This is a genomic window from Sphingomonas sp. Leaf21 (assembly GCF_916858675.1).
Taxonomy (GTDB): Bacteria; Pseudomonadota; Alphaproteobacteria; order Sphingomonadales; family Sphingomonadaceae; genus Sphingomonas.
This window is the reverse complement of record NZ_CAKASM010000001.1, coordinates 340,374-455,716: the sequence shown is the minus strand read 5'-3', so window position 1 is coordinate 455,716 and position 115,343 is coordinate 340,374. Positions and strand designations below refer to the sequence as shown.

The 115,343-nt window shown below is 66.3% G+C and carries 85 protein-coding genes, 2 tRNA genes, 2 pseudogenes and 1 riboswitch (2 of these 90 cut by a window edge); of the genes and pseudogenes, 49 read left to right on the top strand and 40 right to left on the bottom strand.

What is annotated here, in order from left to right; all coding sequences use genetic code 11:
• A protein-coding gene (locus tag LRP66_RS01975) for a mannose-1-phosphate guanylyltransferase/mannose-6-phosphate isomerase (RefSeq protein WP_230480813.1) crosses the window boundary here: on the bottom strand, positions 1-826 show its 5' portion. 218 nt of this gene lie to the left of the window's left edge; the window shows 826 of its 1,044 coding nt (coding positions 1-826); the start codon lies at positions 824-826; its stop codon lies off the left edge, out of view.
• A gap of 156 nt (positions 827-982) precedes the next feature.
• Between LRP66_RS01975 and LRP66_RS01970 the strand changes: the two genes are divergently transcribed.
• The 10 genes from LRP66_RS01970 to LRP66_RS01925 all read left to right on the top strand — a co-directional run bounded on the left by LRP66_RS01970 (position 983) and on the right by LRP66_RS01925 (position 10,892).
• A complete protein-coding gene (locus tag LRP66_RS01970) occupies positions 983-2,371 on the top strand; it encodes a TIGR03013 family XrtA/PEP-CTERM system glycosyltransferase (protein WP_230480812.1) in 1,389 nt (462 codons plus the stop codon).
• Positions 2,350-4,410, top strand: coding sequence for a tetratricopeptide repeat protein (locus LRP66_RS01965; RefSeq protein WP_230480811.1), 2,061 nt, complete (start codon positions 2,350-2,352; stop codon positions 4,408-4,410). Before LRP66_RS01970 ends, LRP66_RS01965 begins: the two co-directional genes overlap by 22 nt.
• Positions 4,411-4,593: 183 nt before the next feature.
• Positions 4,594-5,412: a DUF815 domain-containing protein gene (locus LRP66_RS01960; protein WP_230480810.1), complete on the top strand. Its 819-nt coding sequence runs from the start codon at positions 4,594-4,596 to the stop codon at positions 5,410-5,412.
• A gap of 117 nt (positions 5,413-5,529) precedes the next feature.
• Positions 5,530-5,606: transfer RNA gene (locus tag LRP66_RS01955), tRNA-Pro, on the top strand.
• A 74-nt stretch (positions 5,607-5,680) separates the two neighbouring features.
• Positions 5,681-6,232: a nicotinamide riboside transporter PnuC gene (gene pnuC / locus LRP66_RS01950; protein ID WP_230480809.1), complete on the top strand. Its 552-nt coding sequence runs from the start codon at positions 5,681-5,683 to the stop codon at positions 6,230-6,232.
• Entirely contained in the window at positions 6,229-6,756 is a 528-nt protein-coding gene (locus LRP66_RS01945; protein WP_230480808.1) for an AAA family ATPase, read from the top strand. Before pnuC (LRP66_RS01950) ends, LRP66_RS01945 begins: the two co-directional genes overlap by 4 nt.
• Positions 6,757-6,794: 38 nt before the next feature.
• A complete protein-coding gene (gene lepA / locus LRP66_RS01940) occupies positions 6,795-8,606 on the top strand; it encodes a translation elongation factor 4 (protein WP_230480807.1) in 1,812 nt (603 codons plus the stop codon).
• A 241-nt stretch (positions 8,607-8,847) separates the two neighbouring features.
• Positions 8,848-9,600, top strand: coding sequence for a molybdate ABC transporter substrate-binding protein (modA, locus tag LRP66_RS01935; protein ID WP_230480806.1), 753 nt, complete (start codon positions 8,848-8,850; stop codon positions 9,598-9,600).
• Between the two features lie 7 nt (positions 9,601-9,607).
• Entirely contained in the window at positions 9,608-10,297 is a 690-nt protein-coding gene (gene modB / locus LRP66_RS01930; protein WP_230480805.1) for a molybdate ABC transporter permease subunit, read from the top strand.
• The gene (locus tag LRP66_RS01925; RefSeq protein ID WP_230480804.1) at positions 10,287-10,892 is read left to right on the top strand and encodes an ATP-binding cassette domain-containing protein; all 606 of its coding nucleotides are present in this window, start codon (positions 10,287-10,289) and stop codon (positions 10,890-10,892) included. Before modB ends, LRP66_RS01925 begins: the two co-directional genes overlap by 11 nt.
• Positions 10,893-10,897: 5 nt before the next feature.
• Here LRP66_RS01925 and LRP66_RS01920 read toward each other — a convergent pair whose 3' ends face one another.
• The 3 genes from LRP66_RS01920 to LRP66_RS01910 all read right to left on the bottom strand — a co-directional run bounded on the left by LRP66_RS01920 (position 10,898) and on the right by LRP66_RS01910 (position 14,992).
• A complete protein-coding gene (locus tag LRP66_RS01920; RefSeq protein ID WP_230480803.1) occupies positions 10,898-13,150 on the bottom strand; it encodes a glycoside hydrolase family 3 N-terminal domain-containing protein in 2,253 nt (750 codons plus the stop codon).
• A 67-nt stretch (positions 13,151-13,217) separates the two neighbouring features.
• Positions 13,218-14,018, bottom strand: a complete 801-nt coding sequence (locus tag LRP66_RS01915; RefSeq protein WP_230480802.1) for a hypothetical protein — start codon at positions 14,016-14,018, stop codon at positions 13,218-13,220.
• Between the two features lie 83 nt (positions 14,019-14,101).
• Positions 14,102-14,992, bottom strand: a complete 891-nt coding sequence (locus LRP66_RS01910; protein ID WP_230480801.1) for a DMT family transporter — start codon at positions 14,990-14,992, stop codon at positions 14,102-14,104.
• Between the two features lie 138 nt (positions 14,993-15,130).
• On the opposite strand from LRP66_RS01910, the gene LRP66_RS01905 reads away from it, so the two are divergent.
• On the top strand, positions 15,131-15,316 hold the full coding sequence (locus LRP66_RS01905; RefSeq protein WP_230480800.1) for a hypothetical protein: 186 nt from the start codon (positions 15,131-15,133) through the stop codon (positions 15,314-15,316).
• 90 nt (positions 15,317-15,406) lie between these two features.
• Here the strand turns inward: LRP66_RS01905 and rpsI are convergent, their stop codons facing one another.
• The 3 genes from rpsI to LRP66_RS01890 form a co-directional block, all read right to left on the bottom strand.
• Positions 15,407-15,955: a 30S ribosomal protein S9 gene (rpsI, locus tag LRP66_RS01900; protein ID WP_230480799.1), complete on the bottom strand. Its 549-nt coding sequence runs from the start codon at positions 15,953-15,955 to the stop codon at positions 15,407-15,409.
• Positions 15,955-16,434: a 50S ribosomal protein L13 gene (gene rplM, locus LRP66_RS01895; RefSeq protein WP_042488064.1), complete on the bottom strand. Its 480-nt coding sequence runs from the start codon at positions 16,432-16,434 to the stop codon at positions 15,955-15,957. Before rplM ends, rpsI begins: the two co-directional genes overlap by 1 nt.
• Before the next feature lie 122 nt (positions 16,435-16,556).
• On the bottom strand, positions 16,557-17,612 hold the full coding sequence (locus tag LRP66_RS01890) for a COX15/CtaA family protein (protein WP_230480798.1): 1,056 nt from the start codon (positions 17,610-17,612) through the stop codon (positions 16,557-16,559).
• Between the two features lie 107 nt (positions 17,613-17,719).
• Between LRP66_RS01890 and LRP66_RS01885 the strand changes: the two genes are divergently transcribed.
• From LRP66_RS01885 to LRP66_RS01875, 3 genes are all read left to right on the top strand, one after another.
• Positions 17,720-18,187, top strand: coding sequence for a Fur family transcriptional regulator (locus tag LRP66_RS01885; RefSeq protein ID WP_230480797.1), 468 nt, complete (start codon positions 17,720-17,722; stop codon positions 18,185-18,187).
• A gap of 301 nt (positions 18,188-18,488) precedes the next feature.
• Entirely contained in the window at positions 18,489-21,476 is a 2,988-nt protein-coding gene (locus LRP66_RS01880) for a TonB-dependent receptor plug domain-containing protein (protein ID WP_230480796.1), read from the top strand.
• A 16-nt stretch (positions 21,477-21,492) separates the two neighbouring features.
• Positions 21,493-22,485: a glycoside hydrolase family 43 protein gene (locus tag LRP66_RS01875; protein WP_230480795.1), complete on the top strand. Its 993-nt coding sequence runs from the start codon at positions 21,493-21,495 to the stop codon at positions 22,483-22,485.
• Between the two features lie 121 nt (positions 22,486-22,606).
• Here LRP66_RS01875 and LRP66_RS01870 read toward each other — a convergent pair whose 3' ends face one another.
• A complete protein-coding gene (locus LRP66_RS01870) occupies positions 22,607-23,659 on the bottom strand; it encodes a LacI family DNA-binding transcriptional regulator (RefSeq protein WP_268992426.1) in 1,053 nt (350 codons plus the stop codon).
• 139 nt (positions 23,660-23,798) lie between these two features.
• Here LRP66_RS01870 and LRP66_RS01865 point away from each other — a divergent pair, with 139 nt between their 5' ends.
• The 4 genes from LRP66_RS01865 to LRP66_RS01850 all read left to right on the top strand — a co-directional run bounded on the left by LRP66_RS01865 (position 23,799) and on the right by LRP66_RS01850 (position 29,184).
• Positions 23,799-25,040, top strand: a complete 1,242-nt coding sequence (locus LRP66_RS01865) for an MFS transporter (RefSeq protein ID WP_230480794.1) — start codon at positions 23,799-23,801, stop codon at positions 25,038-25,040.
• Complete coding sequence (locus tag LRP66_RS01860) at positions 25,037-26,614, top strand: glycoside hydrolase family 43 protein (RefSeq protein ID WP_230480793.1); 1,578 nt, start codon at positions 25,037-25,039, stop codon at positions 26,612-26,614. The genes LRP66_RS01865 and LRP66_RS01860 overlap by 4 nt, the downstream gene beginning before the upstream one ends.
• A gap of 142 nt (positions 26,615-26,756) precedes the next feature.
• Positions 26,757-28,640 (top strand): glycoside hydrolase family 2 protein, encoded by a 1,884-nt coding sequence (locus tag LRP66_RS01855; protein ID WP_230480792.1) that lies wholly within the window; start codon positions 26,757-26,759, stop codon positions 28,638-28,640.
• A gap of 52 nt (positions 28,641-28,692) precedes the next feature.
• On the top strand, positions 28,693-29,184 hold the full coding sequence (locus tag LRP66_RS01850) for a nucleoside deaminase (protein WP_230480791.1): 492 nt from the start codon (positions 28,693-28,695) through the stop codon (positions 29,182-29,184).
• Here LRP66_RS01850 and LRP66_RS01845 read toward each other — a convergent pair whose 3' ends face one another.
• Positions 29,185-30,990 (bottom strand): DUF885 domain-containing protein, encoded by a 1,806-nt coding sequence (locus tag LRP66_RS01845; RefSeq protein ID WP_230480790.1) that lies wholly within the window; start codon positions 30,988-30,990, stop codon positions 29,185-29,187. It lies immediately after the preceding gene.
• 148 nt (positions 30,991-31,138) lie between these two features.
• Here LRP66_RS01845 and LRP66_RS01840 point away from each other — a divergent pair.
• Positions 31,139-31,215, top strand: a tRNA-Pro gene (locus tag LRP66_RS01840).
• Between the two features lie 351 nt (positions 31,216-31,566).
• On the opposite strand, the gene LRP66_RS01835 is transcribed toward LRP66_RS01840, so the two are convergent.
• On the bottom strand, positions 31,567-31,728 hold the full coding sequence (locus LRP66_RS01835; protein ID WP_230480789.1) for a hypothetical protein: 162 nt from the start codon (positions 31,726-31,728) through the stop codon (positions 31,567-31,569).
• A 724-nt stretch (positions 31,729-32,452) separates the two neighbouring features.
• On the opposite strand from LRP66_RS01835, the gene LRP66_RS01830 reads away from it, so the two are divergent.
• Positions 32,453-44,563: an autotransporter-associated beta strand repeat-containing protein gene (locus LRP66_RS01830; protein WP_230480788.1), complete on the top strand. Its 12,111-nt coding sequence runs from the start codon at positions 32,453-32,455 to the stop codon at positions 44,561-44,563.
• Between the two features lie 322 nt (positions 44,564-44,885).
• Here the strand turns inward: LRP66_RS01830 and LRP66_RS01825 are convergent, their stop codons facing one another.
• Positions 44,886-45,296, bottom strand: coding sequence for a hypothetical protein (locus tag LRP66_RS01825; RefSeq protein WP_230480787.1), 411 nt, complete (start codon positions 45,294-45,296; stop codon positions 44,886-44,888).
• A 140-nt stretch (positions 45,297-45,436) separates the two neighbouring features.
• Here LRP66_RS01825 and LRP66_RS01820 point away from each other — a divergent pair, with 140 nt between their 5' ends.
• The 5 genes from LRP66_RS01820 (at position 45,437) to LRP66_RS01800 (ending at position 48,603) form a co-directional block, all read left to right on the top strand.
• Positions 45,437-45,694, top strand: a complete 258-nt coding sequence (locus tag LRP66_RS01820) for a metallophosphatase family protein (RefSeq protein ID WP_230480786.1) — start codon at positions 45,437-45,439, stop codon at positions 45,692-45,694.
• 33 nt (positions 45,695-45,727) lie between these two features.
• The gene (locus tag LRP66_RS01815) at positions 45,728-46,645 is read left to right on the top strand and encodes a bifunctional helix-turn-helix transcriptional regulator/GNAT family N-acetyltransferase (protein ID WP_230480785.1); all 918 of its coding nucleotides are present in this window, start codon (positions 45,728-45,730) and stop codon (positions 46,643-46,645) included.
• On the top strand, positions 46,642-47,190 hold the full coding sequence (locus LRP66_RS01810; RefSeq protein ID WP_230480784.1) for a GNAT family N-acetyltransferase: 549 nt from the start codon (positions 46,642-46,644) through the stop codon (positions 47,188-47,190). Before LRP66_RS01815 ends, LRP66_RS01810 begins: the two co-directional genes overlap by 4 nt.
• Before the next feature lie 86 nt (positions 47,191-47,276).
• On the top strand, positions 47,277-47,729 hold the full coding sequence (locus LRP66_RS01805) for a carboxymuconolactone decarboxylase family protein (RefSeq protein ID WP_230480783.1): 453 nt from the start codon (positions 47,277-47,279) through the stop codon (positions 47,727-47,729).
• Positions 47,722-48,603, top strand: coding sequence for a sigma-70 family RNA polymerase sigma factor (locus LRP66_RS01800; protein WP_230480782.1), 882 nt, complete (start codon positions 47,722-47,724; stop codon positions 48,601-48,603). Before LRP66_RS01805 ends, LRP66_RS01800 begins: the two co-directional genes overlap by 8 nt.
• On the opposite strand, the gene LRP66_RS01795 is transcribed toward LRP66_RS01800, so the two are convergent.
• Both LRP66_RS01795 and LRP66_RS01790 read right to left on the bottom strand, forming a co-directional pair.
• On the bottom strand, positions 48,573-49,736 hold the full coding sequence (locus tag LRP66_RS01795) for an MFS transporter (RefSeq protein WP_230480781.1): 1,164 nt from the start codon (positions 49,734-49,736) through the stop codon (positions 48,573-48,575). The two genes, LRP66_RS01800 and LRP66_RS01795, sit on opposite strands and share 31 nt — an antisense overlap.
• A gap of 12 nt (positions 49,737-49,748) precedes the next feature.
• Positions 49,749-50,783, bottom strand: coding sequence for an aldo/keto reductase (locus LRP66_RS01790; protein ID WP_230480780.1), 1,035 nt, complete (start codon positions 50,781-50,783; stop codon positions 49,749-49,751).
• 91 nt (positions 50,784-50,874) lie between these two features.
• Between LRP66_RS01790 and LRP66_RS01785 the strand changes: the two genes are divergently transcribed.
• Positions 50,875-51,792, top strand: a complete 918-nt coding sequence (locus tag LRP66_RS01785) for a LysR family transcriptional regulator (RefSeq protein WP_230480779.1) — start codon at positions 50,875-50,877, stop codon at positions 51,790-51,792.
• A gap of 132 nt (positions 51,793-51,924) precedes the next feature.
• Here LRP66_RS01785 and LRP66_RS01780 read toward each other — a convergent pair whose 3' ends face one another.
• The 4 genes from LRP66_RS01780 to LRP66_RS01765 form a co-directional block, all read right to left on the bottom strand.
• On the bottom strand, positions 51,925-52,884 hold the full coding sequence (locus LRP66_RS01780) for a glycerophosphodiester phosphodiesterase family protein (RefSeq protein WP_230480778.1): 960 nt from the start codon (positions 52,882-52,884) through the stop codon (positions 51,925-51,927).
• A gap of 80 nt (positions 52,885-52,964) precedes the next feature.
• On the bottom strand, positions 52,965-55,469 hold the full coding sequence (locus tag LRP66_RS01775; RefSeq protein WP_230480777.1) for a TonB-dependent receptor: 2,505 nt from the start codon (positions 55,467-55,469) through the stop codon (positions 52,965-52,967).
• Positions 55,470-55,537: 68 nt separating this feature from the next.
• Positions 55,538-56,641 (bottom strand): ROK family transcriptional regulator, encoded by a 1,104-nt coding sequence (locus LRP66_RS01770; protein WP_230480776.1) that lies wholly within the window; start codon positions 56,639-56,641, stop codon positions 55,538-55,540.
• A gap of 153 nt (positions 56,642-56,794) precedes the next feature.
• Positions 56,795-57,649 (bottom strand): manganese catalase family protein, encoded by an 855-nt coding sequence (locus LRP66_RS01765; RefSeq protein WP_230480775.1) that lies wholly within the window; start codon positions 57,647-57,649, stop codon positions 56,795-56,797.
• 41 nt (positions 57,650-57,690) lie between these two features.
• On the opposite strand from LRP66_RS01765, the gene LRP66_RS01760 reads away from it, so the two are divergent.
• The 4 genes from LRP66_RS01760 (at position 57,691) to LRP66_RS01750 (ending at position 59,432) form a co-directional block, all read left to right on the top strand.
• Positions 57,691-57,951, top strand: a complete 261-nt coding sequence (locus LRP66_RS01760) for a hypothetical protein (protein WP_230480774.1) — start codon at positions 57,691-57,693, stop codon at positions 57,949-57,951.
• Positions 57,948-58,082 (top strand): hypothetical protein, encoded by a 135-nt coding sequence (locus tag LRP66_RS18245; RefSeq protein WP_268992425.1) that lies wholly within the window; start codon positions 57,948-57,950, stop codon positions 58,080-58,082. The genes LRP66_RS01760 and LRP66_RS18245 overlap by 4 nt, the downstream gene beginning before the upstream one ends.
• Before the next feature lie 403 nt (positions 58,083-58,485).
• On the top strand, positions 58,486-59,076 hold the full coding sequence (locus LRP66_RS01755; protein ID WP_230480773.1) for a DUF2076 domain-containing protein: 591 nt from the start codon (positions 58,486-58,488) through the stop codon (positions 59,074-59,076).
• An 83-nt stretch (positions 59,077-59,159) separates the two neighbouring features.
• The gene (locus LRP66_RS01750; protein ID WP_230480772.1) at positions 59,160-59,432 is read left to right on the top strand and encodes a hypothetical protein; all 273 of its coding nucleotides are present in this window, start codon (positions 59,160-59,162) and stop codon (positions 59,430-59,432) included.
• A gap of 53 nt (positions 59,433-59,485) precedes the next feature.
• Here the strand turns inward: LRP66_RS01750 and LRP66_RS01745 are convergent, their stop codons facing one another.
• The 4 genes from LRP66_RS01745 to LRP66_RS01730 form a co-directional block, all read right to left on the bottom strand.
• Complete coding sequence (locus LRP66_RS01745; RefSeq protein ID WP_230480771.1) at positions 59,486-60,322, bottom strand: 23S rRNA (adenine(2030)-N(6))-methyltransferase RlmJ; 837 nt, start codon at positions 60,320-60,322, stop codon at positions 59,486-59,488.
• A gap of 148 nt (positions 60,323-60,470) precedes the next feature.
• Complete coding sequence (locus LRP66_RS01740) at positions 60,471-61,052, bottom strand: pseudouridine synthase (protein ID WP_230480770.1); 582 nt, start codon at positions 61,050-61,052, stop codon at positions 60,471-60,473.
• Positions 61,053-61,138: 86 nt separating this feature from the next.
• On the bottom strand, positions 61,139-62,977 hold the full coding sequence (locus tag LRP66_RS01735; RefSeq protein WP_230480769.1) for a DUF885 domain-containing protein: 1,839 nt from the start codon (positions 62,975-62,977) through the stop codon (positions 61,139-61,141).
• Between the two features lie 116 nt (positions 62,978-63,093).
• Complete coding sequence (locus LRP66_RS01730; RefSeq protein ID WP_230480768.1) at positions 63,094-64,884, bottom strand: diguanylate cyclase; 1,791 nt, start codon at positions 64,882-64,884, stop codon at positions 63,094-63,096.
• A gap of 213 nt (positions 64,885-65,097) precedes the next feature.
• Here LRP66_RS01730 and LRP66_RS01725 point away from each other — a divergent pair, with 213 nt between their 5' ends.
• From LRP66_RS01725 to pnuC (LRP66_RS01710), 4 genes are all read left to right on the top strand, one after another.
• Positions 65,098-65,418, top strand: coding sequence for a hypothetical protein (locus tag LRP66_RS01725; RefSeq protein ID WP_230480767.1), 321 nt, complete (start codon positions 65,098-65,100; stop codon positions 65,416-65,418).
• An 80-nt stretch (positions 65,419-65,498) separates the two neighbouring features.
• Positions 65,499-65,608: riboswitch (TPP riboswitch) on the top strand.
• A gap of 72 nt (positions 65,609-65,680) precedes the next feature.
• Positions 65,681-67,951 carry a TonB-dependent receptor gene (locus LRP66_RS01720; RefSeq protein WP_230480766.1) on the top strand — a complete coding sequence of 757 codons (2,271 nt, stop codon included), beginning with the start codon at positions 65,681-65,683 and terminating at the stop codon, positions 67,949-67,951.
• A gap of 2 nt (positions 67,952-67,953) precedes the next feature.
• On the top strand, positions 67,954-69,087 hold the full coding sequence (locus LRP66_RS01715; protein ID WP_230480765.1) for a phosphotransferase enzyme family protein: 1,134 nt from the start codon (positions 67,954-67,956) through the stop codon (positions 69,085-69,087).
• Positions 69,084-69,659, top strand: a complete 576-nt coding sequence (gene pnuC / locus LRP66_RS01710; RefSeq protein WP_230480764.1) for a nicotinamide riboside transporter PnuC — start codon at positions 69,084-69,086, stop codon at positions 69,657-69,659. The genes LRP66_RS01715 and pnuC (LRP66_RS01710) overlap by 4 nt, the downstream gene beginning before the upstream one ends.
• 125 nt (positions 69,660-69,784) lie before the next feature.
• Here pnuC (LRP66_RS01710) and LRP66_RS01705 read toward each other — a convergent pair whose 3' ends face one another.
• The 5 genes from LRP66_RS01705 to LRP66_RS01685 form a co-directional block, all read right to left on the bottom strand.
• Positions 69,785-70,438 (bottom strand): hypothetical protein, encoded by a 654-nt coding sequence (locus tag LRP66_RS01705; protein ID WP_230480763.1) that lies wholly within the window; start codon positions 70,436-70,438, stop codon positions 69,785-69,787.
• A 1,573-nt stretch (positions 70,439-72,011) separates the two neighbouring features.
• A complete protein-coding gene (locus LRP66_RS01700) occupies positions 72,012-74,351 on the bottom strand; it encodes a xanthine dehydrogenase family protein molybdopterin-binding subunit (protein ID WP_230480762.1) in 2,340 nt (779 codons plus the stop codon).
• Positions 74,348-75,337 carry an FAD binding domain-containing protein gene (locus LRP66_RS01695; protein WP_230480761.1) on the bottom strand — a complete coding sequence of 330 codons (990 nt, stop codon included), beginning with the start codon at positions 75,335-75,337 and terminating at the stop codon, positions 74,348-74,350. Before LRP66_RS01695 ends, LRP66_RS01700 begins: the two co-directional genes overlap by 4 nt.
• Entirely contained in the window at positions 75,334-75,840 is a 507-nt protein-coding gene (locus LRP66_RS01690) for a 2Fe-2S iron-sulfur cluster-binding protein (RefSeq protein ID WP_230480760.1), read from the bottom strand. The genes LRP66_RS01695 and LRP66_RS01690 overlap by 4 nt, the downstream gene beginning before the upstream one ends.
• Positions 75,841-75,957: 117 nt before the next feature.
• Positions 75,958-76,248, bottom strand: a complete 291-nt coding sequence (locus tag LRP66_RS01685; RefSeq protein ID WP_230480759.1) for a hypothetical protein — start codon at positions 76,246-76,248, stop codon at positions 75,958-75,960.
• A 226-nt stretch (positions 76,249-76,474) separates the two neighbouring features.
• Here LRP66_RS01685 and LRP66_RS01680 point away from each other — a divergent pair, with 226 nt between their 5' ends.
• Both LRP66_RS01680 and LRP66_RS01675 read left to right on the top strand, forming a co-directional pair.
• Positions 76,475-77,275, top strand: a complete 801-nt coding sequence (locus LRP66_RS01680; RefSeq protein WP_230480758.1) for a serine hydrolase — start codon at positions 76,475-76,477, stop codon at positions 77,273-77,275.
• Between the two features lie 22 nt (positions 77,276-77,297).
• On the top strand, positions 77,298-77,573 hold the full coding sequence (locus LRP66_RS01675; protein ID WP_230480757.1) for a hypothetical protein: 276 nt from the start codon (positions 77,298-77,300) through the stop codon (positions 77,571-77,573).
• A 6-nt stretch (positions 77,574-77,579) separates the two neighbouring features.
• Here LRP66_RS01675 and LRP66_RS01670 read toward each other — a convergent pair whose 3' ends face one another.
• Positions 77,580-78,131: a hypothetical protein gene (locus tag LRP66_RS01670; protein ID WP_230480756.1), complete on the bottom strand. Its 552-nt coding sequence runs from the start codon at positions 78,129-78,131 to the stop codon at positions 77,580-77,582.
• Between the two features lie 98 nt (positions 78,132-78,229).
• On the opposite strand from LRP66_RS01670, the gene LRP66_RS01665 reads away from it, so the two are divergent.
• Positions 78,230-79,333, top strand: a complete 1,104-nt coding sequence (locus tag LRP66_RS01665; RefSeq protein WP_230480755.1) for an alkene reductase — start codon at positions 78,230-78,232, stop codon at positions 79,331-79,333.
• Between the two features lie 82 nt (positions 79,334-79,415).
• Here LRP66_RS01665 and LRP66_RS01660 read toward each other — a convergent pair whose 3' ends face one another.
• The 3 genes from LRP66_RS01660 to LRP66_RS01650 form a co-directional block, all read right to left on the bottom strand.
• On the bottom strand, positions 79,416-82,997 hold the full coding sequence (locus LRP66_RS01660; protein WP_230480754.1) for an ABC transporter permease/M1 family aminopeptidase: 3,582 nt from the start codon (positions 82,995-82,997) through the stop codon (positions 79,416-79,418).
• A 5-nt stretch (positions 82,998-83,002) separates the two neighbouring features.
• Positions 83,003-83,896: an ABC transporter ATP-binding protein gene (locus LRP66_RS01655; RefSeq protein WP_230480753.1), complete on the bottom strand. Its 894-nt coding sequence runs from the start codon at positions 83,894-83,896 to the stop codon at positions 83,003-83,005.
• Between the two features lie 74 nt (positions 83,897-83,970).
• On the bottom strand, positions 83,971-84,966 hold the full coding sequence (locus LRP66_RS01650) for an amidohydrolase family protein (protein ID WP_230480752.1): 996 nt from the start codon (positions 84,964-84,966) through the stop codon (positions 83,971-83,973).
• Between the two features lie 430 nt (positions 84,967-85,396).
• On the opposite strand from LRP66_RS01650, the pseudogene LRP66_RS01645 reads away from it, so the two are divergent.
• Positions 85,397-86,704: pseudogene (locus LRP66_RS01645) on the top strand (MFS transporter); the annotation flags it as partial.
• A gap of 53 nt (positions 86,705-86,757) precedes the next feature.
• Here the strand turns inward: LRP66_RS01645 and LRP66_RS01640 are convergent.
• The 3 genes from LRP66_RS01640 to LRP66_RS01630 are packed head-to-tail and all read right to left on the bottom strand — an operon-like array spanning position 86,758 to position 91,441.
• Positions 86,758-87,735, bottom strand: a complete 978-nt coding sequence (locus tag LRP66_RS01640; RefSeq protein ID WP_230480751.1) for a nuclease — start codon at positions 87,733-87,735, stop codon at positions 86,758-86,760.
• An 11-nt stretch (positions 87,736-87,746) separates the two neighbouring features.
• Positions 87,747-88,895: a YdcF family protein gene (locus tag LRP66_RS01635; protein ID WP_329959226.1), complete on the bottom strand. Its 1,149-nt coding sequence runs from the start codon at positions 88,893-88,895 to the stop codon at positions 87,747-87,749.
• An 8-nt stretch (positions 88,896-88,903) separates the two neighbouring features.
• Positions 88,904-91,441 carry a TonB-dependent receptor gene (locus LRP66_RS01630; RefSeq protein WP_230480750.1) on the bottom strand — a complete coding sequence of 846 codons (2,538 nt, stop codon included), beginning with the start codon at positions 91,439-91,441 and terminating at the stop codon, positions 88,904-88,906.
• A 119-nt stretch (positions 91,442-91,560) separates the two neighbouring features.
• Between LRP66_RS01630 and LRP66_RS01625 the strand changes: the two genes are divergently transcribed.
• From LRP66_RS01625 to LRP66_RS01615, 3 genes are all read left to right on the top strand, one after another.
• A complete protein-coding gene (locus LRP66_RS01625; RefSeq protein ID WP_230480749.1) occupies positions 91,561-92,694 on the top strand; it encodes an ROK family transcriptional regulator in 1,134 nt (377 codons plus the stop codon).
• A 111-nt stretch (positions 92,695-92,805) separates the two neighbouring features.
• Entirely contained in the window at positions 92,806-93,969 is a 1,164-nt protein-coding gene (locus LRP66_RS01620) for an acyltransferase family protein (protein WP_230480748.1), read from the top strand.
• Positions 93,970-94,037: 68 nt separating this feature from the next.
• Positions 94,038-95,414, top strand: a complete 1,377-nt coding sequence (locus tag LRP66_RS01615; RefSeq protein ID WP_230480747.1) for a sugar porter family MFS transporter — start codon at positions 94,038-94,040, stop codon at positions 95,412-95,414.
• 18 nt (positions 95,415-95,432) lie between these two features.
• Here the strand turns inward: LRP66_RS01615 and LRP66_RS01610 are convergent, their stop codons facing one another.
• Positions 95,433-96,725, bottom strand: coding sequence for a glycoside hydrolase family 130 protein (locus tag LRP66_RS01610; protein ID WP_230480746.1), 1,293 nt, complete (start codon positions 96,723-96,725; stop codon positions 95,433-95,435).
• Between the two features lie 260 nt (positions 96,726-96,985).
• On the opposite strand from LRP66_RS01610, the gene LRP66_RS01605 reads away from it, so the two are divergent.
• Complete coding sequence (locus LRP66_RS01605) at positions 96,986-97,153, top strand: hypothetical protein (RefSeq protein ID WP_230480745.1); 168 nt, start codon at positions 96,986-96,988, stop codon at positions 97,151-97,153.
• Positions 97,154-97,438: 285 nt separating this feature from the next.
• Positions 97,439-97,918: a cupin domain-containing protein gene (locus tag LRP66_RS01600; protein ID WP_230480744.1), complete on the top strand. Its 480-nt coding sequence runs from the start codon at positions 97,439-97,441 to the stop codon at positions 97,916-97,918.
• 12 nt (positions 97,919-97,930) lie between these two features.
• Here the strand turns inward: LRP66_RS01600 and LRP66_RS01595 are convergent, their stop codons facing one another.
• Positions 97,931-98,866: an alpha/beta hydrolase gene (locus LRP66_RS01595; protein WP_230480743.1), complete on the bottom strand. Its 936-nt coding sequence runs from the start codon at positions 98,864-98,866 to the stop codon at positions 97,931-97,933.
• Between the two features lie 208 nt (positions 98,867-99,074).
• On the opposite strand from LRP66_RS01595, the gene LRP66_RS01590 reads away from it, so the two are divergent.
• Entirely contained in the window at positions 99,075-99,449 is a 375-nt protein-coding gene (locus tag LRP66_RS01590) for a Dabb family protein (RefSeq protein ID WP_230480742.1), read from the top strand.
• Between the two features lie 68 nt (positions 99,450-99,517).
• Here the strand turns inward: LRP66_RS01590 and LRP66_RS01585 are convergent.
• Positions 99,518-100,543: pseudogene (locus LRP66_RS01585) on the bottom strand (glycoside hydrolase family 43 protein); the annotation flags it as partial.
• Positions 100,544-100,731: 188 nt separating this feature from the next.
• Here LRP66_RS01585 and LRP66_RS01580 point away from each other — a divergent pair.
• From LRP66_RS01580 to LRP66_RS01560, 5 genes are read left to right on the top strand one after another with little or no spacing between them, the layout of a single operon-like run.
• Positions 100,732-101,184 carry a MarR family winged helix-turn-helix transcriptional regulator gene (locus tag LRP66_RS01580; RefSeq protein WP_230480741.1) on the top strand — a complete coding sequence of 151 codons (453 nt, stop codon included), beginning with the start codon at positions 100,732-100,734 and terminating at the stop codon, positions 101,182-101,184.
• Positions 101,181-103,133, top strand: coding sequence for an FUSC family protein (locus tag LRP66_RS01575; RefSeq protein ID WP_230480740.1), 1,953 nt, complete (start codon positions 101,181-101,183; stop codon positions 103,131-103,133). Before LRP66_RS01580 ends, LRP66_RS01575 begins: the two co-directional genes overlap by 4 nt.
• A complete protein-coding gene (locus tag LRP66_RS01570) occupies positions 103,130-103,357 on the top strand; it encodes a DUF1656 domain-containing protein (RefSeq protein WP_230480739.1) in 228 nt (75 codons plus the stop codon). The genes LRP66_RS01575 and LRP66_RS01570 overlap by 4 nt, the downstream gene beginning before the upstream one ends.
• Before the next feature lie 7 nt (positions 103,358-103,364).
• A complete protein-coding gene (locus tag LRP66_RS01565; protein WP_230480738.1) occupies positions 103,365-104,252 on the top strand; it encodes an efflux RND transporter periplasmic adaptor subunit in 888 nt (295 codons plus the stop codon).
• Entirely contained in the window at positions 104,249-105,673 is a 1,425-nt protein-coding gene (locus tag LRP66_RS01560) for an efflux transporter outer membrane subunit (protein ID WP_230480737.1), read from the top strand. Before LRP66_RS01565 ends, LRP66_RS01560 begins: the two co-directional genes overlap by 4 nt.
• 15 nt (positions 105,674-105,688) lie before the next feature.
• On the opposite strand, the gene LRP66_RS01555 is transcribed toward LRP66_RS01560, so the two are convergent.
• The 4 genes from LRP66_RS01555 to LRP66_RS01540 all read right to left on the bottom strand — a co-directional run.
• Positions 105,689-108,334, bottom strand: a complete 2,646-nt coding sequence (locus tag LRP66_RS01555; RefSeq protein ID WP_230480736.1) for an ATP-binding protein — start codon at positions 108,332-108,334, stop codon at positions 105,689-105,691.
• 72 nt (positions 108,335-108,406) lie between these two features.
• Positions 108,407-110,779, bottom strand: a complete 2,373-nt coding sequence (locus LRP66_RS01550; protein ID WP_230480735.1) for a DUF5703 domain-containing protein — start codon at positions 110,777-110,779, stop codon at positions 108,407-108,409.
• 81 nt (positions 110,780-110,860) lie between these two features.
• The gene (locus LRP66_RS01545; protein ID WP_230480734.1) at positions 110,861-113,839 is read right to left on the bottom strand and encodes a TonB-dependent receptor plug domain-containing protein; all 2,979 of its coding nucleotides are present in this window, start codon (positions 113,837-113,839) and stop codon (positions 110,861-110,863) included.
• A gap of 129 nt (positions 113,840-113,968) precedes the next feature.
• Positions 113,969-115,343, bottom strand: partial view of a glycosyl hydrolase family 28-related protein gene (locus tag LRP66_RS01540; protein ID WP_230480733.1) — the end only. Its footprint extends 1,667 nt past the window's final position; 1,375 of the gene's 3,042 nt are visible here — the last part of the coding sequence; the start codon falls outside the window, past its right edge — the gene reads right to left on this strand; its stop codon occupies positions 113,969-113,971.

Below are 115,343 nucleotides of genomic sequence, written 5' to 3'. Positions count from 1 at the left end.
GCGCGTCCCAGCTACCCAGATCGTTCCATCCCATCGCGACGGGGACGACGGCGACGCGCTCGGCCCGCTCCATGACCGCATAGTCGATCGAGTCCGAAGGACAGGCGGCGAATTCGCCCTCGTCGGGGGTCAGTCGCTTCCCTTCCCGCCGCGCGGCGCGCATCGCCTTCTCGGCGGCGATCAGCATGGTGGGCGCATGTTGGCCCAGTTCCTCGAGGTAGCGGTCGGCACGGAACAGGAAGATGCCGCCGTTCCACGCATGGTCGCCCTGCGCGAGCATCGCCTCGGCGCGTTCGAGGCGCGGCTTCTCGACGAAGCGGGCGACCTGATGCACGCCCTTGGCGATCTCGCGCCCGACCTGGATATAGCCATAGCCGGTTTCCGGCTTGTCGGGGGTGATGCCGAAGGTGACCAGCCAGCCTTGCGACACCATCGGCATGGCGGCGCGGATCGCCGCGTGGAAGGCGTCGAGATCGGCGACGACATGGTCCGACGGCATGACCAGCAGGACGTCCTCGGGCCGGGCGGCGAGCGCGGCGAGCGCGATGGCGGGCGCGGTGTTGCGCGCGACCGGCTCCAGGATCAGGACCTGCGGGGGGATACCCGTATCGACAAGCTGTTGCTCGACCAGGTCGGCATGGCGCTGTCCCGCGACGACGATCGGGGCCGCGAACTCATTCGTATGGGCGCGCCGTGCGGTAAGCTGCAACATCGTCTGGTCGCCGGTCAGGGGCAGGAGCTGCTTGGGCATCTCCGGCGTGGACATCGGCCAGAGTCGCGTACCGGACCCGCCGGAGAGAATGACCGGCACGATCGGATTGTTCATGTAAGCCCCTTTGAAACGTCGTAGAGATGCGGGCGATCCGACACCGCCGTCGCCCATCAACGCGCCACAACGCATATCTTCACGTTTCGTTTGGGATTCTTTGCAAAAATTATGGGAGATTGCGCGACGGGTCGCATGGGGACGATCGGTAGATAGATGATCCGCCTGTTCAAACACTATGTTCCGCACGCGGCGCTGTTGCTGGGGCTGATCGATTTCGTGCTGCTGATGGTGGCGGCCGAGCTGGGGTGGCTGATCCGCGCGCGGCAGGTCGGCTTTCCGCCGGGGTCGCTGCTCGAACGGCTGCCGCAGGTGTTGAGCTTCGCGGTGCCGCTCCAGATCGCGTTGCTGGCGGTCGGTGGCTATGCGGCGGGCTCGTTCCTGTCGCTGCGCTTCGCCGCCGCGCGATTGATGGTCGCGGTGTCGATGGGGGTGATCTTCCTGTCGCTCATCTTCTTCTTCTTTCCCGATCTGTCCTATTGGCGGTCGAGCCTGCTCTTCTCGATGGTCATCGCGGTCGTCCTGCTCGTCGTCGAGCGGGCGCTGCTGGGGCGCACATTGGGCGGCGACCGCTTCAAGCGGCGGGTGATCGTTATGGGCGCGGGGGAGCGCGCCGCGGCGATCCTGGCGCTGGCGCGGGAGCCGGGATCCAACTTCATCGTCGCGGGCGCCATCGCGATGAACGAGGCGGAGAGCGCGGTGCATGAGGCGATCCCGCGTTCGGCGATTCCCAACCTGCGTCAATTCGTGCTCGATCGCGAAGCGAGCGAGGTCGTCCTCGCGCTTCAGGAGCGACGCAACGCGCTACCCTATCAGGATCTGTTGCGGGTCCGCACGACCGGCGTGCAGGTCTATGAATTGTCCAGCTTCCTGGAGCGTCAGACGGGGCGGATCGACCTTCGCTCGGTCAGCCATAGCTGGCTGATCTTTTCCGATGGCTTCTCCTCGCGCCGGATGTGGTCGGGTATGGTGAAGCGTGCCTTCGATATCGCGGTCAGCCTGATCCTGCTGGTCGTCGCCCTGCCCATCATCCTGTTGACCGGGATCGCCATCCGTCTGGAATCGAAGGGCCCCGCTTTATATCGTCAGCGTCGGATCGGGCTGTTCAACGAGCCCTTCGACATCCTAAAGCTGCGGTCGATGCGACAGGATGCGGAAGTGGCGGGGCAGGCGGTCTGGGCCGAGAAGGACGATCCGCGCATCACGCGGGTCGGCCGCTTCATCCGCAAGGTGCGGATCGACGAGCTGCCGCAAATCTGGTCCGTGCTGATGGGGGAGATGAGCTTCGTCGGCCCGCGTCCCGAACGCCCGCAATTCGTCGAGCAGCTCGATCAACAGATTCCCTTCTATGCCGAGCGCCATATGGTGAAGCCCGGAATCACCGGCTGGGCGCAGCTCAACTATCCCTATGGCGCATCGATCGAGGATGCGCGGCACAAGCTGGAATACGACCTGTACTATGCCAAGAACTATTCGCCGTTCCTCGACGCGCTGATCCTGCTCCAGACCTTGCGCGTGATCCTGTGGCCGACGGGCGCGCGCTGAGCGTGGCCGAGGCGGGGAAGGAAACCTATACCGGGCGCGACCGGCGGCGATCGACGCCCTATCCGATGCTGAAGCGCAAGCGGCGGATCTGGCGGCGGCGATCGATCCGGCGGCGCATCCGTATCGTCGCGGTGCTGGCGGCGATCGCGCTCGCGGTCGCGGGGCTCCTCGTCCTCCTCTACAGCGGCCAGCCGCCCGTCGACCCGGCGCAGGCGATGCGCCGCGCACAGGTCGCGCTGGAGACGGGAAATTATCACGCCGCGCACGATCAGGCGCAGAAGGCGGCCGAAGCGGCGCCCCGTTCCGGGGAGGCGCAGATGCTGCTCGCGCGGACCAGCCTGTTGCTAGGGCAGGGGGTGACGGCCGAGGCTGCGCTGGATCGTGCCAGGGCGGACGGGGTGCCACGCGGCGACACGCTTGCGCTACGCGCCGAGGCACGGCTGCTGCTCGGCAATCTCGCGGGGGCGCAGGATGCCGTCGACCGGATGCCCGCCGAACGCGATGCCGCGATGATCCGTGTCGCCGCGCAGATTCGTGCGGCGCGGGGCGGCGGGGGCGCGGTGCTCCGGCAAAGCCTCGAGCAACTCGTCATCCGCTTCCCGAACGATGCGCGCGGCTGGACCGACCTTGGGCGGAGCCGCTTCGGCGCGGGGGACATGGCGGGTGCGACGACGGCCGCGACGCGTGCCGTCGCGCTGGCCCCGGCGGACCCCAGCGCGCTGACGCTTCGCGGAGAGGTGGTCCGCGCGCGCTACGGGTTGGCGGCGGGCCTGCCGTGGTTCGCGGCCGCGCTGGCGCGCGACGCCTATTACCATCCTGCGCTGATCCAATATGCCGCGACGCTGGGCGACATGGGCCGCGCCACCGAGGCGCTGGCCGCGACCCGGACGGCCCTGGTGTCGGAGCCGGGCAGTCCCGAAGCCCTGTATCTGCAAGCGGTGATCGCGGCGCGGGCGGGACGCTTCGCACTGGCGCAGCAGGCGTTGCAGCTTACCGGCGGGGCATTGGCCGCGCGGCCATCGGTCGCGATGCTGGAGGGGACGCTCGCCTATGCGCAAGCGCGACCGCAGCGAGCGGCGCGGGCATGGGCGCGGCTGGTGGCGATGCAGCCGATGAACGTGGCGGCACGTCGCCTGCTCGCCATCGCGCAGATCGCAAGCGGCGATCGTCCGGGGGCGCTGGCGACGCTTCGCCCGGTCCTCGCGCGCGGCGATGCGGATGGCTATGCGCTGCGTCTCGCTGCCATCGCGCAGGCGGGCATGCCGGGCGAGGTCGCTGCGACGCTCGATCGGATCGCCGCCGGACAGCGGGGAGATTCCGCGCTGTTCCGCTCGGACCGACCGGTCGCCGAGCTGACGCTCGCGGCGGCGGCCTCTCCGACCGATCCGACCTATGCCCTCGGGCTGATTCGCGGCCTCGCCAGCCATGGCGGACAGGCGGCCGCTCTGCAAAAGGCGCAGGCGCTGGTTCGTGCGAGCCCCGGCGCGCCAGTCGCGCAGATCGCCTATGGCGATATGCTCGCGGTCACCGGGCGGATGACCGATGCGGTGGGCCTTTATGCCACGGCGGCCGACCTGACCTTCGACGAACCGACCATGTTGCGGCTGGTCGATGCCTATCAGCGGACAGGGCAGGAGCGCGCAGCGGCGACCACGCTGGGCCTGTACCTGTCGCAGAACCCGCAAAGCCTGCCCGCACGGCGTCTTCTGGCGTCATGGCAGATGGCGGCGGGATCGTGGGACGACGCCGTCGAGACGCTGGAGGGGTTGCGGACCCAGATCGGGCTTGGCGATGTCGCCCTGCTGCACGATCTCGCCATCGCCTATGCCGAAACCGGCGACGGCGTGGTCGCGCGGCGTTATGCGGCAGCGGCCTATCGGCTCGATCCGATGAATGCGGCTGTGGCGGATGCCTATGGCATGGCGCTGGCGGCGGACGGCGAGGCTGCGGGCGCGCGGCAGCTGTTCGACAAGGCGCTGGCGCTGGCACCGGGCGATCCGGTTATCCTGAAGCACCGCGCGGCCGCGCTACAGGGCTGATCCTTGCCATTCCTTTCAGAACCCCGGCGAAGGCCGGGATTTGGCCAGCGGAAGCGTCCCAGGGGTTTCGAAACGCGTGCCCACTGGCCCCCGCCTGAGCGCGGGGCAAGTCGACGGGACAGGATCGACGCACATGCACGGGAACGCTTGGCAGGTGACGACGCCTGCCGGTAGAGCGTTCCGATGACCGATCTCGCTGCTCACACGTTGGAACGTATCGCCGCCGCGCTCGAGCGCCTCGCGCCGCCGCCGCCGCCATCGGCGGACCCGCTGGCGCATCCGGCCTATCTGTGGCGGGCGGGCGTGCTTCACGCGGCGCGCGGCTTCGCGCCGGTGCCCGTGTCGCTGCTCCAGGGTCTCGATCGACAGCGCGATGCGCTCGTCGCCAACCTCGAACGGCTGGCGGACGGTCATGCGGCGCAGGACGTGCTGCTCTGGGGTGCGCGCGGCACCGGCAAGTCGGCGCTGGTCAAGGCGGCGGTCGCCGCGGTTCAGGAGGAGCGACCGGGTCGGCTGGCGCTGGTGTCGGTCGATGCGCTCGACAGCCTTCCCGACCTGTTCGCGATGCTGGAGCCGGTCGACCGGGCATTCGCGATATTTATCGACGATCTGGGCTTCGACGGCGCGAGCGAGGCGCGGACGCTCCGGTCGTTGCTCGACGGCGGGGCGGAGGCGCGGCCCGCGCATGTCCGGTTGCTCGTCACCTCCAACCGGCGCCACCTGCTGCCGCGCGACCTGGCCGAGCAGGACAGCGCGATAAACCCGCGCGACGTCGTTGACGACCAGCTCGCGCTCTCGGATCGGTTCGGACTGAGCCTGGGCTTTCACACGCTGGACCAGGACGGGTATCTCGCGATCGTCGCCGCCTATGCCGAGCGCTACGGCCTGCCCTTCGACGGTGCCGAGGCGATCAACTGGGCGACCCGCCGGGGTAGTCGGTCTGGGCGGGTGGCGTGGCAATATGTGGTCGACCTGGCGGGCCGGATGGGGCGGTCGCTGTAAGAATTTTCACGACATTTGAAAAACCGCTTGCACCCGTCCGAACCGCTGGCTATTGGCGCGCCTCCAGCACGGATCGGCCTTCCCGATAGGCCTCGAAAACGGTCCGTACTCTCTAGTCGGGGAGTAGCTCAGCCTGGTAGAGCACTGCCTTCGGGAGGCAGGGGCCGGAGGTTCGAATCCTCTCTCCCCGACCATTTCCGCCGCGAAGAGCGGGGCCCATCCAAAGCGATGACAATCTCCCTTAGGCGATGCGGCGTGGCCGGGTGACATGACCTGGCTCGAATCCATCGCCTTCGTCCTCGGCGTCGCGAACGTCACGCTGGTCGTGCGCCGCAGCCTGTGGAACTACCCCGTCGCGCTGGTCATGGTGTCGCTCTACGGCCTGCTCTTCTGGCGCGAGCGATTATACAGCGACGCGGCACTCCAGCTCTTCTTCTTCGTCATCAACCTCTATGGCTGGATCGTCTGGCGGCGCGACGTGGCGCTGGCGGGTGAGGTCCGGGTGGGGACCCTGTCCCGTCGCGCTCAGGCGCTATGGGTGATGGGCATCGGCATGGCCTCGTTGGTTTGGGGGGCGGGGATGGCCCATGCCACCGACGCCGCCATGCCCTATTGGGACGCGGTCAATGCGGTGGCCAGCGTGGCGGCCCAGATACTGCTCGCGCGGCGGCGGCTGGAGAATTGGCTGCTCTGGATCGCGGTCGACCTGTCATCGATCGCGCTTTACGCGGTGAAGGGGCTGACGCTGACCGCCATCCTCTATGTCATCTTCCTCGCGCTGTCGGTCTGGGGGTATCGCGAATGGCGGGCACGGACATGAAAAGCATCTGTCTCCACGGACCCGAGAGCACCGGCAAATCGACCATCGGGCCCCGGCTCGCAGCCGCGATCGGCGGGCGGTATCTTCCCGAATATGGTCGCGACTATGCCGAGGCGCATGGCACCGACTTCACCATGGCCGACCTTGTCGCGATCGGGGAGGGGCATGACCGGCTGCTCGCCGGGGCGCTGGCGACGGGGCCGTGGCCGGTCGTGACCGATACCGATCCGCTGATGACCGCCGTTTGGGCCGACATGCTGTTCGGGCGGCGCGATCCCTGGTTCGGCGCGTGGAACCGGCTGTCCGATCTCTATCTGCTCTTCGCCCCCGACCTGCCCTGGATCGAGGATGGAACGCGGCTGTTCGGCACCTGGCCGGAGCGGCAGCGCTTCTTCGAGCTGTCCCGCGCGGAGCTTGACCGGCGCGGTGTGTCCTATGCGCTGGTCGAGGGGCAGGGCGAAAGTCGCTATGCAAATGCGCTTGCCGCGATAGAGCGCTTTGGCATCCGCCCGCATCTTTGCTAACGGCGTCCATTAAAGCTTTTCAGGAAACCCTTCCCCCCGTGTCCACGCCGCTCGACAAGATCCGCAACTTCTCCATCATCGCGCATATCGACCATGGCAAGTCGACGCTCGCCGATCGCCTGATCCAGTTCACCGGCGGCCTGACCGACCGCGAGATGAGCGAGCAGGTTCTCGACAACATGGAGATCGAGAAGGAACGCGGCATCACCATCAAGGCGCAGACGGTGCGCCTGGCATACCAGGCGCAGGACGGCGAAACCTATACGCTGAACCTGATGGACACGCCGGGCCATGTCGACTTCGCCTATGAGGTCAGCCGCTCGCTGGCCGCCTGCGAGGGCGCTCTGCTCGTGGTCGACGCCGCGCAGGGGGTCGAGGCGCAGACGCTGGCGAACGTCTATCAGTCGATCGAGCATGACCACGAGATCGTGCCCGTCATCAACAAGATCGACCTTCCCGCCGCCGAACCCGAAAAGGTCCGTGCCGAGATCGAGGACGTGATCGGCATCGATGCCTCCGGCGCGGTGCTGGCCAGCGCCAAGTCTGGCATCGGTATCGGCGATATCCTGGAAGCGATCGTCAAGAACATCCCCGCGCCAAAGGGTGATGCGAACGCGCCGTTGAAGGCGATGCTGGTCGACAGCTGGTATGACCCCTATCTGGGCGTCGTCATCCTCGTCCGCGTGATGGAAGGCACCCTGAAAAAGGGGCAGCAGATCAAGTTCATGCAGGCGGGCACCACTCACCTGATCGACCGCGTCGGCTGTTTCCGTCCGAAGATCGAGCAGTTGACCGAGCTGGGCGTCGGCGAGATCGGCTTCATCACCGCGCAGATCAAGGACGTGGCGCAGGCGCGGGTCGGCGACACGCTGACCGATGCCAAGAAGCCTACCGAGCAGGCGCTGCCGGGCTTCAAGGAAGTCCAGCCGGTGGTGTTCTGCGGCCTGTTCCCGGTCGACGCCAACGATTTCGAGAAGCTGCGCGAGTCGATCAGCAAGCTGCGGCTGAACGACGCCTCGTTCAGTTTCGAGATGGAGACCTCGGCCGCATTGGGCTTCGGTTTCCGTTGCGGCTTCCTGGGGCTGCTCCATCTGGAGATCATCCAGGAGCGGCTGACCCGCGAGTATGACCTCGACCTCATCACCACCGCGCCATCGGTGGTGTACCAGATCGAGCTGAGCCATGACGGCGGACAGATCGACCTGCATAACCCGGCCGACATGCCCGATCCCAACAAGATCGCGTCGATCAGCGAGCCGTGGATCGAGGCGACCATCTATGTCCCCGACGAATATCTGGGTTCGATCCTGAAGCTCTGCCAGGACCGGCGCGGCATCCAGAAAAACCTGACCTATGTCGGCGGGCGTGCGCAGGCGACCTATGAACTGCCGCTCAACGAAGTCGTGTTCGATTTCTACGACCGGCTGAAGTCGCTGTCGAAGGGCTATGCCAGCTTCGACTATCACCAGATCGGCTATCGCGAGGGCGACCTCGTCAAGATGAGCATCCTGGTGAACGAGGAGCCGGTCGACGCGCTGTCGATGATCGTGCACCGCGGCACCGCCGAGACGCGCGGTCGCGGCATGTGCGAGCGGCTCAAGGAACTGATCCCGCGCCACCTGTTCAAGATCCCGATCCAGGCGGCGATCGGTGGCAAGGTGATCGCTCGCGAGACGATCAGCGCGATGCGCAAGGACGTGACCGCGAAATGCTATGGCGGCGACGCGACGCGCAAGCGCAAGCTGCTGGAGAAGCAGAAGAAGGGCAAGGCGAAGATGCGCGAGTACGGCTCGGTCAGCATTCCGCAGGAAGCTTTCATCGCCGCGCTGCGCATGGGTGACGAGGCGTAACCCCATATTCCTCCCCAAGCTATGCTTGGGGAGGGGGACCGCCGCGCAGCGGTGGTGGAGGGGCAGAGCGCCACGCCCCTCCGTCAGGGCTTCGCCCTGCCACCTCCCCCAGCGAGCTTGGGGAATGAGCGTACCGGATCGGTCTTCATACAGTCTTGGCTTCATTCCCGGCGGAATATAATCCTGTCTGGCGCGTTACAGGGCCTGACGCCATGATGATCGTAAAAAGGGGACGCCGCCGATGAAGGGGTTTCGATTCGCCGCTCTGCTCGGCGCCCTCTGCCTGACCGCGCCCGTCGCGGCGCAGAACCGCGCGCCGCTGGTACTGGCTGCCGCCAGCCTGCAGGAATCGATGACCGCCGCCGCCGATGCCTGGGCCAAGAAGGGTCATGCCCGTCCGGTCATTTCCTTCGCCGCGTCCTCCGCACTCGCACGGCAGGTTCAGGCGGGAGGCAAGGCCGATCTGTTCGCCTCCGCCGGTGAGGAATGGATGGACGTCCTCCAGAAGGAGGGCCTGCTCGCCGACAGGACACGCAGTGCGTTTCTCGGCAATCGCCTGGTGGTGATCGCGCCGGTCGGTCAGGGGGGACAGGTCACGACCCGTTCCCTGGGCAAGACCCTGTCCGCCGGGCCGCTCGCCATGGCGGATACGGAGAGCGTGCCCGCTGGTAAATATGGCAAGGCCGCGCTCGAAAAGCTCGGCGCCTGGGCCATGGTGGCGCCACATGTCGTGCGCGCGGAGAATGTCCGCGCGGCGCTCGCGCTCGTCGAGCGGGGGGCGGCGCCCTATGGCATCGTCTATGAGACGGATGCCAGGGCCTCTCGCCAGGTCCATGTCGTCGGCCTGTTCCCGGCGGCGAGCCATCCGCCGATCACCTATCCGCTCGCCCGTCTGAAAGCCTCGACCAATGCGGAGGCGGAGGGGTTCCGCCGGTTCCTCCTGTCGGGCGAAGGCAAGGCGATCTTCCGGCGCTACGGCTTCTCGACGCGATGACCGGCTGATGCTGTCGCCCGAGCAATGGGGGATCGTCCGACTGACCCTGTTGGTCGGCGGCACGGCGATGCTGGTGACGCTGCCGATCGCCTTCGCGCTGGCGTGGCTATTGGCGCGGTGCCGGTTTCCGGGGCGGATGCTGCTCGACGGGATCGTGCATTTGCCACTGGTCGTGCCGCCGGTGGTCACGGGGTGGGTGCTGCTGCTCACCTTCGGGCCGCAGGGGCCGGTCGGGCACTGGCTCGCCGACTGGTTCGGGGTCAGCGTGCTGTTCCGATGGACGGGGGCGGCGATCGCGGCGGCGGTGATGGCGCTGCCGCTCATGGTGCGTGCCATCCGGCTGTCGCTCGAGGCGGTCGATCCGCGACTGGAGCAGGCCGCGCGAACCTTGGGTGCGGGGCGGGTGCGGGTCTTCGCGACGATCACCCTGCCGCTCTGCGCGCCGGGAATATTGGCGGGACTGGTGCTTGGCTTCGCGCGGTCGATCGGGGAGTTCGGCGCGACGATCACCTTCGTCTCCAACGTGCCCGGTGAGACGGCGACGCTGCCGCTCGCCATCTATTCGGCGCTGCAACGGCCGGGTGGGGAGGACATGGTCTGGCGGCTCGCCGCGGTGTCGGTGGTGCTGTCGCTGATCGCGCTGGTCGCATCGGAATGGCTGGCTCGGCGGATGGGACGGGGCCTTCATGTCCTTTGACGTCGACGTCTCGATCGCGCGGGGCGAGGCGCGGATCGCGGCGCGTTTCGCGACCGGACCGGGCGCGACCGTACTGTTCGGGCCATCCGGCGTCGGCAAGACCAGCATCCTGCACATGGTCGCGGGCCTGCTTCACCCCGAGGCGGGCCATGTCCGGGTGGCGGGCGAGACGCTGTTCGACTCCGATGCCCGGATCGATGTCGCGCCCGAGCGCCGCCGGATCGGCTATGTCTTTCAGGAGCCGCGACTCTTCCCGCATCGACGGGTCGCGGCCAATCTCCGCTACGGCATGGGGGAGGATCACGGGGCATGGGACTCGACGATCGCGATGCTGGGCATCGGTCATCTGCTCGATCGCTGGCCGCGCAGCCTGTCGGGCGGGGAAGCGCGACGCGTGGCGATCGGCCGCGCGCTGCTCAGTGATCCCCGCGTCCTGCTGCTCGACGAGCCGCTGTCATCGCTCGACCGTGCACGGCGGGAGGAGATCCTCGCCGCGCTGGTCACGGTGCGCGACAGGACCGGGATTCCGATCCTGATGGTGACGCATGACCCGGAGGAAGCCGAACGAATCGCCACGGCGATCGTCCGGCTCTGATCGGCTCAGGCGAGTTCGAAGCTCTTTCGCTCGCCATTGACCGAACTGGTCGCGACCCACAGGTCGAACTGCCCCGGCTCGACCACCCAGCGGCCATCCCCCCAGAAGCGCAGATCGTCGCGGGTCAGCCGCAGACGGACGGTCCTGGATCGACCCGGATCGAGCGTCACCCGTTCGAACCCCTTCAACTCGCGGATCGGGCGGGTGCGGCTGGCGACCTTGTCGTGGATATAGAGCTGGACGACTTCGGTCCCCGCGCGGGCGCCGGTGTTGGTCACGGTCGCGGTCACCTCCAGCGCGTCGGTCATCTGTGCGGGCACGACGACGTCGGAGACGGCGAAGCGGGTATAGCTGAGCCCATGGCCGAAGGGGTAGAGTCCCTCGTTCTTCGTCTCGCGATAGCGCGCGCGATATTCCTGCGCGCCGGTTTCGGGGGCGCCGCGACCGGTCGTCTTGTGATTGTAGAAATAGGGCTCCTGCCCGCTTTCATTGGGGAAGCTGACCGACAGCTTGGCCGAGGGGTTCACGTCGCCGAACACTATGTCCGCGATGGCATTGCCGCTTTCCGATCCGAGGAACCAGGTGGCGAGGATCGCGGGCGCGTCCTTGACCGCGCCGTGGAGCGCCAGCGCGCGGCCGTGGCGAAGCAGCACGACGATCGGCTTGCCGGTCGCGGCAACCGCCTCGGCCAGTGCCATCTGCGCCTCGGGCACGACGATATCGACCCGCGACTGCGCCTCGCCCGACATGATCTGCGTCTCGCCGATCGCGAGCAACACCACGTCGGCCGCACGCGCCGCCGCCACAGCCGCCTCGATGCCGCCGGGGAGGGCGGCCTCGACGTCCGAGCCCTTGACCACATCGACCGCCAGTTTCCGGTTGCGAAGCCCCTGTGCGATCGAGACGTTGAGCTTGGCATCGGACATGAAGGCCCATGTACCGACGACATTGTCGCGGTCCTCGCCGAACGGCCCGATCAACGCGATGCGCCCGGGATCGGCCTTGAGCGGCAAGAGGTCGCCGTCATTCTTGAGCAACACGATCGACCGCGTACCGGCTTCGCGCGACAGCTTGAGCATCGCGGGGGTCGATACCTGCGTCCGCTCGGCCTTCTGGCTGATCGAGCGATAGGGATTGTCGAACAACCCGATCGCCTGCTTGAGCGAAAGGACGCGGCGAACCGCTTCGTCCAGCCGTGCGACCGGGACTTCGCCCTTCTCGACCAGATCGGGCAGCCAGAGATTGAACAGGTTGGACGCCATGGCCATGTCCATCCCCGCCAAAAACGCCTTCTTGGCGGCATCGCGGCCATCGGCGGCATAGCCATGGGCGATCAGTTCCTCGTCGGCGGTATAGTCGCCGACGACCATACCCTTGAAGCCCCATTCGCCGCGCAGCAGATCGGTCAGCAGCCAGTGATTGCCCGAGGCCGGGACCCCGTCGATATCGTTGAACGCCGACATGATCGTCGCGACGCCCGCATCGACGCAGGCCTTGAACGGCGCGAGATGCACCTCGCGAAGGGTGGCGGGGGAAATTTCGGTGAAGTTATAATCCATGCCGCCGCTGACCGCGCCATAGGCGGCGAAATGCTTGGCGCAGGCGGCGAGGCTGGTGGGGTCGCGCAGGTCGCGCCCCTGGAAGCCCCGCACGCGCGCGACGGCGAGCTTGGTGCCGAGATAGATGTCCTCGCCAGACCCTTCCGCCACACGGCCCCAGCGCTGGTCGCGGGCGACGTCGACCATCGGCGCGAAGGTCCACTGCATGCCGAGCGCGGTCGTCTCGATCGCCGCCGCTCGCGCGGTTCGCTCGGCGAGGTCGGGATCGAAGGCGCAGGCCTCTGCGATCGGCAGCGGATAGGCGGTGCGCAGGCCGTGGATCACATCGCCCGCGAAGATCAGCGGGATCTTCAGCCGGGTCTGCATCATCGCATCCTGCGCCGCCTTGGCGCCGGCATAGCCGACGCCGTTGAACAGCATGCCGATCTCCCCCTTGCGAATTCGCGCCAGCTGGGCGGCGGCGTCGTTGCGCGCGGGAAGGCCGGGATTGAAGGGCAGCCCGATCGGGCGGATCTGATCCGAGAAGCAGGACAGCTGCCCCGCCTTTTCGGCCGGGGTCATCTGGCGGATCAGGCTTTCGATCCGGTCGGACTGCGCGAAGGCGGCACCGCCCAACGCCATTTCGCCCAGCGACAGCCCGGCGATGGTCGCCCCGGCCTTCAACATCTGGCGGCGGTCCAGCATCGGGACGGGGGACATGGGCGCTCTCCTGCTTTGTGATGATTTTGTCATGTCGCTACGCCTCGCCAGGCGTGCGGGCAAGCGGTCAGGACTTACCGCGCGCGGGCGGGGCGGCGCACCACAGCACCGTCTTGACGAGGTGCGGCCGGGGGCAGGGCTGATCCGGCAGGGGGAGTGGCTGGCCGGGCTTCCACAGGTTCAGGCGACGCTGGATCTCGGGCATCTCGGAATCGATCACCGCCAGCGTGTTGCCGTCGCCATAGCGGGTGCCGCTTCGATAGCGCAGGACGGGGGCATAACGACCGTCGCTGGCCATCCGGTTGACGACGATCCAGAAGCCGAAGGGCGCATCCTGCGTCGGAACGGCGGAGATGATCGTGCCGTTCAGCGGGCCTTGATCGACATAGCGGATATCCTGGTTGTTGTTCCGCCCTGTCGTCTGGCGAAAGACGGTGACGAAGCCGCCGCTGTTCCGGTCGAAGGCGAGCGCCATGCGACCGACCAGCTGGTCACCATTGCCGCCATGGATGCTCGCCGCCTCGACCCATAGCAGCGGGCGACCGGCGCGCGGGTGAACGACCCGGACCATATTGAGGTAATGCGCCACATCGAAGTCACCATGCTCGCCGGGCGAGGCGAGTATGTCGTCGAGCGCCGGGTGACAGGTCTTGCCGTCATCGCGGGTGATGCAGAGGTGGAGCGGGCCGGGTGCCGGGTTGCCGCCCGCATCCTCGACGCCGGGGCCCTGGCTTCCGATGAGTTTCCATCCGGCGGGCAGCGCGAAGGGACGCGACAGGTCGAAGGGTTGCGGTGCCGCGGCTGGCGCCTGCCCTGCAACTACGATCAACCCCAATGCCAGCACACGGGAAAACATAGTCCGGCTCATCCGCATTTTCCTCCGTCGAGGTCGGTGTTCCGGCGGAGGCTATTGGCTCGGTCGGGATTCTGCAATCGCGGGCGATCGCATCGTCAGAACAGGGTCGTCAGGAGGACGCCGCCGACGATCGCAAGGCCCGACAGGATCTGCCGCGCGCCCAGCCGCTCGCGGAACAGCCGGTGCCCGGCCAAGGCCGCGATCGGCGCCTCGATGATGCCGAGCGCGCGGACGGGTGCGGCGGGGGACAGGGCCAGGGCGACGAACCACCCCGCCGAGGCGCAGGCGCCGCAAAGTCCGGCGCCGAGCGACGGACGCCAGCGGCGAACGACCTCGGCCAGCGTCGCGGGGTCCCGCCAGGCGAGGATGAGGCCCAGCGCGACCGTCTGCATCGCCTGCACCACCGCGACGCAGACCAGCGCCGCGAAGACCGGATGCGCGGGCTCCAGCGCGAGCGCGGCGTGGCGAAAGGCGTTGAGCGAGAAACCGAAGAACAGGCCCGAGGCCAGTCCCATCGCCGCCCCGATCAGCGACGCCTTGCGCTGTTCGGGCGGCGGCCACGACAGGGCCACGAGGCCGATCGTCGTGATCGCGACGCCCAGCCACGCGGTGGCGCTGATCCGGTCGTGGTACACGATCAGCCCGAGCAGGGCGGCGAGCGGCAGGGAGCTTTGCTGGAGCGCGGTGCCGACCGCGAAGCCCGACCGGTGCATCGCGTCGAGCAATGCCGCGGTTGCCAGCACCTGCGCCGCCGCGCCGACGATCGCCGACAGCCAGAAGGCGCCGCTCCAGTGGAGATCTACGTTCGGCACCAGATAATGCGCGACCGTGACGAACAGGATCGAGAAGGGCAGGCCGAACAGGAACCGGACCAACGTCGCCCCCCACGGCCCCGACGAGGACATGACACCGCGTTGCAGCGCATTGCGGCCGACCTGAAAGACCGAGGCGGCGATGGTGGCGGGAATCCACAGCGGGTTGGCCATATGCGACGCTCCTCAGGGCCGTTGAACTTCTTCCGTCTCCCCTGTGCGACAGGCGAGGGGGCCTCACCTAAAGCGGGGTGCTGCGAGTGCGAAGGGCCTTTGCGGGCTGGCAGCCGGAACCCGCTCCACGAACCGACGTTGCCCGTACCGATGGTGATGATCGGATGCCTGCTGCTGATTATCCTGCCGCTGATCGGCTTTGTCGTCGGCGCCTATTTCGGGGACGTCGCGATCGGGCTCTGGGCGGCGGCGGGTGGTTTTGGGCTGGCGGTGCTGGTCTGCTCGATTTCGGTCACGGCGCTGGTGAAGTCGCGGCCGTCCTGAACGGCAAAGGGGCGGCCCGTTGCCGGACCACCCCTTCGTATCGCGCGGCAGGCACCCGAACCGCTTTCGCGATCCGGGGTTGCCAGCGACTTAGCGCTTCGAGAACTGGAAGCTGCGACGCGCCTTGGCGCGGCCATACTTCTTACGCTCGACCGTGCGGCTGTCGCGGGTCAGGAAGCCAGCGGCCTTGACGGGAGCGCGGAGCACCGGCTCGTACTTGGTCAGCGCCTGGCTGATGCCGTGCTTGACCGCACCGGCCTGGCCCGACAGACCACCGCCCTTGACGGTGCAGATCACGTCATACTGACCTTCGCGCTCGGTGATGCCGAACACCTGGTTGATGACGAGACGCAGCGTCGGACGCGCGAAATAGACTTCCTGGTCACGACCGTTGATCGTGATCTTGCCCGAACCCGGCTTCAGCCAGACGCGAGCCACGGCGTCCTTACGACGGCCGGTGGCATAGGCGCGGCCGAACTTGTCCAGTTCCTGCTGACGCAGCGGGGTGGTGCTGACGCGCTCGACGGGAGCGGCGGCGGGCGCCTCACCCTCGACGGCGGCGGGCTGCGCGGTCGCGGTGGCGGCCTGCTGGTTCAGCGTGGCGCCGAGATCGGCGAGCGACTGGCGGTTGTCAGACATTATGCGCCCACCTTGTTCTTGCGGTTCATGCTCGCGATGTCGAGCACTTCGGGGTTCTGCGCGGCGTGCGGATGCTCGGTGCCGGCGAAGATACGCAGGTTGCGCATCTGCTGACGGCCCAGCGGACCACGGGGGATCATGCGCTCGACGGCCTTTTCCAGGACGCGCTCGGGGAAGCGGCCTTCCAGGACCTTGGCGGCGGTGATGCCCTTGATGCCACCGGCATAACCGGTGTGCTTGTAGTACACCTTCTGGCCCAGCTTGTTGCCGGTGAAGCGCACCTTGTCCGCGTTGATGACGATGACATTGTCACCGCAGTCGACGTGCGGGGTGAACGACGTCTTGTGCTTGCCGCGAAGGATGTTCGCGATGATGGTGGCGGCGCGGCCGACAACCAGGCCGTCGGCGTCGACGATATGCCACTTCTTCTCCACCTCGTGCGGCTTGGCCGCCTTGGTGGTCTTCATGAGCGCCTTCATGGGCGTGAGACCTTTCGGTTTGAAATGCAACACGCCGCCCTTTGTCTCGGGCGGCGCGAACGAGGGTCCAATGCTGATCCGTCGTCAAAATGTCAAGCAAAGCGCGGCTTTGCTGACGGGTATTATGATACCCTAATGCTCCGAACGCTGCTGCCCAGGCGGTGCGCGGCGGCGGTCGCGGCGATCAGCAGGAGCGCGGCATTGGCCTGGTGCGAGACCGCGATATCGATCTGAACGCCCGACAGCAGGGTGGCGATGCCCAGGCCGATCTGAACGAGGACCAGTGCGATCACCAGCCATCCGGCGCGCAGTGCGCCTGCCCGGATCGCGCGAACGGCGAGCCAGACCAATCCGGCGGCGGCGGCGAAGGCGAACCAGCGGTGGATGAACTGCACGACGACGGGGTTGTCAAAGGCGTTGGCGATCGCCGGGCGCATCATCGGCACGCCTGCCGGGAACCAGGCATCGCCCATCAACGGCCAACTCGAAAAGGCATAGCCCGCGTCAAGCCCGGCGGTCAGCGCGCCGAACATAAGCTGTACGAACAATAGCACGAGCGCCGCCGTACCCGGCACGGTCAGCCGGGCAGGGGCCGACAGCCGGTCCCGGTGGAGCGCGCGCAGATCCAGCGCGGTCCAGACGATCCCGGCCAGGATGAACAGCGCGGTCAGCAGATGTACGGTCAGGCGGATATGGCTGACATCCGTCCGCTCGACGAGGCCGGAGGCAACCATCCACCAGCCGATCGCCCCCTGAAGACCGCCCAGCGCGAGCAGCGCGACGAGGCGCGGCTTATACCCCGCCGGGATCGCCTTGCGCGCCCAGAACCAGATCAATGGCAGGGCAAAGGCCATGCCGATCACCCGCGCGAGCACGCGGTGCAGATACTCCCAGAAGAAGATCGCCTTGAACCCTGCCAGCGTCATGTCGCGATTGAAGGTCCAATATTCGGGAATGCGCTTGTAGTTGGCGAACTCCGCCTGCCACTGCGCGTCGTTCAGCGGGGGTATGATGCCGGTGATCGGTTTCCATTCGGTGATCGACAGCCCGCTGTTGGTCAGGCGCGTGATGCCGCCCACGACGACCATCGCGACGATCAGCCCGGCCACCGCGAACAGCCAGCGGGCGACGGCGCGGGGGCGGGCGGTGACCATGAAGGCGGGGCTCGGTTGCAGCATGGTCCCGACATAGGCGACTGGACCGGCGCGCGAAAGTGGACGGAATGCCCCTTGGGGCCATGGCGACGGACCTTGCTCCCGGGGGCGGCAAAGCCTAAATCCAGATCATGGCGCATGTGCATACCCATCACGAGCCCGAAGGGGCCGATCTCGCCGATGCGGCAAAGGCGACGCTGGAGCGCGCGGGCGAGCAGTGGACAGCCATGCGCGCCAGCGTGTTCGAGGCACTGGCCGGGTTCGAGAAGCCCGCCTCGGCCTATGACATCGCCGACGTCATGTCGAAGTCGCAGGGACGGCGGGTGGCGGCGAACAGCGTCTACCGCATCCTCGACCTGTTCGTCGGTGCCAATCTGGCCCGCCGGGTCGAGAGCGCGAACGCCTATGTCGCCAATGCGCATCCCGACTGTATGCACGACTGCATCTTTCTGGTCTGCGACAAATGCGGGCAGACCACGCATATCGACGACGACCGGTTGACCGGCGCGGTTCGGGACGCCGCGCGCGGGGCCGGGTTCAGCCCCGAGCGACCCGTGATCGAAGTACGCGGCCGCTGCGCCGCCTGCGCGGGGAACTGACGACCGCCAGGGCCGGATTTGTTATCGCTCTCCCTTGGGCAGGGATGAGCGCGTGCCGACTCGCTGGCTAGCGCGGCTTGCGTGAGGGGGTGAGCCGTCGCCCGGCACAATACCAAGTCTGTGCTACCCTTTTCCCTTCGTAACGGGTGGGGGATAAATAGCCACTCGCACCTGTGGCATTTCAGTCTCACCAGCCAATTCTCTGACATTTGTATCATTTCCGAACATTGACACCCGTCATGAAACAGGAAATGAAGCTGGTAACGTTACCAGATAAAACAGAATCGAAAGGGAGAGGATCATGATCACGAAGGGAACGCGTGCGCGCCGTCTGCGGAGTCGCACGATGGGCGCGGCCAGCCTGGCCGTCCTGGCATCCGCAATTCTGGCACTTCCAGCCTGGGCGCAGACCACGCCCGAAGTCGCGGCACAGGCGACCCCGGCGCAGGATGCGGCGGCGCTTCCGCCCAATCAGGCCGCCGAGCCGGACGAGTCCAGCACGCGCGAAGTGATCGTCACCGGCTCGCGCATCACGACCGGCGGCTTTACCGCGCCGACGCCCACCACGGTGATCGGCGAAGAGCAGATCGCGGCGAACGCGCAGCCCAACATCTTCACCACCGTCGCCCAGTTGCCCTCGCTCCAGGGGTCGACCGGCACGGCGACCAACACGTTCAGCACCTCGAGCGGGCAGCAGGGCCTCAGTTCCTTCTCGCTTCGCGGCGTGGGCGCGATCCGCACCCTGACGCTGCTCGACGGCCAGCGCGTCGTCGGCGCGAACGTGACGGGCGTGCCGGACATCAGCCTGTTCCCGCAGTTGCTCATCAAGCGGGTCGACGTCGTCAACGGCGGTGCCTCTGCCTCCTATGGGTCGGACGCGGTCGGCGGTGTGGTCAACTTCATCACCGATACCCGGTTCAAGGGGATCAAGGGCAATGTTCAGGGTGGCGTGACCACCTATGGCGACGACGGGCAGGTGCTGGTCCAGCTCGCTGGCGGCACCAGCCTGCTGAACGACACGCTGCACGTCATCGCCAGCACCGAATATGCGCATGAAGAGGGCGTCGGCGGCGGCGAGTTCGGCATCGGTCTGGCGGGCGGCCGCGACTGGTTCCGCCAGTCGACGCTGATCAACCGCAACGTGCTGAACGACGGGTCGCCGCAATATCTGTTCCGCGACTATGCCCAGTCCTACAACTACACCAAATACGGCCTGATCACGGCGGGCCCGCTCCAGGGCATCGCGTTCGACCAGTCGGGCAGGCCGTTCCAGTTCCAGTACGGCTCGAACGGCGTGCCCGCGCGCAATGCGGCGGGGAGCGTCATCGGCTGTCTGCCCGGCTTCTGCCAGGGCGGCGACCTGTCGGGTAACGTCGATGCGGGCCGCTCGCTCCAGTCGAAGATCCAGCGCGTGAACAGCTATGGTCGGATCGGCTACGACTTCGCGCCCAATGGCGAGATCTACGGCACGATCAATATCGGCCAGGTGAAGACCAACAACCAGCCGGTCGGTGGCCAGAACCGCCCCAACCTGACCATCCAGTGCGCCAATCCCTATGTCCCCGCGCTGGTCCAGGCGGCTTGCGCCACGGCGGGTATCACCAACTTCCAGTACGGCACCAGCAACGCCGCGCTCGGCAATACGCAGGTCTATACCGATCGCCGCCAGTTCCGCTTCGTCGCGGGCGCGAAGGGTCGCGAGTCCGTCGCCGGGTCGGACTGGTCCTACGACATGTATTATGAGCACGGCACCAACTATACCGATGTCGATGTCAGCAACATCATGCTGTCGCGCCGGTTCAACCAGGCGATCAACGCGACCACGCTGAACGGCGCGATCGTCTGCGCCGACGCCACGGCGCGTGCCAATGGCTGCCAGCCGCTCAACATCTTCGGCGGCAACCCGTCGGCGGCGGCGATGAGCTATATCATGCCGCAATACGGTCCCTATCAGCGCACGCGCCAGACACAGGACGTGATCAGCCTGAACTTCTCGGGCTCGCCCTTCTCGTCCTGGGCGGGGCCCGTGTCGATCGCGTTCGGTGGCGAATTCCGACACGAATTCTACCGCGTCCGCGCCGACCCCTATGGCGCGGGCTTCGCCAACACCCCGGCCAACGCCAATTATCCGGCCGACCCCGCGCTGCTGGTCGATGGCAACAACTGGTATGCGGGCAACTACAAGAACGGGACCGGCGCCTACAGCGTCAAGGAAGCGTTCGTCGAGGCCGACCTGCCGATCATCAATTCGGAGGCGGGGGGCCGCGCCAACATCAACGGCGCGGTGCGCGTCACCGACTACAGCACCTCGGGCACGGTCTGGGCGTGGAAGATCGGCGGCACCTGGGACCTGCCGGTCGACGGGCTGCGCATCCGCGGCGTGACCTCGCGCGACGTGCGCGCGCCCAACCTGTCGGAATTGTTCGCGGCACCCGTCACGACGACGCTACCCGGCTTCTTCGACCCGTTCCGCAACGTCAACGTGCTGGCGCTTCAGAACACCATCGGCAACGTCAACCTGACCCCCGAAATCGCGCGCAACACGACGCTGGGCATCGCTTTCTCCAACTCGCAGGCGATCCCGGGGCTGAGCCTCTCGGTTGACTATTACAAGATCAAGATCACCGACGTGATCTCCAGCCTGGGCGCGCAGGACATCGTCAACCTGTGCTACCTGAACGTCGCGCCCGAGACCTGCGGTGCGTTCAACCTGAACAATCCCAATGGTCCCAACTTCATCAACGTCCAGTCCTTCAACCTCGCGTCGATCCTGACCGACGGCTTCGATATCGAGGCGAGCTATCGCTGGCGCAACCCGCTCGGCCTGCCGGGCAGCCTGACGCTGCGCGCGCTGGCGACGAACATCCGCCGCTTCATCACCGACACGGGCTTGCCCAACACGATCCCCAACGACACGGCGGGCGTGAACATCGGCAGCACGCCCAAGTGGAAGTGGCTGGCGGTGCAGACCTATGCCACCGACGACTGGTCGCTGCTGCTGCAGGAGCGGTGGTTCAGCGACGGCAAGCTGGGCAACCAGTATATCCAGTGCACCACGGGCTGCCCCGCCTCGACCGCCAACCGACCGACAATCGACAATAATTTCATCCCCGGCGCCTTCTATTTCGACGTGGGCGGCACCTATAACGTGACCAAGGCGGTCACCGCCTATTTCAAGGTCGACAACGTCTTCAATCGCGATCCGGCGAAGTCGCCCTATTTCGTCAACCCGGCGCTCTACGACGTGCTGGGCCGCGTCTATCGGGCGGGTGTGCGGTTCAACTTCTGAGGGTGATGAAATGACGATGGCGCGGATGATCGGGGCGGTAATGCTGGCCGCCCTTCCGGTGATGGCGATGGCGGCGGATACCCCGCCCGCCACGCCGGGTTCGAACCCGATCATCCGCGACCGGTTTACCGCCGACCCCGCGCCGCTGGTCGTCGGCGACCGGCTGTATCTCTATGTCGGGCATGACGAGGCGCAGCGCGACGAGATGTTCAACATGAAGGAATGGCTGGTCTATTCGACGACCGACGTGCGCCACTGGACGCCGCATGGGCCGATCATGAACGTTCGCGACTTCAAATGGGCCAAGAAGGACGCCTGGGCGTCGCAGGCGATCTACAAGAACGGCAAATACTGGTTCTATGCCGCGGTCGAACATGACAACACCCATCCGGGCAAGGCGATCGCGGTCGCCGTCTCGGACAAGCCGACCGGCCCGTTCGTCGACGCCAAGGGATCGGCACTCATCACCAACCAGATGACGCCCAAGGGGACGCATAGCTGGGAGGATATCGACCCGACCGTCATGACCGATGACGACGGCACGACCTGGATCTCCTGGGGCAACCGGCAATGCTATATCGCCAAGCTGAAGCCCAACATGATCGAGATCGACGGCCCGATCACCGAGATCACGCCGCCGCATTTCGAGGAAGGCCCCTGGCTGCACAAGCGGGGCAAGCTCTATTACCTCACCTATGCGTCGCTCGACCGGACGACCCAGCGGGACGAGCATATCTCCTATGCCACCGCGCCGTCACCCAAGGGGCCCTGGACCTATCGCGGGCTGCTGACGGGGTCGGGTAAATACAGCTTCACCATCCATCCGGGGATCGCCGACTTCAAGGGCAAGTCCTATCTGTTCCTGCACAACGCCAATCTGGCGATCGGCGACCAGAGCGGGGCCATCGGACGGCGCGCGGTGACGGTCGAGCGGCTCTATTACAACCCCGACGGGACGATGAAGCCGGTCGTGCAGACCGAAGCCGGTGTGACGGCACCGACACGCTGATCCGGTGATCCGATTCCATCCTCCCCACAACGACCCGCGTCTTCATGAGCCGTCATCCCGGCGAAAGCCGGGATCTTCGGCGACCGTCAGACCGTCACCCGCCGGATGCCCCGGGCCGCGCTTAGGCGACGGAGGGATTTCCGCCACGCGGCGGAGCGGTGGAGTCGCGCTCGACAAGCTGGTGATCCAGCACGGTCACGCGCGGCCGTCCGTTGGCGGAGGGCGATCCCGCGCGAATGTCCTGGATCAACATCTGGAGCGCCGCCGTCGCCAGCGCGCGGACCGGCTGGTGAATGGTGGTCAATGGCGGCCAGAGTGTCGTCGCGGCCGTGCTGTCGTCGAAGCCCGCGACGGTCAGATCGCCGGGCACGTCGAGATGGCGGCGATGCGCGACCGACACGATCGCCGCGGCCATGTCGTCGTTGCTGGCGAAGATCGCGGTCGGTGGTCGCTCGCTGCCGAGCATCGCCTCGCCCGCGCGCAATCCGGATGCATAGCTATAGTCGCCCTGGACGATCTGCGTCTCGAGGCCCGCCTCCTCGGCCACCGCGCGCCGGAAGCCCGCGAGACGCTCGATACTGGCGCTCTGGTCGGGATTGCCGTGGACGAAGCCGATGCGCCGATGGCCCAGCCCCATCAGGTGGCGGGTCATGTCATAGGCCGCTCTGGCATTGTCGATCCACACGCAGATCGCATCGGGCGCGACGCCGCCGACCACCGCGACGGGCAGGTTCGCCTCACGGATGATCTCGCGCACGAAGCTCGATTCGCCGAGTGGTGGCGCCAGGATCAGTCCGGCGATACGCTGGGCGATCAGCCCCTCGATCGCCTCACGCGTCGGCGGTCTGCCCTGCTCGCCCTTCAGCAGGAAAAGCTGCGCCGCGCGGGTCGAAGCTTCCTCGAACACGCCGACCAGCAGCTCGCTCATGAAGGCCGCGCTGGGATTGGAATAGATGACGCCGATGCGGATCTCGCTGGCGGTGACCAGGCTGCGCGCCATCAGATTGGGCGTGTAGTTGAGCCGGGCGATCACCTCGCGCACATGGGCGCGCGCCTCGTCGCGGACGCCGACATCGCCGTTGATCACCCGCGACACCGTCATGGGCGAGACGCCGGCCTGTTTGGCCACGTCGATGATCGTCACGCCGCGTGGGCGGCCTTTGCTACGCGTCAAGGGCGTCCTGTCCTGTCGTCCGCGCCCCGCAGGCGCCACGTTCTGCGGATAGCGGCGCGACGGGACGGGGTGAAGAGGGCAAAGCGGGTCATCGCCTGCGCCGGATCGGGAATGACGCTATGACGCGCGGAGACCGGACATGAAGCGTTTTCCCTATATCCGCTGGACGATCATCGCGCTGTTCGTCGCGGCGATGGTCATCAACTATCTGACGCGCAGCATCCTGGGCGTCGCCGCGCCCGCGATCATGGCCGAGCAGCACATCTCGTCCCAGCAATATAGCTGGATCACCGGCGCGTTTCAGTTCGGTATCATGTTCCAGCCGGTGGCGGGCTATCTGCTCGATCTGTTCGGCCTGAAATTCGGGTTCAGCCTGTTCGTCGCGGTCTGGTCGCTGATCACGCTGGGGCATGGGTTCGCCAACGGCTGGCTGGGCTTTGCCGGGCTTCGCGGCGCTTTGGGGCTGGTCGAGGGATCGGCACAGCCCGCGGGGATGAAGGTCGTCGCCGAATGGTTTCCCGCGCGCGAACGCGGCGTGGCGGGCGGCATCTACCAGATCGGGGCGTCGTTCGGCGCGGTCTTCGCGCCGCCGCTCGTCGCCTGGGCGGTCTTCCATCATAGCTGGCGCGCGGCGTTCTTCGTCGCGGGCGGGCTGGGGCTGCTCTGGGTCCTGGCCTGGCTGTTCTGGTATTCGCCGCCGGCCCGGCATCGCTCGCTGTCGGCGGGCGAACGCGCGCTGATCGTCGGCGGGCAGGAGGCGTCGCTCGCCAAGCAGCGGCGTCGCCCGCCACTGGGCGAGCTGCTTCGCCGCCGCAACCTGTGGGCGATCGCGGCCGCACGGTTCCTGGCCGATCCGGTCTGGGGCATGTTGTCGTTGTGGATGCCGCTCTACCTCGTCCAGGCGCGGCATTTCGACCTGAGCCAGATCGCGTTGTTCGCCTGGCTGCCCTTCCTCGCCGCCGATCTGGGCTGCCTGTTCGGGCCCGCCGTGGTCGCGTTCCTCCAGCGGCGCGGCGTCAATCTGATCGACGCGCGGCGCGGCGCCTTCACCCTGGGCGCGCTCCTGATGACGGGGATGATGTTCGTCGGCAGCGTCGACAGCCCCGTCGCGGCGATCGGACTGCTTTGCCTCGGCGGTTTCGCGCATCAGACGCTGTCGGTCACGGTCATCACCCTGTGCTCCGACCTGTTCCCGCAGGATCAGGTGGCGACGGCGACCGGCGTCTCGGGCACGGCGGCCAATCTCGGCGTATTGCTCTTCACCTTGACGCTCGGCTCGCTGGTCGATCAGGTCGGCTATCAACCCTTTTTCATCTTGCTCGGCCTGCTCGATCTGGCAGGCGCGGCGCTCCTCTGGACCCTGGTGCGAAAACCCGCATGACGATCAACAACCCCATTTTGCGCGGCTTCAACCCCGACCCCTCCATCGTGCGGGTGGGCGAGGATTATTACATCGCGACCTCGACCTTCGAATGGTATCCGGGGGTCCAGATCCACCATAGCCGCGACCTGGCGAACTGGACGCTGGTCGCGCGGCCGCTGGTCCGTGCGGGCCAGCTCGACATGCGCGGCAATCCGGATGGCTGCGGCGTCTGGGCGCCGGACCTGAGCTACAAGGATGGGCGCTTCCACCTGATCTTCACCGATGTGAAGCGCTATGGCCGCACCACGGTCGACGGAGCCAAGGGCGCGTCGCTGCGCGACTTCCACAATTACTGGGTATCCTGCGACCGGATCGACGGCGAGTGGAGCGACGCGGTCCACCTGAACAGCAGCGGTTTCGATCCGGCGCTGTTCCATGACGACGACGGGCGGAGCTGGCTGCTCAACATGCTGTGGGACCACAGGCCCGATCACAAGCGCTTCGCCGGGATCGCCATCCAGGAGATGGACCTGACCACCGGCCGCCTGCTCGGAGAGCGTCGCCGCATCTTTGCGGGGACCGAGCTGGGCTTCACCGAGGGGCCGCATCTCTACAAGCGCGACGGTTACTATCACCTGCTGGTCGCGGAAGGCGGGACCGAGCGCGGCCATGCCGTGGTGATGGCCCGGTCGCGCGACCTGTTCGGCCCCTATGAGGTTCATCCGGACGGTCCGGTACTGACCGCGCGGCACGATCCGGCCGCGCCGCTGCAACGCACGGGGCATGGCGATCTGGTCGAGACCCCGGACGGCGAAACCTGGATGGCCTATCTCTGCGGGCGCCCGATGCCGGTCAGCGATCGCTGCGTGATGGGGCGCGAAACGGCGATCCGGCGAATGCGCTGGGGCGATGACGGCTGGCTGCGCTGCGCCGAGGCGGTTGCGGAGACGGGGGAGGCCGTGCCGGTCGACGAGCGGACCGTCTTCGACACCACGACCCTGCCGCCTGCCTTCCAGTGGCTGCGCAGCCCTCATGCGGACCGCCTGTTCAGCCTGACCGAGCGGCCGGGGCATTTGCGGCTGTTCGGCCGCGACTCGATCGGCAGTCATTTCGAGCAGGCGCTGGTCGCGCGTCGGCAGACGGCGTTCCGCTACGACGCGACGACGCTCGTCGACTTCGAGCCGGAGCATTTCCAGCAGGCGGCGGGGCTCGTCTGCTACTATAACAGCTCGAAATATTATTATCTCCACATCACCGCCGACGATGCAGGCGGCAAGCTCGTCCAGCTCCTGTCGGTTCTGCCGACGGGAGAGGGACAGAGCCTGATGACCTCGCCCATGCCCGCGTCGACAGGCCCGATCGAACTGCGGGTCGCGGCCGATCACGAAACGTTGCGCTTCGCCTTCCGCGCGGACGGGGCGGAGGAATGGCGGTGGCTCGATACGATCGGCGACGCCAGCCTGTTGTCGGACGAGGCGACGCTGGCGGGACTGCCCAACTTCACCGGCACCTTTGTCGGCATGGCCTGTCAGGATATGGCGGGGACCGGGCATCCGGCCGATTTCCGCCATTTCCACTATAGCGAGATTTGATCGGCCTGCCGTGATCGGACAGAGATGAGGGGGGCTGAACGGTAGCGAACAGGCTGTATCCGGTGCCGATAGATGCGTGAATCGATCAAGGGCTGGCGGATACGGCATTCTCGCTGATGTGGTAACAGGGGAGAGCAGGGCGATGGGCAGGACAGGTGTTTGCGGGATCGTTCTCGGCATTCTGTTGACCGTGGCGGGGCCGTCTGCGGCGCAAGGGCTCGCGCCGGTCGCGGGCGCGCCGCCGGGCCCGCTGCTGGTCGCGGCCGACCTGCGCGACGGCACCGACCTTTCCGGGCCATGGCATTATTCCATCGACCCATTCCGTTCGGGTCTGGCTGGATTTCACGGCGGTATGCCCGATGCGGGGCAGCAGCGCTGGCGCGATGTCGATGTCAGTACGGCGATGGCGAAGGACAGCCGGGTCCTCTATGAATTCGACATGGCGCATTCGCCGCTGGTGAGCCTGCCCTCGTCGTGGCTGACCCATGCGCCCGAGCTGCGACATTATGACGGGCTGATGTGGTATCAGCGGACGTTCGCGGTGCCGGGGGCGCGGTCGGGCCGCTACTTCCTGCGCTTCGGCGCGGCCAATTATGCGACCGTGGTCTATCTGAACGGCAAGGAGATCGGGCGGCATGAGGGCGGCTTCACCCCCTTCGCCTTCGACGTCACCCGTGCCTTGCGCGATGGCCAGAACCAGATCACGGTCGGCGTCGACTCGCAGGCGACCGAGGCGACGGTGCCGCCACCCGTCACCGACTGGGAGAATTATGGCGGGATCACCCGTCCGGTCCGGCTGATCCGGACGCCCGACACCTATGTGGACGATGCATGGGTGCGATTGACCCGTGACGGGCGATTGGCGGTCGACATGCATCTCGACGGGCCCGGGGCGGGCAACCGACCTGTGCGGTTGACGATCGCCGAACTGGGGCTCGACCGCGCGGGCGTGACCGACGCGCAGGGGAACTGGCGGGCGACGATGGCCGCACCGCGCGCGCTCGTCCGCTGGTCGCCCGAGCGGCCACGGCTCTATGACGTAGCGATCACCGCCGGAGAGGACCGGTGGCGCGATCGGATCGGGTTCCGAACGATCACGCGGCGAGGCGCGGACATCTTGCTGAACGGCAAGCCGATCTTCCTGCGCGGCATCTCGATGCACGAGGAGGAACTGGGCGTCGACCCGACCCGCGCGATGACCCCGGCCGCGTCGCGTGCGCTGCTCGGCGAGATCAAGGACGGGCTGCACGGCAATTTCGTCCGACTGGCGCATTATCCGCATTCCGACGTGACGCTGCGGCTGGCCGACGAACTCGGCCTGATCGTCTGGAGCGAGGTTCCGGTCTACTGGCGTGTCGCTTGGTCCAACCCCGACACGCTGAATCGCGCCCGGACGATGCTGGCGGAGAATATCCTGCGCGACCGCAACCGCGCGTCGATCGCGATCTGGAGCGTCGCCAACGAGACGCCGGTGACCGATGCCCGCAACGTCTTCCTCCGCACGCTCGTGGCCGATGCAAGGCGGATGGATGACAGCCGACTGATCAGCGCGGCATTGCTGGTCGAACGGGGGCGGGGGGCGGACCATCCCGTCATGACGCTGGCCGATCCGCTGGCCGACGTGCTCGACGTGCTGGCGATCAACACCTATAACGGCTGGTACTCGCAGGACCGCCTGTCCGACCTTGCCCGCAGCGAATGGCATGTCCCATCCGACAAGCCGCTCATCTTTTCCGAATTCGGCGCCGATGCCCGGGCCGGGTTCCACGACCCCGACAACAGGCAGAAATTCTCCGAGGACTTCCAGGCCGACTATTACCGCGCGACGCTGGGCATGGCCGATGGCGTGCCCAGCTTGCGTGGCATGTCGCCCTGGATCCTCAAGGATTTCCGGTCGCCACGTCGCCAGAATCCCGATTTCCAGCAAGGCTGGAACCGCAAGGGCCTGATCTCCGAAACCGGTCAGCGCAAGGAGGCGTTCGGTGTGCTCAGCGATTATTACATGCGCAAGGCCTCCGAACGATAGGTTCAGTCTCAAGGGCTTGCACCCATAACCTCGGTCACGGCGTTAGGAGGGCATGACCCAGGAAGACGAAAAGTGGATGCGCATGGCGATCGACGTGGCCCGGTCGAAGGGATCGGATCCGTCGACCTCGCCGCTCGGCTCGGTGATCGTGCTGGACGGCCGGGTGATCGCCGCCGAGCGGAACCAGACCCAGGAACTGCCCGACGCGACCGCGCATGCGGAGATGATGGCGATCCGCCGCGCCTGCGAAGGCGAGGGCGCGCTGGAGCTGCGCGGCGCGACGCTCTACTCGACGCTGCAACCCTGCGGCATGTGTACCATGGCGTCGATCTGGTCGAAGGTCGGCCGCGTCGTCTATGGCGCGGGGCGTGACGACGTCCACGCCATGTATTTCGAGGCGCGGCATGTCGATACGCTGAGCTTCGTCGCGGACGCCTACCGCGACGATATCGTGATCGAGGGCGGGTGCCTGCGCGACGAATGCGCCGCGCTCTACTACCCGCCCGATGCCGCGCTGCCCGCCGAGGAGCAGGCCAATCTGTGATTACCCCTTGATATAGCGCGTCACGTTCATCGCGAGCACGTCGAGCGGCACGTTGCCGCCATCGACCACCGCCTGGTCGAAATCGCGAAGATCATAGCGCGGACCCAGCGCCGCCTTGGCCCGAGCACGCTGCGCGACAATTTCGGCGCGACCGACTTCATAGCCGCAGGCCTGGCCCGGCCAGGCGCAGTAGCGATCCACCTCGCTGACCGCGTTGCTGCGCGGCAGGCCGGTGGCCGCGATGAACTCGGCCAGCGCCTTGTCGCGTGACCAGCCGAGCGCATGGATGCCGGTGTCGACGATCAGCCGCACCGCGCGCCAGGCAAGACCCATGAGATAGCCAAGCCGCCCGGCCGGATCGTCCGCATACATGCCCAATTCGTCCGCCAGCTGCTCGGCATAGAGCGCCCAGCCTTCCGAATAGGCGTTGAACGCCAGGATCGACCGCATCAGCGGCAGGCGCTGGGCATATTCGCCCTGCCAGACATGCCCCGGAATCCCTTCATGATAGACGAGATCGGGAATGGTGACGCGGTTATGGATCGACGGGTCGCCCAGATTGACCCAGACCTTGCCCGGCTCGCGTCCGTCGATCGTGCCGGGGCCGCCATAGGCCGCCGGAGCGCCGGGCTCCTGCGCGACCGGCATTCGTCGGATTTCCAGATGCCCGCGCGCCAGCTTGCGAAAGGCGTCGGGCAGGCGAGGGCGGATCGCATCGACCCGCGCTTGCATATAGGCGACGATCTGCCGTCGCCCTTCGTCGCCATCGGGAAAGCCGATCCCCGGACGGCGCTGATAGGAGATGGTCCGCTCGGCCACGCTGCCCTCGGTCAGCCCGGCCTTGCGCAGGATAGCATCCATCTGCGCCTGAAGCTCGGTCAGGCGGGCACGGCCCATCTCGTGAAGTTCGGTGGCGCTGCGACGCGTCGTCGTGCCCGCGCGAAGGCCCCAGGCGTACCATTCCGGACCATGCGGGCGCGTGCCCAGCCCCGCCGCGTCCGTGGCGACGGCACGCTGCGCGCGCAATTCGGCCAATTGCCGCTCCAGCGCGGGGACGATCGACCTGGCGACGATCCGCGCCGCCTGCGTCGTCCAGTCACCGGGCACGGCCGCCGCCTTGCGTGCCAGCGGTCCGACCAGCGGTCCGTCGGTCTTCGCCGCCGCTGCGATCGTCCCGGTCATGCCGACGATCGTCTTGTCGAGCAGGAAGGACGGAGGCACCACGCCCTGCTCGCGCGCCTGGCGGATGCGCGTCGTCTCCCCGTCGAGCTGCGCTGGCATCGCGGCAAGCCGGGCAAGATAGGCCTCGGCATCCGCCTTGTCGCGAACCGGCTGGTCCCCGTCGAGCATCTGCGGCACGTCCAGCCAGGACCCGACATTCTGGATCACGCCATAGGGCGTGTTGCGCCAGTCCCCGATCGTCGCCACGCCGTAGGGGAGGGCCATGCCGTCGAGTGCGGTCTGGAACGCGGTTTGCGTCACCGCAAGGCTGGTCGCCATCGACGCATCCAACCCGGCCCGAGAAACGCGACCCAGATCGCGCAGGCCGCTACGCAGGAACTGCTGCCGCGCCGCGACCCCGGCCGGCGAGCGATCCTCGAGAGTCCGCCGCAATCCGGCATGGACTCCGGTGTCGACACCCAGTGTCGTCGCCCGTTCCGGCACGAGCGCAAGCAACTGCCAGGCAAGCCGATCGAGCAGCGCAGCGGCGTCGTTCCCGGCGGGGGTGATCGCTCGCGCGGAGGCCGTGGCGGACACGGCCCCCAGGCCGATCAGGGTTTCGCGACGCGAGACATGGCTTATCATTCCCGATTGATGGCGGTCCCGCGCGGTCGCGTCAAATGCCGGGTGTCGGCGGCAGGGTTTGGGGGGAGGGTGGCGTGGCGCCGAGAATGGCGCCGCCCAATTAGCCCTTGCACCCGCCACCCCGCTTCCCCTAAGGGCAACCGCCTGTCGGGGAGTGGCGCAGTCTGGTAGCGCGCCTGCTTTGGGAGCAGGATGTCGCAGGTTCGAATCCTGTCTCCCCGACCATCCGCATCTAAGTCGTTGATCTTGCGTCGCCATCCCGGCGATCGGGGATCGTTGTCCCCCTCGCTGTACCCATCGGAGGCGATGACGGGGGATTCCCGAACCTGAAACTGCGCGGCGGCAGCTATTATTGGCGGCGTGCTCGTGCTATTTCTGCCCGACTGAGTTGTGTCGCGGGCAGAGGAAGCATGTGTTCGGCGCTGCCCTGCGCTGGCGGTTGCAGCGGATCGAGCAGGATCAGGCTGGCAGCCTGGTGGAAGCGGGCGACCACGCGACCGCGAACGCCCCTCATGCCGAGGCTTGGGAGGTCCTCGCCCGTGGCGGTGTCGCGGCGCGCTGGACGCTCGACTGGCATCAGCGCTTCGTTGCGAACGGCGTCAGGTTCGAGGCGCCTTCGAGGTCGGGCCGGTGCGCCTCGATCGCGGTGAGCAGGCGCGTGATCTCCTTGGCCTGATGGGCGGCGATTGCGTTCAGTGGCTTGACGATCAGATACCGGAAACGGACGTTGTCGAGCAACTTCCGATCATACGCCGACAGCGGGGCTGGATCGGGCTTCCCGGTCGCGGCGAGGATCGGGATTCGCTCCTTGCCAATGCGGTTCAGCGGCGAGTCGACACGCCCATGCGCGTCGGGCGGCGGTCCGTTATCGTGCCGCGGTATATCCGCTGGCGTGGGGTTCGGGCAGCCTTCCTGCCATCGTCGTTGGGTGCTCGCATGACCAGCGGCGCGGTATTGCGCCTGAATTCTTCCCCGACTGCCCTAGGGCCGCCCCGCCTTCCTCAAAGCTGCTTGCCAGCCTTTCAGCTGGCCACTTCGATGATGTTCGATCCGGGCGGGTCGCGAAAAAACGCGTAGGTCTTTGCCGACGACCGTGGTGGCGTGTCGCGGTCTCAGTTGCTTCATGCTAGCGTATTGAATCGAAGCGCAAAGTATCGATTGAGCATCGGCATAATTGATTCGCCTGGTGCAACATCAAACCGTGCCACGCATGGTAGGAATATGCAATGAAGCGCTGGCAATATTTGAAGGAACCGCTCATTCGCCATCCCATTGTAAGCATCCGGCGAGACGCCAAATATTAGACGTTGCAGAAGACATCACAGATGCTCCTGCGAGTTGGTTAAAAGAGATCTGAGAATTTAACTTATGGTAATTGGCAAAGCTGATTTAGAATACCGGTTTCCGTTCGGGGGTTGACGGAGAAGTCGGCGATCGACGCTTGGGGAGGGACGTTATGGCCATGTCCGACGCTGTGCTTGGCGTCATCACTATTCGGCGCGGCACTGCCAAACATCGGATACGGCGCAGTCGCTGGCTGGGAACGACCGCGTTTGCTGCCGCGCACATCGTCGTGATGCAGGCGTCGGCGCAAACCGTGACGGTCAACAGCGGTACGACGCGCACCAGCAACGGCGCCACCGCCGGGGTCGCGCTGACGGCTCCCGGCGCGGTGCTGGACAATAGTGGGACCGTCACGAGTGCGACATCGACCGAGGCGGTTGTCGTGACCTCGGGCGCGACCACCGCCACCATCAACAACAAATCGGGCGGCACGCTGAGCGGTACCAGCAGCAGCACCACGGCGATCACCGTCCAGTCGGCGTCGAGCACGCTGACGCTGAACAACGCCACCGGCGCGACGATCGGCGGCGTCGGAAAAGCCGGTAAATTCTACGGCAGCACCAACATCACCAACGGCGGCACGATCAGCGCCGACCAAGGGATGGATTTCTTCAACCTCGGCGGTTCGATCACCAACCAGGTCGGCGGGACGATTTCGGCGTCCAATTCCGGTAACAGCGCCATCTATGCCAGCAGTGTCGCCAACGGCCTGTCGGTAACCAACAACGGCACCATTTCGGTCACCGGACGCTACGGGATCCAGATGGTCGGCACCGGCAACGGCGCGGCGACGATCGTCAACAACGCCACCATATCGGGCGGCCTGCTGGCGATGAGCCTGGGCGACGGCAACGATACGGTAACGCTGAACAGCGCGTCGACGACCAATGGCGCCCTGCTGGGCGACGGCAACGACACGCTGAACATCGTCGCGGGAGCGACGATCACCGGCGACCTGGACGGATCGGGCGGCACCGACACGCTGGCGTTTCAGGGGAATGGCGGTGCCACGACCATCACGTCCCGGATCAGCAATTTCGAAAGCATCACCAAGGCAGGCACGGGCAGCTTCCGGCTGGGCAATCTCGCGACTACCGCGGCGACCATCGCCATCAGCGGTGGCACGCTGACGCTCGGTGGCAATCCCGCCAACTGGACGGGCGCAACGTCAATCGCGGCCGGTGCGACGCTGGCATATGACGTGACCACCGATACGACGACCGCGGCATCGATCACCGGGGCCGGCAATTTCACAAAGCTGGGCAGCAACACGCTGACCCTGGGCTCCGGTGCGGGCTGGACCGGCACCACGACGGTATCGGCGGGCACGCTGACCGGTACGACCGACACGCTGATCGGATCGAGTATCGTCGACAACGCGACACTGGCCTATGTCCAGACGGCGAGCGGTTCGGTCGGCCGGCAAATCGGCGGCACCGGATTGGTGACGGTCAGCGGCCTGGATGCGAGCGCCGCCGTCAGCTTCGATGCCGCCGTCACCGCCGCACAAGGTATCCAGGGCAGGACGAATGGCCGCATCGCGATCGGAAGCGGCGGTTCTGTCGATACCAGCGGCGCCTACTCGGCGGTCAGCCTGTTGCAGGCCGGTGCCGCGCTGATCAACGCAGGGAGTCTGTCGACCACGTCCAGTGCCGCGACCGCGACCATCCGCGTCGCGGTCGCGGCGACGATCACCAATTCCGGGCTTATCAAGCTGTCGGGCGATGGTGGCGGACGCGCGATCGATAGTGGCGGCGCGCTGACGCTCGTCAACGAAAGCACCGGGCGGATCGTCAATGACGGCACCAACATCGATCCCGAAGACCCCAGCGCCGTCTTCACGGGCGCGCAACTCTATCTGACCAATCGCGGGTCGATCACCGCGACCGGCAATGGCGTCGTCGTCTATCGTACCGACAACCCCGCCACCCGAATGGAAATGGCGGGGACGATCGACAATAGCGGCACGATCAACGGGGGGAACGCAGGCATCCTGGCCCGGGCGATCGCCGACATCACCAACACCGGATCGGTGACGGGTGTCGCTTTCGGCGTCAACCTGAACTTGGAAATGGAACAGGCAAGCGTCGTCCGGAACGGCGACGCGACCCATAGCGCCGCCCTGATCGACGCCACGGACTATTACGGTCTGGGCATCTATTCGGCCGGCGCGCTGACGGTCGACAATTACGGGACGATCCGGGGTGGCTGGACAGGTATCCAATTCAGCGGCGGCGGCACGCTGACCAATCGTGTCGGCGCCACCATCGAGGGCACCAACGGCAACGGCATCTACAGCGACTATATCGCGCTGGACGTGCAGAGCAGCGGCACGATCCGCAGCGTCGGCCACGCCATCAGCTATTTTGCCGGCGGCAACCTGACCAACAGCGGGTCCGTGACCAGCAGTGCTGGCGATGGCGTCCGCTTCGAAGGGGCAGGAATAACCCTGACCAACAGTGGCACGATCACCGGGGTTCTGGCCGGTATTCATGCACTGACCGGCACCACGCTCACCAATGCCACGGGCGGCCGAATCGAGAACACGGACGCCGCAGGCAGTATGGGCGCAGTGCATCTCGAGCGTGGCGCGGGTGCGCTGACGCTCGTCAACGCGGCGGGCGCGACCATTTCCGGCGCCGCCAAGGCCGCTCTGTTCTATGACCAGGCCGATCTCGACAACAGCGGGACGATCACCAGCCAGCAAGGCGTCGATTTCTTCGACGTGCAGGGGACTGTCACCAACCATGCGGGCGGCGTGATCGAATCCCTCAATACCGGCAACAGTACCATCTTCGGCTACGATCTGGCGAACGGCCTGTCGGTCACCAACGCCGGTACGATTCGCAGCGCGAAGTACGCGATCGAGACCACCGCCGGAAGCGGCAGCGCCACCATCGTGAACAGCGGCACGATCACCGGTGTCGGCACGGCCATACATCTCGGCAACGCTGCCGATACGGTCACCTTGAGCGACGGATCCTCGATAATCGGTGGAATCGCATTGGGCGGCGGCACCGACCGCCTGACGATCACGACCGGGACCGCCGCCGCGCCGACCGGCATCTCCGTGACCGGCGCGCTGGACGGCGGCGACGGCACAGGCGACGCGCTGACCTTTTCCGGCACCGCCGGGACCATCGCGCTGGCCGGCAACCTCTCCGGCTTCGAGACGATCACCAAGTCGGGGGCGAACCTGCTGCGGCTGACCGGCGGGGCACTGGGCAGCACCGCGATCGCGGCCAACGGCGGCACGATCGCCTTCCTGAACACCAGCGGCAGCAACCGGATCGAGGTCAATGGCGCAACGCTGGTCGCGGAATCCGGGGGCGCGTTCGGCAGCGGCGGTCTGCATCTGGTGAACGGCACGTTGCGCTATGCCGCGAGCGGCAGCTACGCCAACGCCCTGTTCCTGGACACGGCCGGGGGGACGGCGACCCTGTCGGCCGACAGCGGGATCACCGCGACCCTATCGGGTGCGATGACCCGCAGCGCGGGCACGACTGCACAATCGGTCACGATCGGTGGCGCCGGGACCATCCTGCTGAGCGGTAGTGGCAATCGCTGGACAGGCACCACGACGATCGCCGCAGGGGCCACGCTGCGAGCGGCAAGCGCCGCCCTGTCCGGTGCCGCGATCGCGAACAGCGGTGCGCTGGTCTTCGATCAGGCGACAGACGCCAGCTTCACCGCTTCCATCGGCGGAATCGGAAGCCTCACGAAGCTGGGCGCCGGTACGCTGACCCTCGGCGGGACCGGCAGCTGGACCGGACGGACGATCGTGTCGGCGGGGACGCTGGCCGGTTCCACTATTAGCCTGTCCTCCGCGTCTCCGATCACAGTCAATGCTTCGCTCGCCTATCTCCAGAGCGGCAGTGGAACGGTATCGAACGCGATCGACGGCAGCGGCGGCGTCACCGTGTCCGGTGTGTCCAGTGGCAACACGGTGAGCTTCGTCGGCACGGTGACGGCTGCGGGTGGGATCACCGGCGGCACCGATGGCAGGATCACGATCGGCAGCGGGGGCAGCGTCTCGACGACCGGCACCGCCGCCATCCTGTTGAGCGGCACCGGCGCATCGCTGACGAACGGAGGCACGATCGGCAGCACCATGGCAGAGGCCGTTCGCATCACCTCCGACGGCGCCAGCGTGACCAACGCCGCGGGGCACAGCATCACCAGTTCCCAAAGTGTCGGCGTGTTCGCCCTGTCGGCCAATACCAGCGTCGACAACAGCGGAAGCATCACCGGCGCGACCGGAAGCTACGGGGTGCAGGCCTATGGCAGCGGCACCGTGATCAATCGTGCCGGCGGCACCATCACCGGCGGCGTGGCGATCGGCGGCTTCGCCGGCATGACCATCGTCAACCAAGGCACGCTGACCGCGACAAATGCCGGGCCGTACAACGCTGCGATCAACATCACCGGCGGCGTCGACACCGTCACGCTGGCGGCCGGATCGACCACGACCGGCTTTGTCGAGCTATGGGGCGGCAACGACACACAGACACTGACCGGCGGATCGGGTGCGTCGGCTACCACGACCGTCACCGGCTATGTCAGCGGTGGCGACGGCACCGACTTGCTGACCTTCGACGGCAGCGGCACGGGGACGTTGACCGGAAACATCATCGGCTTCGAAACGATCGGTAAGTCCGGCAGCGGCACCTGGACGATCCGCGACGCGACCGCGATATCCTCGCCCGTCAGCATCGTCGGCGGCACGCTGGCGCTGGATTCGGCCACCGGCCTGGCCAATCAGTTTTCGATCAACGGCGGGACGTTGCACGCCCTGACCGCAGGCGCGACGGGCAGCGGGACGATCCGCATGGCGGACGGAACGGTCGCGTTCGGTCAGACCGGCGCCTACGCCAACGCGATTCTGCTGGACGCGACAGGTTCGGCCGGGACGATAAGGTTCGCCGCCGACAGTGGTACGACGGCCACGCTCAGCGGCGCGATCACACGCGGATCCGGCATTGCGGCGCAAGCGGTGACCATCGGTGGCAGCGGCGAAATTTCGTTATCGAGTTCGGCCAACCGATGGAGCGGCGCCACCACCATCGCCGCTGGCGCGACGCTACGCGGGTCGGCTTCGACCATTTCCGGCGGGTCGATCGTCGATGATGGCGCGCTGGTCTTCGTGCAGGACGGATACCGCACGATGTCGATCCCGATTTCCGGGTCAGGCACCGTGACCAAGAGCGGATCGGGCACGCTGGTCCTGTCCGGTGCTGGCACCTGGACCGGGACTACCACGATTTCCGGCGGCACGCTGATCGGGAAGACGACCAGCCTGGGCGGCGCGTCGATCGTCAACAATGCGACACTGACATTCAACCAGACGTCCGATGGAGCGACGAGTCAAACGATCTCGGGCACAGGCTCGCTGACGAAGACCGGTGCTGGAAACCTGACGCTGTCGGGCGCGGGCAGCTGGACCGGCATAACGACCGTCTCCACCGGCACGCTGACCGGCACCAGCGCGACGATCGCAGGCAGGCAGATCGTCAACAACGCGAGCCTCGTGTTCGATCAGGCGACCGACGGAACGTTCGCCCAGGCGATCACCGGTACGGGTACGCTGACGAAAACGGGCAGTGGCATACTGACCCTTACCGGCGCGACCCTGTCGAGCGGCACGACCCAGGTGGCCGACGGAACCTTACGCCTCAGCAGCAGCAACATGCTGTCCGACGCATCTGCCGTCACTGTCACGGGCGGAACCCTCGACCTGCAAAGCTACAGCGACACCATCGCCAGCCTCGCGCTCGCGGGCACCCTCGCCGGCACCGGCACGCTGACGGCTGCGACCTATACGCTGAACGGCGCGACGGTGAACGCCAGGCTCGGCACGGGCACGCTAACGCAGGCGAGTGGCGTTTCGGTGCTCACAGGCTATTCACAGTCACAGGTCGTGGACATCACCGGCGGCACGCTGCGGCTGGGGGCGTCGGACGTGTTGTCGGACACCGCGACCTTGACGGTACGGGCCGGCGCGACGCTGGACCTTCAGAATTTCAGCGATGCCGTCGGTGCCTTCACCATTTTCGGCACGCTGACGGGCACCGGCACGCTCACGGCGGATGCCTATCATTTGAGCGGCGGGACCGCCAATCTCGCACTTGGCGGCGGGCGGATGTACGTCGACGATGGCGTAAACCTGCTGAACGCCACGGCGGGCGCCACGACCGTCGCCATCGGCACGGCGACGCTGCGGCTGGGGGAGAGCGACCGGCTGAGCAACAATGCCGATGTGACGATCGCGGCCGCTGGAACGCTCGATATCCAGGGTTATAGCGACGCCGTCCGCAGCCTGACCGCGAGCGGCGCCGTCACCGGCACCGGGACGCTGTCCGCCGACACCTACACGCTGCAAGGCGCGTCGATCGGCGCCAACCTGGGGTCGGGCACGCTGACGCAGGCCAGCGGCGCGTCGACCCTGACCGGCACGAGCGCCGCCGGGACGGTATCGATCGCTGCCGGAACATTGACGCTTGGCGGCGACGACCGGCTGGCGTCCGGTACGGCGCTGTCGGTGGCGAATGGGGCGACGCTCGACCTCGGAAGCTATCGCCAGACCGCTTCTGCCACCGTCGATAATGCGGGGACGATCCGGTCGGGCATGCTGACGCTGGCCGGCGGAACGCTGCTCACGCGCAACGGGGCATCGACAGCGTCGGTTTCCAGTTCCGGGACGAGCAGCATCGTAACGGCGGCCGGGGGCGCGGTCGGCGACATAAGCGTGACGGGCGGCAGCGCGGTGTTCGACAACTACGGAAGCTCGACCTCCGTCGCATCGACCGTCGGCGCCGTCGACATGCGCCTGTATGCCGGTTCGACCACAGGCGCGATCACGCTCGGCAGTGGGGATGACCGTTTGGCGCTGTACACCGGCGTCACCGGTGCGGGGGCGGCGATGAGCGGTGCCGTCACGCTGCGCGAGGCGGGGGACTTCGCCGGAGCCCAGGTCGGTACGATCGATCTGGGCGGCGGCAGCAACACGCTCGACCTGCGCGGCGACACAAACGGTGTGCTGGCATCCGGCGCCGTCGGCATTACCACGCTGACGAAGCGCGACATGGGCAGCTGGACGGTCACGGATCTGGTCGCAACCACCGTCAACGTCGGCACCGGGACGGCCGGGGCGGGTATGCTGACCCTGGCGGGGACCGGTACGATCGGAACCATCCGGATCGACGGCGCCACGCTTACCCTGGCAAGCACGACAGCGGCCGGTAGCGCGACGCTGCGCATGATCGACCCGACGGTCGATTTCGCGGCGGTCGGGACCTATGCGAACGCCATCGACCTTGCGGTGGCGGCGCCAAATCTGGCGACCGATCCGAGCATTTTCGGCAATCGGAGCGGTGGGGCCATCACCCTGTCCGGCGCGATCATCGAATCGATCGCGGGGCAAAATGTCCGCTTCACCGGCGCCGGAACCACCACCCTGGTGGGCGGCAACACCTGGAGCGGCTCAACGACGATCGACGCGGGCACGTCCCTGATCGGCACGACGACCAGCATCGGGGGATCGACCCTGATCAACGCCGGAACCCTGACCTATGAGCAGTCCGGCGACGGCACGGTCGCGGCGCAGATCGATGGTGCGGGTTCGCTGATCAAGAGCGGCGCAGGAACGGTGACGCTGGTTGCGGCGAACGGGCTCTCCGGTGCCGTCAGCGTGACCGGGGGTGGTTTGCGGCTGGCGAACGCCGCCGCGCTCGCCAACGCCGCCAGCGTCACGCTGACCGGATCGGGGACGACGCTGATCGCCGATGCCGGCGCATGGGTGACGATCGCCGCGCTTTCCGGTGACGCGGGCACTCGTATCCACCTAGCCAGCGGCGGCCTCTCGATGATCAACAGCGCCGACGCGACCTTCGCTGGCATTCTCTCCGGTAACGGTGCTGATGGCTTCGACAAGGGAGGCGCCGGGCGTCTGATACTGAGCGGTGCCAATTCGCTGACGACGGACGTCAGCGTCAGCGCGGGCACCCTGGCCCTCCTTGGCGACGGCAGCCTGGCCACCGCCCGCGGCGTATCGTTGACGGCCAGCGGCGCAACGTTCGACGTCTCCGGCGTCAACCCTGACACGGCGACCGTCCAGATCCTGAACGGCGTCGGCGGATCGACCGTCGCGCTCGGCGGCAAGACACTGATCGTCGGCGGCGGATCCTTCGCCGGCACCTTTGCTGGCACCGGCGGCCTGACGAAGGTCGGCGGCGGAACGCTGACCGTGACCGGCACGAACGCCTATGGCGGCGCGACGCATGTGTCCGGCGGAACGCTGGTCGTGGCGGGAACGACCTTTCTGCCCGCCACGACCGACATGATCGTCGAGGCGGCGGGTACGCTGGCGTTCGGCGGCAACAGCGTGACGGTCAACACCTTGACATCCGCCGGGACGGTCGACGGCACGGCGACCCTGACGGCGACGGCGGTGGCCAGCAACGGCGCGAACTATACGTTGCAAGGCGGCACGGTGAACGCCAACCTCGGCCTCGGACTGCTGCGTGTCGAACAGGGCACGACCCTTTTGTTTGGTCGCAGCGACGCGACGGGTGTAACGATCGCGTCAGGCACGCTCCGCCTTGGCGGCGCGGATCGCCTTTCCGACGGTGCGGCGGTCCGTGTCGCGAGCGGCGCCACCCTGGACATGCAGGCGTATGGCGACACGGTGACCACGCTTTCCCTCGCCGGAGCGCTGGTCGGCACGGGCACGCTGACGGCTTCGGCCTACACGCTTGATAATGCGACAGTCGCGGGGCGGCTCGGCACCGGCACGCTGACGCAGGCAAGCGGTGTCTCGACCCTGACCGGCAGCGCCGACGCGACCCTGCTCGACGTCGCCGGCGGGATCCTGCGCCTTGGGGCGTCGAATGTCCTCGCCGACGAGGCCGTTCTGACGGTCCGTACCGGCGCGACGATCGATCTGCAGGGTAACAGCGACCGCGTCGGCAGCGTGATACTCGCCGGTACGTTGGTCGGCACCGGCACGCTGACGGCAGCCACCTACACGCTGAATAGCGCCAATGTCAGCGGCGCTCTCGGCTCGGGCACGCTGATCCAGCAATCAGGATCGTCGATCCTGGCAGGAACGAGCAGCGCCGGGACAGTGACGACCGTTGGGGGGAGCCTGCGCCTGGCAGCGAGCGATCGCCTCTCGGATAGCGCCGCCGTGTCGATTGATGGCGGGACGACGCTCGACCTCGGCGCGTTTGACGACACCGTCGGCACGGTGACCATCGCGGGCGGCGTTACCGGTACGGGCACCCTGACCGCTGCCACCTATGCGCTCGATAGCGCTGCCGTCGTTGCGAACCTCGGGACCGGAACGCTGGTCCAGCGGTCGGGCCTCTCCACCCTGACCGGGTCCAGCGCGGCTTCGGTCGTGACGGTCGCGGGCGGGACGCTCAACCTCGGCGCGAGCGATCGGCTGGCGGACACGGCCGCGCTGTCGATCGGCAGCGGGGCAACGTTCGATCTTGGGGGCTTTAGTGATACCGTCGGGACGGTGGCGATCGCTGGCAGCCTGACCGGCGCTGGCACCCTGACCGCTGCGACCTATGCCCTCGATGGCGCTGCCGTCGTTGCGAACCTCGGGACCGGAACGCTGGTCCAGCGGTCGGGCCTCTCCACCCTGACCGGGTCCAGCGCGGCTTCGGTCGTGACGGTCGCGGGCGGGACGCTCAACCTCGGCGCGAGCGATCGGCTGGCGGATACGGCCGCGCTGTCGATCGGCAGCGGGGCGGTGTTGAGCCTTGGCAGTTTCAGCGACACTGTCGGCACGGTGACCATCGCGGGCGGCGTTACCGGTACGGGCACCCTGACCGCTGCCACCTATGCCCTCGATGGCGCGGCCGTCGTTGCGAACCTCGGGACCGGAACGCTGGTCCAGCGGTCGGGCCTCTCCACTTTGACCGGGTCCAGCGCGGCTTCGGTCGTGACGGTCGCGGGCGGGACGCTGAACCTCGGCGCGAGCGATCGGCTGGCGGATACGGCCGCGCTGTCGATCGGCAGCGGGGCAACGTTCGATCTTGGGGGCTTCAGTAATACGGTCGGGACGGCGGCGATCGCTGGCCGACTGTCGGGAACAGGCGTGCTGACGGCAGGGCAGTACATACTGTCCGGGGCGAGCGTGCAGGCGAATCTTGGGACGGGTACATTGGTGCAGAGCGATGGCCTGTCGCGGCTGTCCGGACAAACGGCGGCAAGCCGTGTGGTCATCCTGGGCGGAACGCTGGCGCTGGGTGCAGATGAGCGGCTGTCGGATCGGTCGACCGTGAGCATCGACGCAAATGGCACACTGGATGCGACTGACCTTACCGAAAGCATCGCCACACTGGGCGACGGGCCGAACGGTGGCGGTACGGTCGCGACGGGGACGCGCGGCCGACTGACACTGGGCGGATCCGGCACGGACTCCGCCTTTACGGGGCGGTTCGTCGGGTCGGGAGATATCGACAAGGTCGGCAGCGGAACCTTCGTCTACGCGCCGGGGCAAGGCATGACGACCGCGCGCCTCAATGTCCTGGGCGGTACGTTGCAGTTCGCGGGGGAAACGGCGGGCGCAATGCGCGTGACCGGGGGAACGCTGACCGGCGGCGGCACAATCGGCTCGGCCCTGACGCTCGAGGCCGGGACGTTGTCACCCGGGACCACCATGCAAGCCTTGGGCGTTCTACAGGCGAGCAGCTTGACCGTCACCGGCGGCACTCTGGTATTCGACGTCGCCGGAGGGGCTGGCGCCTACGCCTCCGACCGGATCCGCGTCGTCGGAGCGGCGGCGCTCGGCGGCGGCGAAGTCATGGTGCGATCGATCGCCACGGGTGCGGACGATCTCGTCTCGCGCTTCTACACCGTTGTTCAGGCCGGCAGCCTGACGGGTAGCTTCGCCAACGGTGGTACGTTGGGCTCCGTGTCGAACGATCCCGCGCTGCGATGGCGCTTGCGCTATGACCTCGTGCCCGGCAGCGCGCTGATCGAGGTTCGCAAGCAGGTCGACTTTACCGCGGCCCTGTCCGACGGCGGCACGGGCAGTCAGCAAGCGGTCGCTGCCGCGCTGGGCGGTGCGGGCTTCACCGCGTCGGACGCCTATGCCAATGCGCTCAATCGCATCGCTAGCGGCACCCCGGGCCAACGGGCCGCGACCTTCGATTCCCTGTCCGGCGAAGCGATCGGCAACATATCGACGGTCAGCGCTGCCGCCGTGACTGGCTTTGCCGGACTGTTGCAGCAGCGCATCGCCACCCAGGGCGGCTTCGGTACGATCGGCGCGGCGATCTGGCGCGGAGACGGCCGACCATTTAATGCGATCGAGCGACTTTGGTCTGCCAACCGCGCGAACGGCCTCTCCGCCGCCATCGAGAATCGGGCGGATGCGGGACTGGCGGTGTGGTTCGTCGGCTATGGCTCCGATGGGCGTATCGCCGCGCGTGATGGGGCCGCCTCGGTCCGGCAGTTCAACACCGGACAGGGTATGGGCTCGGAACTGCGATCCGGACCGGTCAGTTTCGGGCTGGCCTGGGGGATAAACCAGATCGAGTCCACGGCGTCGGCCCGCCTGTCGCGCAGCGAAGGCACGATCCATCAATTCGGTGCCTATGCCGGGTTCGACGACGGCCTGTCCTATGCGAGCGTCACGGCCAGCTATTTCGCCGGTGATATCCGGTCGCAACGCACCGTCGTGGTGAACGCCGATGTCTTGGGGCGAGCGAACGGCAAGGCGGGCACTCACGGCTACAGCCTGGGTGGTAGCGCTGGGCGCCGGATCGGGTTGGGCGGCAATTTGGCGGTGACCCCTCAGGTTTCGGGCGGCGTGACGAGCGTCATCCGCGATGGTTTCACCGAAGAGGGTGCGGGCGTCCTGTCGCTGGCCGTCGGGCGGGAGCGGCGCGACCTGTATCAGGTGAGCGGCCAGATCCGTCTTGCCTACCGGGGTGTCAGCGGGTCCGGCTGGGTCGAGCCCTTTGTCGCAACCGGCGTTCGCCATATTTGGGGCGAGCGCGACGCCACCAGCGCGATGCGTTTTTCGGGCGCACCGATCGGGGCAGGCGATTTCACGATCCGTGGCGCCGAGCTTCCCCCGGTCGTCGGTCTGCTCGGCGGCGGGCTGAACGCGCGATTGGCACGCTGGGCGATGATCGACCTGAATGCGGAGCACAGCATCAGCCGTCGTCAGAAGGAAGGACGCATCAACATCAATGCCCGCATCGATTTCTAGGGAAGGACTGGCGGGCGGCGGTGGCGACGATGCGCGGCGGTCTTCAGGGCACTTCACTCCGAAAGCTTCGTCTCGGCTACGACCGCTCGCCTCACGGCTCTTCATCACCTGGCCAGGAGCGTGACACGTCATCCCGTTCCCCGGGATCCCTCTTTGCACGTACGGGGACAAGTGGCGCATCGCGTGGGCTGGTCTACCTCGACAATGCCTATCCCGATGCGGGGCTCGGACCGTTTCGTCGCGGCTATGCGGCGGAAGCTTTGCGCATGGCTTACGGTCAGTCGTCTTCGGGGGTGAGCCCCGATCAGTTCCGCGAAGGTGTTCAGCGACGCGCTGCATTGGCAGTTGCAGCATATGCTTGAGGATCGGGCCGCCAGCAGCACCACCGCCGTCGATCATGGCCATATCGCCGCGCGCCACATCTGCTCGACGGCGGCGTCGTACGCTCTGCCGAGCGGGCCGGAGCAACGTGACGGGCGAAGACGCTCAACCGCCGCTGGCGTTTCGGCCCCCACGCATCGCCCTCCGGCAGGCTCGTCTCATAACCGCCAGGCCGCGAGAAGGCGGGCAGATAGTGCGCCCGCGTCAGGACGTTGACGCTATCGATCTGGAACAGGCTAAGCCGCTCGGCGGCGCCGCGCAGGTGGCGGACGGACGGGATGTCGGGCCGCGCGCGACCAAAGCCCTGGGCTGCCAGGACGATCCTGCGGGCTTCGCGGAGAGAAACGTTCATGGTGGACGAGGAGGCCTGTAATTGGCCTGCCGTCAATCCAGCGGGCTGGCGGCGTTTTTGGGGCGCCGCCAAGCATGGCATTCGGAAGGAGCGTCTGCCAGGTTCCGCCCGGACGCTGCGCGTCCGTCACGGCGGACGCATTGACGATCGGGATCATTGCCGACTCACATGGAAATCTGGCCCCGCGGGAAGCCGTCCGCGACGCGATGACCGCCGCCGCGCCCGATCCGGTCATCAAATTGCGCGACCTCGTGCCCGGCTCGTGCGATCCTGCGGGGAGCGCCGAACTTCAGATGCGTTCCGGCTATCTTACCATTGCCGCGAACGACGAGCGGCACTTGCAGGACGGTAGCCCTTCGTGCGCAACTGGTGCCTGCCGACGCTGTCCAGACACTTGACTCAGTCAAGTAATCTGATCCAGCTTGGCGGATATGGAAGATGCAGACGTCACCGCCATCCGTCGGTTCAACCGCTTCTACACCCAGACGATCGGAGCGCTCGATGCTCGGTTCCTGGGCACAGAGGCGAGCCTGCCGGAAGCACGCTTGCTGTTCGAGATCGCCACGCGCGAGCCTGTCACCGCGAGCGGGTTGCAGGACGCGCTGGGCATGGACGCGGGCTATCTCAGCCGCCTGGTCGCACGCTTCGAAAAGCGCGGCTGGATCGTGCGCGTGCGCCGCGACGACGACGCCCGCGCCCGCGACCTGCGGCTGACCGAGGCGGGGCGTGAGGCCTTCGGCACGCTCGACCACCGCCAGAGCCATGCCGTCGGCGATCTGCTCGCCACGGTGGACGGACAAGCGCGGCGCGATCTGGTCGAAGCCCTGACGCGCGCCCGGTTGCTGCTGGATCCGGCCTCGGGTGGGCCGTTCGTGATCCGGCCGTTCCGTACCGGCGAGCCCGCGCTGATCGCCGCGCGCCAGTCGCTCATCTATGCCGAGAGCCATAGCTGGGGTCGCGAACTGGAGGTGATCGAGAGCGAGGTGACGGCGGCGTTCCTGCGCGACTTCAACCCCGAGCGAGAGCAATGCTGGGTCGCCGAGATCGACGGGGTGATGGCGGGCGCGGTATTTGTGACCGACGAGGGCGACGGCATCGCCCGGCTGCGACTGCTGCATGTCGAACCCTTCGCCCGCCGCCGGGGCATCGGCGATGCGCTGGTCGGCGCTTGCGTCACCTTCGCACGGGAAACGGGCTATCACGCGTTGACGCTGTGGACCCAGACCGTATTGGATTCCGCGCGCCGCCTCTATGCCGCACATGGTTTCGCATGTGTCGAGACGGCGATGCATGAGCGGTTCGGCGTTCCGCTCCAGGGCGAGACCTGGCGGCTGGAACTGGCGGCATGAGCGGCGTCCTGACGATCCGCCTCGCGACCGAAGCCGACCTCGGGGGGCTGCGCGACCTGATGACGTTGTCGATCGATCGCGGCCAGGCGGCGGTGCTGACCCCGGCGCAGATCGTCGCCAGCCGCTCGGTGATGGGACTCGACACGCAATTGGTGCGCGACGGCACCTATTTCGTCGTCGAGGACCATGGCGTGCCGGTCGGATGTGGCGGGTGGAGCCGCCGCGCGACGCTCTATGGTGGTGACCATAGCACCGACCTGCGCGACCCGGCGCTGCTCGATCCGGCGAAGCACGCCGCCCGCATCCGCGCCATGTACACGCACCCGGATCATGTCCGGCGGGGGATCGGTCGAATGGTCCTCGACCACTGCGAGCGGGCGGCACGGGCGGAAGGGTTCGCCGCCGTCGAACTGATGGGTACGGCCGGCGGCGTGCCGCTCTACGCGGCCTGCGGTTACGATCCGGTTGAGCGCGCCGATACCCATATCGACGGCGTCGTCGTGCCGCTGATCCGGATGCGGAAGCAACTGCGCGATCCGGCGTAGCGCGGCAGCGGGCGAAAATTCTGGACCGGCATGTCACACTGGTCCCCGCTGTCTCGTCATGGTGTCGGAACCCAAGGAGACCGACCATGACACCCCGTATCGCCAACCCACACGCTCTGGCTCCGGAGGCGATCAAGGCCATGATGGCGCTGGAACAGAGCTTCACGAAGAGCGGCCTCGAGCACGATCTGCTCGAACTGGTGAAATTCCGGGTTTCGCAGATCAACGGCTGCGCCTTCTGCCTGCATATGCATTCGACCGATCTGCGCCGTCATGGCGAAAGCGAGATGCGCCTGTACATGCTAAGCGCATGGCGAGAATCGTCGCTCTATTCGGATCGCGAGCGCGCCGCGCTCGGCTGGGCGGAGGCGTTGACGCGGCTGCCCGAGACAGGGGCACCCGATGCGGACTATGATGCAGTGAAAGCGGCGTTTTCGGATGCGGAGCAGGTCTGGCTGACCATGGCGATCGGGGCGATCAACACCTGGAACCGCCTTCAGGTGGCTTTCCGCGTGGCGCATCCGGTGGACGATGCCTGACACCGCGTTGTTCGAGGCGGAGCGGCCGCGGCTCGTCCGGTTGGCCTATCGCATGACCGGGTCGCTCGCCGAAGCGGAGGATCTGGTGCAGGACGCCTGGCTGCGGTGGTCGGGGGCAGGGGGCGTCGACGCCCCCGCCGCGTGGCTGACCCGGGTGGTGACGCGGCTCTGCCTCGATCATCTGAAGTCGGCGCGGGTGCGACGCGAGACCTATGTCGGCGCCTGGCTCCCTGAGCCGCTGCTCGGCACGACCGAACCGGATGAGCTCGCCGATGACCTTAGTTTCACGCTGATGCTGGCGATGGAACGGCTGTCGCCGCTTGAGCGGGCGGCATTCCTGCTCCACGATGTGTTCGACGTCGGCTTGCCCGAGGTTGCGAAGACGCTCGACCGGACACCCGCGACCGTGCGGCAACTCGCCTCCCGCGCCCGGCGGCATGTCGCGGAGGCGCGGCCGCGCTATCCGGTCGATGCGCAGGAAGCCGCCCGGATCACGCGCGCCTTCTTCGCGGCGGCGCGGGACGGCGACGCGCGTGTCCTGTCGGACCTGCTGGCGGAGGACGTCGCGATCCATTCCGACGGCGGTGGGCGCGTCCTCGCGTTCCACAACATTATCCAGGGTCTGGCAAAGGCGCAGCGCTTGTTCATGGGGCTACGTCGCAAACATCCCGACGAACCTGCCGAACTGATCCGCTTCGCCATGATCGACGGTCTGCCCGGCTATGTCAGCCGGGCGGGCGGCGGCGTGCTCCAGACCACCGCGCTCGACGTCCGCGACGGCCGGATCGCGGCGATCTACATCGTCCGCAATCCGGACAAGCTGGCCCATGTCGCGGCCGCTCTTCAGGCCGGGCAGGCCGCCGCACGAGGCTGACGCCGGAGCGCCAGCAGCATCACGAGCGCGGCTGCCGCCATCGCCGCACCGGCCAGCGATACGACCGGCAGTCCCAGCCCGGCGCCGATCACGCCCCCGCCCAGCGCCGCGCCAAAGGCGTTGCCGAGGTTGAACGCGCCGATGTTCATCGCCGAGGCGAGGTTCGGCGCGTCGGAGGCGGCGTCCATCACCCGCATCTGCAAGGGCGGGACGATCGCGAAGCTGGCGATGCCCCAGATCAGGATCGCGATCGCGGCGGGCCATGGCCATTGCATCACGCCCGCCAACACGACGAGCACCGCTGCGAGAACCGCGAAGCTGCCGAACAGCGTCCGCTCGATCGACCGATCGGCCAGACGGCCGCCCAGCGTGTTTCCAATCGTCAGTCCGATGCCATAGAGCATCAGCATCGCCGTCACGAAGCCGCTCGACGCGTGCGTCTCCTCCCGCAGGATCGGGACGATATAGGTGAAGACGGTGAACATGGCGCTCGCGCCGACGACCGTCAGCGCCAGTGCCGCCAGCACCGGCTTGCGCGTCAGCACGCGCAGTTCGGCGCGCATGTCGCCGCCCTCGACAGCGGGCAGCGGCGGCAGTGCGAGGCGCAGCGACAGCATCGCGATCGCGCCGACGCCCGCGATCCCGGCAAAGGCGGTGCGCCAGCCGATCGCCTCGCCGACCCAGGTCGCCAGAGGCACGCCGCCGATGGTGGCGACGGTCAGCCCTGTGAACATCGCCGCCACCGCGCCCGCGCGCTTGTCCGGCGGGACGAGGCTGGCGGCGACCACCGATCCGACGCCGAAGAAGGCGCCATGGTTGAACGAGGTGACGACCCGCGCCGCCATCAGCATCCAGTACCCGCCCGCCGCGGCCGACAGCGCATTGCCGAGCGTGAAGATGCCCATCAACGCGATCAGCAGCGTCCGCCGGTCGATCCGGCCCGTGGTGAGCGTCATCAGCGGTGCGCCGATCAGCACGCCCATCGCATAGGCGCTGACCAGCAGTCCGGCTGCGGGGATCGACACATGCAGGTCGGCCGCGATCACCGGCAACATGCCCATCGGCGCGAACTCGGTCACGCCGATGCCGAAGGCACCGACGGCCAGCGCGAGCAATCCGAGGTTGAACCTCATGATCGTGGTTCCTCAAACCATCGGCGGTGCGAGGCGGGCAAAACCCTCCTGCTGCCGGTATGGGGTGTGCGGATAGGGCGGCAGCATGTCGCTCGCGGCGTCGAGTGCGGCCACCTGCTCGGGCGACAGCGTCCAACCGACCGCGCCCAGATTGTCGCGCAGTTGCGCTTCGTCGCGCGCGCCGATGATGACCGACGATACGGTCGGACGTCGCAGCAGCCAGTTGATCGCGACCTGGGGCACCGTTTTGCCCACCTCGGCCGCCACCGCCTCCAGCGCATCGACGACGCGGTAAAGATGTTCATCCTCGACCGGCGGCGCGAACTGGGCCGTCTCGTGAAGGCGGCTTCCCGCCGGAATCGGCCGTCCGCGCCCGATCCTGCCGGTCAGCCGCCCCCAGCCGAGCGGGCTCCAGACCAGCGCGCCGACGCCTTGATCGGCCGCCAGCGGCATCAGATCCCATTCGTACGCACGGCCGATCAGCGAGTAATAGACCTGATGCGCGACGAGGCGCGGCCAGCCGTGACGATCGGCCAGGCTTTGCGCCTTCATGACCTGCCAGCCGGGATAGTTGGAGACGCCCGCATAGCGGACCTTGCCGTCCGCGATCAGCCGGTCGAGCGTGCCCATCAGCTCCTCGGTCGGTGTGGAGGCGTCGAAGGCGTGAAGCTGGAGCAGGTCGATCCGGTCGGTGCCGAGCCGCCGCAGCGCCGCCTCGACCGCGCCGATCAGCCGCGCCCGCGACGCGCCCCAATCCTGCGGACCGTCACCCATCGGCAGGCCGGTCTTGGTCGAGATGAGGACGGCATCGCGCCGCCCCTTGATCGCCTCACCCAGCACCTGTTCCGACGCGCCGTCCGAATAGACGTCGGCGGTGTCGAACAGCGTCACGCCGGCGTCGAGGCAGATGTCGACCAGCCGCCGCGCCTGGGTAGCATCGCTTGTGCCCCAGGCGCTGAACAGCGGTCCCTTGCCGCCGAACGTTCCCGCGCCGAACGACAGGGCCGGAACACGCAGGCCGGATGATCCTAGTTGCCGATATTCCATGACACCTCCTTTGCGAATGTCATTGTCAGGCGCATAGATGGACGGTGAAAGAGCGCGGCGGAACCGCCCGCCGGTGCAAAGGATCTATGCCTTGGACGCAAAGGTGATGGGCAATGACGATCGCGCCCGGTCGCTTGCCCTGTTCGCAAGCGTGGTGGAGGAGGGCAGCTTCTCGGCCGCCGGTCGCACGCTCGGGCTGACTCCATCGGCGGTGGCGCGCGCGATCGACCGGATCGAGGCGCGGCTGGGCGTGCGGCTGCTGCTCCGCTCCACCCGCGCGTTGACGCTCACCGCAGAGGGGCAGGCCTATCTGCTCGCAGCCCGGCGCATCCTCGCCGATCTCGACGATGCCGAGCAGCAGATCGCCGATCAGGGCGCACCGCGCGGACGGTTGCGGATCAGTGCGGCGCTGGCGCATGGCCGGTTGTGCGTCGTGCCACTGCTCGGCGACTTCGCGCGCGCCTATCCGCACATCCTGATCGACGTGGCGCTGACCGACACGCTGGTCGATGTCGCAGCGGGTCAGGCCGATGTCGCGATCCGTTTCGGCCCACTCGCCGACAGCGGCCTCACCGCGCGCAAGCTGGGCGAGTCCGGCCGGGTGATCGTCGCCTCGCCGGACTATCTCGCACGCATCGGCACGCCGCAGGTGCCGGAGGACCTGCACGCCCATAACTGCCTCAACTTCAATTTCCGCCGGGCCGAGCCGACCTGGCCGTTCCGGCGCGACGGCGGGGATTTCACGCTGAGCGTCGAGGGCGGCATCATCGCCAATAATGGCGAGACGCTGGGCCAGCTTGCCGCCGCCGGGGTCGGCATCACGCGCGTCGGTCGGTTCAGCGTCGCGGCCGAGATCGCGGACGGGCGGCTCGTCCCACTGCTGGAGGAATTCAATCCCGGTGACGTCGAGCTGATCCACGCGGTCTTCGTCGGTGGCTCCGCCACCCCTGCGCGGGTGCGGGTGTTCGTCGACTTCCTGGTCGAGCGTCTAGCCAGCCGGATCGCGTAGCGCGCGCCGCACGGCCCGCCCGCCTCGCTGGTCTTGATCGACAGGCCGTTGACGATGCCCGCGTTTTAGCCTTGCGCGACCTGCACACCTGCTGCCACCAGACCCCGGCGACGTCGTGGCATGCATCATCGGTCAACGAGAGTTTGTCTGCATCCCTTGCGTCGCCCTTTTGGTCCTTTCGCGATAAAGCAGTAGCGCCTCGACGGCATCCGTTTGGATCAGGCGCACACCCATATCGGTCAAGCGCCCCCATACTGAAGCGGGATCGTGCCGGGCTTCGGGATCGCCGCCCATGCCCGTCACAAAGCCTTTGAACAAGGTGTTGATCCAGACCGGCACATTTCGCTCGCGTGCCCGTGACATGACCGCAGGCAGCGTCTGCAGCGGCAGAACCGGCAGTTCGATCGCAATCGGCTTGATCGGCCCCTGCGTTTGATTGTCGATGATCGCCGGAACGTCGGCCGCTGCGGGATCGGCTGTGCTGGGGATCACGGCGAATGGCACGCGGTCATACGGCGGAATGCTGGCAAGCGGGACGGAGGCGACACCGGCGACGGTCTTGACGATCACCAGGTTCTGCGCACCGGCGCGGTGCACGGCGTCGACGACCTCGCCGTAGATCATGTCCTTGACGTCGAGGTTAAGGACGATGTGACCCTTTGCCAGCGCGAGCATTTCGTCGAGGGTCGGGACCTGCTGGTCGGACCGGGGCGCCGCCGCGCCGCCTTCGTCCTGACGCAGGCGCAGCGCTTTCAGCTGAGCGAGGCTGAGGTCGGCGACCTTGCCCTTGCCATTCGTGGTCCTGTCGACGCTGTCGTCGTGCATGATGACGAGGTGACCGTCACGACTTCGCCGGACGTCGGTCTCCATCACGTCGGCGCCCAGCACGACGCACTGGCGCAGCGCCGCCATCGAGTTTTCCGGTGTGCTCCCCAAACCGTGCAGTGGCGCGGCTTCATGGCAGCCGCGATGCGCAATGACGATCAGCCCGCCATGCGGGTCGGCGAGCCGACGCAGACCATCGGCGGGCGCTGCGTGTACGGCGGAACTGGCAAGGCTGGCAAAGACGATGGCGAGAAGCGGACGGTACATGAGTAGCTTTCCTCGGAGGCGCAGCGAGGGAGCAGTCGGCACGCGACGGTCGGCTGCTCCCAGGGAAAACGGTTAGCGAGTCACCACGAGCGGCTGACGATCAGACGCACGTTGCGGCCGAAAAGAGGGCGGCCGAAAATGGCGGTCGGCACGCCCTGACCAAAGCGATCGCCCGCCGTGTTGCCTTCGGTGAAGCCGTGCGCGTTGGTGATGTTGTCGCCGACGACTTGCGCCTGCCACGGACCCTTCGACACGATCCCGCCGAGGCCGAACGAGCCGTAGGCGGGCAGCGCGGTGGAATTGAAGAAGTCGGTGTAGCGGCGACCGACATAATCATAGCGGCCGTACAGGCTGAGGTTCGTGTCGCCGAAACTGAAGTCGACGGTGGGTCGCACGTTCAGGAACAGCCGGGGCTCACGGATGATCTGTTTGCCGTTGGCGCGGCTGCCGTCGAGGCCCGTATTGCTGCTGAAGTTGAGGTAGCGCGGATTCTGCACCGTCACCGATCCCGCGAGCGAGAGGGGACCGGCGAGCCGCAGGCGGCCGTCGGCCTCCATGCCCTTCGTCTCGGCGGTGCCGATGAAGGTCGTCGTCACGTCCGCACGGCCGGTCGCCGGGTTGAAGCCGGCGAAGCTGGCGTTCAGCGGATCGAACTTCGTGTAGAAGCCGGTGACGTACAGGTACGAGCGCCCTGCGGCTAGCTTTACGCCTGCCTCGTACAGCTTGGCCTTGGTCGGGACCACGGCAGGCGTCGGGAAGGTGAAGGCGATCGTCGTGTTCTGCGGCACGTCGAGCTGCGAGGCGCGCAGGTACATGCCGATATGGTGGCTGAGGTCGTAGTTGGCGCCGACCGTCCAGTTCGTCGCCTGCTGCTTCAGGCGCAGCGTGCCGATGCCGCCGGTGAAGCCGCGCGTGCTGTTATCCGCAAGCGTCGCCGCATTGCCGAGATTATACGACGCCGTCAGCCGGTCGTAGCCGCTATAGCTGTACCATTCGTGGCGGAAACCCGCGTCGAGACGCAGTCGGTCGGAGATCTCCCAGCTATCGGTGCCGTAGAGCGCGATGAGCTGGCCATCGACGCTGCCCGCGTTGACCGACACCGCGTCGTTGAGCGATCCGTTGTCGGTGACATAGCCCTGTACCGCGCCGGTCGCCGAATAGGCGGCCAGGTCGAGCAGCTTGGGCTGCGATTTCACCTGGATCAGATAGTTCTGGTAGGCGGTGAACATCTTCTGGCCCCAGAGCGAACCATAGGTGCCGACGCGGATGTCGTGCGTGCCGATCCCCGTCTCGACCTTGCGCGTCACGGACAGGTCGCCTTGGGTCGAATAGAAATCGGTCTGGATCGAGCGGTATTGCGCCTGCATCACCAGCCCGGAGTCGGTGGACGGATCATAGCTGCCGAGGCCGTTGGTGCCAGCGAAGCTGTAGCCCATGCGCGCGACGTTCGGTCCGAAGGCGCTGGTCGCCGCGGCGAGATAGCCGCTGGCGAAGCTGGTAGCGTCGACCGGGTTCGACGTCGAATAGAAGGCATCGAAATGGACGTTGCCCAGCGTCATGCCGCCCTTGGCGGAAACGTGCCAGGGGCCGTAATCCCCCTCGTAATCGATCGCGACATTGCCGAAGCGGATGTGGCGTCCGTTGGCGAGGTCGCCGCGCTGGTCCTGGATCGTGCCGCTCGCGTCGCGATAGCGGATGTCGACGTTGCGCAGGCCCGGCGTATTCAGCGTGCCGTTGAAATAGTCGATATACTTGTTCAGGCTGACCGACGGATCGCGCGGATCGTTGGTCGGGATCGACAGATAGAAGATGTTGTGGTCGTCGGTATATTGCGCCGACAATTTGATGAAGCCGTTCGCCAGGTCATGCTTGATATTGGCGCGGATCTGGCCGCCCTTGTCGCTGGGGAAGCCGGAGTCGCGATAGCCGTCGTGATAGCGGAGGAAGCCGCCGACCGCGTAATAGGTGTCGCCGCCGAGCGGCCCCGCCTGATAGGCGTCGAGCCGGTAATAGCCGGTATCGCCCAGCGTCGCCTGCACCTTGCCGCGCGTGATGTCGGTGCCGGTCACCTCGATCACGTTGGCGATCGCCGCTGCGGTGCTGGCGTAGATCGGCGCCGGGCCGCCGCGCACCACTTCGATCCGGTCGGTCATCAGGTCGAGCCGGTTCATGCCGTCGCCCTGGTTGAAGAACCAGCCGTCCAGCTCCTGGAACAGCGGCAGGCCGTCCTGCTGATAATAGAGGAAGCCGCGATCGGTCGGGATGCCGCGCACGCGGGTGATGTTCTGCACCTCGCCGCCGGTCGCCTCGACATGGATGCCGGGCAGGGTGCCGATCAGGTCGGTGGTGCTTTTGGGCGCCAGTTTCTGAATGTCCGCCTGCGACAGCGAGTTGATCGCGTAGGAAACATCGAAGCGGCGCTGCTGGCGGGCCGAGCCGGTGACGATAATGTCGGATTGCTGGTCTGCCGGTGGCGTCGCATCCGCCGTGGATGTGGGAGCGGCGGCCTGGGTCTGCGCGAATGCGGGCGTCGCGGCGAATGAAACGAGGCACAGTGCGCTGCGCGCCAAAAGACTGGTCTTCATGATGATCCCCCAATGTGCTGCGGGGGCCATGGCGGCGAACGGTGACAGTTTTATTTGCTTACATGTAATTAAATCGCCGTCGTCACAGCATGGATCGGGATCATCGCCGCGCCGATCACCACGGCCTTGCTGCCGATCGAAGAGGCGTGAAAAGCGGGCAGGGTCGAGCGATAGCCGTCGTCGCGATGGCGGGATCGCTCCGCGAGACCTTGGGCGATGCGTTCAAGGAGGGGCAGGGGGAGCGCGCCCGATACGACCACCGCGCCCGGGTCGAGCCAGACGGTCCCGCCAGCCACGGCCTGGTCGAGTTGCACGATCACCCGCTTCGTCCAAGCGGCGATCAAGTCCGAGTGGCTGTCGAGCAAGCCGTCTATCGCCGCCAGCGAGTCGATCCGGACGCCATGGTCGTTTAGAAAGTGCAGCAGGTCGATGCCCGAGGGGCGTTCGCGATGGCCGGGAAACAATCGCCCGATCTCGCCCGCATTGCCATATTCTCCCAGGAACAGATCGCGCTCGGCGATCAGTCCACCGCCGATGCCATGGCCCAGAAACAGCGTCAGGACCGATCGGTAGCGCCCGATGACGCCAGGCTGATAATATTCCGCCAGCGCCGCCGCGCTGGCATCGTTCTCTATCCAGACCGGCATGCCCAGCGCGTCGCCGAGCGTTTCGGCGAGCGGCACCTCGTTCCATCCGGCGATCCGATCGACGACTATCCGCCGCGTGCGATCGCCGGGCATGGCGTAGCCGGGGACCGCGACGCCCAGGCCCAGGAATTTGCCTTGCCGGAAGCCATGCGTCGCCGCCAACGTCTGCAAGCGCGCTTCCACCGTGCGGGCGAATACCAGCGGGTCGGGACTGTCGAAAGGGGTCGCATCATGGATCAGCGGTTGGCCACGGAAATCGACGATGGCCAGTTCCAGCCAGCCCGGATGGGCCGTTGCCCCGATCGCCCAGCCACCGTGACCGGAAACGCTGAGCGGCACCATCGGGCGCCCCCGCGTCTGAACGTCGCGCGCGCCGCATTCCTCGATCAGGTCGAGCGCGAGCAACGATTGGGTCAATCGCGTCATCGTCGCGCCGTTCATCCCGAGCGATTGCGCGAGCTTCGTACGCGGCGCCGTACCCTCGATCCGCAATTGCATGAGCACGCGGCGCTGCGGCTCGTTCAAGCGGATTCGAGGGCGCTGGGGCAAAAGCATACCGGATAATCAGATATAGTTTCGGCTTGTCAAATAAATGGACGCGATTGGTCTATCATGGGACTTCCCGAATACTGTCTTCACGGCAAACGGCGGTCGCCATCGGACGACCGCCGCATGGAATCAGCCGATCTGCTGGTCCTGCGCGCCGCTGTCCGGCCTCGCCGGGCCGAGGACCGGCTCCTCACCGAGAGGCTCGTTCCGGAATACGGTGAATTCCCCGCGTCCGTCGACCGCCGGGCCGCCGGTCCAGCGTCCCTCGGGGAAGGCGCCATCGACCGAGGTGACGTAGAAGTTATAGTTGTTGTCCTGGTCCTCCATCTCCTGCGGGAAGGAGTTGGGGACGGGGAGGTTGGCCGATGGGCCGCCCAACTCCTCGAGCACCGCGAGCCATTGCTGCTGGTGCATCGTGTCTCGCGCGATCATGTAGTGGAGCATCTTCTTCATGCCGTCGTCGTCGGTCGCATTGAACAGCCGGACCGCGAGGACGCGCCCCGTACTTTCCGCCGCGACGTTGCAATACATATCGGCCGCGACGTTTCCGCTGGCGTAGATATGGCTCATGTTGAAGGGGACGCCATCGGAATCCATCGGCATCGCGGCCAATCCCCCCGACAACAGGTTCTTGTGAATCAACCCCTCGATCGACGCCTTGGCGCTGCCGCCGCCCATCACCGCGCCGACGATCGAATCCGTCGCGCCGTCTTCCTGCAAGGAAGCCGGTGCCGTTTCGAGGTTCATCGCAACGGCGGTCGCGAGCATCTCGATATGGCCGATCTCCTCGGTCGCGGTGTGAAGCAGCATGTCGCGGTAGGTCGTGGTCGGCGCGCGATTGCCCCATGCCTGAAAGAAATACTGCATGCAGACCCGAATTTCGCCTTCGACCCCACCGATCGCCTGTTGCAGCATCCGCGCGAACGCCGGATCAGGCCTGTCGACCGAGACAGGAAACTGAAGCCGTTTGTCGTGATAATACATGGCAATCTCCAAGAACGTTGCGGCGTTCGGGGGGAGAACCCATGCGGACAGACTATGTTGTGCCGTTGTTGCTGATCCACATTTATATGCTGGTCGGACAGAGGTTGAATTACGACGAACGGAGAAGTTTCTCGGTAATAGTTGATATGGATAAATATCCGCGTCGCGTTATTTGGAAAATGACGAATTTGGGAGCGGCGAAAGCTGGGCCGCCTGGTCATCACCTCGCCCTGGTTGCGCATCGGGAATTCGAGGAGGCGGAATTCCATGTGCAGCAGTCGTCGGCCCGACTGACCGCGTGACCGTGACGCTAAAGTTCGGCCATGATCGCCATGGCGGTGGCGTCGTCGTCCTCGATTACCAGAATGGCTGCCATGTCCGGCGGCATACCCCCCACATGCGTGATGTGGCCAAGACGGATCGCGGTGAGTGAAATTCATTTAAGTCGGCACGCGGCGCCTCCGGGGCGAGGGGGAGGCGAGTCTCAGCCATGACCCGGAGGGTTCCAATGCTTTCGCTTCGTTTCTGCGGGATCGCCCTCCCGATCCTTCTCGGCATGACGCCCGCCATGGTCGTGCGAAACCATAGCGACGTGAGCAGCGACTGCTTCGATGTGGCGGCGCCGATGGCCGAGGCGACGCCATGCTTCGAGGGCGGCCATCACACCCACCGACATTCCGCCAGGCAGGATCGAAACACCCCCCAGAAGGGCGCGGACAAATCGACGCGGCTGCCGCCCAAATCCCGGCTTGGTTAATTATTCGTCATCCGACCCCGCCATCCTTGAATTGACCAAAGCCCGGACGATCTTTGGTTGCGCATGACCGGAGTGGACCATGAACGCCGAAGAACATACGCTTATCAGTCGCTTTCTCAACGAACTCGCTGTCGCACGGGCCGGCGCGAAGGACAGTGAGGCGGATGCGATGATCTCCCGCACGCTGTCCGGCAATCCCGACGCCGCCTATCTGCTCGTCCAGCATGCGATCGTTGCCGATCAGTCGCTTCATGCGGCACAGGAGCGCATCGCCGAGCTCGAACGGCAGGTTCAGTCCGCCCCTGCGCAGACCGGCAACAGCTTCCTGCCGCAAGGTGCGGGTGGCCCCTGGGGTGCGAACCGGCAGGAGGGGTATGCGCCGCCCCCGCCCGAAGCGCGACCCGGCGTGTTCTCCGGCGGCGGCGGTCTGGGCAGCTTCCTGCGCAGCGCGGGCACCACGGCGGCCGGTGTCGTCGGCGGTGAAATGTTGTTTTCCGGGCTGTCGGACATGTTCGGCCACCGTGGCGGCGGCGGGGTATTCGGTGGCGGCCAGGGTTTCATGGGCCAGCCCGAGAATATCACCATCAACAATTTCGACGACGACGGCGGCGGTCGCTTCGACGCGGGGAGCGGCGACGATTATGGCTCGTCCGACGACGACGACTATTGACCTGTCGATAGGGCGGGCCGATTTGGCCGGGCGGTCCCGGCTGGCTATGCAGGCGTGATCAGGCGGCCAGACGGGAGCATATCATGGCGCAGATTGCGGGACCGGGCGAGCACGTCATCAGCGAGGTCGAGCGGATCGTCCGGCGATATGTGCCCGGCGCGACCTGCGCACTGCTCGACTATGGCAAGCGGGTGGGATGCGGTGAGCTCGACGAGAGTGGAAAGCTTCACGAGCTTCGATGGTTGCGCCGTGAATTGGACGAGGAACGCGTTGCCGAGGATGCCAGGCGATTGGCGCAACTTATCGCAGAGGCCGACCGGCAAGGTCGGGCCGATCAGGCGGATGGGGGACGTTGACGGTCATCCGGCATCGTCGGACACCGTTCATCGTTCGCCGACTTGGCCTCGGCCTAGCTGCGAGCGTCTAGCCAATCGGCCGTGATCTCGCCCAGATGCCCGTCCGGCGCGAGGGCCGAGCGGAGCGCTTCCAGTAGAGGCGGCAGCGCCTGTGTGAAGGCATAGGGCGGATTGACGATGAAGAGGCCCGCCCCGTTATACAGGCCATACCGGTCGGAATCGTACAGCCAGTGCTCCACGGACAGGACCTTCGGGATGCCGAGCCTGCGCAGGTCATCCTTCCATCGCTGATGCGTGGCCCGGTCTTTCAGCGGATACCAGATGACCGTCACGCCATGCGCCCATTTGCGGTGTGCCGCGGCTAGGGTCGCCGTGATGCGGACGCGTTCGTCGGTCTGCTCATAGGGCGGATCGACCACCACCACGCCGCGGCCGGTGCGGGTCGGCAGCATCGCCAGCCAAAGCTCATAGGCATCGCGCTCATGCACGGCGGCAGGCGTACCACGCATCGCGCCGCGCAGGGCACGCGCGTCCTCGGGATGCTTTTCATTGAGGATCAGCACGTCCTGCGGCCGTAGAAGCTGCGCCAGGAATTGCGGCGAACCGGGGTAGAGATGTGGTTCGGCCGCGACGTTCACCGCGCGCACGGCGGCGCGATAGTCGTCGAGCAAGGGGTTCCGATCGGCAAAGGCGCGCTGTACGCCATCGGCGGCCTCGCCCGTGCGCTGCGCCTGCTCGCCGCCGAGATCGTAGAGCCCGCAGCCGGCATGGGTGTCGATCAGCGTCAGCGCGCCCTGTTTTTCCTGCAAGGCCCGGACGAGCGCGATCAGCAGGCTGTGCTTGACGACATCGGCGCTGTTGCCTGCGTGGAACGAGTGGCGATAGTTCATGGAGATCCAAATTCTGCCGATTTGCGTTACGATATGCTGCTGGTCGCGGACGTTGCTCGAGCGCGGCCTCCAATCAGCTTTCACCGCTCGCTGCAACGGGCATCAGATGATGTGGCGGGGATAGCCGACAAGGCTCGCGGATCACGCATCAGCCGCCAGCCCTTGCCCCCATGCCCTTGCCGCCGACGGACAGCTCCGTGAAGCGGCCGGGTGCAATCTCGGCGACGGACCATTCGCCGATCGACCACCGGACCAGCCTCAGCGTGGGCAGACCGACCGCTGCGGTCATGCGGCGGACTTGCCGGTTACGCCCTTCGCGAATGGTGATCCTCAGCCAGCCATCGGGGATGGTCTTGCGCTGACGTATCGGCGGATCGCGCGGCCACAGGTCCGGCGCGTCGATAGGCGCGACGTCGGCGGGAAGGGTCATGCCATCCTTGAAACGGACGCCCCGTCGCAGGCTTTCGATCTGCTGCTCGTCCGGATCGCCTTCGACCTGCACCAGATATGTTTTGGGCATCTTGAAGCGCGGGTCGGAAATCCGCGCCTGCAACCGCCCGTCATCGCACAACAGGAGCAGGCCCTCGCTGTCCCGATCGAGCCTTCCGGCGGGGTAGACCCCCTTGACCGCGATGAAGTCCGACAATGTCGACCGCACCGTCGGCGACCCCCGGTCGGTGAATTGCGACAGGACGCCGAAGGGTTTGTTGAATAGCAGAAGCCGGGCCATGCCAAGTTCATATCGTCCTGCCGTCGCTATGTCTCCACGCCTGTGTCGGGGATACGATCCACGATCCGGGACGTCCCGCAGCGCCGTCAGACGGCGCGGGCACGCTCCTCGACGATCCGCTCCAGCATCGACAGCGGCATCGCGCCAGCCTCCAGCACGTCATGGAAATGTTTGAGGTCGAAGCGGTTCCCCGCGATCGATTTGGCATTCTCACGCGCCCGCAGCCAGGCGGCGTGACCGATCTTGTAGCTGCACGCCTGGCCCGGTGAGACGCAATAGCGTTCGATCTCGCGCTGGGACCGGCCGGGTGCGAAACCTACGGTGTCGACGAGATATTTGGTGGCCTGCGCATGGGTCCAGCGCTTCGTATGGATGCCGGTATCGACCACGAGCCGTGCCGCGCGAAACAGGAAGGACTGGAGATAGCCTGCACGCTCGACCGGCGTGGCATAGCCCCCCAGTTCGTCGGCCAGTTGCTCCGCATAAAGCGCCCAGCCTTCGAGATAGGCGTTGAAGAAGGCGATCTTGCGCAGCGGATGCGTCGGCGCGCGTTGCGCGGTCGAGATCTGAAGGTGATGGCCGGGCACGCCTTCGTGATAGGTCAGGCTCGGCAGCGTGTATTTCGGCCAGTCATTCACGCTCTTGAGATTGATCCAGTAGATCGCGGCCCGTGAGCCATCGAGCGGCGCACGGAAATAATAGCCATTGGGCGCCCCGTCCTGAATCTCCGGCGCGACGCGGCGAATCTCGAGCGGGGCGTCGGGCGGATTGGTGAAGGCCTGCGGCAGGCGTGCCTGCATGGCCTTCACGCTGGCATTGAGGCTGGCCAGCAGCTCGGCACGCCCCGCGTCGCTGTCCGCATATAGCTGGGCGGGAAGGCGGTTCAGTTGGTCAAGCCGGGCGCCGACGCTGCCTTGCGTCAGGCCCTGCCCGCGCAGGATCGGATCGAGCTGTGCGGTGAGGTCGGCAACCTGCTGAAGCCCCATGCGATGCACCTCGTCCGGCGACAGCGTCGTGGTCGTCGCCTGCGCGAGGGCGGCGGCGTAAAGCGCCTCACCGTCCGGCAGGGCCCAGACGCCGGCTGCGCTGCGTGCCGTCGGGCGAAGCGAGCGCAGCAATGCGATCTGGCGATCGAGCGCGGGATACACCGTCTCGGCGACGATCCGGGACGCGCGGGCTTGCCAATCGCCGCCGATATTTGCCGCGGCCGTGCGACGGGTGAGCGACCGGACCAACTGGTTGTCGGCAGGCGATGGCGACCGGAGCTTCGCCATCTGCCCGAGTGCGAGATCGAGCGAGAAATCGGGCGCCAGTCGGCCCTTTGCCGCGTCGCGTCGCTGGACCTCGGTCTCATTGTCGAGCTGGCGGCCCATCAGGGCGAGCCGGTCGAGATAGGCCTCGGCATCGTCGGCGGTCTTCACCGGATGGGTGGAGTCCAGAAAGTCGGGCAGGGAGAAATAGACGCCGTCCTGCTGCGAGATCGGATATGGTCCCTGGGGCGAGGACAGGCCGAACCGCTCCGGGCCGACCATGTTCGACTTGATGCTATAGAGGACGACCTCGCGATCGATACGCGCCTGTGGCGAGAGCGCGACGGGATCGACGGCGCTGACCAGTGCATAGGCCTTGCGGTTGCGGGCCAGATCCTTGCCGATGGCGGCATAGCTGTTGTCGCCCAGCTTGTGCCGCAGATCGGCATTCTTGCCGGTGTCGAGGCCGAGCGAGGTGGCGAACTCGGGCGACTGGCGGACGGTTTCTTCCAGAACCTGATCGAAGGCGGCGTTCAGCCGCTTGTCTCCAGCCGATGGTGCCGGGGCCGTCTCGCCCGTGCTTTGCGCCATGCCCGGACGCGGGGCCAGTGCGCTCCATCCGGCGGTTGCCGCGCCAGACACGATGCCAGACACGATGAAGGTACGACGATCCATGCCCAATGTCCCGAAAACAAAAGCGTTTGGAACACGCTAGGCGACAGTGGGGCGGCTGCGCAACCCGGGCTGGTGCGCCCCTGGTACGTGGACGTGCTGGTCGGTCGGCTCGCGGGTCAGGCCGCGTGCTCGGCCTTGCGGAGCGCGGCGACGACGACCTGGTTCCGCCCGGCCTGTTTGGCGCGCAGCAGCGCGGCATCCGCCGTCTGGACCAGCTTGCTCCAGGGACAATGGAGCGGCGCGGCGGCCAGGCCGATCGAAACGCTGATCCGCCCCAGATCGCGGCCGTCATGCGTGACGGCCAGGCTCTCGATCTCACCCCGAATGTCGTCCGCCCGCCGTTTCGCGGTATCGATCGTCATGCCCGTGAAGAGGATCAGGAATTCCTCGCCGCCAAAGCGGAACACCAGCGTGCCTTCGCGCACCGATCGGGCGAGCGACGCCCCGACCGCCCGCAACACCGCGTCACCCGCGTCATGGCCATGATCGTCGTTGAAGCGCTTGAAATGATCGATATCGATCATCGCGCAGCACAATGCGGTATTGTCGCGCTCCGACATTGCCAGCTCCCGCGCGACCACATCGTCCAGCTGGCGGCGATTGGGCAGGGCGGTTAGCGGATCGAGCATGGCTTGCTGGTGTAGCGCTTCGCGCAGGCGTAAATTGTCGAGCGCCAGCGTGATGTTCTCGGCGAGCATATGGATATATTGCTCGCCAAGCGACGGCATGGCGGCTTCGGTCCGCTCGAGGTAGAGGAGGCCGAGCAGTCCGTTCTGGCCGTTGAGGGGCAGGCACTGGCTGTCGGCCAGCGCCTTGAGATGCGCGCAGGGTACGTCGAAATTGCTGCCCGTCGCACTGTGCGGCGCGTTGCGGCGCAGGCCCCAGCAGGCCACCGGCGAAAATTCGGCGGCCGAGGCCAGTTCGCCCTGCCAGGCGCAGCCGAGCGCCATCACGCCGCGATCGGCATCGAAGAGATATAGCCCGCCACGCATATCGGGGGCGATCTCCGGCACGAAATGCGCGACGACACGCACGAGGTCGGCGGTCCGGTCGCAGCTCTGCATCCGCTGCGTCATGCGCGAGAGAAGATCGCGGATGCGGCGATCGGCATCGCGTTCCTTTTCGAGGCGGAGGCGCTCGATGCCGGTCTCGCGGAACACGCGCAGCGCGTCGGCCATGTCGCCGATCTCGTCGATCTGCTCGTAGCGCGGTGGCTCGACGCCGTAATCCTGCGCGGCGAGGCGGGCGACCACGTCGCTCAGCTTGACGACGGGATGGAGCACGCGCCGTCGGTAGATGAAGTATAGAACCGCGAGGAAGAGCAGCCCGGTGATCGCCAGCATGATCTCCGACGCCTGGCGCCAGGTTCTCGCACTGTGCTCGGCATCGCGCAGTTCGGCGGCGGTGCGCTGGTCGAGGCGATACTGGAACCGCTCGATCGCGGCGCGTGAGCGGTCGATCTCGCGCTCATACTCGGCGGAGAACAGGATATCGATCGCCGCGGCCCGGTCTCCCGCCTTCTTCGCCGCCAGCGCGCGGGCCTGTTGGGCCCGTAGCGCATCGACCCAGCGCAGCCCGTCGCGAAGCGCATGCAATTCGTCATCGGATGCCCCGGCATCCCGAACCTTGGCGACACGCGCCTCCAGACTTTGCAGTTCCCGCGTCGCCCGCTCGAAGATCAGGAGGTCGGCGGCGTTGCCATTGACGACGAACTTGCGGGCGAGATCGCTCAGCGCCAGCCCGTCCTGTTCGATCGTATCCGTCGCACGGTCGAGCATATAGCGCTGCGCGACGGCGATCCGCTCCTCTTCCTGCGCGTTGGACGCGATCAGCATCGTCGCGCCCGACGCCAGGGTCAGGGCCACCGTTACGCCGTAAGCCCAGTTGGTGATGGTCGCCAAGCGCATGACCGGGCTTGTCCTCCAACTTGGTGAAGAACAAATTAAAGGTCTCAAAACGCTAGTGAATAAGCCGTGGCACTCCGTTGCATGACCAGCTCATATGCAACAGCGGTTCGACCGGGCTTGATCGGCGCATCGCATCGCCGCTCGCGGGAGCGGGCGAAGGCCGCCGGGCGTCACGCGTGCCTTTGCGCGCCATCCATGCTAGGGGGCGTGGCCATGTCGAAAACGCAAAGCACGACCGGCACCGTCAAGGTCGATGGCATCTCCTATGACTGGCACCTCCAGCGCGAACCGCATCTATCCGACGACGAGGGGTGGAAGGGCATGGCGATCGCGCTTCAGCAACAGGATGCCAAGCGTTCCGCGCTCGTCGAATTTCCCGCTCCCAAGCGTCTGCTGAGGGGATCGCCGCGTGGCCGACTGCAGCTCGACGACGCGACGATGATGCGCTGCGTCCGCGCGGCGCTCGCGGCGGGCTGGGAACCAGAGTCGCGTGGTCGGCCGGTCGTGATCGTGGTCGACGCCGAGGGCAATTGAGCCTCCCCCGCGCCGATCGGCACGAATGCGGCGTTCTGCCCGCAATAATCATTTGCACCGTCCGCATAACCGCCTAGACGACGCCATCCCCGGGGGGCCGCTGACGCGCGGTTGAGAGGTGGGCAGCAGTCCATGACCCGCTGAACCTGATCCGGGTCATACCGGCGTAGGGAGGGTTGGCGGATCCCTTTCGTCGTCCCTCCGTGAAGTGGACACGAAGACGATGCCGGTTATCAATGCGCGCCATCGACCCATGGCTTCCATGGCCGCCCTGCTGCTGTCGGTTGCCTGGCTGGCGTTGCCGACGATGGCGTCGGCGCAGCAGGCGGCGGATGCGGCGTCCGATATTCGTGTGGTCGGCCACCGCGATCCGGAGGGGCTGCTCCCCGAGCAGACGGACCCCAAGGCGGTCAGCGCGATTTCGAGCGACTTCATCGTCAAGCAGGCGCCGACGCTCAACGCGTTTCAGCTCGTCAATCTGCTGCCCGGTGCCAATGTCGCGTCGAGCGATCCCTACGGCCTGTCGACGAGTTCAAGCCTGACGCTCCGGGGCTTGGGACAGGACGAGATCGGCGTGCTGATGGAAGGCGCGCCCCAGAACGATATCGGCTATTATTACGCCTACCCGTCGCAGTTCGCGGATCCCGGCAATGTCCGGCGCATCGCGCTGGCGCAGGGGGCGGTGGACATCGATTCTCCGACGGTGGGTGGGGCAGGGGGGCTGCTCGCGCTGACCCTCGACGATCCCAAGGAGCGGCCCGGCCTGCTCGCCGACCTGTCGGCCGGGTCCTATGCCTTGCGCCGGGTTTTCGTCCGGGTCGATACCGGGATGATCGGCGACACCGGGCTGAAGGCGTTCATCTCCTACTCCAACACGCGCGCGGACAATTGGCGGGGTGCGGGGTATGACACGCGCCAGCATGTCGACGCCAAGCTGCTGCGCGAATGGGCGGATGGCAGCCGCGCCAGCCTTGCCCTGTCCTACAACGACGCCAACTCCTCCAGCTATCCCAGCCCGACACTGGCCGACTGGCAGGCGCAGGGGCGCGGGTTCAACTACGACGCACGCTATTCGCCCGGCGACACCAATTACTGGCGACTGTACCGCGCACCGTTCCGCAACCTGTACGCGTCCGCACCGGTGCATCTGGTGTTGAACGACAGACTGACGTTCGACGGTACGACCTATCTCCAGTTCGGCTACGGCAATTCGCCCTATGGCACGCAGCTCGCCACGACCGGCAATTTCCTGGGAGAGGAGGCGCTGGCCGAACCGATCGCCCTGCCGGGCGCGGTCGACGGCGTGGCGACGGTCCTCGGCAACTATACCGGCGACCAGATGCGCAACGGCCAGGTCGCCAAGCTGACGCTGCAGGCGGGCATCCACCGGCTGACCGCCGGGCTGTGGTTCGACTATGGCACCGATCGGGTCACGCAGACCTATACCGCGATCGATGCCCAGGGGATGCCCGTCGATCAATGGGGTTATCGCAGCAAGGCGATCCGCACCGCCGACGGGCGGCTGCTCGCCTATGAGAACCAGCGCACCGTCACCGTCACCAAGAGCCTGTTCCTGGCCGACAGCATCGCCATTACGCCACGCTTGACCGTCGACCTCGGTATCAAGGGCGTCAACCTGCTGCGCAACGGGCGCAACTATCTCCCCGGACCGCAGGCGGGCGTCCGGCGCGACAGTTATGTCGCGCTACCGCGTGCCGCCGTGCACGTCGCGATCGATGACAGGCAACAGCTCTTCGCCAACATCACGACCAACTTCCGTACCCCCAACGAGTTCACGCTGTACAACAGCTATGACGGTGGGGTCGTCTCGACGCGTGGCACGGACAGCCTGAAGAACGAATATTCGGTGTCGCAGGAATTGGGCTATCGCTATATCGGCCCGAACCTTTCCGCATCGGTGACCGGGTTCCATTACAAGTTCCGCAACCGCCAACTCGCGACCGTGGTCGACAATGGCGGAGCGCTGGTCAACTCGACGCTGAACGCCGGGGGGCAGACCTCTTACGGAGTCGATGCGGAGATCGATTATCGGCCCGCCAGGGGCGTCAGCGTCTATGTCTCGGGCGAATATCTCCGCGCGCGGATCGACGACGATCTGCCGGTCGGTGGGGATTTCCTGCCGACCCGTGGCAAGCGCGCCGTGTCCAGCCCGACGCTTCAGCTTGGCGGGGGCGGGACCTATGACGACGGGCTGCTGTTCGGTAGCGTCGCTGGCAAATATGTCGGGCGTCAGTTCGCGACCTTCATGAACGACGAGAGCATTCCGGGCTATGCCACGCTCGATCTGGCGATCGGCGTCCATCTGGCCGACTGGCTGGACGGCAAGCGGACCGATTTGCGGCTGAACGCGATCAACGTGACCAATCCGCGCGTCCTGGCGGGTGTACAGGCGGTCACCACAAATGCCGTCGATACGGTGGGCCGTGAAGGAACGCTGATCGTCGGGCAGGCGCCCGCTTATTACATCGGCGGCGGCGCGGCGGTGGTGGCCACCATATCGCGGGCCTTTTGACGATGGCGGGCCCCGATGGTCACCGTGTCCACGGGATGGGGCCGGGCATGGAAGTGCCGACCTGGCCCGCGATCACCGACCACGAAGCGGAACGCGTGCTCGCCCGCTATCCGCAGGCCGGAGCGGTCGAGGGGCTGCGCTGGCATTCGCCGCGCCCTTTCTCGGCCGCGACGCTGATCGATACCAGCGACGGCATGGTGTTGCTCAAGCGGCACGATCGGCGCGTGCGCTCGGTCGCCGGGCTGGCGGAAGAACATGCCTTCATCGCCCACCTCGCGAGGTCGGGAATGCCGGTGCCCGAGATATTGTGCGATGCCGATGGAACGAGCGCGGTGGCGATGGGCGACTGGAGCTACGAACTTCACCGGCGGGCGGCGGGGGAAGACCTGTATCGCGACCGGCCGTCATGGACGCCGTTCCAGTCGTTGACGCACGCCCATGCGGCAGGGGCGGCGCTCGCCCGCCTTCACCGTGCGTCGCGGGGGTTCGAAGCGACGCAGCGCGCGGTGCAGCCGCTGGTCGCCAGCAACCATATCCTCGGCGCCGCCGATCCGCTGACTGCCGCCGAGACCTATATCCGCGCCCGCCCCGCCCTCGCGACATTTCTGGAGCGGCGACCGTGGCGGCGACAGCTTTCGGCGCTTTTCGGTGCGGCGGGGAAGCCGCTCGGCGGGCAACCCCCGCTATGGACGCACAACGACTGGCATCCGTCCAACCTGCTCTGGGCCGCAGATGGTTCGGTCGAGAGTGTGTTCGATTTCGGCCTCGCGGACCGCACCTGTGCAGCCTATGACCTCGCGACCGCGATCGAGCGGTCCGCCTTTGCGTGGCTGGAACTGGGGGTGGCGCCCGATGACGGCATCGGCGATCCGCACGCGGCGCTGGCCCTGATCGAGGGATATGCGGCGCTGGCCCCCTCGGCCCACCAGGTGGTCGATGCGGCGATCGATCTGCTGCCGCTCGTGCATATCGAATTCGCGCTGTCCGAGGTGGACTATTTCGCCGGGGTGGTCGGTGACGGGGATGGGGCGGTCATGGCCTGGGAGGGCTATGCCCTGGGCCATGCGGCGTGGTTCCAGTCGGAGGCCGGGCGGGATTTCCTCACGCGCCTTCGCATCGGGCCGGGCCCCGCATGACCGCGCTCGAACTCGTCGCCGTCGCGATCAGCTTCCTGGCGATCTGGCTGACCGCGCGACGCAACATGCTGTGCTGGCGGCTGAACCTCGTCGCCTGCGCGCTCTACTTCAAGCTTTTCCTCGACGTGCGGCTCTATGCCGACATGATGCTGCAGGCGATGTTCGGGATCGGCATCCTCTACGGATGGATCGTCTGGCTACGTCATCGCGAGGGGGAGGCGCCGGTCGAAGTGGCCCGCCTGTCGCGTCGGCACGCCGCGATCGGGCTTGGCGCAGGCGCGGCGGGGGCGCTCTGCATCGGCTGGTTCACCAGCCATCATACCGATGCGTCGCTGCCCTGGATCGACGCGGCGCTCAGCAGCTTCAGCCTGGTCGCACAATATTGGACCGCGCGCCGCCATCGCGAGAACTGGCTGCTGTGGATCGTCGTCGACATCGTCTATGTCGGCATGTTCCTGTTCAAGGGGTTGGTGCCGACCGCCGGGCTCTATGCCGTGATGATCGGACTGGCGGCGATCGGCTATCGCGACTGGCGTCCGACGGCGCGGGGATCGTCGATCTCGCAAGCATGAAGACCGGTGCTGGCGGCGGCGCGTTCCTCGCAAGCGGCAGCGTGTCACTTTACCGCGAGCGTGAGTTGCGAAAATAAGCTGAAGCTACGTCTGGCGAGCAGGACTATTTCCCCGGTAGCCTAGGACTACTTCCACCTCGTATAATAGGCCTCGTATCCGAATCCGAGCGAGGTGTCGTCATTGCTATGGAATATTTGCTTGACGGAAAATGGCCTATCTGGCTCTGATCCCTGTCCAATATCCGCCAGCTTTTGCATGAATGCACGCTTATCAGCTTCGCTTTCCGCATAGCCAATACGAATGCGAACTTCACACTCGATCTTTCCACATACCGTGCTTGTAACATTTCGGGGGTCGGTGATTCTTGAGGTCATCTCCCGCAGGCGGCTTTCCGCTCCACCTGACCAAGACGGATCACGTCCTGATTCCATGATATCTTTGTGCCACTCATCGACTATTATGAACTGGCGGATTTGGTTCCATACTCGATCAGTCGTTTCCTTCGACCAACTATCTTTCGTCCTCACAAGCTCCGAATTTAGATTTTTTGCAATATGAGCAACGACATCGTCTCCCGAACGGGGTTTTTCGATCGAAGGGAGCTTGCTCGTCACGCTTTTGGGGTGCTCCTGCTTTCGATCATTGTAATGGCGCACAACATTGATTTTTTTGTATAATGTTACAGCGTCAGCCTTGCCACGTAATGTGACTATTGCAATGATCGCAATCATAATGGCGACCGTGGACGTGATGGCGATCTGTCTACGCACTGATTGCATAAAAATATCTCCAAGTTATTGTTCCGTAGTGAACATTTATTGTCCCTTAGTAGCCGATCATAAACAAAACTTGATACTGGCTGTATTTTATCTTTTATATCACTTAAGATATTGTTTTTTATGTACAATATTTCATCTATATTTAAAGTTTCGCTGCAATTATATATACTTTCTCGATCGGTGATACTGATGAGGCCCATATCAGAATTTAGTATAAACCTGGGCTCAAAATCATATCGAAATAACGCAGACGTATTGGGCATGCATATCAAGTCTTCCATGCTCTTTAGTGCAATTAGTATTTCACTAATTCGAAGTATAACCTCATGAGAGCTTTCAGTTGTGGATCCAGCTACACGAAGCCTTGTAAATCCGTCACAAAATAGAACATTTTTGTGAAACGATTCCTCACTAGTCATGTTTTCAAGTATATCTACACCGCATTTATCGAATGCGAAGTCCATATCACGGGTTCCATGGATAAGCACCTGTTACACTATAGACGATTAACCCATTCTCATATTGTCCTGTATTATATACCCTGACCGTGAATCTATTGGTAGGGACTCCATACGTAGTGCCTACTGTCTTGCCAAAGTCTATTGTATAAGCTAAGATGCTTGGATTGCGCGCGTTTGTTTGCGTTGGTACAGCCTGCGTAACTCCCCAGGCAATAAGAGATACCAAGTGTACGGGGTCGGAATACTTTTTATTGAATTTACTTTTTTTTCTATCGGGGCTTTTTGAGCTAAAGATATGATCGGCGGCAATTTTAGGAGCTGCATTTGGTTAACGTTTTACTATGGCGGCGGGGTTTTTATTTACTGTACTGCTCGATGGCATTGGTTTTATGTATCGACTCGCACAAGCCAGATCTTCAAATTATCATCGAAGCATATTATGGGTGCGGATAAATTAGTCCATATTGGTGCTATATAAAATCGATACGCTTTAGGGTTCATTGAATGACCTGATTATCATCGGTCGGTATTCATCAATAATATGATTGAATTTCATCGTTGTAGAATTTGAATATTGTGGGGCTGTCGTGAAGCCGTTTGGTATATGCTGATGTCTTCGCGGCGCGGAGCGGTGTCGTGGGTTCGGCTGACCGGGTGTTCCGTTGCGCTCCGTGAAATTGAGGCGGTTACGTTGCGTCGCCAGACGGTTGCTGGAGTGACTCAAGCGGGCGCGCCGCAAGTCATCGACTTCGGCGCGGTCAAAAATGAGGAGCGGGCCTCTTATAGCAGCGCTTTGTGGCGATCGGATGCGCGCCGGGGCCATCGAATGCGGTTGCACACCGCGTCCGTTATTCGCACGGCCAGTGGCGCTGCCTGCCGGAGGCGGCCGGATCGCCTAGAAGGCCACCATTAGCATCTCGGCGAGCGCGATATTGAGGTGCCGCCGACCCGGTCGGTCGAATGGTGGAACGCGCTGAAGAGTCAGGACGTGCCGACCAGCCTCGTCATCTACCCGATGCCGGGCATTGTGTGTGCCGACCCGGGCGGCCGACGTGATGAAACGTCAGCCCGCCTGGTTCGGCCAGTATCTGGGAGCGCCGGGCCGCTGACGATCACAACAGCTTGTCGAGCATGATCGGCAGGTCGCGAACGCGCCGCCCGGTCGCGTCGTAGATCGCATTGGCGATGGCGGCGGCGACGCCGGTGATCCCGATCTCGCCGATCCCATGCGCGCCCATCGGGGCATGGGGATCGGGGATGTCGGTCCAGATCACGTCGATCTCCGGCACGTCGAGATGGACGGGCAGATGATATTCCGCGAGGCTGGGGTTCATGATCCGGCCGCTCCGCTCGTCGAACTGCGTCTCTTCCATCAGGGCCATGCCGATCCCCATGATGATGCCGCCGCGAAACTGGCTGCGCGCGGTCTTCGGATTGAGGATCCGGCCGCAGTCGAACGATCCCAGGAAGCGGGTCACGCGGGTCTCGCCGGTGATTTCGTTGACGCGAACCTCGCAGAAGAGGGCGCTGTGCGAATGCATCGACCAGTGCATCGTCTCGAGCGGGGCGGAGCCCGCCTTGGTCGCGGTCACGCTGTCGCGCTGTGCCCGGCCGAGGATCGAGGCATAGCTTTCGCTACGCTCCGGATCGGTCAGGCTGGCGAGGCCGCCATCGACGCATCCGACGTCTTCGGGGGACAGGCCTGCCAGCGGGGAGTCGTTGCCCGCCAGCTTGAGCAGTTCGGCAACCAGCGCGCCATGCGCGGCGATGACGGCGGCGCCGATCGCGGCGGTCTGCTGCGATCCGCCCGCCATGATCGCGCCGGGGATGTCGCTGTCGCCATAGCCGACCTCGACCTGATCCAGCGCGAGGCCGAGCCGCTCGGCGGCGACGATCGCGGTGGTCGTGGCGGTGCCCATGCCCATCTCGGCCGCCGCGACCTCCACCTTTGCGCGGACCGCTTCGCCGTCGCGACGCAGCGTGATGCGCGCCTGCGCACCGGGCATCCGGTAATAGGGATAGGTGCCGGTCGCGCAGCCGACGCCGATCCGCCATTCGCCCTCCCGCCGGGTCGTGCGGGGGGCACGGGCCGCCCAGCCGAAAGCCTCCGCCCCGTCGCGCCAGGCTTTCGCGATATGACGGGAGGAGAAGGGACGGCCATTGGTCGGGTCCGTCTCGGGCTCGTTCCGCAGGCGGAGTTCGACCGGATCCATGGCGAGATCGACCGCCAGTTCGTCGATCGCCGACTCCAGCGCGAAGGTGCCCACCGCCTCGCCCGGCGCACGCATGAAGGTGTTGGCGAGCATGTCCATCCGCGCGACCTCCACCTTCAACAGGATGTTGGGCGAGGCGTAAGCGGCCTGCGATCCCAGGATGAAGGGCTCCGGCATCGCATTGTGCGGCGTCATGACGGTCAGGCCGGTGTGGAGCAGGGCCTGGCAACGCCCATCGGCATCCGCCCCGATCGCCACGCGCTGTTCGGTCAGGGTACGGCCGCCGACGATGCGATAGACACCCTCGCGCGACAGCGCGATCCGGACGGGTCGGCCGGCCAGCTTCGCCGCCGCCGCACCGATGATCTGGTGGTCCCACAGGCCCTTGCTGCCGAACCCACCGCCGACATAGGGGGAGGTGAGGCGGACCTTGTCGGGCGCCAGGCCGAAGATATCGGCCATGGTCTGCGCCTGCTGGGCCACCATCTGGCTGGCGTCGTGGATGACCAGCGCGTCGTCGACCCAGGCGATCGTCGCGGCGTGCGGCTCGATTGCATTGTGATTATGGCGCGGCGTGCGATAGATATGATCGACGCGATGCGGCGCGGCCGCAAAAGCGGCCTCGGCATCGCCGACCTCGTTCAGCAAGGGGTGACCCATGAACATCGCCTGTTCGGTCCCCTCCGCCCGGGCTCCCGCCAAGGTGGTCACGGCCCGCTCTTCGTCATAGGCCACACGTAGCAGCGAGGCGGCATGATCCGCCTGTTCCTGCGTCTCCGCGAGCACACAGGCGACGGGCTGTCCGTTCCAATGGATGCGATCGTCCTGCAAAACCGGCAAATCGGCCTGGCCGACCGCATGAGCCGACGAGCCCATGGTCGGCGGCTTCGCCATGCGCGGCGCGTTCAGATGCGTCATCACCAGCACGACGCCCGGCGCGGCCTCGGCGGCGGCGCTGTCGATCGCCGCGATCCGGCCGCGTGCGATGGTCGCATAGGCGAGGGCGGCATAGGCCATGGCCTCGAACCGATGCTCGGCGGCGAAGGCGGCCTGTCCCTGTACCTTGAGCGCACCGTCGAGCCGCGACACGGGCTTGCCGATCAGCCCGTGCTTGCGTGCGATCAACGGGTCGGGGGCGCCGCCGGGTATCCAGCTATCGGGCGCGAGCGGCACGAGCTTTTCCATCGCTCCCTGTACCAAGCCCTGCACCGTTGCCTTGGCGTTGTCGACGATGCTCATGCCATGTCTCCCCGGACCAGGGCATCGAGGACGGCGGCCAGCGTCCGGCCGACCAGCGCCGGTTTGAAGGCGTTGTCGCGCAAGGGCCGGGCTTCCACGAATTCCGCCGCCGCCGCATCGAGGAAGGCCTGTCGCGTCGCCGGGCCGCCGCGCAGCGCCGCTTCGGCTTTCATGGCGCGCCACGGCGTGTGCGCGACGCCGCCGAATGCGATCCGGACATCCCGGACCCGGTCGCCGTCGAGGTCGAGCGCCGCCGCCACCGATACCAGCGCGAAGGCATAGCTCGCGCGGTCGCGGACCTTGCGATAGGTCGAATTGGCACCGAAAGACAGCGGCGGCAGCGCGATGGCGGTGACCAGTTCGCCGGGAGCCAGCGTCGTGTCGCGGTCGGGCTGGTCACCGGGAAGGCGGTGGAAATCGCCGAACGCGATCGCTCGCTTGCCCGCCGGACCCTCGACATGAACCGTCGCGTCGAGTGCCGCGAGCGCCACGCACATGTCCGAGGGGTGGGTGGCGACACAGGCCTCCGACCCGCCGAGCACGGCGTGGATGCGGTTGAACCCGCCACGCGCGTCGCAGCCGGAGCCCGGTTCCCGCTTGTTGCAGCGCGACCCCGCACTGTCGTAAAAATAGGTGCAGCGCGTGCGCTGGAGCAGATTTCCGCCCACCGTCGCCATGTTGCGTATCTGCGCCGACGCACCCGCCAGGATGGCGCGGGAGAGCATGGGGTAGCGTGTTCGAACCTGTCGGTGTTCGGCCAGCGCGGTATTGCGGACCGCCGCGCCGATCAGCAGCCCGCCATCGGGTGTCTCCTCGATCGCACGCGACAGGCCGGTCACGTCGACCAGCCTGTTCGGCCGGGCGATCGTCTCGCGCATCAGGTCGACGAGGTTGGTGCCGCCGCCCAGATAGGCGGTGCCCGCCATCGCGCCTTGCCGCAGGGCATCGGCCGCATCGGTCGCGCGGCTGAATTCGAACGGAATCATGCCACGGGCTCCGCGACCAGGGTCGAGCGGATCGCGTCGACGATCCCGTTATGCGCGCCGCAGCGGCACAGATTGCCGCTCATCCGTTCCTGTATCTCTTCGCGGGTCAGCTCGACCTGGGCGGCCAGATCGGCGCTGACATGGCTGGGCACGCCGCGCCTCGCCTCCGCCGCCATGCCGATCGCCGAGCAGATCTGCCCCGGCGTGCAATAGCCGCATTGAAAGCCGTCATGTTCGATGAACGCGGCCTGCAAGGGGTGCAGCGTCGCGCCATCGGCTACACCCTCGATCGTGGTGATCTCGCATCCGTCGAACTGGACGGCCAGGGCAAGGCAGGACAGGATACGCTCACCGTCCATCAGCACGGTGCACGCCCCACAAGCGCCCTGGTTGCAGCCCTTTTTCGTCCCGGTCAGGTGAAGCCCCTCGCGAAGATGATCGAGCAGCGACACGCGCGGATCGGACGGGCCGGGAACATGGTTTCCATTGACGATGAACGACATCGCTTACCCCTGACCAATTGACGGATGATGGCACGAACGAACGGCAAGTCGTTTCGGTGCCGCCGGAATGCCCCCCGTTCGGACATTCGCTCGCGAAATCCGCTCCGTTCGGCGCGGTCAGGTCGCGGAAGGTTCAGCGCCAATCTCCAGCCGCTGCTCGACCCCCGCCCAGAAGCGGGTCAGCCGATCGAGCGCGTGCTGGCGTATCCGTCCGACCTCGTCGGCGCTCATCGCCTGGACGCCGGTGGCCCGCAGGTTGCCGAAGTCGCGCAGCATCGTCTGCGCCGTGGCCCGGCAGGCGCCGACGGGATCCGCATCGCCGACCAGCAGCAACGCGTAGAGATTTTCGAGGATAAACCCATGTGCGGCCATGGCGCCCGCGACCGCCTCCGCGAATTCGTCATCCATCGCCCATCTCCACCGGATTCTCACGTCGCCGTAGCGGCTTGGCAGGCATCCGGCCAGAGGCGCCGTCTCTCGACGACACGTGCCCCGAAACCATCATATTACAGGCGACGCGCGCGGATTTTCAGGGTAGCGTGGCACGATCACAGAGTTCCGCGTTCGAGGTAGGTTGATGCGTATATCCCTGCTTTCCCGTCTTGTGCTTACGGGTATCGCAGCAAGCTGTTCCATGCCCGCCATGGCCGCGTCGCCTTCGGTCGAGCTGATCGAGCTGCAACGCGAATTGCATGCGCTGGTGGCCGGGCAATCGGGCGAGTACGGCGTCGCGGCGATCGACCTGCGCGACGGTGCGATGGCCTCGGTCAATGGCGAGACGCCTTTCCCGATGGCGAGCACCGTGAAGCTGGCGATTGCGGCCGCCTATCTGACCGAGGTCGATCAGGGGCGGCGCAGTCTGGCCGACATGATCAACGGCCGACCGGCCGCCAAGGCGATGGAGGCGATGATCGTCCGGAGCGACAATCTCGCCGCCGACCAGCTCTTCGCGACGCTGGGCGGACCGTCGAAGATCCAGCGCTGGCTGACCGCGCAGAATATCAGCGGGATTCGGGTGGACCGTAACATCGCCCAGCTTCTCCGCGAACGCGGCCATCTGGCGGACTACAAGGACGTCGCGACGCCGCGCGCGATGGTGGAACTGTTGCGGACCATCGATACGGGCGGCGTCCTGACGGCGCAGAGCCGTGCCTATCTGCTCGGCCTGATGAGCCAGTGCCGGACGGGTACGCAGCGCATCCGCGCGCTGCTGCCCGCGGGCACATTGGTCGAGGACAAGACGGGGACGCTCGACGGCATCACCAACGATGTCGGGTTCATCACCTTGCCCGATGGCCGCCGCGTCGCGATCGCGGTGTTCGCGCGTGGCGGACGTAATCGCCAGCCGGTCATCGCCGCGCTGTCGCGAAAAATCTACGACCGGTTCACCGACAGCGTCCGCAATGCCATCTCCGTCTTCATGCGGCTGCAATGACCTTGGCGCGACGGCCAAGAGGATGACGAAGTCGGACGCATCCGAGGAATATGCGCGCGGACGGCGGGACGGGCTGCGTCTGGCGCTGTCGATCCTCGAAGCCGAGGAAGCCCGGTGGGAGGCGCTGTTGGGGGAAAGTCCGTCCTGGCGCACCAATGCCATGCGCGCGATACGTCACAAAGCCTATCAGGTTGGTCGCAAGCGCGTGCAGACCGCGCTCAACCGCCTTCTGCCCAAGTCGGAGGCGGAGGCCTTGCCCAGTGAGATCGCGCTGATGATCGATCGCGCGGGGCTGTAGCGCGATTCAGGTCTGAAGCTTCCCGGATTCGCCCTGCAATACCCAGAAGCGCGTGTAGCGTTGCAGGCGCGGCAGCACGACCCATTGCAGCATCGCGGTCAGCAGCACCGACGAGGGCAGGAGCTGGAGGGGTATCGGCGCATCGCGCAGGACGCTGCGGACCAGAACGCTGATCACGAGCAGTAGTGGGAAGACGGTCAGCCAGGTGGTCACGAACCGCTTCCACTTGCTCGCTGTCGCATCGCTGGGCAGTTCGAAGGCCGCGTTGTCGCCGGTCCTCGTCTGGGCGAGCGTCGTCGAAAAGCCGTCGGCGATCCGGTTGTGCGCGACGATGCGGGGATCGGCCTGCCAGCGATCGGCGGCGTCCCGATCTTCGAATCGGAAGAGAAGATGCTGGAATCCCGCCGTCTGGCCAAGCCGGATCGCACAGCGATAGCCCGGAGCACTGCGGGCGAGGTCGGCCAGTGTCTTCACCCAGCGGTCGAAATCATCCTCGTATCCCGCACGGATCGCGCGGCTGACGACGATCGTGGCGGTTTGTTCGGGATCGATGGACATGGCGGGTCAACGTCCCAAATCGACGTCGCGTTGCGGAGCGATGACGCGGCTCGGCCGTTCAGGCCCGCGTCTGTCACCACAATCTGGACCTGTCCACCATGCCCGACCACTCCGCTTCCCCGGTATTGCAGCCGACCCAGCTCGGGGATCTGGCCTTGAAGAACCGGATCGTCATGGCCCCACTGACGCGCAGCCGCTCGGACGATGACGGCATTCCGCCCGCCTTCGCCGCCGACTATTATGCGCAGCGCGCGAACGCCGGACTGATCATCAGCGAGGCGACGAATATCTCGCCGCAGGCCATCGGCTATGCCTTCACGCCCGGCATCTGGAACGATGCGCAGGTTGCGGCCTGGGCGCCGATCGTCCAGGCGGTTCATGACGAGGGCGGGCTCATCTTCCTCCAGCTCTGGCATACCGGACGCATCTCGCACCCGGATCTGCAGGGCGGCGAACCGCCCGTCGCGCCGTCTGCGATCAAGCCGGTCGGGCAGGCCTTCACCAAGGCCGGCATGAAGGACCATGTCACGCCGCGTGCGCTGGAGACGGAAGAGGTCGCCGCGATCGTCGAGGATTATCGCCGCGCCGCCACCAACGCCAAGGCGGCCGGGTTCGACGGCGTCGAGGTGCATTCGGCGAACAACTATCTGCTCGAGCAATTCGTGCGCGACAGCACCAATCAGCGGACCGACCGCTATGGCGGATCGATCGAGAACCGGCTTCGCTTCCCGCTCGAAGTGATCGACGCGGTTGTCGGGGTCTGGGGCGCGAACCGGGTCGGCGTCCGGCTTTCCCCCGCCACCACGCAGCCGGGCGAAACGCCGCTCGACAGCCAGGTGATGGAGACGTTCGGCACCTATGTCGACGAGCTGTCGAAGCGCGGCCTGCTCTACGTCCACGATATCGAGGGCGTGACGCAGCAGACCCGCGACGCGCCGGATGGAGTCGATTTCGCGGCGCTCCGCAGGCGCTTCGGCGGCGCCTATATCGCCAACAACCAGTATACGCTGGAGCTTGCCGAACAGGTGCTGGCGGCGGGCGATGCCGACCTGTTCAGCATGGGGCGGCCGTTCATCGCCAATCCCGATCTGGTCGATCGGTTGCGGACCGGCGCGCCGCTGGCCGAGGCGCCCAAGCAATATTGGTATGGCGGTGGCTCGGTCGGCTATTCGGATTGGCCGAGCATCGACGGCACGCGCTAGGGCCTGGTGTCGTGCGGGTGTCCCCCGATCCGGGCTGCCGGATCGGGGGATGGTCAATCGGACGTGCCGAGCCGCTGGCCTTTCACGATGTGGCGACCACGTTATCGTCGCCGTTTCGGTCGATATATTTGTTGTAGGGGTCGACGCCAACAAAGCCCGGCTTTCGTGACGTGATGAGGCGCAGGGTCTGGGTGCCATCGCGTATCGGCTGCCGTTCCATCGCCAGGACATCGTCGTGTGAGAACCGTCCGAAGCCGGGGCGCGCGGCGAAGGCGCCGATGTCGAAGCTGCCGGTCAGCGTCACCCTGGTTTCCTTGCCCTGGCCATCGGCGACATATTTCGCCGCGTCGACGACGATCTCCGTTTCCCAGCGCCCGTCGGGCAGGCGGCGCGACCTGGCCGAGCTGGCCTTCAGATCCCAGAGCGTGATCCGTTCGAAAAGGTCGCCGACCAGTTGGCGCTCCTCCGGCGTGCGGGCCAGCGACATGAAGCCCGCGACGAGATCGGTCGAGCGCGGATAGGGGCGCCCCTTGAAGCGGTAGCGTTGGAGCAGTTTCGCCAGCATCCCGTTCACCCGCTGCTCGCCGAGCCGATCCTGCAACAGGTAGAGCGCCAGTGCGCCCTTGTTATAGTGGATATAGGCCTGATTTTCGACGCGCTCCAACGGCAGTTCCTCGACAGCGTCCGATCGACGGCCGCGCAGATAATCGTCCAGCTCATATTTGAGGAAGCGCCGGATTTTGTCGGGGCCGTAGAGCTGCTTCATCACCATCAGCGCCGAATATTGCGCCATCGTCTCGACGAGCAACGTGCCGCCTTGCATGTCCGCGCTGATCAGCTGGTGCGCCCAATATTGGTGGCCCAGTTCATGGGCGGTGACATAGGTCACATAATCGACCCGGTCGGCCGAACGCGCGTCGGCGATGAAGCCGATCCGCTCCGAATAGGGGATGGTGCCGGCGAAGGCCTGAGCGAAGCGGGCATAGCCGGGAAATTCGACGATGCGCGCATAGTCGAACTGATAGGGACCGAAATTGGCGCGGTAATAGCCGAGCGCCGCCTGCATCGCGTTCAGCATTCGGTCGACATTATAGGGATGCTCGGGATGGTAATGGACCGACAGGCGGACGCCATCGGCCATCCGCGCCTTTTCCGCATAGCGGGCCGACTGGATCGAGAAGAAGGCGAGGATCGGCGCGTCCGAGACGAAGCGCGCGGTACGGCGCCCATCGGCCACCCGGTCGGCGACCTTCCGCCCGGGAGCGAGGGGCACCTGATCCGCGTCGGTCGACAGGGTGATGTCCGAGCGTACCCAATCGGCGTGGACGTAATTGCGCCACTGGGCGGAGAGATCCTCCAGTTTGGCGGGGCGAAGCTCTGCGGGCAGCCCCTGTTTGCGACGCTTGGCGCGGTCCTGGAGCAGGCCGGTGCGGTCCATGCCGATGACCGGCGCGATCTCGCGATTGTTGAGGAAGCTGCCATTGGCGACGAGCCGGGTGTCATCGTCATTGGCGGAAAAGCCGCGCACGGCGCGCGCGGTGCGGAAATCGATCGTGCCGGTCGCGCCGGGGGCCAATGGCCGGTCGAACCGGTAGATACGATATTGGAAGTCGTCATCGACCATCACGGGGCGCGCGCCGGGTACGCTGAGGTCGATCAGTCGCGTATGATCGTCCTGCAAGCGGATATGCAGGTCGCGAAGCGGCGCGCCGGTGTCGTTGACATAGGCATAGCGTCCCTCCGTCGTCATCCGTAGGGCGGACGGGTGGAGCGCGACGTTCAGGCGGATCGCGGTCAACGTCGGCTGTCGCAGTGCGGCATAGCGGAGATATTTGCGTTCATAGGCGGCGATGCGCGCTTCTTGGTCGGGCGTGCTGCGATAGATGTTGAGGACGTCCATCTGTCGGTAGTCGTGGATGCCGCTGGCGACGATCACGACGAGGGCCGCAATCAGGACGATGCCGGGTACGCCCTTCAACCGCCGTGGCACGAGGCGGAGTCTATGCGCCAGCTTCACGTCGGTGCCGCGCCGCCACAGCAGATGCGCAGCCAGCGCCAGCAACAGCGCCCAGCCCGCCCAGTAGAGCCGCAGCCACCAGCCGCGCGCGGCGCCGACCGCATCGCCGTTCATGTCGGAAAAGCTGGCCGTGCCGGTCGACCCGTAGAGGTAGAGCGGATGCTCCCATCCGATCGTCGTGAAGACGCTGGTCGCGACGAAATAGACGACCATCACCGCCCAGCCGATATATTTGTTGGGGCTGAGCGCCTGGACGAATACGGCGAGGATGGCGATCAGCACGAAATCGATGCTGAGCGGCGCGACATACCAGGCGAGATATTCGCCGAGTGCCAGATCGGTGACGCCCCGTGAAAGCTGCACCGCCATCGCCGCGAGCATCGACAACAGCATCGCGGACACGAGCACGCCCGCGACCGCCAGCGTCTTGGGCACGAGATAGGCCCAGTTGGGCAGCGCGGTGGCGTCGACGATCTCGTTCATGCCCCGCTCGCGGTCGCGCCATACCAGCTCGCCCGCATAGTAGATGGCGATGATGATCGGCATGATCGCGAAGGCGCCGGTCAACTGGTCGATGATCGAGAAGGTCAGCGGGTAGGTGGGCGTACCATAGCGCTCGCCGCCAAAGGCCAGCCGAGAGATCGCATTGACCAAGCCGATCGCGACCATGATCGGGAAGCCCGGGCTTCGGAAGATCAGCGCCATTTCGAAGCGGGTGCGCGCCACGAGCTGCGCCCAGCGGGCCTCGGCGGGTGCGGCGGCGGGCAGCGTTGCGACGATCCACGGCTCGTGCGCGGCGAGCCTGTCGGCCCGGCGACGCTCGCGACGGAGGCGACGCTTCGATGCGCCGCGCTCGCTGAACGAGTAGCGGGAATAGGCGAGGGCCAGCGCCGCACAACCGATGGCCATGCAGATGGCGCGGTTGAATGCGAGCAGGCCGGTGAAGGGCGGCATTCCCGCATTGGCTTCGGCGGCGGTCCAGTAGCGGGTCGCCCAGCCAAAGGCGGCGACCCCGAACGGCTCGACATGCGCGATCGCCTCGCGCCATTCGGGTTTGCTGGCGCCGAGGCTCATCAGCGCGAAATAGAGGACGAGAAAGACGACGACCGCCAGATAGCTGTAGGTCATCGACCGCGTCATCGTCGCCACCGCGAAGAAGATGCACGCGGTCAGGAACAGGTTGGGCAGCGCGAGCAGCGCATAGGCGTAGAGATAGTCGCCGATACGGTTGGGGCCCAGCGTCTCCGGATCGACCCATGGCATCAGCGAGCCGAGCCAGATCGCCAGCGGTATCGCGAGAAAGGCGATGGCCGCCGCCGTGAAGGCACCCAGGAAGCGGGCGAGCAGATAGGCGCCCTTGGTCACGCGCGTCGACCGGACCATGCCGCCGAAACCGCTCTCGTCATCGCGAACGACGACGTTCGATACGAAGGCGGTCGTCACGAACATGAAGAAGATCGACAGGATGATATGGGTGCGGGCGAGCGCCGTCGCCGCGTTCTTGTGGACGTTGCCGCCGCTGCCCAACTGGATCTGATCGATCGTCATCGATCCGAAGGCGAGCAGGAAGAACAGGATCGAGACGACCCAGAAGACGGGATTGCGCAACTGGTAGCGCAGCTCGAAGCGGGCGATCGCGCCGAACATCGGGGTCAGGCCGCGACGGGGGCGGTGGCGCGGCGCGAGCGGGCCAGGGTCGAGAAATAGACGTCCTCCAGCCCTCCCTCGGCTGGGCGGAAGCCTTCGCCCGGATCGTCCTCTGACAGAATATGGATGATCGTGCGGCCCGCGAAGAGCCGAGTGGATATCACCTCATGCGTCTCGCGCGCCCGGTCGAGTTCGTCGCGAGCGATGGTCCTGGCCCAAACCTGGCCGCGCGTCCGCGCGATCAGGTCGAGCGGCGCCCCCTCCAGAAGGATGCGCCCCCCGGCCAGCACGGCCATGCGTGGGCAGAGGTCGGCGACATCCTCGACGATATGGGTCGACAGGATGACGACCACATTCTCGCCGATCTCGGCCAGCAGGTTGAGGAAGCGATTGCGCTCCTCGGGGTCCAGGCCGGCGGTCGGCTCGTCGACGATGATCAGGCGCGGCCGGCCGATCAGCGCCTGGGCGATGCCGAACCGCTGGCGCATGCCACCCGAAAAGCCCGCAATCGCCTTTTTGCGATGGGCCCAGAGATTGGTCTGGGCGAGCAGCGTCTCGACGGTGGCGCGGCGATCGGCCGCCGATCTGACGCCCTTGAGCACCGCCATATGGTCGAGCATGTCATAGGCCGACACGCGCGGATACACACCGAAGTCCTGCGGCAGATAGCCCAAAGTCTCGCGAAGCCGCTCGGGCTGGGCGATCACATCGATATCGTCGAAGCGGATCGAACCGGCGGTCGGCGTCTGGAGCGTCGCGATCGTCCGCATGAGCGTCGACTTTCCCGCGCCGTTGGGGCCCAGCAGCCCGAACATGCCCGTCGGGATGGAAAGCGACACGTCATCCAATGCGCGCGTGCCATTGGCGTAGACGTGGCTGACGCCGTTCAGTTCGAGCATGATCCTGTTCCCCCTCAGGGGAAGCTATCACCGTGACTGAGCAACGCAATACACCAATTGTCGCTGTTTCGGCGCTATCCGCTCTGATGCGGCGCGCGGCTCAGGCGTTCCCAATTGCGATGCGCGAAGCCGAGACGAGCATCTTCGTCCAGGGGCGCGGTATCGAGAAAGCGGCGCGGCTCGCCCCCTTCGCGGTACTGATAGGGAAAGTCGGTCGAGAATAGCAGCCGTTCGGGGCCGACGATGGCCAGGCAGCGCCTGAGATATTCTTCGCTCCACATGCCGCTGCCGGTCACGTAGAGATTGCGGCGCGCATAATCGGCAAGCGTGTGGTCGAGCGATAGCGCGCGGCCGAGCACGGCGGATGTACGCTCCAGATAGAAGAGGACCACCTCGCCCCAATGGCCGAGGATGATCTGCAGGTCCGGCAAGGCGTCGAATACGCCCGCAGCGGCAAGACGGACCCATTCGAGTCCCGCCTCATAATGCCAGCCTAGCCCGAAGGCGGCGAGCGCCAGGTCGGCATTGTCGCCGATGCCGTCATAGCTCGCCTCGCGGACCGCCGGGGACGGGGTCTGCGGATGGATGAAGAGCGGCACGCTCAGTTCCGCCGCTTTGACCAGCATGGGGCGTAGCGCGGGATGGTCCAGATGCCGATCGCGCGTCCGCCCGCATAGCAGCGCACCTTTCAGCCCGAGTTCCTTCACCGCACGCTCCAGCTCCCGGGGGGCTGCATCGGGGTCCGATGTCGGCAATGCCGCGAAGCCCTGGAATCGATCGGGACGGCGCGCACAGGCGTCGGCGATCTGGTCGTTGACCCGCCGGGCGGTCTCGCTCGCCTCGGCGGGGGCCAGATTGTGCAGCCCGGGCGTGGTGAGCGACAGGACCTGCACGTCCACGCCCTGTTCGTCCATCAGCGCGATCCGGCCATCGCCCAGATCGGCGAGGCGACGACCATTCTCGCCGCCGTCTGCGATTGCCGAGACGGGATCGTGCGGCGGTGGCGCCGCCGCCCAGGCATCGCGGACAAAGGCGGGCAGGATATGTTCTTCAATCGCGATCACGCGCATCGGGGCACCTGTACCTGGTTGCTCTGCCAGCTCAACCGGTCGTGCTGCCGATCGTTTCCCCGTTTACCGGGCATGACACGGATGTCATCGCGCCACCGTGCCGTTTGTCGCCTTCCGCTAGGGCGGATCGACATTCAGCTTGTTCTCCCCTCTCCCATGGACAGGGGGAGAGGGTTAGCGAAGCTTGCAAGCGTGCTGGCTAGCGCAGCTTGGGTGAGGGGTTGAGCGAGCCCTCGGCTCGCGCGATCTTCGAGCGCTTCGCACCTCACCCGGCTCCGGCCAAGCCTTTGCTACCCAAAGACCAAGACTGCGCAACCCTCTCCCCTCTACGAGGGGCGAGGGAAGGACAGGCATAGTTGAATGTCGATCGGCCCTATCGGCGACTGTGTCGCGAGAACGACATGAAACCGTCATAAGGCCGGTCGTGACGATGGCCAAGCGACGCCCCCATTCCACCCCCGCATCGCCACCGCGCCTGTCGTTCGCGGCGGAAGGCCGTATGGTCGCCTATTCCTCGGGCAATTTCGGCAAGGCGCTGGTGTTCGGCGGAGCCGATCTGACCATCCTGTATCTCCTGACCGATGTGCTGGGCCTGAGCGGTGCAAGGGCGGCCGGATTGCTGATGTTCGCGGCGCTTGGCGATCTGGTGTTCGACCTCGTCGCGGCGCGGTTCGTGCTGCACTGTCGGGCGACGGGGCGGGGCTATCGCTGGATCATCGCCATGGCCGCCTTGCCGTGTGCCGCCGCCTTCGCTGCCATCTACGCCATGCCTGCGTTGGGCGTGCATCGTCCCTGGCTAGTGGCGGCGGCGATCCTCGTCTTTCGCAGCGCCTATGCGGTGGTCGACGTGCCGCACAACGCGTTGATGGCGCAGGTCAGCCGGGACAGCCGTGCGCGCGGGCGCGTGTCGGGCTATCGCCTGCTGTTCAGCACCGCCAGCGCGCTGGTCATCGCGGTCGGACTGACCCCGATGGTGCAGGGCGCCGGGCGGGCGCACCATGTCGACGCGCTGGCGATCACCGGTCTGGCGGTCGGCCTCGCCTTCGCGTTGTCGATGCTGCTCTGTGTCTGGGCATCGGGGCGGCAATCCGGCGGCGATGGTGCTGCGTCGCTTCGGGGCGACCGTATCCGCGTGCCGTTGCGCGATCCTATGGTTCTGGGCATGGGCGCGCTGGCGCTGATCACCGGCTTCGCGATGCCGTGTTTCGGGCGGATGCTGATCTATCTGGGGAGCTATGTCGTACCCGGTACGGGTGGCGTGACCCTGCTGCTCGGCGCGCTGACCGTCGGGCAGTTTCTGGGTGTGCTGAGCTGGACCGCGCTGTCACACAGGTTCAGCAAGGCGGTGCTGCTTGGTGCGGGGCACGCGGTCAGCGGCTTGGGGCTGCTCGCATTCCTCGCCAGTCTGGCCTGGCCGGTCGGGCAGGTGGCGGCGGCCGCGCTGACCGGCTTCGGGTTCGCCAGCGTCTTCATGTTGCCCTGGGGCCTCCTGGCGGACGCGGTCGATGTCGTCGAGTGGCGTCACGGTCGACGCTTCGAGACGGGATTGTTCGCCTTCTATCTGGTTTTCGTGAAGGCCAGCGGCGCGGCGTCGGCCGCGACGATCGGCTGGGTACTGAACGCGTCGGGCTATGTTCCCGGCGGCGTGCAGAGCGCCGGGGTGCGGCTGGCCATGATCGGGCTGGGCCTGGGCGTGCCGTTCGTCGGCGCGATCCTGGCCATGACGCTGTTGCGTCGCTTCACGCTCGACCATGACCGCCATGCCCGGCTGCTGACCGCGCTGCTACGGCGTCAGGGCGCCGCCGAACCGGTTTCCGGATTGAAGCGCGGGTTGGAGAAATCCAGCGGCGAAGGCGAGACCGGGCGCGGCGGCGTGGCGCTTTCGTCCCAGGCCCGGCACAGCATGTCGCGCAGCATCGTCGCCCCGGCCGCCGTTCGCTCATAAACGAGCGCGCGAACGTCCTTGTCGGCGGGATCGCGGAAGCCGTCGCGCTTTTCCAGTTGATACACCCGCTCCATCCGGTCGCCGGACTGGTCGAGAAAGGCGAGCACGGCATCGAACATGTCACCGGTCCGGTGACCCGGCGCGCCGATCCGGGGGAGGATGTCCGCCACCTTCAGACCGATCGCGTCGACGAACCCGCTCTCGAACCGGCCATGGATGCTGCGATCACGCGTATAGTCATTGGGGTTGGACCCGCGCCAGCCATCGGAATTGACCGAGTCGTGAAGCGGTTGCGATCCGTCGCCGATATAGTGGCCGAGCCGGATCGCCTGGAACGCGCAATTCTGTTCGTGAACACCGGTGTCGGACCCGCGCGCCTGCGCCGCGCGATAGGCGCGCATGCAGACGATCAATCGCTCATAGGCCTCCATCGCGGCATAGGGCAGCGTGCCGGTCCAGCGGACATTGGTCCGCGCGGCGGTCGCGGGGTCGCTGTCCTTGATCGCCTCGTAATGCTTGTAGAGCGACAGGATGAATTCATATCGTGACCGGGGAATCGGGCGCAGGAACGTGAACTGCTCGCGAAACCAGCCGTGATTGGGATCCTCCTCGATCTTCGAGAACCCCTCCGCATCGCCGCGCCACGTGTCGGGCAGTGCGGCCGACGCGGCGACATAGTCGACATGGCGGCGCAGGAAGACGGGGCCGCTATCGGGAATCGCCTGGATCGCCGCGCGGTCGATCACCGCATGCGCCGTCCCGCCCCAGGCCTGGGCGACGGTGGACGAACAGGCGAGGGCGGCGGCGAGGAGGAGACGGCGCAAGGACGGTCCTTTCAGGGATCGAGAGGGTCGCGCGGATCGACTCGGTCGGATGCGCGGGACGGTCGGAAGACCAGTTCGGTGGGCGAGACCCGGCGGACGATCCGGCCGGGCTGGTAGCCAAGCTCGGTCATGTTGCGCTCGGCGAACGTCGCGCTTTCGATATAGGCGCTCTGCATCGGGTTGCAGATGATCAGCGTCTCGATGTCGGCGGGCATGCCGAGACGCGCGAGCATCCGGGCGGCGTTCCGCAGATTGGTCGTGGTGTGGCGGGCATAGGGCTCGCTGATGATGGCGTCCGCCGGGATGCCGTATCGTTCGATCAGCGCCTTGCGCATCTCGTCCGCTTCGGTGAACGGCGTCGCACGCGGATGCGCGCGGCCGCCGCTGAGAAGGATGAAGGCGACATCCCCTCTGGCGAAACGCTGCGCCGCCAAGCGGATATGATACTTGCCGAACGGGCTGAGCGGCTCGCCCGCGATCTCCGGGCCGACGCCGGTGACGATCATCGCGCCATAGCGATAGCGGCGCCAGTCGAGCGACCTGGCTCGCGCCGTCGGCGCCGCGTTGGTGCCGCCGGTCAGCGGTTCATGGCCGATCGCGTCGGTCCGGTCGCTGACGTCGAGCAGCGCGAGCGCATAGTCAATGCTGGGGTCCAGTGGCTGCACCGATCCTGCGCGGGGCGTGGCCGACAGCCAGTCCGCTGCTTGCAGGCGGGATTGCTGATCCTGCGGGGACAGCGTGCCGGGTCCGTCGATGGCGGTGGTCGGCGGCGCCCCCAGCGCATAGGTGCGGACGATCATATTGATCCCGGCGATCTCGCGCTCGGCCTGTGCGGTGGCGCCGTCATCTGGGGTGGGCAGACGCGTCTCATCCCCCAGCGCACGGCGAAGCACCGCCGCCTCTTGCGGCGCCCAGAGCATCGCCTGCGCCCGGCAGACAAGGTCGGCACCGCACGCGGCCCGCCGCGCCCGCCGGGCGGCGAGGACATTTGACATTTCGGGCGTCCCCGCGATCCGCTCGATCGCCGCCGGAGTGTGGCCGACGGCGTCGAGCATCGGGAAGAGGCGGGCGGACAGCGCCGCCGTCACCCCGTCCGACACGTCCTCCGCCAGCACCGGCGTGCCAAGCACGGTCAGCGCCAGCGCAGCGGCGGAGGCCATCGCCCGCATCACCAGCTACGGCTGACGATGAGGCGGAAGTTGCGACCGAACAGCGGACGGCCGTAGATCGCCGTCGACGAACCCTGGCCCGCAAACTGGTCGGTCCGCGTATTGCCCTCGGTCAGGCCATGCGCGTTGAACAGGTTGTCGCCGACGACCTGGACCCGCCAGGCCCCCCAGTCGAGCGACGCGCCACCGCCGACCGTCTGATAGCCCGGCATCGCGGTACGGTTGAACAGGTCGACATAGCGGCGGCCGACCCATTCGAAGCGTCCGAAGACAGACAATCGCTGTTCGCCCAGATCGAAGTCGACGCTGGGGCGGAGGTTGCCGAAGAACTTGGCCTCGCGGATGATCTGGTTGCCGTTCACCGCGCTCGGGTCCGCGCCCGAGGTATTCTGCAGATTGGCATATTCGGGGTTCTGCCAGGTCACCGAACCGTCGAGCGAGAACCAGCGCACCGGGGCGACGCGACCGTCGACCTCGACGCCCTTGACCGATGCCTCGCCGATGAAGGGCAGCGTCTGGTCGTTGCGGCCGGTCACCGGATTGAACGCCGCGAAGGAGGCGTTGAAGGGATTGAACTTGGTGTAGAAGCCGGTCGCGTAGAGATAGTTGGGACCGAAGCTGGCCTTCAGTCCGACTTCGTATTGCCGGGCCTTCGTCTTGACGATCGCCGGGGCGATGCTGCTCACCACGCCCATCTGCGGCGGCACTTCAAGGTTCGAGATGCGGCCATAGGCACCGAAGTGGCTGGTCAGGTCGTAGTTGACGCCGACCGTCCAGTTGGTGGCGTTGGGCTTCAGTCGCTGGTCGAGCACCTGTCCGGTGAAGGCACGGGTGGTATCGTCGGCCAGGGTCGTGGCATCGCCCAGATTGACCTGCGTCGTGGGCAAGGCAAAGCCCTTGTAGCTGTAGCGCTCGGTCCGGATGCCCGCATCGACGCGCAACCCGCGCGTGATGTCCCAGGTATCGTTGGCGTAGAAGGCGATCATCTGCGCATCCGCCGCGCCCTGGTTGAGCGTGGTGGTGTAGCGCAGCACGCCGTTCTGGGTCACCGAGCCGAGCACCTGGCCGGTCGCCGAATAGGCGACGAGGTCGAGCGTGCGCGGCTGGCTGCGCACCTCGATCAGCATGTCCTGATAGGCCTGGAGCAGCGTATTGCCATAGAAACTGCTATACACGCCGACGCGCACGTCATGGTCGCCCAGGCCGGTCATGAACTTGCGCGTGACGCTGAGGTCGCCCTGCACCGAGTAGAATTCGGACTCGGAGGCGCGGTACTGGCCCGACATGACCAGGCCCGACGCGGTCGAGGGATCATAGGCCGACGCGCCGTTGGTGCCCGCGAACGCATAGCCGAGGCGCGCGACATTGGGCCCGAAGGCGTTGCGCGCGGCGGTCAGATAGCCCGCGGCGAAGCTGTTGGCGTCGGCGGGGTTGGTCGTCGAGTAGAAGGCGTCGAAGCTGGCCTTGCCCTTGGTCCCGCCCAGCTTCGCGGACACGCGCCAGCCATCGAAGTCCGCCTCGTAATCCAGCGCCGCGTTGAAGAAGCGCATGTGGCGACCATTGGACAGATCGCGGTTCATGCTCTGCAACGCGCCCGCGCCGTCGCGATACTTGATGTTGACGTTGCGCAGCGACGGCGAGTTCAGCGTGCCGGTGAAATAGTCGATATAGGGGTTGAGCGAGACCGTCGGATTGCGCGGATCGTTGGTCGGGATCGGCAGGTAGAAGACGTTATGGTCGTCGACATATTCGCCCGAGACCTTGATGAAGCCGTTGCTCAGGTCATGCTTGACATTGGCGCGGATCTGTCCGCCCTTGTCGCTGGGGAAACCGCCATAGCGATAGCCGTCATGCTGGCGCAGGAAGCCACCGATCGCGTAATAGGTGTCGTCGCTGATCGGGCCCGACTGCATCGCATCGAGCCGGTAGAGGCCGGTGTCGCCCAGCGTCAGTTGCGCCTTGCCACGCGCGGTCGGGCCGCCCGAGACGGTGATGTTGTTGGCGATCGCCGCCGCGCTGCTGGCGTAGATCGGCGCCGGACCGCCACGCACGATCTCGACCCGCTCGGTCATCAGGTCGTAGCGGTTCATGCCTTCGCCGGAGTTGAAGAAGACGCCGTCGATCTCGTGATAGAGCGGCAAACCGTCCTGCTGGAAGATCAGATAGCCGCGATCGGTCGGAATGCCGCGCACGCGGGTGATGTTCTGAACCTCGCCGCCCGTCGCCTCGACCTGAATGCCGGGGACGGTGCCGAGAAGGTCGGCGAAGCTCTTCGGCGCGATCTTCTGCACGTCGGCCTGTGACAGCGAGTTGACCGCGTAGGAAACGTCGAAGCGGCGTTGCGCACGCGCCGAGCCGGTGACGATGATATCGTCATGTGCGCCGTCATCTGCCTGCGCGGGGTCGGTCGCGGTCTGGGTGGCGACCTGGGTCGTGGTGTCGGTCGCGGTCGAGCTGGCGGTCTGCGCGGCGGCGGGCAGGGCCCAGGCGCACAGCGCGATCATGGCACAACCCATGGAGAAGTGGTTCTTGTTCATCGGCTTATCCCCCTTGGTCGATCATATTGCGGGTGCCGATGCCCGGGCCATGTGACGAAATTATTTATTTTGGAGAAAATTATTCCCGACGGTGCGCTGGATTGTTATCGAAAGGGTCGATGCGACAGGCCGCCATCTCCCTGCTGGACGAGGAAAAGCGACTGCTCTGGCAGTTGCGGACCGCTGGCGCGCAGTCCCGGTCCGCGCTGGCGGCCACGCTGCAGATCAACAACAGTGCGATCACGCGCATCTCCAAGGGGCTGATCGGGCAGGGGTTGATCGAGGAACTGCCGTCCGACACCCCGGTCGCGCGCGGGCGGCCGACGGTGCCGCTGCGCATCTCGCCAGCGGGTGGCTATGCCGTCGGGCTCGCGCTCTATGCGGGAGTCCTGCAAATCGCGATCGTCGACTATGCGGGTGGGGTCATCGCGCTCACCTCGGAGGCGATCGCGCCGAGCGATCCCGTCGGCTTCGCACGCCATGTCGATCGCCGTATCCACGACCTCGCGCTCGAACACCGGCTGCTGGGCGCGCGCTTCTATGGCGTCGGGTTCAGCGCACCGGGGCCCGCCCTGTCGCGCGACGGCAATCGCTGGCAGATCGTGCGCAACCTGCCGGGGTGGAAGGACGCGCCCCTGCGCGACATTTTCGCCGATACTCTGCAACAGCCGATCTGGATCGAGAACGACGCGACCGCCGCCGCGCTGGCGGAATATTATCTCGGCGGCCTCATCCGGCGATGCACCACCGCCGTGGTCATCCTGCTCGGCCACGGCGTCGGCGCCGGCATCATCCATGAAGGCCGGATGATGCGCGGCGAGTCCGGCGGCGCGGGTGAGATCGGAATGTTCTACCCCGGCGATCGACCGCGCCCGACGACGCTCGACCTGATCGCGACGCTTCAGGCGGCGGGGTGCGGTGTCCAGTCGCTCGCCGATTTCGACGCCGCGATCACCGGGTACGAGGCGGTGATCGACGGCTGGCTGGAGCGGGCGGCGGATCAGTTGCTGTCCACCGTCAATTCGTCGCTGGCCTGGTTCGATCCCGGCGCGATCCGGTTGATGAGCCCGCTGCCCGCCACGATCATGAACGGTCTGGCCGAGCGGCTCAATCGCCGGGCGATCATCTGGGGCGATCATAGCGTGGAGAGTGAAACCGGTCGGTTCGCGATCGAGGTGTCGCAGCTCGGCGGCGCGGGCTCCGCACTGGGCGCCGCGCTGTTGCCGATCCACGCATCGATCACGCTGGGCTAGTGGGCCGGGGCGGGCATAGGTTCTTGCCGATGACAATCCCGTCATGCGAAGGACGAGGGATACGAATGCTGGCGCTGGCTCGGCAGATTTTGGGAGAACGGCGTGGCGGCAATGGCGAAGGCGACATCGACCACGGCGATCGCGCCGGGGAAGCCGCATTATGTGATCCTCGACGGGCTGCGCGGGATAGCCGCGCTGATGGTCGTGATCTTCCATGTGTTCGAGGCCTATTCGGATGCCGATCCGACACGACAGATCATCAATCACGGATATCTGGCGGTCGACTTCTTCTTCCTGCTCTCGGGCTTCGTCATCGCCTACGCCTATGACGATCGCTGGGGGCGGATGGGGCGATGGGAATTCTACAAGCGTCGGCTGATCCGGTTGCAGCCGATGGTCGTGCTGGGCAGCGTCTTCGGCGCGGCGCTGTTCTATTTCCAGGCGGGCGGGTTGTTCCCCAAGATCGCAGGCACGCCGGTTTGGCAGATGCTGTTTGTCATGCTGCTCGGCTGCACGCTCCTGCCGCTGCCCAAGGCGTTCGACATCCGGGGGTGGGATGAGATCCATCCGCTCAACGGTCCGGCCTGGTCGCTGTTCTACGAATATATCGCCAATATCGCCTATGCGCTGGTGCTTCGCCGGTTGTCGGTCCGCGTGCTCGGTGTCCTGCTGGTGCTGGCGGGGGCGCTGCTGCTCGAGGTCGCACTTCTGGGAGACCGACGCGACCTGATCGGCGGGTGGGCGCTCGATGCGTCGGGGATCCATATCGGGCTGGCGCGGCTTTGCTTTCCCTTCCTGGCGGGCATGATGCTGATGCGATCGGGCAAGCGGTTGCCGGTAAGGCACAGATTCGCGCTGTGCAGCCTGTTGCTGATCGTGGCGCTGGCGCTACCGCGAATGGGCGATACGCCGCACCACTGGAGCAACGGACTGTACGATGCGCTGTGCGTCATGCTGCTCTTCCCGTTGATCGTGGCGATCGGAGCGGGCGAGAAGTCGGTCGATGGCGTTAGCGTCCGGATCGCGCGCTTCTTCGGCGACCTGTCCTTTCCGCTCTACATCACCCATTATCCGCTGATCTATCTCTACACCGCCTGGGTGGTCGACAATAAGGTCCCGGCGCGGCTGGGCGCGCCGGTCGGCGTCGCGCTGGTGATCGTCGCGGTGCTGATCGCCTATGCCAGCCTGAAGCTCTATGACGAACCCGTGCGGCGCTGGCTTTCGCGACGCTTCCTGCTCGTCGTCTCCAATCAGGGCGGATCGACGGCACGATAGGACTTTCGCCGCCTGCGTCGGGCGGTCATGGTCCGCCCGACGACGCAGCTGTGGGAAGGGGAATAACGATGTTGAGCGGCACGGCGACCGGCGGTTTGCAAAATCCGGATGACGCACGCGCGACCGTGGCCATCGTGCTCAGCGCGGCCGGGGCAGCGCTGGGTGGCCTGTTATTCGGCTTCGACACGGCGGTGATCTCCGGCGCGACCCAGGCTCTGCAGGCGCGGTTCGCGCTGACCGACGCATCGCTCGGCTTCACCGTGGCGTCGGCGCTGATCGGCACGGTCATCGGCTCGCTCGTCACCGGCGCGCCCGCCGATCGCCATGGGCGCAAGGCGATCATGCTGTCGGTCGCGATCGCCTATGTCGTCTCGTCGCTGGGCACCGCGCTCGCACAAAGCTGGCCGATCCTGATCGCCTTCCGCTTCCTCGGTGGGTTGGCGATCGGCGCGGCCTCGGTCGTCACGCCGATCTACATCGCCGAAGTGTCGCCCGCGCGTTTCCGGGGGCGGCTGGTCGCGATGAACCAGCTCAACATCGTGCTCGGCATTCTGATCGCGTTTCTCAGCAATTACCTGATCGCCCAGGCGCTTCCACCCGCGCATGCCTGGCGCTGGATGTTCGGTATCGTCGCGGTGCCCTCCGCCCTGTTCCTGGCCGTGACCTTCGTCCTGCCCGAAAGCCCACGATGGCTGGCGATCCATGGCGACCGGGAGGCGGCAGCGCGAGTGATGACGCGGCTGGGCTTTCGCGATCCCGCCGTCGAACTGTCGCGGATCGAGGCAGCCGAACGGCGTGATGCCGGGCAGGGCGATGCCCGCCTCTTCCAGTCGGCGCACCGTTTTCCCGTCGCCTGTGCGATCGCCATCGCGCTGTTCAACCAATTTTCCGGCATCAACGCGTTGCTCTATTACGCCCCGCGTATCTTCGAGCTGGCCGGAGCGGGGGCCGACAGCGCGCTGCTCCAGTCCATCGCGGTCGGCGGCACCAACCTCGTCTTCACCGTCTCCGCGCTGTTCTTCATCGACCGCTTCGGTCGTCGGCCGCTGCTGATCATCGGGTCGGTGGTATGCGCCGCCGCGCTGCTGCTGGTCGGGTGGCAGCTCGAACGCGGCGCGCCGGATGGCACGCTGATCCTAGTCGGGCTGCTCGCCTTCATCGCGGCCTTCGCGATCAGCCAGGGTGCGGTGATCTGGGTCTTCATTTCCGAAGTCTTCCCCAGCGCGGTGCGCGGCAAGGGCCAGGCACTCGGTTCGACCACCCACTGGGTGGCGGCGGCGGCGATCACCTGGCTGTTCCCGGTCGTCGCCGGGGCGGTCGGTGGATGGGTGTTCGCATTCTTCGGTGCGATGATGATCGCGCAGCTCATCTGGACGCTGCGGGTCATGCCCGAGACGAACGGCGTCGCGCTGGAGGACATGCGGCTGGAAGCGAAGGCGCGCTGAGGGTCGGGACAGGCCTGTTCACCCTGACCCGACCGTCTCCATTACCGAGAGCAGATCGTCGACCTTCGCTGTCGCGAAGGCGGTATACTGGTCCCCGATCGCATAGGGCAGCAGGATGCTGCGCTTATGGAGCAGCGCGCCGCAGCTATAGGTGACGTTGGGCACATAGCCGCCGCGCTGCTCCGCCGAGGGGAAGAGCAGCGGCGAGTGGGTCCGGGCAAGCACCTGGGTGGGATTGTCCTTGTCGAGCAGGCAGGCGCCGACGCAATAGCCGCGGATCATGCCGACACCGTGGGTGAAGACCAGCCAGCCCTCGTCGATCTCGATCGGCGATCCGCAATTGCCGATCTGGACGAACTCCCAGGGATATTGCGGCCCCATGATCCGCATCCCCTCTTCCCAGATATGGAGATCGTCCGAATAGAGCAGCCAGAGATTGACGTTGTCCAGCCGCCCGAGCATCGCGAAGCGCCCGCCGATCCGTCGGGGAAACAGGGCCATGCCCTTGTATCTCGCGAATGCACCATCGAGCGCGCGCATCTCGAAACTCTGCTGGTTGATCCCGCGCAGCAATTCGGAACGGGCGACGTTGCCGTCGAACGCCGTATAGGTGCCGATAACGCTTTCCACCCCGTCATGATCGGTGAAGCGGACGAGCCGGAGATCCTCCACCCCCTGGCGCTGGCTGGGCAGGATGGGGAAGATCACCGTTTCGGAAATGTCCCGGCTATCCTCCGCGCACATGCGAACCCACCCTGCGTCGTTGCTCTCCACTCTCGGCGGGACGCCCTGCGGACTGGCAGGGTCGACGACCAGGCCGGTGCCGCCGTCCCACGTGCCGGTGCGGAAGGTGACCGAGGAGATGTGCCCTTCGCCAACGCCGCGTAGCGACAGAAGGAAGCGGATGTCGTCGTCGTCCGGGCTTTGGTCGGGCAGGGTGACGATGCTGGGGTTGAAGAGCGCCGCGGACTCGAAGGCATATTCCTGGCTGAAATAGGCGCCGATCAACAGGCGATCGCGCTCCTCGGTCACGGTCAGGTCGCCCAGATCGTTCTTCACCGCGTCGAAGCGGCGCAGGAAGACGCTGTCGACGTTACGGTGCCGCTGTCGCATCGCCGCCTGGAGCAGGTCCAGCATCCGGTCGCGCGTCTCGGCATCGAGCGCCATCACACGCCGCCCGACATCCTGCGCGCGGGTGGGCTGGCGATCGAATGCCTCGGGATAGCCGAAGCTGAAGGGGCGAAGAACGGTCCGCGACGGATCCGGCTTGAGCTCGATATCGAGTTTGGTGAAAACGTCCGCCGCGATCATCGAATTGGCCTCTCGTTCATCGTCGCCCTGCCGCGATAAAGTGTCCGCCGCCGGATTCGATCCTCCTGGGCCGAGGAATTGCGGCGGGGCTCGGACAATAGAATGGGTTAACGCAGGTTTAACTCATGCGCTTCGGGCATGGCGTCGACGCTCGAAGCCGATCCGAAATGGGATGACAGGTGTCGCGAATATCGGCTTCTCGTCATCTCGGCTTCAGCTAAACGCCTGTACGAAAATCATATTCGATATGGAGTAGATTGATGTCGAACGATCCGGAGCAGGCGCCGCTCGACTCGGCCTCCGCGTTGCTGCGGGAGGCGCTGCGGCTGTTGGACGACCAGGGGCTGGCCGTCGCCGCGGCGCAGCTGGATGGCGTGATCCAGATGGTTGAAGCCGCCTCGCTGCGCGATGCACAGGTCGTTCGCTGACACGCGTATTCGTAGCGGTCATGCCCGACGTCGATATTCCAACGGATTGACGATCTTAGTGACATGACTTGGCAAGCGGTTGCCGCTAGAGCTGACGACACCCGGTCGACCGACCGGGCGGACAGCAGGTCGCATCGCTTTCCGTCACGCGTGACGTGCGGCGGTGCGACTTGGTCGGCCAGCGGTGTCTGTCGACCGAACGCTGATCGCGCGATTTCCGATGCTTAGCTTGCGATGCTCGCCTGCGGATGCGACACCTGCCTGATAATATCAGGGGAGGTCATGATGCGCGTATCCGTTCGCAAGATTGCCGCGGCGTTGGTGCTCGGCGGGTTGTTGCCGCTAGGCGCGGCCATGGCGCAGACCGACTTCGCCAGCGCGACCGAGGTCAGGGCGCAGATCGCGGCGATGCTTTCCGAAATGAAGCCGGGGCAGGGCTTCATGTGGCGGCCATTGGTGCGCGACGGTGCCCGGGTGGCTGCGATCGAAATCTGGAAGAAGCCCGGTCGTCCGGCGGTCCACCCGGCCGAGGCCGAATATGCGATCGTGCTCGAGGGGCATGGCGAGTTGCTGTCCGGTGGAACATTGGTCGCGCCCGAGAAGCGCAGCGAGGGACTGATCGAGGGGACGGAGATCAGCGGAGGGACGAAACGCACCTTGGCACCGGGTGACGTGTTGCTCGTCCCTGCAGGCGTGCCGCACTGGTTCGGGATCACCGGTGAGCGTCTGGTGCTGCTCGGCACGAAGATGCCCGCTGGCCGATAGCCGCTTCGTCGATCAGCGGGACGCCGCCTGATCGCGCCAGATCCAGCGCAGCACCTGGGGCAGGATCGCGCCGCCGTCCGCGTCGGAATGGCCGCCCTCTGTCCAAACATGATCGATGTCGTAGCGTGGTCCGGGCCGCCGCTCGGCATCGGCATGCGCGTTCGCCCACTCCAGCGCCTTCAGCATCTGCTGGTTCGCCAGGAACCAGTTGCCATGCTCGTTGTCTAGGTCGCTGCGGCCATCCTGCAGGAAGATGCGGAGCGGCCGGATCGCCGACTTGCGGATCAGGCCGGGATAGGTGTCGCCGCCATAGGCCAGCGGCGAGCCGTCGGGGCCCAGCCTCAGGCCGATCGACGTATAGCTGCCGATGAAACTGACGACGTTGCCGAAAGCCTCCGGATGACGCCATGCCACGGTCCAGGACGCGATCGCTCCGCTCGACGTGCCGCCGATCGCGCGACGGCGCGGATCGCTCGCGAAGCGCCAGCGGCGGGCGACGGCTGGCAGCAATTCCTGCAAGGTCAGGCGTGAATAGTCGTCGGACAGCGAGTCGTATTCCTCGACCCGGTGGTCGGGATTGTCCATGCCCAGCGTGTCCGGATAGCGCGCGGCACGGTGGCCCGGCGTCACGAACACACCCAGGGTCGACGGGATGGCATGGCGGCGGATCAGATCGTCGAGGATCGCGGGCAGGCGCAGCGAGCCACCGGGATTGACCGCGCGCTGGCCGTCCTGGAACAGTAGCAGGTTCGGCGGCCGGTTCGGATCGTAATCGCCCGGGACATAGACCCAGTAACGACGCACCGTGCCAGGATAGACGCGCGAGTGAAGCTCGAACGGGCCCTCAAGATGGACCGACGCAACAGTCGGCGTCGATGGCGCGGCGGTGGATCGGGCCGTGCCGAAGGCGGCCAACCCCGCCAATATGCCGACGATCAGCCTTCGCATCCGCCATTCCCCTCCGGTCGTGCGGGCGAGCCTCATGTCTTCGCCCGATGTGCCTGATAACGCGGATGGAGTGCGTGTCGCTATGTCCGATTGGCTTTGTGCCCGATCGCATTCGTTTGTGGTGCTTGACCGCCTCCACCAAAGCGCACCACGGTGGGTGGAGACAGGAAGCGGGGGAGCCGGGATGGAACCGAACAGGAGGAACGTCGTGTCGGGAGTCGCATTGGCCGCGGGCGCGGCCGTCACGCCGGGGCGGGCCGATGCCAGGCCGGCTGGCAACGTCCGGCATCAGGTCTTCTTCTGGCTGAAGCGGCCGGGTCATGTCGGCGACCGGGACGCCCTGGTCGCGGGGCTCAAGACGCTGTCCGTCATCCCTCAGATCCGCGAACTTCACGTCGGCGTACCGGCGGGCACGGAGCAGCGCGATGTGGTCGACGCCAGCTTCGACGTATCGGAATTGATGGTGTTCGACACGCTGGCCGATCAGAAATCCTATCAGGACCATCCCGCGCACCACGCCTTCGTCGCGGCGTGTTCGCCGCTATGGGCCAGGGTCGTGGTGTATGACAGCGTCCCCGCCTGACCGGTCGAGGCGCGGTTGCTCGGGGTGATTTGTCCGAGCAACCGCGCGGATGTTCTTCACAGGCGTCGAAGCGGGCCGTTGGCGACGGGCTCGCCGAAATCGGGCGATCCGTCGGCGCGGTAGCGGAAATACTGCATCCGCGTATCGCGATTGGGATCGAACAGCGGATCACCCTTGATCTCGGCATAGTCGCGCGCGTGATAGACCAGGATATCCCGGCCGCGCTCGTCGACGGTGAAGCTGTTGTGGCCCGGGCCGAACACCTTGTGCGCGACCGAGGTCTTGAACACCGGCTGTGGCGATTTGGACCAGTTGGCCGCCTTCATCAAATCGGCTCCGGCGTCACAGGTCAGCATCCCCATGCAATAGCGCGCGTCGGTGGCGCTCGCCGAATAGGTCATGAAAAGCTTGCCGTTGCGCGCGAGCAGGGCGGGGGCCTCGTTGACCTTGAACCCCTCGATCTCCCAGGGGAGCGTCGGCACCGACAGGCGGACGGGCTTTGCCGCCAGGGTCAGCGCCGATTTGAGCGGCGCGAGATAGAGGTTGGAGTTGGTGTCGATCCCCGGCTCGCGCTGCGCCCAGGCGAGATAGCGCTGTCCCCGATGGACGAAGCTGGTGGAATCGAGGTTGAAGCTGTCCCATTCGGTCTGAAGCTGGCCGAGGACCGACCAATTGCCCGTCATCGGATCGGGGCCGTCGCACTGAACGGCGTAGGTCCGGATGCGGAAGACATCCTCGCCGCCGCCGCTGGGGCCCGCCGCGAAATACATGACCCAGCGGTCGTCGACGAGATGCATCTCGGGCGCCCAGATGAAGCCCGACATCGGGCCGCTGGGCAAGTGACGCCACAAGATCCGTTCGGCTGCGGTCGACAGGCCTTCGAGCGTCTTCGAGCGGCGGAGCACCAGCCGGTCATATTCCGGCACCGAGCCGGTCATGTAATACCAGCCGTCGCTATGTCGGAAGACCTGTGCGTCGGCGCGCTGACGGACGACGGGGTTGATGATCGTCGCGTTCGCGGCGGCCCGACCGATGGCGGGGAGCGCCAGCGCGGCGCCTGCGCCGGTCACGAAAGAACGTCGGGTCAGCATCATCCATCCTCCGCCACGGGCGCCCCCTTCGCTCTGGCAGGGACGTCCCATATTATTCCCGGCCTTGCTGGAGAAGGCCGGCGACCATGTCCTAGCCTATAACTCCGACATTTCAATGCGAAGTCTGTTGCGCCGACCGCCACGGGCAGAAGCATATTGCAATTAGATAGGTAGGCATCTAACCAAAGCGTGTGAATGATCCGATTGCCCTTCGCCGACATTTCTCCGCGCGGCTCGTGCCGATGGCGCGTGCCTATCGCCGTTACCTCGATCGGGGGCTCGCGGGGTTATCCCTGTCGCATACGGCGGCACTCGCGGTGATGCTGATCGGCCGGAGCGAGGAAGGGCTTCGTCAGGGGACCTTGGCCGACCAGCTTGGCGTCGAGGCCCCCTCGGTCGTGCCCGTCGTGGACCAGCTGGAGCGAAGCGGTCTGGTCGAGCGCCGGGTCGACGCCACCGACAAGCGCGCCCGGCTGCTGCACCTGACGAGCGAAGGCACCGCGCTGGCCGTCGAGGTCGAGGCACGGACGGCGTCGATCCGCGCGGAGTTGTTCGCCGGGATCGAGGATGCCGATCTGCAAGCGGCGAGCCGCGTCCTCGATAAACTCCATGCGGTCTTTGCACTGTCCGACGACCGGGAATGATCGCGCTGCCGCGGATCGGTCTTCGCGAGACGGTCTTCTCCCTCAATTGCTTCGCCGCCGCGATGCTGGCGCTCTTCATCTCCTTCTCGCTCGGGCTGGAGCGGCCCTTCTGGGCGATGGCGACGGTGTACATCACCAGCCAGCCGCTCAGCGGCGCGGTGCGGTCCAAGGCGGTGTTCCGTCTGGTCGGAACGGTCGTCGGCGGGCTGGTCACGGTGTTGCTGGTGCCGACACTGGTCAACGCGCCGGTCCTGCTGAGCATCGCGCTGGCGCTCTGGGTGGCGGGGTGCCAGTTCGTCTCGCTGCTCGACCGGACGCCTCGGTCCTATGTCTTCATGCTGGCAGGCTACACCGCCGCACTGATCGGCTTTCCCTCCGTCCTCCACCCCGAAGCGATCTTCGACACGGCGGTTTTGCGCGTTCAGGAGATCGGCATCGGCGTGCTCTGCGCCGCGATGATCCATTCCGTGGTGTGGCCGCGCAGTGTCGCCGGGGTCTACGGCGCGCGGGCCAAGCTGGTGCTGCGCCACGCCGAGACGTGGATCGCCGACATCCTCGTGGTCGAGGCGGTCGCGCGCACGACGCCGGAGCGTCGGCGCCTGGCCGCCGATGTCACCGACCTGCACGTGACCGCGACCCATATCCCGTTCGATACCGCCCGGATCCGCCCCACCCGGGGGCTGCTGACCGCGTTGCAGGATGTGCTGATGCAGCTGATCCCGCTCGTCTCGGCTCTGGAGGATCGTCTCCGCAGCCTCTCCGCCGATGGGCCGCTGGTCGACGAGGTCGCGACCTCGCTGGCGGAAGTCCGCGCATGGGTGGTGGATCCGTCCCTGCCGCGACCCCGCGTCACGCCATCGCCGGTCGCGGCCGACTGGCGGCGGCTGTTGACGCTGAACCTCGTGACCCGGCTCGACGAACTGGTCGACACGCTCGCCATCACCCGGGAGTTGGTGGCGGCGGTGGCCGATCCTGGCGGCGGGCGCCCCGCAGTCGCCGGGGGGCGGGGACGACCGCTGCACCGCGACTATGGGCTGGCGATCCTGTCCGCCACCGCGACGGTCCTGACGATCATCGGATGCTGCGCGGTCTGGATCGCTACGGGCTGGCCCGAAGGGGCGGTGGCGGCGATGATCGCGGCGGTGGTCTGCTGCTTCTTCGCGACGCTCGACGATCCGGTTCCCGCGCAGCGCGGCTTTCTGATCTGGACGGTCGCGTCGGTGCCTCTCGCCGCAATCTATCTGTTCGCGATCCTGCCCGCGATCGACGGCTTCGCGATGCTTTGCCTCGCACTTGCTCCGCCGTTGCTGGCGTTCGGCGCGGCGATGGCGGTTCCGGGCTGGTATGGCCGCATGATGCCGATGCTGATCGGCTTCGCGGGCGGGCTCGCGCTGACCAACGTCTACAGCGTCGACGCGGCCAGCTTCTTCAACAGCAACATCGCGCAGGTGATCGGGATCGCAGCGGCGATGACCATGACGCGGATGGTCCGGACGCTGGGAGCAGGCACCGCCATTCGGCGTCTCCGACGAGCGGGCTGGCGCGATCTGGCGGCACTTGCCGAGCGTCCGGCGCGGCTACCCCTGTGGCGGAGCCGGATGCTCGACCGCGTCGGCCTGCTCGCGGCACGGGTCGGCGAGGTCGAGGACGAGGATCGCGATGCCGCCGCCTCGGCCTTGCGGGAATTGCGGATCGGCCTTGGCCTGGCACAGATCACGGACGACCCCGACCATTCGGCGCTCCGCGCCGCCCTGGCCGACTGGTTCCGCCGTCTCGTGGCGGCGGGCGAGTCCGCGCCTCCCGCGACACTGCTGGCGGCCATCGATGAGGCTATCCGGATCGCGGTGACGCGAGACGCGGACAGGCCGACGCTCGCGGCGCTCGTGGGCTTGCGGCGCAGCGTCTTTCCGGCGGCGGCCGATTGGTCGGACGAGAGGCTCGCCGCATGACCGGGGATATCGATCTGGGCGGCGTCTTCGTCCATCCGTTGCTCATCGCGGCCTTGCTGGCGTTCGTCATGGCCGAGTTGATCGGCTGGGCCTTGTCCCGGTTCCGCCTGTACCGGTTCGTCTGGCATCGCGGACTGTTCGACGTGGCGCTGACCGTCATTCTCTGGGCTGGCCTGGCCGGCATCCTCACCGGCGGAAATCCCGCCTCGGCATTTTTCGGTTGAAATCCCTATGACCCTGCAACCCTCCCTGCGCGTCGGTGCGCGCGTCCTCGTGACGCTTGTCGTGGTGGCGCTGGCGCTTTTCGCCGCACGCCGCCTCTGGGCGCATTACGAGACGGAACCCTGGACCCGCGACGGCCGGGTGCGCGCCGATATCGTACAGGTCGCCCCCGACGTTTCGGGCCTGGTGACCGACGTACTCGTCCGCGATAACCAGCCGGTGACGATCGGCACGCCTCTGTTCCGCGTCGACACGCCCCGATATCGCCTTGCCGTCTCACAGGCGCAGGCGGCGGTCGCGTCGCAGGCGGCGCAGCTTGCCCAGGCCCGTCGCGAGGCGCAGCGCAACCGTGCGCTCGGCGACCTCGTCGCGGGCGAGGTGCGCGAGCAGGGGAACGCCAAGGTCGTACAACTTGCAGCGGCACTCGATCAGGCGCGCGTCGCCCTCGCCACCGCGCGGCTCAACCTGGCGCGGACCGAGGTTCGGGCCAGCGTCGCGGGCACCGTCAGCAACCTCGACCTCCGGCCGGGCGACTATGCCAGTGCGGGCCATCCCGAATTCGCGATCATCGATCGCGGCTCGGTGCACATCATCGGCTATTTCGAGGAAACCAAGTTGCCGCGCGTCCATGTCGGCGACTCGGTGCGGGTGCGGCTGATGGGCGATGACCGCGACATTACGGGGCATGTCCAGAGCATCGCTGGCGGCATCGAGGACCGCGACCGGAGCGCGGGCGCCAACCTGCTCGCCAACGTCAACCCGACCTTCAGCTGGGTTCGGCTGGCGCAACGTATCCCGGTGCGCGTCGCGATCGATCGCCTGCCCGCCGGTGAGACGCTGGTCGTAGGACGAACGGCGACGGTCGAGATACTTCCCCGCAAGGGAGCGACGGCATGACGCTCCGTCGCTCCGTCGCGCTATTGACCATCGGACTGCTGAGCGCCTGCACCACGGTCGGCCCAGACTATCGCCGCCCACAAAGCGCGGTGATCGAGAAGCCCAGCGCCACGGGCCCGTTCGTCGGCGGAGACGAAGCGGCCTTCGCCGCCCTCCAGCCGGTGCCCGATCACTGGTGGCAGCTCTATCAGGATCCCACGCTGGACCATCTGGTGGCGCAGGCGCTGGCCGCCAATACCGATCTTCGCATCGCGGCGGCGCATATCGCGCGGGCGCAGGCCTCGGTCAATCTGGTCGAGCAGGACCGCCGACCCCAGGCCAATCTGCAGGCCGCACCGGGCTATGGACAGCGGTCGGCCGAGGAGGAATTGCTGCCCGGCGCCGCTCTGCCCAGCAACTTCGTCTACTCGGCGACGGCTGGCATCTCCTATCAGCTCGACCTGGTGGGCCAGGTTCGCCGCGCGGTCGAGGCGGCGGACGCCGATCTCGCCGCGACGCGTGCCGCCTATGACAGCGTCCGGGTGACGGTGGCGGCGGATACGACGCGTGCCTATCTGGACGCCTGTTCGGCGGGGCGTGAAATCGGCGTGGCGGAACGCGCACTCGCGCTCCAGTCGCGAGCGACCGAGCTGACCCGGCGTCTCGTGCGCGGCGGGCGTGGTATCTCGCTCGATGCGACCCGCTCCTCGGCGCAGGAGGCGCAGGTTCGCGCGACCATGCCCGGCCTTCGGGCGGCGCGGCGTCTTGCGCTGTATCGCCTCGCGACGCTGACCGGGCGTCCGCCTGCCGAGTTCGACCGTGACGTGGCCGCCTGCACCATCGAGCCGCGCCTGACCAAACCCATCCCGATCGGCGACGGCGCGGCGCTGCTCCGTCGACGCCCCGATGTGCGAAGAGCCGAGCTGGAGTTGCGCGCGGCGACCGCCCGGATCGGGGTGGCGACGGCCGCCCTCTATCCCCAGGTCACGCTCGGCGCGTCGGTCGGGTCGGTCGGGCTGGCGGAGCGGGCCTTCTCGAGCGACACCTACAAATTCTCGCTCGGGCCGCTCATCAGTTGGCAATTTCCCAATCGCGGCCGGGTGCGGGCGCGGATCGCCGCCGCGCAGGCCGACAGCGATGCCGCATATGCCCGCTTTGACGGCACTGTCCTTGGCGCGCTTCGCGAAACCGAGAGTGCCTTGACCGTCTATGCGCGCGACCTCGATCGGATATCGGCGTTGCGCGAGGCGAGCAACCAGGCGGCCAAGGCCGCGCGGGACGCCGAGACGCTATTCCGGGCCGGTCGGACGGGCTTCCTGGCCGTCCTCGACGCGCAGCGGACCGCGATCGCGGCCGAGCAGACGCTCGCGGCTGCGCAATCCCGTGTGGCTGGGGATCAGGTCCAGCTCTTCCTCGCGCTCGGGGGTGGCTGGCAGGCGTGAGGGGCGGGGGCCCGATCAGTCGATATCGACCTCGGGCACAGCATAACGGCGCGCCGCAACGCCCCGCGCGTCGAGCGTGGCGAGGCTGGCCACCAGTTCCTCGTGGCGGAAGGGCTTGCTCAGCCGCGCCATGTCGGCGTCTATGCCATGCGTCTCCGCGTAACCGGACACGATCAGCGCCTTCAGTTCGGGCAGCCGAACGGCCAGCTCGCGGACGAGCTGTGCTCCGCTAGCCCCCGGCATCAGATGATCGGTGACCAGATAGTCCGGTCGAACACCGCCCTGTACCAGCGCCAGTGCCTCCGCGGCCGAATTCGCCTCCACCACCTGGTATCCCAGGTCGACGAGCATGTCGGCGGTGCTGTGGCGCACGAGATCCTCGTCATCGACCAACATCACGACCCCGCCCTGTGCGATTTTGGGCGCGGCGGTGGCGGCCTCGGCGATCGGAGCCACCGAGGCGTCGCTGAGCGGCAGCCATAGCACGATCCGGGTCCCGCGCCCGGTCGCGCTATCGATGGTCAATCCCCCGCCGAGCTGCCCGGCGAGGCCGTGCACCATCGACAGGCCCAGGCCGGTGCCCTTGCCGACGCCCTTGGTCGAGAAGAAGGGTTCGATCGCATGTTGCCGCGTCTCCTCGTCCATGCCGATCCCGGTATCGGCCACGCCGAGGCGGAGATAGGCACCGGGGGGAACGTCGCCCGCTTCGTTCGCCATCACGATGCGCTGATCGACCGTGATGGTCAGCTTGCCGCCTTCGGGCATCGCGTCCCGCGCATTCACGGCCAGATTGAGGAGCGCCATCTCGAGCTGATTGGCGTCCGCGCGGGCGGGCGGCAGGGCGGGCGCGAGATCGATCGTCACGCCGATCGTCGGGCCCAGCGTCGACTCGATCAGGTCCGACATGCCGAGTATCAGGCGCGACAGGTCGACCGCGGTGGGCTGAAGCGGCTGGCGACGGGCAAAGGCCAGCAGCCGCTGGACCAGCGTCTTGGCGCGCTCGGCGGATTGCAGCGCGCCGTCGATCAGGCGTCGCTCGCGCTCGTTGCCAATGCCCTTGCGCATCAACATGTCGAGCGAGCCGATGATCGGCGTCAGCAAATTGTTGAAATCATGCGCGACGCCGCCGGTCAGGCTGCCCATCGCCTCGACCTTCTGGCTCTGGCGGAGCGCCTCCTGCGCGAGTTCGAGTTCGGCGCGCGCCGCCATCGCCTCCGAGACGTCATTGGCCTGATGGAACGCGCCGATGACGCGACCGCTATCGTCGCGCAGCGGCGTATAGGCGATCTCCCAGGCGGGCGTGCCGAATTGCGGGCGGCCGAAGACTTCGGTCGCGGTGAAGCTTTCGCCGGTCAGCGCGCGCTGCATCAGGGCGCGCATGACGCTGCGCTGGGGCTCATCGAACTGGTTGGGAAAGACGTCGCCGACACGCGTCTCGAACCCGTTGACGCGCCGGAACTCGCTCTGGTGGGCGCGATTGAACGCGATCAGGCGGTAATCCGCGTCGAAGGCGCAGATCGGGGATGCGGTCGCCTCGACGATATCGTGATAGCGTTTCAGGTCTGCGGTGCGCTCGACAACCTGTTGTTCCAGCGTCGCCTTGAGATCGCGAAGGGCCGCTTCGGCGCGCGTGCGCTCGATGGCGATCTTGACCCGTTCGCCGACCTCCTGGACCAGATTCTCGTCTGCCGGATGCCAGCCGCGCGGGGTTGCGTTCTGGACCGCGAGCAGACCGACCCATTCGGCTTCCTGGAACAGCACGACGTCGATGAACGCGCCGACCTCGCGCGCCTGCAAACCCGCACGCGTGCCGTCGCTCAGCCGTTGGTCGCCGCCCACATCGCGCACGACGACCGGTGCCCCGTCACGATAGGCCGCCAGCAGGTCCGGGCCGAAGCTTTCCAGCGAATGGCGACCGACGATGGACGATACGCCGTGCGCATAATCCTGTTCGACCGTCATCCAGCCACGGGTTGTGATCTCGGCGTAGAAGACGCGGCTCGCCGCCATCTGCTCGCCAAGCTGTACGGCGGCGTGGGACATGATATCCTGCGGGCTGGACAGCGCGCGAAGATCGTCCGCGAGCGTCAGCAGAAAGGCGGAGCGGGCGGCCTCGACGGTGCGGGTGGTGGTCTCCCCCACGATGCAAAGCGCGCCCGCGAATTGCCCGGCCTCGTCGATGACGGGCGAATAGTCCAGGTCGAGCCAGGCTGGCTCGCATCGACCGTCGCGCGACAGCATGACCCGATGGTCGCGATGGCGGATCGCGCCGCCCGCCCGACATGTGGCGAGGACGTGCTCGTCAAAGGCGATGATCGCGGGATCGCCATCGCGGATCGGAGAGCCGAGCAGGCGAGGGTGATTGTCGCCCGCGATGGCAGCGAACGCGTCGTTGTAGAGCAGGATACCGTCATCGCCCCAGAGCAGGGCCATCGGGACGGACGATCGCAGCAGCGTCGCCATGGTCGCGGCGAGGCAGCCGTTCCATGTCGTGACGGGCCCGAGCGGCGTCGCCGACCCATGCTTTTGCCCGATCAGCGCGCCGCAGCTTCCGGCGTTGCGGAGGAACGGGGGAAGCGGATCCCGCGTCGAGGCCGCGTCATTCACACGCCCGATCCGCCCGAGATCGGGTAACGGTTCGGGGGTGCAAGCGGTCGCCATGCTACGCGCCTACTCTCTAATGATCGATCAAGTAAGTCAGATTCCGCGCCATCGATGGCCCGGAACGAACCGTCAGGCGTGCGGGGAGAGCCAGTCAGGCAGGACGATCCGGGATCGCTCGCCCGGGGGATCGACCGACAGGCTTACCAGAACGCCGCCACGCAACTCGGCCTCGATCCGGGTCGCGCCCGGCGCATGAAGGCGGAACGCGACGTCCCAGTCACGCGGCCATGCGGGAAACAGGTGGATGGCGTCGCCCGGGGTCTGCATCACCATCTCCTGCAGCCCGATCATGCCCGAGCCGCCCCAATTATGGTCCGGCGCCCAGTCATGCCCCGGGCCCCAGAAGGTCGGATAGCGCCGTGAGCTGTCGTCCATCTTCAACGCGGTCAGCCGGGCCGCCTCGTCGGTCAGGCCCAATCGCGCGCAGAAGATCGCATCCTGATGCCAGCTCTTAATGTCCTTCTGTGCGGGCGTGTCCACGCCGTGATGCCAGGTGTCGATCGCCAGTTGCAGGTCCGGCCTGCCGACGCCGAACTGGCCGTAGGGAAAGACGGGATAGAGTTGCGGTATCTCGACATTCTGGATGCGATCCCAGAGCGATGCGGGTGCGAGAACGCGCCGCCCGGCCATCTCGCGGGTCGGCAGCGCCGGGAGCGAGGCCTTCATCGCTTCATAGCGCGCACGCAGCGGAGGGTTCAGAAGCGCGCCCGGCAATGCGAGCAGCGCCGATAGAACGGCGTCAAGCGCCGCGATCGTCACCGCCGAGTCGAGTGCCGTCTTGTATGTCTCGCACGCGGTGCCGGGGAACAGCACGAGCTTGCCGTTCGCGTCGAGATCCTGCCCCGAGACGCGGCGATGCTCGGCCCGGTAATGCTGGTCGAAGAAGGTCAGGCAGCTGTCGATAAAGGCAAGGTCGCCGACGATGTCCGCGCCGGTGAACCGCCATGTCTCCAGCATCATCAGACAGAATTCGAGGACGGTGTCCCACAGGTAATCGACGAACGCGCTGTCCTCGACGCCGGGCAGCCGAGCCGCAGGTGTCTTCCAGTCACGGTTCCACCCCCATTCCTGACCACAGCACAGTCCGAAATTCTCGATCTGCTCGACGAAGCAAGCGCCACTATGCCCCCAGTAATGCCGGGTCCGAAGCTCGGCGGTGCGGCGCAGGCGTCGATAGAAATCAAGTTGCGGACGCATCAGGTCGGTGTCGCCGCTCTTGAGCATCGGCCAATGGACCAGACGCTGGTTCTGCGCGGTGAATTCGCCGCCGCCCCAGGCGCGGTAGTCGGGGGATAGCCGGATCGTGGGGTCGATGAATTCGGGATCGACCGTGAAGTTGCCGCCGTTGAACTTGGTCGGCCATTGCCCACGCGCGTTGGTGCCGAGTTGATGCCGGAAAAGCTGATAGTTGCGGCCGATCCGCCAAGGCTGGCTGTCGGGCCTGGCCTCGCCGGGCTGGATGATGATCCAGCTTCGGTCCCAATAGCCTTGCCACCACGCCTGGCTGCGGCGGCGGGAGACGTTCGCATCCGAATGTGCCGCGATCAGCCGGCGCAATCCCGCCATCCAGTCGTCATGGGTCGGGGTCTGCGCGATCGGGCAGAAGATCGCGACCGCGTGTCGCCGTCGCGGCCGCACGCTGGCGAGCCGCCATCCCCGATAATCCGTGCTGGCGTAGCGGCCCTCGGCGGAGCCCGCCGGGTTCAGGCCGGGCCCGCGCATCAGGGCACCGAAGCCGAGGCCCCGCAGAGGGTTCCACAGCTGATCCTTGACGGCATCCAGACCCTGCTGTGCGACGAGCATGTCGAACACCGTGCGATCACGATTGCGATGATGGCTCAGCACCCCGCCCACGGCAAAGTCGATCGCGTCGGCATATTGGCGCGGCGTTTCCGGCGCCCCGTCATAGGACCGGTGCATCGTCATTTCGGCCGGGCGATAATCGCGGTCCTCGGTTCGCCAGCTTTCCCACGTCGCGGTCAGGGCGACAGGCTGGTCGCTGGCGACGGCGACATGCACGACGGGGGCGTCCACATCCGCCCAGACGGTGACGGTCACCCCGCCGCAGGTCACCAGCATCTCCCCATCGATGAGGTTCAGCCGCTGCATGAACGGTGCGTCGGTCGTGAAGGGAGAGGGGGAGAGCGTCAGGCGGACCCGACCGAGCTTCAGATAGCTGTTGGTCTCATCGAATGCGCCGCTGCGCGTGACGTAGAAGAGCAGGTCCGCGCCTTCGACCCAGATATTCAGCCCTATGTCGCCCGCCCCGCAGGGCATCGACTCGCCCGCGTTGCGGCTGGGGCTGGTCCAGATCGGATCATAGGCGGCCAACCGGCGACGGGCCTCGCCGTGCGGCGGGGCCGCTGCCACGGCCGGACCCATCGGACCGATGGCGGCCGTCGCGGCAAGCTGTTTCAGCGTTCGGCGTTTGAAGCGATCCACGGGCCCAGTCTCACCGGTTAAACCGTATCGGCAAGGAGAAACGGGCGGCGGCTGTCCTGCCGCCGCCCGTTCACGCCTGGATCAGAACTTCGCGCGCAGGCCGATGCGGTAGAAGCGGCCGAGCGTGTCGTAGAGCGCCGGGTTGACGTCCAGACCGGTATTGGTCTGCGGCGACGGCACGGGATCGCGGTTGAGCAGATTGTCGACCTTGAAGAACATGCTGACCGCAGGCGTGACGGCCAGCGAGCCGCCGATATCCAGGTAGAAGGCGCCCGACATGTAATTGCGGTCGATCGTCGGGTTGTTGCCGGTCGAGACGGGGCAGTTGGTCGAGCAGACGACATATTGGTTGCCGATCACGCCGCTGCTGAACCAGCGTTCCTGGACCAGCAGGCTGAACTTGTCGGTGTCGTAGCTCTGGATCGCCAGCCATTTCCAGTCGGGCGTCGCACCCGAATTGGCGCCCGCGCTGTCGACCGGGATCGTGCCGGGCAGGCCCGGATCGGTGACGAACTTGATGACGTGGGTGGCGAGGGCACGCAGCGTCAGGTTACCGCCCATGCCCAGCGGATTGCGCCACTGGTAGCTGCCCTCGATATCGAAGCCGCTGGTCTTGATCGACGCGAGGTTGAACGCCTGGACGTTGACGAAGTTGGGGCCTGCCGTGTTCTGAAGGTTGAAGGCCGAACAGGTCTCGGTATTGCCCTGGAAACACAGGTTGACGATCTGCGCCGCCGACAGGCTGGAGACGACGTCGTTCACCTTGATCGTGTAATAGTCGAACGACAGGCTCAGGCCGGGAAGCCAGCTCGGCCGTGACAGGACGACGCCCGCCTCGGTGCTGCGCGCGATTTCGGGGCGCAGATTCGGATTGCCCAGCGTGTTCTGGATGATCAGCACCTGGGTGTTGCGGAACGGATCGGTGAAGTTGGGAACGGTCGTCGTGGTCGGCGCCGCGAACAGCTCCGACAGGTTGGGGGCACGGACGTCGCGCGACGTCACCGCGCGCAGGCGGAACCCGTCGAGCGGCGTGTCCCAGGTGCCGCCGATCTTCCAGGCATAGACCCTGCCGGACGTCGAATAGTGCGTCGCACGGCCCGCCGCGTTCAGATTCGCCCGGCCGAGCGCCTCCGAATTGAGGATGGGCAGGTTGAGTTCCAGGAAGCTTTCATAGACGTCGTACTTGCCCGACCCGTTCTTGTAATTGCCCGCATACCAGTTGCTGCCGGTGGTCGAGTTGAGGAACGGATCCGACGGATACATCGCCGAATTGGGGCTGATGTCCGATACGCCCGCGCCATAGGGATCGGCGTTCACGCGGTACGCCTCCCGCCGATATTCGACACCGGTCGCGATCGACAGCGGTCCGGCCCACAGATCGATCAGGTTGCCCGAGATCGTGCCCGCCGCCACGTCCTGGGTCTGGCGGGTATGCTGGAACGGGCCGTTGGCGGGGACGATATAGGCGAGCGCGGCGGCGGACGGCACGGCGCCGCCGAAGATGTTGATCGGCTGGCATCCGCTGGCGCGCGCGGCGGCGTTGGCGCAGACGATCTGACCGTTCAGCGTGGTCGCGTTGATCGCCTGATTATAGCGACCCGTCAGACTGATATTGTCGACATTGATATCGGTGACGTTGATGCCGTGCTCGTAATAGACGTCGTAGTTCCAGCTTCCGCCGAACACCTCGGCCTTGCCCTTCAACCCGCCGACGAAGCGATACTGGCGGCGGTCGGTGTTCACCTTGATGTTGGGCAGGATCGCGTTGCTCAGGCCATAGCCGAAGCTTGTGATGCCGTTGGCGGCACATTGCTGCTGGATCGATTGTGGCAGGTAGGGATTGGAGCACTGGATGGTCAACCCGGTCTTCGCCGCGCCGGGATTGGGCTGGTTGCTGGTGCGGACCTGCGCGATATTGGCGGTCACATAAAGCTCGGCATCGGGCGCGATGTCATAGCCGATCCGGGTGTAACCATTGATCCGCTCCAGCGCCGATTGCAGCGAGGTGCCCGATCCGACATGCCCCGACTGGTCGCCGCCGACGCAGAAGCCGACATAGCAGCCGATGACATTGCCCGCCGCGTTCTTCGCGGGCATGCCGTTCGAGCCATATTGGAACGGGAAGGGATTGCCGTTGGCGTCGAATGCCGTCCCCTGGAGCGGGCCGGAGCTGATCAGGCCGTATTTGGTGTATTGATAGGCCTGGCCGTGATCGCGGTAGAGGAATTGCGGCGTGCTGGCGTTGCGAACGCCGGTATCGACCAGCGTGGTGGCGCGATACCAGTCGCGGCTGCCCGCCAGATCCTCACCGAAATTACCGGGGCCGACGCCCTGGTCCTTGGCATATTCGCCGCTCAGGATGACGTGCAGCTTGTCGCCGGCCAGCGACTTGCCGAACGCCGCCTGTGCCAGCACCTGGCCATCGTCGCCATAGGTGGTGACGCCCGTCTGGAGGTTGCCCTTGAAGCCGGTGAACCGCGTGTCGGTGATGAAGTTGATCACGCCGCCGACCGCGTCCGAACCCCAGGACGCCGATGCGCCACCGGTGACGACGTCGACCCGCTTGATCAGGAGTTGCGGGAACTGGCTGATGTCCGGAACACCGGTGACGTTCGCGCCGACGACGCGCTGGCCGTCGAGCAGGGTCAGGGTCCGGATCGTGCCAAGGCCCCGAAGCGAGAAGGAACTGAGACCCTGCTGGCCGCTGGAGGTGCTGAACGTGCCCGTCGTCGCGCCGGTCGACCCCTGGAGCGAGGGCAATTGCGCGACCGTGTTGAAGATATTGGGTTGCGCGTTCTGCTGGATCTGCTCCTCCCCGATCACCGTCGTCGGCGTGGGCGCATTGTAGCCGTTGGCGGTAATCCGGGTGCCGGTGACGATAATGTCCTTGGCACTCGTCGCGGGTTCCTGCGGTTCGGCGGCGGGCGTCGCGACCTCCGGCGACGCGGTCTGCTGCATCGGCGCCGCCCAAGCCGGCGCGGCGATCAGCGCCAGGGCCAGCGCCGCGATGCTGGTAGCGTTACCGTATTTGGTTGCGACGCAGGTCCGCCGCTTGCTCATTCTCATGTGATCCATCCCCTCGAACCGGTGGGATCGCCCCGGTTCGTCGGAGCTGCCCTTCCTTGTCACCCCATCTTATCGCGGCCACGGTCGCGGGGCATCTACGACCATGGTCGGTATGGCGATCGATCAGGGACGCGCCGCGTAGAGCGCATGGTGGCTCAGGATGAACAGCGTCCGACCGTCGGCGCCCCCGAAAAGGAGCTGCAACGGACGCTCCGGGACGTCGATCCGCCCCTGTTGCGTACCATCCGGCGCATAGACGAAGACCTGTCCGTTCGCGACGTAGACTCGGCCGTCCGGCCCCGTCGCCACGCTTTCGCCACCGCGATCGGCGAAGGGCTTGAGATCGGTGATCGCGCCACCCGCGCCGAGCAGGCCGGTATAGGTCCGGTCCTCCGACCCGTTGGCGATCGCGATCCGCGTGCCGGGCTTCGCCGTGACGAGGCCATAGGTGTCGAGCGTGTCGGAAAAGCGCCAACCGCGATGATCGGCCGGACCCTGCTGCCAGACGCGGAAGGCGGGCAGGGCGATGCTACCGTCGGGTGCGACATAGCTGCCGGCCTTGGGCGTGGCGATATCGCGCGCGAACATCTCGGCGAGCGTGGTGAAGCGGTCGGTGGCGGGATCATATTGATCGCGGAATTCGCCATTGTCCCACAGGCTGCCCGGCATCACGATCCGCGTGTTGGGAGACACGCTGGCGGTCGGCAGGATCGGCGTGACCGTAGCGGGCGCCCTGGGGTCGATGCTGTAGACGCTGGCCTCGGCTCCGGCGGAGGACAGCACCATCAGCCGTCCCGAACCGTCGACCGCCAGATTGACCGGATCGAGCGGCGCGTCGCTGACGATCGACAGGCCCTCCTGCTCGCTCCAGCCGTGGATACGCTGGAAATAGCGGTCGACGAAATACAGCTTCCCGCTCGCATCGATCGCGCCGCCGCCGAGCGAATAGAAGCCGTCTGCAAGACGTCGGACCGGCGCCATCGCCGGGGCGGGGGCGGGCAGCGGTTCGGGGGTCACGTCCAGGGTGGCGAATTCCCGCTCCCGGACCTCGACACCCCGCGTCATGTCGCGCACGGCATTCTCGTAAGGGTATTTGCTGGCGCGCAGATACGTGCCGCAGCCATCCGCCTGACAGGTGGAAAATCCGCTCTCGGCATTCACATGCACGTTGCGGAAGCGGATGTCGTTTACCCCGTACAGCGCGATGGCGGCACGCGCGGGCTGGAGCGAGCGGGTGACGCGATAGGCGTGGAGATTGGCGAACAATATATCGCGCGCGTTCCGCACCTCGAAGGCGACGGCGTCGCGGCTTTCGCCCGCTTCCTCCTCGGTCTGCGGCGCCAGGAATTCCCAGTGCGCGACATTGTCGACCACGATTTCGGCGCGCCGGTGATGCTCGGCGGAGAGCTGATAGACATGTCCCGGCGTCTCGGTATCCGAGACTTTCATGCCAGCAGAGGCATAGGTGTCCGGGGTCCACAGCCCGTTGAAGGTGCCG

Bases quoted from the DNA above. Each gene is read 5' to 3' on its own strand.
- LRP66_RS01970 (WP_230480812.1), top strand. From the start codon at position 983: ATGATCCGCCTGTTCAAACACTATGTTCCGCACGCGGCGCTGTTGCTG.
- LRP66_RS01960 (WP_230480810.1), top strand. From the start codon at position 4,594: ATGACCGATCTCGCTGCTCACACGTTGGAACGTATCGCCGCCGCGCTC.
- pnuC (WP_230480809.1), top strand. From the start codon at position 5,681: ATGACCTGGCTCGAATCCATCGCCTTCGTCCTCGGCGTCGCGAACGTC.
- LRP66_RS01945 (WP_230480808.1), top strand. From the start codon at position 6,229: ATGAAAAGCATCTGTCTCCACGGACCCGAGAGCACCGGCAAATCGACC.
- modA (WP_230480806.1), top strand. From the start codon at position 8,848: ATGAAGGGGTTTCGATTCGCCGCTCTGCTCGGCGCCCTCTGCCTGACC.
- modB (WP_230480805.1), top strand. From the start codon at position 9,608: ATGCTGTCGCCCGAGCAATGGGGGATCGTCCGACTGACCCTGTTGGTC.
- LRP66_RS01925 (WP_230480804.1), top strand. From the start codon at position 10,287: ATGTCCTTTGACGTCGACGTCTCGATCGCGCGGGGCGAGGCGCGGATC.
- LRP66_RS01920 (WP_230480803.1), bottom strand. From the start codon at position 13,150: ATGTCCCCCGTCCCGATGCTGGACCGCCGCCAGATGTTGAAGGCCGGG.
- LRP66_RS01915 (WP_230480802.1), bottom strand. From the start codon at position 14,018: ATGAGCCGGACTATGTTTTCCCGTGTGCTGGCATTGGGGTTGATCGTA.
- LRP66_RS01910 (WP_230480801.1), bottom strand. From the start codon at position 14,992: ATGGCCAACCCGCTGTGGATTCCCGCCACCATCGCCGCCTCGGTCTTT.
- rpsI (WP_230480799.1), bottom strand. From the start codon at position 15,955: ATGTCTGACAACCGCCAGTCGCTCGCCGATCTCGGCGCCACGCTGAAC.
- rplM (WP_042488064.1), bottom strand. From the start codon at position 16,434: ATGAAGGCGCTCATGAAGACCACCAAGGCGGCCAAGCCGCACGAGGTG.
- LRP66_RS01890 (WP_230480798.1), bottom strand. From the start codon at position 17,612: ATGCTGCAACCGAGCCCCGCCTTCATGGTCACCGCCCGCCCCCGCGCC.
- LRP66_RS01885 (WP_230480797.1), top strand. From the start codon at position 17,720: ATGGCGCATGTGCATACCCATCACGAGCCCGAAGGGGCCGATCTCGCC.
- LRP66_RS01880 (WP_230480796.1), top strand. From the start codon at position 18,489: ATGATCACGAAGGGAACGCGTGCGCGCCGTCTGCGGAGTCGCACGATG.
- LRP66_RS01875 (WP_230480795.1), top strand. From the start codon at position 21,493: ATGGCGCGGATGATCGGGGCGGTAATGCTGGCCGCCCTTCCGGTGATG.
- LRP66_RS01865 (WP_230480794.1), top strand. From the start codon at position 23,799: ATGAAGCGTTTTCCCTATATCCGCTGGACGATCATCGCGCTGTTCGTC.
- LRP66_RS01860 (WP_230480793.1), top strand. From the start codon at position 25,037: ATGACGATCAACAACCCCATTTTGCGCGGCTTCAACCCCGACCCCTCC.
- LRP66_RS01855 (WP_230480792.1), top strand. From the start codon at position 26,757: ATGGGCAGGACAGGTGTTTGCGGGATCGTTCTCGGCATTCTGTTGACC.
- LRP66_RS01850 (WP_230480791.1), top strand. From the start codon at position 28,693: ATGACCCAGGAAGACGAAAAGTGGATGCGCATGGCGATCGACGTGGCC.
- LRP66_RS01845 (WP_230480790.1), bottom strand. From the start codon at position 30,990: ATGATAAGCCATGTCTCGCGTCGCGAAACCCTGATCGGCCTGGGGGCC.
- LRP66_RS01830 (WP_230480788.1), top strand. From the start codon at position 32,453: ATGTCCGACGCTGTGCTTGGCGTCATCACTATTCGGCGCGGCACTGCC.
- LRP66_RS01825 (WP_230480787.1), bottom strand. From the start codon at position 45,296: ATGAACGTTTCTCTCCGCGAAGCCCGCAGGATCGTCCTGGCAGCCCAG.
- LRP66_RS01815 (WP_230480785.1), top strand. From the start codon at position 45,728: ATGGAAGATGCAGACGTCACCGCCATCCGTCGGTTCAACCGCTTCTAC.
- LRP66_RS01810 (WP_230480784.1), top strand. From the start codon at position 46,642: ATGAGCGGCGTCCTGACGATCCGCCTCGCGACCGAAGCCGACCTCGGG.
- LRP66_RS01805 (WP_230480783.1), top strand. From the start codon at position 47,277: ATGACACCCCGTATCGCCAACCCACACGCTCTGGCTCCGGAGGCGATC.
- LRP66_RS01800 (WP_230480782.1), top strand. From the start codon at position 47,722: ATGCCTGACACCGCGTTGTTCGAGGCGGAGCGGCCGCGGCTCGTCCGG.
- LRP66_RS01795 (WP_230480781.1), bottom strand. From the start codon at position 49,736: ATGAGGTTCAACCTCGGATTGCTCGCGCTGGCCGTCGGTGCCTTCGGC.
- LRP66_RS01790 (WP_230480780.1), bottom strand. From the start codon at position 50,783: ATGGAATATCGGCAACTAGGATCATCCGGCCTGCGTGTTCCGGCCCTG.
- LRP66_RS01780 (WP_230480778.1), bottom strand. From the start codon at position 52,884: ATGTACCGTCCGCTTCTCGCCATCGTCTTTGCCAGCCTTGCCAGTTCC.
- LRP66_RS01775 (WP_230480777.1), bottom strand. From the start codon at position 55,469: ATGAAGACCAGTCTTTTGGCGCGCAGCGCACTGTGCCTCGTTTCATTC.
- LRP66_RS01765 (WP_230480775.1), bottom strand. From the start codon at position 57,649: ATGTATTATCACGACAAACGGCTTCAGTTTCCTGTCTCGGTCGACAGG.
- LRP66_RS01760 (WP_230480774.1), top strand. From the start codon at position 57,691: ATGCGGACAGACTATGTTGTGCCGTTGTTGCTGATCCACATTTATATG.
- LRP66_RS01755 (WP_230480773.1), top strand. From the start codon at position 58,486: ATGAACGCCGAAGAACATACGCTTATCAGTCGCTTTCTCAACGAACTC.
- LRP66_RS01750 (WP_230480772.1), top strand. From the start codon at position 59,160: ATGGCGCAGATTGCGGGACCGGGCGAGCACGTCATCAGCGAGGTCGAG.
- LRP66_RS01745 (WP_230480771.1), bottom strand. From the start codon at position 60,322: ATGAACTATCGCCACTCGTTCCACGCAGGCAACAGCGCCGATGTCGTC.
- LRP66_RS01740 (WP_230480770.1), bottom strand. From the start codon at position 61,052: ATGGCCCGGCTTCTGCTATTCAACAAACCCTTCGGCGTCCTGTCGCAA.
- LRP66_RS01735 (WP_230480769.1), bottom strand. From the start codon at position 62,977: ATGGATCGTCGTACCTTCATCGTGTCTGGCATCGTGTCTGGCGCGGCA.
- LRP66_RS01730 (WP_230480768.1), bottom strand. From the start codon at position 64,884: ATGCGCTTGGCGACCATCACCAACTGGGCTTACGGCGTAACGGTGGCC.
- LRP66_RS01725 (WP_230480767.1), top strand. From the start codon at position 65,098: ATGTCGAAAACGCAAAGCACGACCGGCACCGTCAAGGTCGATGGCATC.
- LRP66_RS01720 (WP_230480766.1), top strand. From the start codon at position 65,681: ATGGCCGCCCTGCTGCTGTCGGTTGCCTGGCTGGCGTTGCCGACGATG.
- LRP66_RS01715 (WP_230480765.1), top strand. From the start codon at position 67,954: ATGGCGGGCCCCGATGGTCACCGTGTCCACGGGATGGGGCCGGGCATG.
- pnuC (WP_230480764.1), top strand. From the start codon at position 69,084: ATGACCGCGCTCGAACTCGTCGCCGTCGCGATCAGCTTCCTGGCGATC.
- LRP66_RS01705 (WP_230480763.1), bottom strand. From the start codon at position 70,438: ATGCAATCAGTGCGTAGACAGATCGCCATCACGTCCACGGTCGCCATT.
- LRP66_RS01700 (WP_230480762.1), bottom strand. From the start codon at position 74,351: ATGAGCATCGTCGACAACGCCAAGGCAACGGTGCAGGGCTTGGTACAG.
- LRP66_RS01695 (WP_230480761.1), bottom strand. From the start codon at position 75,337: ATGATTCCGTTCGAATTCAGCCGCGCGACCGATGCGGCCGATGCCCTG.
- LRP66_RS01690 (WP_230480760.1), bottom strand. From the start codon at position 75,840: ATGTCGTTCATCGTCAATGGAAACCATGTTCCCGGCCCGTCCGATCCG.
- LRP66_RS01685 (WP_230480759.1), bottom strand. From the start codon at position 76,248: ATGGATGACGAATTCGCGGAGGCGGTCGCGGGCGCCATGGCCGCACAT.
- LRP66_RS01680 (WP_230480758.1), top strand. From the start codon at position 76,475: ATGCCCGCCATGGCCGCGTCGCCTTCGGTCGAGCTGATCGAGCTGCAA.
- LRP66_RS01675 (WP_230480757.1), top strand. From the start codon at position 77,298: ATGACGAAGTCGGACGCATCCGAGGAATATGCGCGCGGACGGCGGGAC.
- LRP66_RS01670 (WP_230480756.1), bottom strand. From the start codon at position 78,131: ATGTCCATCGATCCCGAACAAACCGCCACGATCGTCGTCAGCCGCGCG.
- LRP66_RS01665 (WP_230480755.1), top strand. From the start codon at position 78,230: ATGCCCGACCACTCCGCTTCCCCGGTATTGCAGCCGACCCAGCTCGGG.
- LRP66_RS01660 (WP_230480754.1), bottom strand. From the start codon at position 82,997: ATGTTCGGCGCGATCGCCCGCTTCGAGCTGCGCTACCAGTTGCGCAAT.
- LRP66_RS01655 (WP_230480753.1), bottom strand. From the start codon at position 83,896: ATGCTCGAACTGAACGGCGTCAGCCACGTCTACGCCAATGGCACGCGC.
- LRP66_RS01650 (WP_230480752.1), bottom strand. From the start codon at position 84,966: ATGCGCGTGATCGCGATTGAAGAACATATCCTGCCCGCCTTTGTCCGC.
- LRP66_RS01635 (WP_329959226.1), bottom strand. From the start codon at position 88,895: ATGGCCTCCGCCGCTGCGCTGGCGCTGACCGTGCTTGGCACGCCGGTG.
- LRP66_RS01630 (WP_230480750.1), bottom strand. From the start codon at position 91,441: ATGAACAAGAACCACTTCTCCATGGGTTGTGCCATGATCGCGCTGTGC.
- LRP66_RS01625 (WP_230480749.1), top strand. From the start codon at position 91,561: ATGCGACAGGCCGCCATCTCCCTGCTGGACGAGGAAAAGCGACTGCTC.
- LRP66_RS01620 (WP_230480748.1), top strand. From the start codon at position 92,806: ATGGCGAAGGCGACATCGACCACGGCGATCGCGCCGGGGAAGCCGCAT.
- LRP66_RS01615 (WP_230480747.1), top strand. From the start codon at position 94,038: ATGTTGAGCGGCACGGCGACCGGCGGTTTGCAAAATCCGGATGACGCA.
- LRP66_RS01610 (WP_230480746.1), bottom strand. From the start codon at position 96,725: ATGATCGCGGCGGACGTTTTCACCAAACTCGATATCGAGCTCAAGCCG.
- LRP66_RS01605 (WP_230480745.1), top strand. From the start codon at position 96,986: ATGTCGAACGATCCGGAGCAGGCGCCGCTCGACTCGGCCTCCGCGTTG.
- LRP66_RS01600 (WP_230480744.1), top strand. From the start codon at position 97,439: ATGCGCGTATCCGTTCGCAAGATTGCCGCGGCGTTGGTGCTCGGCGGG.
- LRP66_RS01595 (WP_230480743.1), bottom strand. From the start codon at position 98,866: ATGCGAAGGCTGATCGTCGGCATATTGGCGGGGTTGGCCGCCTTCGGC.
- LRP66_RS01575 (WP_230480740.1), top strand. From the start codon at position 101,181: ATGATCGCGCTGCCGCGGATCGGTCTTCGCGAGACGGTCTTCTCCCTC.
- LRP66_RS01570 (WP_230480739.1), top strand. From the start codon at position 103,130: ATGACCGGGGATATCGATCTGGGCGGCGTCTTCGTCCATCCGTTGCTC.
- LRP66_RS01565 (WP_230480738.1), top strand. From the start codon at position 103,365: ATGACCCTGCAACCCTCCCTGCGCGTCGGTGCGCGCGTCCTCGTGACG.
- LRP66_RS01560 (WP_230480737.1), top strand. From the start codon at position 104,249: ATGACGCTCCGTCGCTCCGTCGCGCTATTGACCATCGGACTGCTGAGC.
- LRP66_RS01555 (WP_230480736.1), bottom strand. From the start codon at position 108,334: ATGGCGACCGCTTGCACCCCCGAACCGTTACCCGATCTCGGGCGGATC.
- LRP66_RS01545 (WP_230480734.1), bottom strand. From the start codon at position 113,839: ATGAGCAAGCGGCGGACCTGCGTCGCAACCAAATACGGTAACGCTACC.